At 64.3% G+C, this 115,343-nt stretch carries 99 protein-coding genes and 1 pseudogene (2 of these 100 running past the window's edge); 64 read left to right on the forward strand and 36 right to left on the reverse strand.

Features of this window, described 5'->3' with window-relative positions:
• Both pknB and LFT47_RS08050 read right to left on the reverse strand, forming a co-directional pair.
• Window positions 1–452 (reverse strand): annotated as a pseudogene (gene pknB / locus LFT47_RS08045) (Stk1 family PASTA domain-containing Ser/Thr kinase); it reaches 1,635 nt to the left of the window's first position.
• Between the two features lie 73 nt (window positions 453–525).
• The gene (locus LFT47_RS08050; RefSeq protein ID WP_236816868.1) at window positions 526–1,911 is read right to left on the reverse strand and encodes a lytic transglycosylase; all 1,386 of its coding nucleotides are present in this window, start codon (window positions 1,909–1,911) and stop codon (window positions 526–528) included.
• Between the two features lie 224 nt (window positions 1,912–2,135).
• Between LFT47_RS08050 and LFT47_RS08055 the strand changes: the two genes are divergently transcribed.
• A complete protein-coding gene (locus LFT47_RS08055) occupies window positions 2,136–2,489 on the forward strand; it encodes an Rv2175c family DNA-binding protein (RefSeq protein ID WP_236816870.1) in 354 nt (117 codons plus the stop codon).
• Between the two features lie 105 nt (window positions 2,490–2,594).
• Here the strand turns inward: LFT47_RS08055 and LFT47_RS08060 are convergent, their stop codons facing one another.
• Both LFT47_RS08060 and LFT47_RS21420 read right to left on the reverse strand, forming a co-directional pair.
• The gene (locus LFT47_RS08060; protein WP_236816872.1) at window positions 2,595–3,686 is read right to left on the reverse strand and encodes a polyprenyl synthetase family protein; all 1,092 of its coding nucleotides are present in this window, start codon (window positions 3,684–3,686) and stop codon (window positions 2,595–2,597) included.
• Window positions 3,683–3,871 (reverse strand): hypothetical protein, encoded by a 189-nt coding sequence (locus tag LFT47_RS21420; RefSeq protein ID WP_308193892.1) that lies wholly within the window; start codon window positions 3,869–3,871, stop codon window positions 3,683–3,685. Before LFT47_RS21420 ends, LFT47_RS08060 begins: the two co-directional genes overlap by 4 nt.
• 22 nt (window positions 3,872–3,893) lie before the next feature.
• Between LFT47_RS21420 and LFT47_RS21425 the strand changes: the two genes are divergently transcribed.
• The 24 genes from LFT47_RS21425 (at window position 3,894) to dnaE (ending at window position 31,317) form a co-directional block, all read left to right on the forward strand.
• Window positions 3,894–4,196, forward strand: a complete 303-nt coding sequence (locus LFT47_RS21425; protein WP_336885432.1) for a hypothetical protein — start codon at window positions 3,894–3,896, stop codon at window positions 4,194–4,196.
• A 182-nt stretch (window positions 4,197–4,378) separates the two neighbouring features.
• Window positions 4,379–5,581, forward strand: a complete 1,203-nt coding sequence (gene dinB, locus LFT47_RS08070) for a DNA polymerase IV (protein ID WP_236818477.1) — start codon at window positions 4,379–4,381, stop codon at window positions 5,579–5,581.
• Window positions 5,582–5,817: 236 nt separating this feature from the next.
• Entirely contained in the window at window positions 5,818–6,183 is a 366-nt protein-coding gene (locus tag LFT47_RS08075; protein ID WP_059389148.1) for a DUF3040 domain-containing protein, read from the forward strand.
• Between the two features lie 377 nt (window positions 6,184–6,560).
• Window positions 6,561–6,992, forward strand: a complete 432-nt coding sequence (gene mraZ / locus LFT47_RS08080; RefSeq protein WP_059389147.1) for a division/cell wall cluster transcriptional repressor MraZ — start codon at window positions 6,561–6,563, stop codon at window positions 6,990–6,992.
• Between the two features lie 179 nt (window positions 6,993–7,171).
• Window positions 7,172–8,170: a 16S rRNA (cytosine(1402)-N(4))-methyltransferase RsmH gene (gene rsmH / locus LFT47_RS08085; protein WP_236816876.1), complete on the forward strand. Its 999-nt coding sequence runs from the start codon at window positions 7,172–7,174 to the stop codon at window positions 8,168–8,170.
• The gene (locus tag LFT47_RS08090; protein ID WP_236816878.1) at window positions 8,167–8,832 is read left to right on the forward strand and encodes a hypothetical protein; all 666 of its coding nucleotides are present in this window, start codon (window positions 8,167–8,169) and stop codon (window positions 8,830–8,832) included. The genes rsmH and LFT47_RS08090 overlap by 4 nt, the downstream gene beginning before the upstream one ends.
• A 54-nt stretch (window positions 8,833–8,886) precedes the next feature.
• Window positions 8,887–10,683: a peptidoglycan D,D-transpeptidase FtsI family protein gene (locus tag LFT47_RS08095; RefSeq protein ID WP_236816880.1), complete on the forward strand. Its 1,797-nt coding sequence runs from the start codon at window positions 8,887–8,889 to the stop codon at window positions 10,681–10,683.
• A 159-nt stretch (window positions 10,684–10,842) separates the two neighbouring features.
• Entirely contained in the window at window positions 10,843–12,480 is a 1,638-nt protein-coding gene (locus LFT47_RS08100) for a UDP-N-acetylmuramoyl-L-alanyl-D-glutamate--2,6-diaminopimelate ligase (RefSeq protein ID WP_442863447.1), read from the forward strand.
• A 6-nt stretch (window positions 12,481–12,486) separates the two neighbouring features.
• On the forward strand, window positions 12,487–13,977 hold the full coding sequence (locus LFT47_RS08105; protein WP_236816882.1) for a UDP-N-acetylmuramoyl-tripeptide--D-alanyl-D-alanine ligase: 1,491 nt from the start codon (window positions 12,487–12,489) through the stop codon (window positions 13,975–13,977).
• Complete coding sequence (mraY, locus tag LFT47_RS08110) at window positions 13,974–15,083, forward strand: phospho-N-acetylmuramoyl-pentapeptide-transferase (protein ID WP_236816883.1); 1,110 nt, start codon at window positions 13,974–13,976, stop codon at window positions 15,081–15,083. Before LFT47_RS08105 ends, mraY begins: the two co-directional genes overlap by 4 nt.
• On the forward strand, window positions 15,065–16,666 hold the full coding sequence (gene murD, locus LFT47_RS08115; protein ID WP_236816885.1) for a UDP-N-acetylmuramoyl-L-alanine--D-glutamate ligase: 1,602 nt from the start codon (window positions 15,065–15,067) through the stop codon (window positions 16,664–16,666). Before mraY ends, murD begins: the two co-directional genes overlap by 19 nt.
• A gap of 2 nt (window positions 16,667–16,668) precedes the next feature.
• Entirely contained in the window at window positions 16,669–17,973 is a 1,305-nt protein-coding gene (gene ftsW, locus LFT47_RS08120) for a putative lipid II flippase FtsW (protein WP_236816887.1), read from the forward strand.
• A gap of 6 nt (window positions 17,974–17,979) precedes the next feature.
• Window positions 17,980–19,086, forward strand: a complete 1,107-nt coding sequence (gene murG / locus LFT47_RS08125) for an undecaprenyldiphospho-muramoylpentapeptide beta-N-acetylglucosaminyltransferase (protein ID WP_236816889.1) — start codon at window positions 17,980–17,982, stop codon at window positions 19,084–19,086.
• Window positions 19,083–20,456, forward strand: a complete 1,374-nt coding sequence (gene murC / locus LFT47_RS08130) for a UDP-N-acetylmuramate--L-alanine ligase (protein ID WP_236816891.1) — start codon at window positions 19,083–19,085, stop codon at window positions 20,454–20,456. The genes murG and murC overlap by 4 nt, the downstream gene beginning before the upstream one ends.
• A complete protein-coding gene (locus LFT47_RS08135; protein ID WP_236816893.1) occupies window positions 20,449–21,288 on the forward strand; it encodes a cell division protein FtsQ/DivIB in 840 nt (279 codons plus the stop codon). The genes murC and LFT47_RS08135 overlap by 8 nt, the downstream gene beginning before the upstream one ends.
• Window positions 21,289–21,503: 215 nt before the next feature.
• On the forward strand, window positions 21,504–22,733 hold the full coding sequence (gene ftsZ / locus LFT47_RS08140) for a cell division protein FtsZ (RefSeq protein ID WP_236816900.1): 1,230 nt from the start codon (window positions 21,504–21,506) through the stop codon (window positions 22,731–22,733).
• 38 nt (window positions 22,734–22,771) lie between these two features.
• On the forward strand, window positions 22,772–23,467 hold the full coding sequence (locus LFT47_RS08145; protein WP_236816902.1) for a polyphenol oxidase family protein: 696 nt from the start codon (window positions 22,772–22,774) through the stop codon (window positions 23,465–23,467).
• Window positions 23,460–24,209: a YggS family pyridoxal phosphate-dependent enzyme gene (locus LFT47_RS08150; RefSeq protein ID WP_236816903.1), complete on the forward strand. Its 750-nt coding sequence runs from the start codon at window positions 23,460–23,462 to the stop codon at window positions 24,207–24,209. The genes LFT47_RS08145 and LFT47_RS08150 overlap by 8 nt, the downstream gene beginning before the upstream one ends.
• Before the next feature lie 88 nt (window positions 24,210–24,297).
• Window positions 24,298–24,828, forward strand: coding sequence for a cell division protein SepF (locus LFT47_RS08155; protein ID WP_236816905.1), 531 nt, complete (start codon window positions 24,298–24,300; stop codon window positions 24,826–24,828).
• Between the two features lie 104 nt (window positions 24,829–24,932).
• Window positions 24,933–25,220 (forward strand): YggT family protein, encoded by a 288-nt coding sequence (locus tag LFT47_RS08160; protein ID WP_236816907.1) that lies wholly within the window; start codon window positions 24,933–24,935, stop codon window positions 25,218–25,220.
• Window positions 25,221–25,385: 165 nt separating this feature from the next.
• Window positions 25,386–26,066 (forward strand): DivIVA domain-containing protein, encoded by a 681-nt coding sequence (locus tag LFT47_RS08165; protein WP_236816909.1) that lies wholly within the window; start codon window positions 25,386–25,388, stop codon window positions 26,064–26,066.
• Between the two features lie 92 nt (window positions 26,067–26,158).
• On the forward strand, window positions 26,159–26,779 hold the full coding sequence (gene lspA, locus LFT47_RS08170; protein ID WP_236816911.1) for a signal peptidase II: 621 nt from the start codon (window positions 26,159–26,161) through the stop codon (window positions 26,777–26,779).
• Window positions 26,772–27,698 carry an RluA family pseudouridine synthase gene (locus tag LFT47_RS08175; RefSeq protein WP_236816913.1) on the forward strand — a complete coding sequence of 309 codons (927 nt, stop codon included), beginning with the start codon at window positions 26,772–26,774 and terminating at the stop codon, window positions 27,696–27,698. Before lspA ends, LFT47_RS08175 begins: the two co-directional genes overlap by 8 nt.
• Before the next feature lie 61 nt (window positions 27,699–27,759).
• Entirely contained in the window at window positions 27,760–31,317 is a 3,558-nt protein-coding gene (gene dnaE / locus LFT47_RS08180; RefSeq protein WP_236816920.1) for a DNA polymerase III subunit alpha, read from the forward strand.
• Here dnaE and LFT47_RS08185 read toward each other — a convergent pair whose 3' ends face one another.
• Window positions 31,318–31,776 (reverse strand): flavin reductase family protein, encoded by a 459-nt coding sequence (locus LFT47_RS08185; protein WP_441431183.1) that lies wholly within the window; start codon window positions 31,774–31,776, stop codon window positions 31,318–31,320.
• A 158-nt stretch (window positions 31,777–31,934) separates the two neighbouring features.
• Here LFT47_RS08185 and LFT47_RS08190 point away from each other — a divergent pair, with 158 nt between their 5' ends.
• From LFT47_RS08190 to nrdR, 3 genes are all read left to right on the forward strand, one after another.
• Complete coding sequence (locus LFT47_RS08190) at window positions 31,935–32,486, forward strand: hypothetical protein (RefSeq protein ID WP_236816924.1); 552 nt, start codon at window positions 31,935–31,937, stop codon at window positions 32,484–32,486.
• 9 nt (window positions 32,487–32,495) lie between these two features.
• On the forward strand, window positions 32,496–33,869 hold the full coding sequence (hisD, locus tag LFT47_RS08195; RefSeq protein WP_236816938.1) for a histidinol dehydrogenase: 1,374 nt from the start codon (window positions 32,496–32,498) through the stop codon (window positions 33,867–33,869).
• A 169-nt stretch (window positions 33,870–34,038) separates the two neighbouring features.
• A complete protein-coding gene (gene nrdR / locus LFT47_RS08200; protein WP_234753861.1) occupies window positions 34,039–34,551 on the forward strand; it encodes a transcriptional regulator NrdR in 513 nt (170 codons plus the stop codon).
• A gap of 50 nt (window positions 34,552–34,601) precedes the next feature.
• Here nrdR and LFT47_RS08205 read toward each other — a convergent pair whose 3' ends face one another.
• From LFT47_RS08205 to map, 3 genes are all read right to left on the reverse strand, one after another.
• Entirely contained in the window at window positions 34,602–35,360 is a 759-nt protein-coding gene (locus LFT47_RS08205; protein WP_236818481.1) for a glucose 1-dehydrogenase, read from the reverse strand.
• 16 nt (window positions 35,361–35,376) lie between these two features.
• Complete coding sequence (gene ppgK, locus LFT47_RS08210) at window positions 35,377–36,180, reverse strand: polyphosphate--glucose phosphotransferase (RefSeq protein ID WP_272909619.1); 804 nt, start codon at window positions 36,178–36,180, stop codon at window positions 35,377–35,379.
• A 72-nt stretch (window positions 36,181–36,252) separates the two neighbouring features.
• Window positions 36,253–37,131: a type I methionyl aminopeptidase gene (gene map, locus LFT47_RS08215; protein WP_236816941.1), complete on the reverse strand. Its 879-nt coding sequence runs from the start codon at window positions 37,129–37,131 to the stop codon at window positions 36,253–36,255.
• A 115-nt stretch (window positions 37,132–37,246) separates the two neighbouring features.
• On the opposite strand from map, the gene LFT47_RS08220 reads away from it, so the two are divergent.
• On the forward strand, window positions 37,247–37,411 hold the full coding sequence (locus tag LFT47_RS08220) for an SPOR domain-containing protein (protein ID WP_234753867.1): 165 nt from the start codon (window positions 37,247–37,249) through the stop codon (window positions 37,409–37,411).
• A gap of 24 nt (window positions 37,412–37,435) precedes the next feature.
• Here the strand turns inward: LFT47_RS08220 and panB are convergent, their stop codons facing one another.
• The gene (panB, locus tag LFT47_RS08225; protein WP_236816943.1) at window positions 37,436–38,347 is read right to left on the reverse strand and encodes a 3-methyl-2-oxobutanoate hydroxymethyltransferase; all 912 of its coding nucleotides are present in this window, start codon (window positions 38,345–38,347) and stop codon (window positions 37,436–37,438) included.
• 190 nt (window positions 38,348–38,537) lie between these two features.
• On the opposite strand from panB, the gene LFT47_RS08230 reads away from it, so the two are divergent.
• Genes LFT47_RS08230 through LFT47_RS08240 form a run of 3 tightly spaced genes read left to right on the forward strand, consistent with a single transcriptional unit; the run spans window position 38,538 to window position 43,471 of the window.
• Window positions 38,538–39,878: a glutamine synthetase family protein gene (locus tag LFT47_RS08230; RefSeq protein ID WP_234753871.1), complete on the forward strand. Its 1,341-nt coding sequence runs from the start codon at window positions 38,538–38,540 to the stop codon at window positions 39,876–39,878.
• A 9-nt stretch (window positions 39,879–39,887) separates the two neighbouring features.
• The gene (locus tag LFT47_RS08235; RefSeq protein WP_236816945.1) at window positions 39,888–42,899 is read left to right on the forward strand and encodes a bifunctional [glutamine synthetase] adenylyltransferase/[glutamine synthetase]-adenylyl-L-tyrosine phosphorylase; all 3,012 of its coding nucleotides are present in this window, start codon (window positions 39,888–39,890) and stop codon (window positions 42,897–42,899) included.
• Between the two features lie 50 nt (window positions 42,900–42,949).
• On the forward strand, window positions 42,950–43,471 hold the full coding sequence (locus tag LFT47_RS08240) for a GNAT family N-acetyltransferase (RefSeq protein WP_236816947.1): 522 nt from the start codon (window positions 42,950–42,952) through the stop codon (window positions 43,469–43,471).
• A gap of 7 nt (window positions 43,472–43,478) precedes the next feature.
• Here the strand turns inward: LFT47_RS08240 and LFT47_RS08245 are convergent, their stop codons facing one another.
• Entirely contained in the window at window positions 43,479–43,739 is a 261-nt protein-coding gene (locus tag LFT47_RS08245; protein ID WP_236816949.1) for a hypothetical protein, read from the reverse strand.
• A gap of 221 nt (window positions 43,740–43,960) precedes the next feature.
• On the opposite strand from LFT47_RS08245, the gene LFT47_RS08250 reads away from it, so the two are divergent.
• On the forward strand, window positions 43,961–44,125 hold the full coding sequence (locus LFT47_RS08250) for a hypothetical protein (RefSeq protein ID WP_184739034.1): 165 nt from the start codon (window positions 43,961–43,963) through the stop codon (window positions 44,123–44,125).
• A 154-nt stretch (window positions 44,126–44,279) separates the two neighbouring features.
• On the opposite strand, the gene LFT47_RS08255 is transcribed toward LFT47_RS08250, so the two are convergent.
• Window positions 44,280–44,576, reverse strand: a complete 297-nt coding sequence (locus LFT47_RS08255; protein ID WP_236816951.1) for a hypothetical protein — start codon at window positions 44,574–44,576, stop codon at window positions 44,280–44,282.
• A 186-nt stretch (window positions 44,577–44,762) separates the two neighbouring features.
• Window positions 44,763–46,187: a type I glutamate--ammonia ligase gene (glnA, locus tag LFT47_RS08260; RefSeq protein ID WP_236816953.1), complete on the reverse strand. Its 1,425-nt coding sequence runs from the start codon at window positions 46,185–46,187 to the stop codon at window positions 44,763–44,765.
• A gap of 319 nt (window positions 46,188–46,506) precedes the next feature.
• Between glnA and LFT47_RS08265 the strand changes: the two genes are divergently transcribed.
• Window positions 46,507–46,944 carry an RDD family protein gene (locus LFT47_RS08265; RefSeq protein WP_236816955.1) on the forward strand — a complete coding sequence of 146 codons (438 nt, stop codon included), beginning with the start codon at window positions 46,507–46,509 and terminating at the stop codon, window positions 46,942–46,944.
• A gap of 66 nt (window positions 46,945–47,010) precedes the next feature.
• On the opposite strand, the gene LFT47_RS08270 is transcribed toward LFT47_RS08265, so the two are convergent.
• From LFT47_RS08270 to lipB, 3 genes are all read right to left on the reverse strand, one after another.
• Window positions 47,011–47,775, reverse strand: a complete 765-nt coding sequence (locus LFT47_RS08270) for a DUF4191 domain-containing protein (protein ID WP_236816957.1) — start codon at window positions 47,773–47,775, stop codon at window positions 47,011–47,013.
• A gap of 88 nt (window positions 47,776–47,863) precedes the next feature.
• On the reverse strand, window positions 47,864–48,883 hold the full coding sequence (gene lipA, locus LFT47_RS08275; RefSeq protein ID WP_236816959.1) for a lipoyl synthase: 1,020 nt from the start codon (window positions 48,881–48,883) through the stop codon (window positions 47,864–47,866).
• Window positions 48,880–49,548 (reverse strand): lipoyl(octanoyl) transferase LipB, encoded by a 669-nt coding sequence (gene lipB, locus LFT47_RS08280; RefSeq protein ID WP_236816960.1) that lies wholly within the window; start codon window positions 49,546–49,548, stop codon window positions 48,880–48,882. The genes lipA and lipB overlap by 4 nt, the downstream gene beginning before the upstream one ends.
• A gap of 191 nt (window positions 49,549–49,739) precedes the next feature.
• Here lipB and LFT47_RS08285 point away from each other — a divergent pair, with 191 nt between their 5' ends.
• Window positions 49,740–51,314, forward strand: a complete 1,575-nt coding sequence (locus LFT47_RS08285) for a serine/threonine-protein kinase (RefSeq protein ID WP_236816962.1) — start codon at window positions 49,740–49,742, stop codon at window positions 51,312–51,314.
• 4 nt (window positions 51,315–51,318) lie between these two features.
• Here LFT47_RS08285 and LFT47_RS08290 read toward each other — a convergent pair whose 3' ends face one another.
• The gene (locus LFT47_RS08290; RefSeq protein WP_236816964.1) at window positions 51,319–52,218 is read right to left on the reverse strand and encodes a TIGR01777 family oxidoreductase; all 900 of its coding nucleotides are present in this window, start codon (window positions 52,216–52,218) and stop codon (window positions 51,319–51,321) included.
• Between the two features lie 84 nt (window positions 52,219–52,302).
• Here LFT47_RS08290 and LFT47_RS08295 point away from each other — a divergent pair, with 84 nt between their 5' ends.
• A complete protein-coding gene (locus LFT47_RS08295) occupies window positions 52,303–55,821 on the forward strand; it encodes a S41 family peptidase (protein WP_236816966.1) in 3,519 nt (1,172 codons plus the stop codon).
• An 82-nt stretch (window positions 55,822–55,903) separates the two neighbouring features.
• On the opposite strand, the gene LFT47_RS08300 is transcribed toward LFT47_RS08295, so the two are convergent.
• From LFT47_RS08300 to LFT47_RS08320, 5 genes are all read right to left on the reverse strand, one after another.
• The gene (locus tag LFT47_RS08300; protein WP_184739048.1) at window positions 55,904–56,332 is read right to left on the reverse strand and encodes an OsmC family protein; all 429 of its coding nucleotides are present in this window, start codon (window positions 56,330–56,332) and stop codon (window positions 55,904–55,906) included.
• Window positions 56,333–56,459: 127 nt separating this feature from the next.
• Entirely contained in the window at window positions 56,460–56,813 is a 354-nt protein-coding gene (locus LFT47_RS08305; protein WP_059389121.1) for a hypothetical protein, read from the reverse strand.
• Window positions 56,814–56,937: 124 nt separating this feature from the next.
• Window positions 56,938–58,683, reverse strand: a complete 1,746-nt coding sequence (gene sucB / locus LFT47_RS08310; RefSeq protein WP_236816968.1) for a 2-oxoglutarate dehydrogenase, E2 component, dihydrolipoamide succinyltransferase — start codon at window positions 58,681–58,683, stop codon at window positions 56,938–56,940.
• A 107-nt stretch (window positions 58,684–58,790) separates the two neighbouring features.
• Entirely contained in the window at window positions 58,791–60,173 is a 1,383-nt protein-coding gene (gene lpdA, locus LFT47_RS08315; protein ID WP_236816970.1) for a dihydrolipoyl dehydrogenase, read from the reverse strand.
• 235 nt (window positions 60,174–60,408) lie between these two features.
• Window positions 60,409–61,929: a leucyl aminopeptidase gene (locus LFT47_RS08320; protein ID WP_236816973.1), complete on the reverse strand. Its 1,521-nt coding sequence runs from the start codon at window positions 61,927–61,929 to the stop codon at window positions 60,409–60,411.
• Window positions 61,930–62,247: 318 nt separating this feature from the next.
• Here LFT47_RS08320 and LFT47_RS08325 point away from each other — a divergent pair, with 318 nt between their 5' ends.
• The 4 genes from LFT47_RS08325 to LFT47_RS08340 all read left to right on the forward strand — a co-directional run bounded on the left by LFT47_RS08325 (window position 62,248) and on the right by LFT47_RS08340 (window position 67,550).
• A complete protein-coding gene (locus LFT47_RS08325; RefSeq protein WP_236816974.1) occupies window positions 62,248–63,186 on the forward strand; it encodes a proteasome assembly chaperone family protein in 939 nt (312 codons plus the stop codon).
• Between the two features lie 35 nt (window positions 63,187–63,221).
• The gene (locus tag LFT47_RS08330) at window positions 63,222–64,580 is read left to right on the forward strand and encodes an MFS transporter (protein WP_236816976.1); all 1,359 of its coding nucleotides are present in this window, start codon (window positions 63,222–63,224) and stop codon (window positions 64,578–64,580) included.
• Window positions 64,581–64,682: 102 nt separating this feature from the next.
• Window positions 64,683–65,936, forward strand: a complete 1,254-nt coding sequence (locus LFT47_RS08335; RefSeq protein ID WP_236816978.1) for a DUF4192 domain-containing protein — start codon at window positions 64,683–64,685, stop codon at window positions 65,934–65,936.
• Window positions 65,937–66,254: 318 nt separating this feature from the next.
• The gene (locus LFT47_RS08340; protein WP_236816980.1) at window positions 66,255–67,550 is read left to right on the forward strand and encodes an RNA polymerase sigma factor; all 1,296 of its coding nucleotides are present in this window, start codon (window positions 66,255–66,257) and stop codon (window positions 67,548–67,550) included.
• A 94-nt stretch (window positions 67,551–67,644) separates the two neighbouring features.
• Here LFT47_RS08340 and LFT47_RS08345 read toward each other — a convergent pair whose 3' ends face one another.
• Window positions 67,645–69,057, reverse strand: a complete 1,413-nt coding sequence (locus tag LFT47_RS08345; RefSeq protein WP_236816982.1) for an aminotransferase-like domain-containing protein — start codon at window positions 69,055–69,057, stop codon at window positions 67,645–67,647.
• On the opposite strand from LFT47_RS08345, the gene LFT47_RS08350 reads away from it, so the two are divergent.
• A complete protein-coding gene (locus tag LFT47_RS08350) occupies window positions 69,056–70,015 on the forward strand; it encodes a DMT family transporter (RefSeq protein ID WP_236816984.1) in 960 nt (319 codons plus the stop codon). The two genes, LFT47_RS08345 and LFT47_RS08350, sit on opposite strands and share 2 nt — an antisense overlap.
• 47 nt (window positions 70,016–70,062) lie before the next feature.
• On the forward strand, window positions 70,063–70,689 hold the full coding sequence (locus tag LFT47_RS08355; RefSeq protein ID WP_236816986.1) for an FMN-binding negative transcriptional regulator: 627 nt from the start codon (window positions 70,063–70,065) through the stop codon (window positions 70,687–70,689).
• A gap of 102 nt (window positions 70,690–70,791) precedes the next feature.
• Here LFT47_RS08355 and LFT47_RS08360 read toward each other — a convergent pair whose 3' ends face one another.
• On the reverse strand, window positions 70,792–71,013 hold the full coding sequence (locus LFT47_RS08360; protein ID WP_059389114.1) for a DUF7455 domain-containing protein: 222 nt from the start codon (window positions 71,011–71,013) through the stop codon (window positions 70,792–70,794).
• 222 nt (window positions 71,014–71,235) lie between these two features.
• Between LFT47_RS08360 and LFT47_RS08365 the strand changes: the two genes are divergently transcribed.
• Window positions 71,236–73,344 (forward strand): DNA gyrase/topoisomerase IV subunit B, encoded by a 2,109-nt coding sequence (locus tag LFT47_RS08365; protein WP_236816988.1) that lies wholly within the window; start codon window positions 71,236–71,238, stop codon window positions 73,342–73,344.
• Window positions 73,345–73,369: 25 nt separating this feature from the next.
• Here LFT47_RS08365 and LFT47_RS08370 read toward each other — a convergent pair whose 3' ends face one another.
• Both LFT47_RS08370 and LFT47_RS08375 read right to left on the reverse strand, forming a co-directional pair.
• Window positions 73,370–74,362 carry a M56 family metallopeptidase gene (locus tag LFT47_RS08370; RefSeq protein WP_236816991.1) on the reverse strand — a complete coding sequence of 331 codons (993 nt, stop codon included), beginning with the start codon at window positions 74,360–74,362 and terminating at the stop codon, window positions 73,370–73,372.
• Between the two features lie 6 nt (window positions 74,363–74,368).
• Complete coding sequence (locus LFT47_RS08375; RefSeq protein WP_078105520.1) at window positions 74,369–74,755, reverse strand: BlaI/MecI/CopY family transcriptional regulator; 387 nt, start codon at window positions 74,753–74,755, stop codon at window positions 74,369–74,371.
• 285 nt (window positions 74,756–75,040) lie between these two features.
• Here LFT47_RS08375 and LFT47_RS08380 point away from each other — a divergent pair, with 285 nt between their 5' ends.
• From LFT47_RS08380 to cydD, 3 genes are read left to right on the forward strand one after another with little or no spacing between them, the layout of a single operon-like run.
• A complete protein-coding gene (locus LFT47_RS08380) occupies window positions 75,041–76,654 on the forward strand; it encodes a cytochrome ubiquinol oxidase subunit I (RefSeq protein ID WP_236816993.1) in 1,614 nt (537 codons plus the stop codon).
• Between the two features lie 20 nt (window positions 76,655–76,674).
• Window positions 76,675–77,772, forward strand: a complete 1,098-nt coding sequence (gene cydB / locus LFT47_RS08385) for a cytochrome d ubiquinol oxidase subunit II (protein WP_236816995.1) — start codon at window positions 76,675–76,677, stop codon at window positions 77,770–77,772.
• A 3-nt stretch (window positions 77,773–77,775) separates the two neighbouring features.
• Entirely contained in the window at window positions 77,776–81,240 is a 3,465-nt protein-coding gene (gene cydD, locus LFT47_RS08390) for a thiol reductant ABC exporter subunit CydD (RefSeq protein ID WP_236816997.1), read from the forward strand.
• A 474-nt stretch (window positions 81,241–81,714) separates the two neighbouring features.
• On the opposite strand, the gene LFT47_RS08395 is transcribed toward cydD, so the two are convergent.
• Together LFT47_RS08395 and LFT47_RS08400 are read right to left on the reverse strand one after the other, a co-directional pair.
• Window positions 81,715–82,797 (reverse strand): NAD(P)H-dependent flavin oxidoreductase, encoded by a 1,083-nt coding sequence (locus tag LFT47_RS08395; protein ID WP_236816999.1) that lies wholly within the window; start codon window positions 82,795–82,797, stop codon window positions 81,715–81,717.
• An 8-nt stretch (window positions 82,798–82,805) separates the two neighbouring features.
• Window positions 82,806–83,324 carry a DinB family protein gene (locus LFT47_RS08400; protein ID WP_236817001.1) on the reverse strand — a complete coding sequence of 173 codons (519 nt, stop codon included), beginning with the start codon at window positions 83,322–83,324 and terminating at the stop codon, window positions 82,806–82,808.
• Window positions 83,325–83,448: 124 nt separating this feature from the next.
• Between LFT47_RS08400 and LFT47_RS08405 the strand changes: the two genes are divergently transcribed.
• Window positions 83,449–83,829, forward strand: a complete 381-nt coding sequence (locus LFT47_RS08405; RefSeq protein ID WP_236818483.1) for a VOC family protein — start codon at window positions 83,449–83,451, stop codon at window positions 83,827–83,829.
• Window positions 83,830–83,846: 17 nt separating this feature from the next.
• On the opposite strand, the gene LFT47_RS08410 is transcribed toward LFT47_RS08405, so the two are convergent.
• Window positions 83,847–86,399: a DNA gyrase/topoisomerase IV subunit A gene (locus tag LFT47_RS08410; protein ID WP_236817008.1), complete on the reverse strand. Its 2,553-nt coding sequence runs from the start codon at window positions 86,397–86,399 to the stop codon at window positions 83,847–83,849.
• A 54-nt stretch (window positions 86,400–86,453) separates the two neighbouring features.
• On the opposite strand from LFT47_RS08410, the gene LFT47_RS08415 reads away from it, so the two are divergent.
• The 4 genes from LFT47_RS08415 to LFT47_RS08430 all read left to right on the forward strand — a co-directional run bounded on the left by LFT47_RS08415 (window position 86,454) and on the right by LFT47_RS08430 (window position 91,890).
• Window positions 86,454–89,156 (forward strand): bifunctional acetate--CoA ligase family protein/GNAT family N-acetyltransferase, encoded by a 2,703-nt coding sequence (locus LFT47_RS08415; RefSeq protein WP_236817015.1) that lies wholly within the window; start codon window positions 86,454–86,456, stop codon window positions 89,154–89,156.
• Window positions 89,157–89,223: 67 nt separating this feature from the next.
• On the forward strand, window positions 89,224–89,952 hold the full coding sequence (locus LFT47_RS08420) for a DUF5998 family protein (protein ID WP_236817024.1): 729 nt from the start codon (window positions 89,224–89,226) through the stop codon (window positions 89,950–89,952).
• On the forward strand, window positions 89,952–91,181 hold the full coding sequence (locus tag LFT47_RS08425) for an alkaline phosphatase family protein (RefSeq protein WP_236817026.1): 1,230 nt from the start codon (window positions 89,952–89,954) through the stop codon (window positions 91,179–91,181). Before LFT47_RS08420 ends, LFT47_RS08425 begins: the two co-directional genes overlap by 1 nt.
• Window positions 91,174–91,890, forward strand: a complete 717-nt coding sequence (locus LFT47_RS08430; RefSeq protein WP_236817028.1) for a thymidine kinase — start codon at window positions 91,174–91,176, stop codon at window positions 91,888–91,890. The genes LFT47_RS08425 and LFT47_RS08430 overlap by 8 nt, the downstream gene beginning before the upstream one ends.
• Window positions 91,891–91,913: 23 nt before the next feature.
• Here LFT47_RS08430 and sepH read toward each other — a convergent pair whose 3' ends face one another.
• Window positions 91,914–93,284 (reverse strand): septation protein SepH, encoded by a 1,371-nt coding sequence (gene sepH / locus LFT47_RS08435; protein WP_236817030.1) that lies wholly within the window; start codon window positions 93,282–93,284, stop codon window positions 91,914–91,916.
• Window positions 93,285–93,567: 283 nt separating this feature from the next.
• On the opposite strand from sepH, the gene LFT47_RS08440 reads away from it, so the two are divergent.
• Complete coding sequence (locus LFT47_RS08440) at window positions 93,568–93,867, forward strand: DUF4193 domain-containing protein (RefSeq protein ID WP_059389107.1); 300 nt, start codon at window positions 93,568–93,570, stop codon at window positions 93,865–93,867.
• Here the strand turns inward: LFT47_RS08440 and LFT47_RS08445 are convergent.
• Window positions 93,864–94,364, reverse strand: a complete 501-nt coding sequence (locus LFT47_RS08445; RefSeq protein ID WP_236817032.1) for a DUF3093 domain-containing protein — start codon at window positions 94,362–94,364, stop codon at window positions 93,864–93,866. The genes LFT47_RS08440 and LFT47_RS08445 overlap by 4 nt on opposite strands.
• A 131-nt stretch (window positions 94,365–94,495) precedes the next feature.
• Between LFT47_RS08445 and dut the strand changes: the two genes are divergently transcribed.
• From dut to LFT47_RS08465, 4 genes are all read left to right on the forward strand, one after another.
• Window positions 94,496–95,008: a dUTP diphosphatase gene (gene dut / locus LFT47_RS08450; RefSeq protein ID WP_236817034.1), complete on the forward strand. Its 513-nt coding sequence runs from the start codon at window positions 94,496–94,498 to the stop codon at window positions 95,006–95,008.
• A gap of 111 nt (window positions 95,009–95,119) precedes the next feature.
• A complete protein-coding gene (locus tag LFT47_RS08455) occupies window positions 95,120–95,869 on the forward strand; it encodes a DUF3710 domain-containing protein (RefSeq protein ID WP_236817035.1) in 750 nt (249 codons plus the stop codon).
• The gene (locus LFT47_RS08460; RefSeq protein ID WP_236817037.1) at window positions 95,862–96,215 is read left to right on the forward strand and encodes a hypothetical protein; all 354 of its coding nucleotides are present in this window, start codon (window positions 95,862–95,864) and stop codon (window positions 96,213–96,215) included. The genes LFT47_RS08455 and LFT47_RS08460 overlap by 8 nt, the downstream gene beginning before the upstream one ends.
• On the forward strand, window positions 96,212–97,000 hold the full coding sequence (locus tag LFT47_RS08465; protein WP_236817039.1) for a DUF3159 domain-containing protein: 789 nt from the start codon (window positions 96,212–96,214) through the stop codon (window positions 96,998–97,000). Before LFT47_RS08460 ends, LFT47_RS08465 begins: the two co-directional genes overlap by 4 nt.
• Here the strand turns inward: LFT47_RS08465 and LFT47_RS08470 are convergent.
• Both LFT47_RS08470 and LFT47_RS08475 read right to left on the reverse strand, forming a co-directional pair.
• The gene (locus LFT47_RS08470) at window positions 96,970–97,701 is read right to left on the reverse strand and encodes a potassium channel family protein (RefSeq protein ID WP_236817048.1); all 732 of its coding nucleotides are present in this window, start codon (window positions 97,699–97,701) and stop codon (window positions 96,970–96,972) included. The genes LFT47_RS08465 and LFT47_RS08470 overlap by 31 nt on opposite strands.
• Window positions 97,698–98,372 carry a potassium channel family protein gene (locus tag LFT47_RS08475; protein WP_236817056.1) on the reverse strand — a complete coding sequence of 225 codons (675 nt, stop codon included), beginning with the start codon at window positions 98,370–98,372 and terminating at the stop codon, window positions 97,698–97,700. Before LFT47_RS08475 ends, LFT47_RS08470 begins: the two co-directional genes overlap by 4 nt.
• 110 nt (window positions 98,373–98,482) lie before the next feature.
• Here LFT47_RS08475 and LFT47_RS08480 point away from each other — a divergent pair, with 110 nt between their 5' ends.
• The 8 genes from LFT47_RS08480 to LFT47_RS08515 all read left to right on the forward strand — a co-directional run bounded on the left by LFT47_RS08480 (window position 98,483) and on the right by LFT47_RS08515 (window position 109,953).
• Window positions 98,483–100,456 (forward strand): APC family permease, encoded by a 1,974-nt coding sequence (locus tag LFT47_RS08480; protein ID WP_236817058.1) that lies wholly within the window; start codon window positions 98,483–98,485, stop codon window positions 100,454–100,456.
• Window positions 100,456–101,853: a class I SAM-dependent RNA methyltransferase gene (locus LFT47_RS08485; RefSeq protein ID WP_236817060.1), complete on the forward strand. Its 1,398-nt coding sequence runs from the start codon at window positions 100,456–100,458 to the stop codon at window positions 101,851–101,853. The genes LFT47_RS08480 and LFT47_RS08485 overlap by 1 nt, the downstream gene beginning before the upstream one ends.
• Before the next feature lie 139 nt (window positions 101,854–101,992).
• Window positions 101,993–104,824 carry an aconitate hydratase gene (locus LFT47_RS08490; protein WP_236817062.1) on the forward strand — a complete coding sequence of 944 codons (2,832 nt, stop codon included), beginning with the start codon at window positions 101,993–101,995 and terminating at the stop codon, window positions 104,822–104,824.
• A 142-nt stretch (window positions 104,825–104,966) separates the two neighbouring features.
• Window positions 104,967–106,940, forward strand: coding sequence for a 1-deoxy-D-xylulose-5-phosphate synthase (gene dxs / locus LFT47_RS08495; protein ID WP_236817064.1), 1,974 nt, complete (start codon window positions 104,967–104,969; stop codon window positions 106,938–106,940).
• Window positions 106,941–107,034: 94 nt separating this feature from the next.
• Entirely contained in the window at window positions 107,035–107,595 is a 561-nt protein-coding gene (locus tag LFT47_RS08500) for a hypothetical protein (RefSeq protein WP_236817065.1), read from the forward strand.
• Window positions 107,596–107,624: 29 nt separating this feature from the next.
• Window positions 107,625–107,840 carry a hypothetical protein gene (locus tag LFT47_RS08505; RefSeq protein WP_028266791.1) on the forward strand — a complete coding sequence of 72 codons (216 nt, stop codon included), beginning with the start codon at window positions 107,625–107,627 and terminating at the stop codon, window positions 107,838–107,840.
• 39 nt (window positions 107,841–107,879) lie between these two features.
• Window positions 107,880–108,857 (forward strand): aldo/keto reductase, encoded by a 978-nt coding sequence (locus LFT47_RS08510; RefSeq protein ID WP_236817067.1) that lies wholly within the window; start codon window positions 107,880–107,882, stop codon window positions 108,855–108,857.
• Window positions 108,858–108,867: 10 nt separating this feature from the next.
• Entirely contained in the window at window positions 108,868–109,953 is a 1,086-nt protein-coding gene (locus LFT47_RS08515; RefSeq protein ID WP_236817070.1) for a nucleoside hydrolase, read from the forward strand.
• Here the strand turns inward: LFT47_RS08515 and LFT47_RS08520 are convergent.
• The 4 genes from LFT47_RS08520 to LFT47_RS08535 all read right to left on the reverse strand — a co-directional run.
• Window positions 109,934–112,099 carry a 3-hydroxyacyl-CoA dehydrogenase NAD-binding domain-containing protein gene (locus tag LFT47_RS08520; RefSeq protein ID WP_236817072.1) on the reverse strand — a complete coding sequence of 722 codons (2,166 nt, stop codon included), beginning with the start codon at window positions 112,097–112,099 and terminating at the stop codon, window positions 109,934–109,936. The genes LFT47_RS08515 and LFT47_RS08520 overlap by 20 nt on opposite strands.
• Entirely contained in the window at window positions 112,096–113,388 is a 1,293-nt protein-coding gene (locus tag LFT47_RS08525) for a thiolase family protein (protein WP_236817074.1), read from the reverse strand. The genes LFT47_RS08520 and LFT47_RS08525 overlap by 4 nt, the downstream gene beginning before the upstream one ends.
• A 281-nt stretch (window positions 113,389–113,669) precedes the next feature.
• On the reverse strand, window positions 113,670–115,022 hold the full coding sequence (locus tag LFT47_RS08530) for an HRDC domain-containing protein (RefSeq protein WP_236817081.1): 1,353 nt from the start codon (window positions 115,020–115,022) through the stop codon (window positions 113,670–113,672).
• A 69-nt stretch (window positions 115,023–115,091) separates the two neighbouring features.
• Window positions 115,092–115,343, reverse strand: the end of a protein-coding gene (locus tag LFT47_RS08535) for a DUF3000 domain-containing protein (protein WP_236817083.1). It continues 408 nt past the right edge of the window; 252 of the gene's 660 nt are visible here — the last part of the coding sequence; the start codon falls outside the window, past its right edge; it ends in the stop codon at window positions 115,092–115,094.

A 115,343-nucleotide genomic window follows, 5' to 3' on the forward strand; every position in this document is an offset into this window, starting at 1 on the left:
TCGGCGATGAGGACGTTTTCCGGTTTCACGTCGCGGTGGATGAGCCCTGCTGCGTGGGCGGCCGCGAGCCCTTCGATGACGGGGTCGATCAGGGCAAATGCCAGCCGGGGCGGAAGGGCTGCTTTCTCGTTGAGGACGTCGCGCAGGGTGTGGCCCTTGATGTACTCCATGACGATGTACGCAATGTGGCCGTCCTGTCCCTGGTCGAGGACACCTACGACGTGCGGGTGGGAAAGGCTCGCCGCGGCCCGGGCTTCGCGCTGCAAGCGGTCGAGGAAATTCTGGTCATTGGCCAGGTGGGGATGCAGCACTTTGAGTGCCACGTCGCGGTCGAGCCGCTCATCGGTGGCGAGATAGACGGTTGACATTCCGCCGTTCGCGAGGCGCGATCGCACCAGGTAGCGCCCGTCCACGAGGGATCCGAGGAGTTGGTCCGAAACTTGTTCCTGCACCCTACGATCCTAGTTGAGCAAAAACACGGGCCCGAATCGCCGTGCGATCCGGGCCCGTGTTCCGCGGCCTGATTTAGCTGAAGTTCTTCTTGAGGGACAGGATCGAGGCGACGTAGGCCTTGGTGTCCTCGTACATCCCGTGCTTGCTCACCGAGTACTGGCCCTGGTAGTAGCCTGCGATGGCCGTGTTCAGATCCTTGCTCGTGTTGACGAGGGCCCGGATGATGGCGACGCCGGCGGTCACGTTGTCATACGGGTCCAGGATGTTGAGCTTGCGGCCCACCAGTTGGGAAGCCCATTCTCCGGAGGAGGGAATCACCTGCATCGTGCCGATGGCGTTGGCGGGAGAGACGGCACGCTGGTTGAAGCCGGATTCCTGGTAGGCGAACGCCATGGCCAAAGACGGGTCCACCCCCATCCGACGCGCGGTATCGGCTACGATCCCCTTCATCTGGGCGGTGCTGGGTACCGGGGACGCATTGAGCAGGGCCTTGTTCGCGTTGGCTGAACTGACTACCGCCTCCGGGTAGGTGTAGCCCAGGAACGTGCTGGGAACCAGGGGGGTGCTGACTGGAGCCGGGGCCGGAGCCGAGGCTGCGGGAGCACCCGGGATGGCGAGCTTCTGCCCCGGATAAATGATGGTGCTCATCGACAGCTTGTTGGCAGAGAGCAGCGATGACAAGGACACGCCAAGGCGGGACGCAATGCCGCCCAGGGTGTCACCCGACTTGATGGTGTACGAGCCGGTGTTGGCAAGTGCCGGCGCTGCCGGGGCAGCCGGAGCGGAAGCATGGGCCAATGCCGCTGGAGCCGGGGCCGCCGGAGCTGGTGCGTTCGTTCCCGGGCCGACCTTGATCTTCTGCCCCGGGTAGATGATGGACCGGCCGTTGAGGCTGTTCCAGCTGAAGACGTCCGAGAGCGACACTCCGTGGCGGGCGGCGATGCCGCTCAGGGTATCCCCGGACACGACTGTGTAGCTGGCGGCCGACGACGACGCCGGGCTGGGTGCCGGGCTTGGCGCGGGTGCCGGGGCGCTTGGAGCAGCCGCGGAACCGGACAACTTGATCTGCTGTCCCGGGTAGATGATGGTGTTGCCCGAGAGCCCGTTGAGCTGCAGGACGGTGTTGGTGTTCAGCCCGTAGCGGGCCGCGATGCCGCTGATGGTATCGCCCCGGACGATCGTGTACGTGGCCGGAGCTGCCGGTGCCATGGGCTGCATGGCAGCCGGGATGGTCGCGGCAACCGCGGAGGCGGGAATGACGTTTGCGGACACGGCCGCGGCCTGGGCCTGCATGGCCGCGGTCAACGATGCGGGAATCTTCTGGGTTTGTACCGCTGGAAGCGCTGTTGCCGGTTGGGCGAGCGCCAATGAAGAGAGCATGACGGCGGGCAGCGCCGCTGTGGTGGCCGCAATTATGGGCATGCTCGTTGTCTTCTTGGGCGAGCGGGGCGTCGTCATGGGAGCAATCCTCATCTCAGCAGCGGACGTTGGGAATGCCGCTGTTGCCAGTGTTACTAAAGTTAGTAGTGATGCAAATGTGATCAATGTGAATCTCTCACATTTTTGGATTCCGCACAAGAAATCCCGGCGCATTCGATTCTTGGGCAATTCGGGGACGCAAATTCCGCTCGTGCCGTCCGTCCGGCTAGGCGCAAAGCGCGCGGGCGTGGCAATCTTGATCCGTGAGTAATGTAGAAAGCCTCGTTTCCGAATGGCTGCCGCTGCCCGATGTGGCAGAGCTGCTGAACGTTTCAATCACCAAGGTCCACGGTCTTCTGGATGAGCGTGCAGTGGTGGCTGTGAGAGTGGGCGAACGCAATATCCGTTCGATTCCTGCCCTCTTTATCCAGGATGGTCATGTGGTGGATAGCCTGAAGGGCACCATCGCAGTGCTTGGCGATGCCGGGTACACGGATGAGGAGCTCATCGCGTGGCTTTTCACTCCGGATGAGTCGCTGCGTGGCCGCCCTGTCGATGCGCTCCGTGAAGGGCGCAAAACTGAAATCCGACGCAGGGCCCAATCGCTTGCCTGGTAAGGGACTCCTGCCCTAAATGCAGTGGTGGCGATCAGATTGCTGGTCGCCACCACTGCATTTAAGGCAGGTATTTAGACTGCCGTTAACGTGGATTTCTCCAAGAGTTCACGCGGCCCGGCTGACGGCGGCTTCGGCCAACTGCCTGAGCGCGGTAAGCGGGAGTTCAGCCAAGGGGAGGCTTTCCAAGGCTGCGAAAGCTTCGTTGCTGAGTTCCTCGATCATCGATTCCGTGGCTTCGAGCGCACCGCAATCCACGATGATCCGCCGGATCTCGGCAACCTCGGCCTCGCCAAGGTCCTGCCGTCCGAGCATGGTATCGATGTAGCTCGAATCAGTAGCCCCGGCCTGGTTGATGGCGAAGCCCACCAGCACAGTCCGTTTGCCTTCGCGGAGGTCATCTCCTGCAGGCTTTCCTGTCGTCCCGGGGTCTCCGAACACCCCCAGGACGTCGTCGCGGAGCTGGAAAGCTTCCCCAAGGGGCAACGCGAAAGCGGAATAGCCTTGCAAGAGCTCTTCGCTGGCACCGGCCAAAGCACCACCAAGGGCCAGGGGGTGTTCCGTTGAGTACTTCGCCGATTTGAATCGGATGATGGACTGGGCGCGGCGGACGGCACCTGCGCGGTCCCGCACGGGACCCGCAACTTCCTCCAGGATGTCCAGGTATTGGCCGGCCATGACCTCGGCGCGCATCAGGTTGAAGATCCGCCGCGCAGGCGTACCTGAAGCAGCCCTGCCACCAATCTCGGTGAACGCCTCCTCGCTGAACGACAGGCAGAGGTCTCCGGTGAGGATCGCGGCCGCATGCCCGAAGCGTTCGCTGTCGAGGGCCCAGCCCTCGCCCTCATGGAGCTGGCTGAACCGCTTGTGGACGCTTGGACCGCCACGCCGGGTGTCAGAGCGGTCGATGATGTCGTCGTGAATCAGGGCTGCAGCCTGGAAGAGTTCCAAAGCGCAGCCGGCGGTAATGATGTCCGGATGCGCGGACTGACCTCCGGCACCTCGCCACCCCCAGTAGCACATCAAGGCCCGGAGCCGTTTGCCGCCTGTCACAAGGCTCGTGATTGATCCCATGAGGGGGGCGACATCAGGGGAGATGGTGGCCATGGTTTCTTGCTGCGCCCCAAGGAAACCATTGAGTTTGGCCGCGACATCGCCCACAAAACGGCTCTGTTCCGAACCCGGGCTCTCCGTAGTCACTTGATTGACCCGGCGGCCACGTTGGCACCGATAGTGAACGTGGATTTGCCTGCGGTTTCCACCACTGAGATATTCACCGTTTCATTGTCGCCACGCAGGAAATCCTTTGACTTGATACTTCCCACGGTGCTGCCGGGAACTTCCTTAAAGCCCTGCGCCGTGAGCGCGGAGGTATAAAAGGCCACTACTGCGTCCGATGGGGACGCAATGGTGCCGACCAAGGCCACCGACGCCGGGGAGGAGTTCTTGTCGAAACTGCTGGATTCCACCGCTGCCTTGGGCATCAATGGAATCAGTTGCTGCGGGAATCCCGGAACCAGGGCGCCGACCGTCGCCGAAGCTCCTGCGGCCGCCGTGGACGTGGTGGCCGGCGCCGGACTTGCCGAGGAAATGGCCGCCCCGGACGATGTTGGCGCAGCCCCTTGGGATGCCGTGCCTGCAGGGGACGACCCGCAAGCCGAGATGGTCAACGCGACCCCCGTGGCCAACAAGGCCACGCTGACGGGTTGAGGCTTTCCAAAGAGCTTCACAGGGATTTCCTCCTGGGGACGACGCCGGATGCTGCCTTCAGTTTAGGGCGCCGGATGCAGCCACCAGTAACCAGTGCCGCGGCATAGGATTTCCTTGTGAGACCACGAGCAGAGAACAACGGGCGGGGCCCCGGACAAGAATCCGCCCCGGATCCCGCTGCCCTGCGGGAACTGAGGCGCACCAGCATCCTCCACGTCGACATGGATGCCTTCTTTGTCTCGGTGGAATTGCGCACCCGGCCTGAACTCAAGGGAAAACCGGTCATTGTCGGATTCCCGGTGGATCGCTCAGTTGTACTGTCCGCCTCCTACGAAGCGCGGGCGCTGGGCGTGAAGTCTGCCATGCCCATGGCCAACGCCATGCGGATGTGCCCCAACGCTGTCATCATCGAGCCCCGCCACAGCCTCTACTACGAGGTGTCCCGGGAGTTGATGGGCATATTCGAATCGATAACGGACCTCGTGGAGCCCTTGAGTGTCGACGAGGCTTTCCTGGATGTCGGTGGCGCGATCCGGAGGCTTGGTCCGCCCCTCCAGATCGGCCATTTGATCCGGCGCCGCGTTGCGTCCGAGCTCGGAATCACTGCGTCCGTGGGAATAGCGGCCAACAAGTTCGTTGCCAAAATTGCTTCTACGCGCTGCAAACCCGACGGACTGCTGCTTATTGAGGAGGGGCAGACCGTAGCCTATCTCCACAGCCTGCCCGTGAACGCCCTGTGGGGAGTCGGGGCCAAGACCGCCGATGTCCTCGCCAGGCTGGGGATCCGTACCGTGGCTGACGTTGCGGCCACACCGCTGTCTTCCTTGAAAAGGGTCCTGGGAGCGTCGGGAGAGCACGTCCACCGATTGTCGATGGGCTTGGATCCGCGGCCGGTCACGCCGACGCGCCTCGAGAAGAGCATTGGTTCCGAGGAGACGTTCGCCGTTGACACCCCGGATGAGGCGCTACTGCACCGCGAGTTGCTAAGGCTCTCCCACCGAACCGCTTCCCGGCTGCGGACAGCCGGAATGCTTGCCCGGACCATCGCGTTGAAGCTGCGCTATGCGGATTTTTCGACAATCAGCCGCAGCAAGACAATGCATACGCCAGTGGACAGCGCACAGTTGATCTATCAGGTGGCAAGCCAGCTGCTTGCGTCCTTGGGGGAGCGGCCCATGAGCGTGCGACTTGTAGGCGTCCGGGCTGAGCAGCTCGAACCGGCGGAACACACCTCGTTGCAGTTGAGCTTCGACCGCAGGGACGACAACTGGCGGGCGGCTGAACAGGCGCTTGACCGTGTCATCGAGCGATTCGGCAGCAAGACTGTCCTTCCGGCGACGCTTCTGGAGCCGCATGCGGAGCCGGGCGGGCCGGGTTCTCCCTAAGCATCGAAGAGCCCTCGCGTGCCATCCGGCGTGTCTTTCAGAACAGCGGCCAACAAACTATCCTAGAGATACACAGATTTAGACCGTCTGGATAAATTGCCATGTTGCGTCTGTTCCGTGAGACCGTGTTCACAAGACCCGGTCTTCGGGAACCCTTTTTTGGGTTCGTCCGTTCAAAGGGAACAGAGGCAACGGCCGCGGCGTATCCAGACGCTGGCCGACTAAAGGAGGTCGCGATGCCCCTCTCGGAGCACGAACAGAAGCTCCTCGAGCAACTCGAGAAGCAACTGCATGAGGACGATCCAAAGTTTGCCAATTCAATGGGCTCTGACCCCATTCGCTCATGGTCGACCAGGCACATCGTTATTGGCGTTCTAGGCACTATCGCCGGGATTCTCTTGTTGTTGGTAGGTGTGTCCTTGCAGAACATCTTCCTTGGCGTGCTGGGCTTCATTGTGATGGGCGCCGGCGTTTACTTTGCCACCCTGAGAAGGGCAGCCGGCGGGAAGTCGAAGAGTGCCAAGCCGGGCAAGTCAAAGAACTCATTCATGAGCAACCTCGAAGAACGCTGGGACGAGCGCCGCCGCGGCGAAGAGAGCTGAACGCTCCACTAGGGGGCTTTTCCTTCACCGGGATGCCGAGTCCTCCACATTGCACCGCCAGGCTCCGGCCTGATTGCGAAAAGACCCGAATATCGGGTCTTTTCGCATTTAACGCCACGTTCGCCCCACATCGCGAGCCTGTAGGCGCGGTGGCGATGCCGCCGTCGAGCGCTTCCTGGAGCGCCGCCGCAAAGCCTCCTCCACTGGCAACCACCCCTGAGATCCACGTGTTTTCGGCCTCCCGCGTTCGAAAGTGGGGCAGAAACACGCCGGATTGCGTTGACTGTGGGGGCTTGTGGAGTAAAGTGGAGCAAGTAAGAGGGTAGTGGCGGCGTGGGGCAGGTACGGGCACCTTTACGGATGGGGGCGGTGGGCCAGTGTTTCTTGGCACGCATTCTCCTCGTCTGGACGAAAAGGGCCGGATCATCCTCCCCGCCAAGTTCCGCGAGGAACTTGCTGACGGCTTGGTGCTCACAAGGGGCCAGGAACGATGCATCTACGTCTTCAGCCAGCGGGAATTCGAACGTATTCACGAATCCATGCGGGAGGCCCCCATTTCCTCCAAGCAGTCGCGTGACTACATCCGGGTTTTCCTGTCCGGAGCCTCTGACGAGGTACCTGACAAGCAGGGGCGCGTGACGATTCCGCCGGCGCTCCGGAGCTACGCAGGTCTTGAGCGGGAATTGGCGGTCATCGGCGCCGGAACCCGTGCAGAGATCTGGGATGCCCAGGCTTGGGATGAGTACCTGGCCGAGAAGGAAGCCGCCTTCTCGGAGACCGACGACGACAACCTTCCCGGATTCATTTAGAAACCGGGACAGGAAGCAGCAATGCTTCTTGGACGGGATCTCCAGCCGCCCATCACCTTGTTTTCCTGGCTCACCTTCCCCGGAGCCAGGCGGACACTGCGATAGGCGCGGATGGGGATCCGGCTCAAGAAGCGACCCGCCCAACTGACAGACGAACGATTCAGCTCTGAGGAGGCCGCATGGAGGAGCAAGACGCGCCAAAACCAACCTCGGAGCGACATGTACCGGTCCTGAAGGACCGGTGCATCAATTTGTTGGCACCGGGTTTTGAGGCCGCCCGCAGCCGTGGCGAGACGCCCGTCGTCATCGACGCCACGTTGGGAATGGGTGGCCACTCCGAAGCGATGCTGCAGCGCTTCCCCGATCTGCACCTTGTTGGCATAGACCGGGACGAAGAGGCCCTCGCCCTCGCCGGTGAGCGCCTGCAACCTTTCGCGGCCCGCACTGACCTGGTGCATGCCGTCTATGACGAAATCGAAGATGTCCTCGTAGACCTTGGAATCCCGGAAGTGCACGGCATCCTCATGGATCTGGGTGTGTCTTCCCTCCAATTGGACGAGCGGGAGCGCGGCTTTGCCTACTCCTACGACGCGCCGCTGGATATGCGGATGGACACCAGCCGCGGCCAGACTGCCGCCGACGTCGTCAACAACTATTCCGAAGAAGACCTGGTACGGATTATCCGCAAGTGGGGCGAGGAGAAGTTCGCCGGTCGGATCGCAAACCGCATCGTCACGGCAAGGGCCGTCAAGCCTTTCGCCACCACCGGCGAGCTCGTCGAGCAGATCCGCGGCGTTGTTCCTGCGGCCGCCGCAAAGTCCGGCGGGCATCCGGCAAAGCGGACTTTCCAAGCCTTGCGGATTGAAGTCAACGAGGAACTCGACGTTCTGGAGAGAGCAGTGCCCGCGGCCCTCTCGGTCTCGGCAATGGGCGGACGGGTAGTGGTGATGTCGTATCACTCACTCGAAGACAAGATCGTGAAATCGGTCTTCCAGTCCCGGTCCAAGTCGTCGGCCCCGCTCGGCTTCCCCGTGGAGCTGGAAGAGCATAAGCCGGAATTCAAGACCCTGACCAAGGGCACGGAAGTGCCCACACCTGAAGAAATCGCCGAAAACCCGCGTGCGGCATCTGCCCGCCTGCGGGCCGTGGAACGCATCAAAGCGAGGAGAACAGCATGAGCACCGCTGCCGCGAAGATCCTGCCGACCACGGTGGGGAACACCGCGCGTGCCCTGCCCGCCCGGGGACCGGAACGCGACACGGGCCGCAAGGCGCGGACACCGCTCTCGCTCGTCCAGAGTGTTCCCGGACGACGGCGGACTCCCTTCGTCGTCTTTTGCTTCGGCGTGCTGGCGGCCGCCTTGTTGACTGTCCTGGTACTCAACATCTCCGTTTCCACGGCCCAATACGACCTTGTGAAGCTCCGGAACGACGCTGCATCCCTGAACAAGCAGAACCAGGATCTGACACAGCAGGTCCAGAACTACCAGGCTCCCCAGAATCTTGCGGCCAAGGCTGCAGAATTGGGCATGGTAGCTTCCACTGCCACGGGCCAGATCGATCTGGACAACCTGACCGTCACAGGAAAGGCCACGCCGGCAACCAAGGGACAGAATCCCGGTGCCGTCATCGCTGCTCCTGCGGTTGCAGGCCAATCCAGCGTCGCAGCTCCTGCACCCGCCAAGAACGATTCACTGGACACCCGTAAGCCCAACGGTGCAGCCGACTCCACGGCGGCCAAACCGCAGGCGCCCGCGGTTCCTGCGGCACCCAAGCCGCCGGTTGTGGATCTCCACGGTGGTTCGGTCCCCGCTCCGCAGCAGAAGGTACCCGGGCAGTAGCGTCCAGCCGACCTGATTTCAGGTGACCAGCAAGGCAAGCAGCAAGGAATCGACGTGGTGCAGAAGACCGGCAAATCGAAGAACAAGAGAACGCCGGTGGCGAAGAAGCGCCTGCGCCTCGGCCTCGGAATCATGCTGACGCTGTTGCTGGTGGTCGGGGGCAAATTGTTCCTCGTCCAGGGGCTCGACGTCGGTGGCCTGGCCGAGGCTGCCTACAACAACCGGCTGACGACCACCGTCCTGCCGGCCGAACGCGGCAAGATCATTGACGCCAACGGCACCGTGCTGGCCAGCAGCGTGATCCGTTACAACATTGTGGTGGACCAAACGGTCAACACCAACACGTCCGAGTTTTCGCGCTACAACGCCCAGACCCAAGCCATCGATAAGATCTCCAGGACCCAGGGGATAGCGGAGCTTTCCAGCGTCCTGGGGATGGACGTCAACCAGGTGACTCAGGCCGTGACCGGCGGCAAGAAATACAACATCGTGGCCAAGGAAGTGAAGCCGGACGTCGAGGACCGGATATCCCAACTCCACATCCCGGGTATCGTCTCGGAGGGCATCAGCAAGCGCGTCTATCCCAACGGCAGCGTCGCCGGTGGCATCATCGGCTTCCTCAAGGACGGCACCACGGGCCAAGCCGGCCTTGAGCAGACCCAAGACGACCTCCTCCGCGGCAAGGACGGCAAGCGCGTCTTTGAGATCGGCGCGGACGGTCTCCGTATCCCCGTGGCAACCGATCTGCTGACCCCGGCAGTCAACGGCAAAGACGTCAAGCTGACGCTGAACACGGACATCCAGTACTTTGCGCAGCAGGCCATCCAGAGCCAGGTCAACCAGCTCAATGCCGAGTGGGGATCAATCGTCGTTGAGGACATCAAGACCGGGAACCTCATTGCGATGGCGGATACGAACGCCCCGGATCCCAACGACCCGGGCAAAGTGGCGGCTGCGGACCGCGGCGTTCGGTCAGTGACAGCCGCCTATGAGCCTGGTTCGGTGGAGAAGATGATCACCGCGTCCGCTGCGATCAATGAAGGAAAGTCCAGCCCCTTGGACACCGTTACCGTTCCTCCTGCCGTGACCATCGACGGTCAGACCTTCACCGATGCCTTCCTCCACGGAACCGAACAGCGGACCCTCGCCGGTATCCTCGGCTACTCGATGAACACCGGTACCGTGATGATCGGCAGCCGGTTGAGCAAGCAACAGCGCTACGACTATCTCCAGCGCTTCGGCATCGGGGAAGCGCCGGACATTGGTCTTCCCGCCGAAGCCTCAGGAATCCTTGCCAAGCCCGATCAATGGGACGACCGGCAGCAGTACACTGTCCTGTTCGGCCAAGGCGTTTCCCAGTCCACGCTGCAGACCGTCCGGGCATACCAAAGCGTGGCCAACGACGGCGTGATGCTGCAACCCAGGTTGATCGACGGCTACGTCGGCGCCGACGGGGTCGAGGCGAAAGCACCTGCCAAGGACGCCCGGCAAGTCGTTACCAAGGACACCGCGCAGCAAGTGCGGGACATCCTGGAGAGCAACGTGACGATGGGCGAAGTGAAAGATGCCGGCATCGACGGATACCGGGTGGGCGCCAAGACGGGAACGTCCGAGGCACCCCGCGAAGACGGCCTGCCCGGCTTCGATGGCTTCACGGCTTCCATCATTGGGATGGCGCCCATGGAAAATCCACGGTTCATCGTCGAGGTTGTTGTCCAGAGGCCCAAGGGCAACATCTACGGCATCACGCAAGGACCGATTTTCCGCTCGGTGATGGGCCAGGTCCTGCGCACCTACAACGTCCCGCCGTCCACCGGCACTCCGGCGCGGTTCCCCCAATACGGCAAATAAGGACCAGGACTGCACATAGGGGCAGTACGGCAAGTAGTTCAGTTTCGCCAAGTAAGCTTGTTGGGCATCTGTCCGGCCACATTTAGATCAACCCATGCCGTTAGCGGGAGCCCAAGGGTTCCCGCGCGGCCAGTTTTACGAGTACCAACGGAGACCACCTTGTCAGAGCAGAATGATGCCGTATCGATCCCTACAGGGAACCCGCCGGCTACGGACAAACCCGGCTTCCGTCCAGCCGTCGTGGCGCCCGTTGCCCTGGAGGCCATCGCATCCTCCCTCGGAATCGCGCTGACCCCGGACTCAGCCGGTACGTCGGTCACTGGTGTGTCCCTCAACTCGCGCACCGTCGAGCCGGGTGACCTGTACTTGGCCCTTCCCGGTGCCACACGCCACGGGGCAGACTTTGTCACCCAGGCGGTGGCAGCCGGTGCTGTGGCCGTTGTGACCGATGAGGACGGCGCACGTCAACTGGCACTTGAGGACCTTGCAGTTCCGGTGCTGATCGTTGGCGATCCCCGTGCAGCCGTCGGCACCCTCGCTGCCCTCGTTTATCGAAGCCAGCCCCTCGATGGGGTTTCGCCCACGCTCTTCGGCGTAACTGGTACCAACGGCAAAACCACGACGACGTATTTCATCAACTCCTTGCTCCGTGCCCTGGGCATGAATCCGGGCCTGATCGGGACGATTGAAATTCTTGCGGGGGGCGAGGCCATCCCGAGCCTGCTGACCACGCCGGAGTCAACGGACGTCCATGCCTTGCTCGCCCTCATGCGTGAACGTGGGTTGGAGGCGGCTTCCATGGAGGTTTCTTCCCATGCTCTTTCGTTCCACAGGGTCGACTCGGTGACGTTCGACGTTGCCGGCTTCACCAATCTGACGCAGGACCACCTCGATCTCCACGGAAGCATGGACGAATACTTCCGTACCAAGGCGGAGCTGTTTACGAGAGCGCGCGCACGGCGGGCCGTAGTGACCGTGGACGATCCGTGGGGGCGCTTGCTGGCCGAAGAGGCGGGAATTCCCGTCACCACGCTGTCGGCCACCGCCGGGAGCGAAGCTGACTGGACGGTCGAGTCTTCCAAACCACGCGGACTTGGAACGGACTTCGAATTGCGCCACCGCGATGGATCGGTCCTGCGCGTCCATACAGGATTGCCGGGTGATTTCAACGTCGCCAATGCGGCCCTGGCCACCATCATGGTGCTCGACTCCGGCATCGACCGGTCGGCACTTCAGGCGGCGCTGGACAGCCACGATCCCTTCACCGTTTCGGTACCCGGCCGGATGCAGCTGATCTCGGATGCCCCGGCTTCCGTTGTCGATTTCGCACACAACCCGGACGCGCTGGCGCGGGCCCTGAAGGCCGTACGATCGCAAGCACCCGGATCCCGGGTGATCGTCGTTTTCGGCGCCACAGGACAGCGCGACCAGGGCAAGAGGCCGACCATGGGCGCCATCGCCGCCCGGCTCGCCGATGTCGTGATTGTCAGCGACGACGATCCCCATGACGAAGACGCCGCGGCGATCCGTGCGGAAGTCATCGCCGGCGCCCGGGCCGCCCGCGAGTCGGAGGACCTTGACTGCGAGATCGTGGAAGCGTACCCCCGGGACGTCGCCATCCGCCAAGCCGTGGATCTGGCCACCGAGAAGGACACCATCCTGATCGCCGGCCGAGGACACGAGGTCTGGCAGGAAGTGAAGGGCGTCAACCTTGCCCTCGACGACCGGGTGGAACTGCGGGCGGCCTTGACAGCCAGGGGATTCAAGGTTTCCACGGACGAGCGGATAGAGTCCTAGACCGAGATGATTGCACTTACTGCGGCGGAGATCGCCGATATTACCAATGGCCGATTGGCAGCGGATCCGGGCATTGTCCCGGCGTCCATCGTCACCGACTCCCGCGAGGCGGCCGCCGGATCGTTGTACGTGGCCAAACCAGGAGAGAACGCCGACGGCCACGCCTACGTGGGCGCCGCTTTCGAGCGCGGGGCTGTCCTGGCGCTGACCGAGCGCGACGTTTCCGACGACGACGGCCGGCCGTACCCCGCCGTCGTCGTCGATGACGCCGTGATCGCGATGGGTGCCCTGGCCGCAGAGTCCGTGCGCCGCATCCGCGCCGCACGTACGGCCCAAGGGGAGCCCTTCACTGTCATCGGGATCACAGGCTCGGCGGGCAAGACCACCACCAAGGACTTGCTCGCGGGCATTCTTTCCCGGGACGGCGCCACAGTGGCACCGCAGGGTTCGTACAACGGTGAAGTCGGCGTGCCGCTCACCGTGTTCGGAGCCGATGCGGGCACGCGTTACCTCGTGATCGAAATGGGCGCCACCGGTGTCGGCCACATCAAATACCTCGCCGAGATGGTCAAGCCGGACATCGGCGTCGTTCTTTGCGTCGGCACCGCCCACGCCGGAGAGTTCGGCGGGGTGGAGAACATAGCGAAGGCCAAGGGCGAACTCGTCGAGGCGCTGGGGAAGGACGGAACCGCCGTCATCAACCTCGACGACGCGCGCGTCGCGGCGATGGTCTCCCGCACCCAGGCCAAAGTGCTCGGAACCACCGCTACGGGCATTTCCGGCTCCGAGGTCGAAGCCAGGAACGCCGATATCGATGAAGACGGCCACCCGGAGTTCGAACTCATCCTTCCCGACGGCGGGGTCCCCCATCGCGTCCACAGCAAGCTCATCGGTGCGCACCACGTCACCAACCTGCTTGCCGCCGCGGCCGCCGCGTTCGCGGCGGGCCTCCCTGCAGCCGGGATCGCCGACTCGCTGAGCGAGCAGTCCCCGGCCAGCCGGTGGAGAATGGAACGCACTGAACGGGCAGACGGCGTCACCATCATCAACGACGCGTACAACGCGAATCCGGAATCCATGCGTGCAGCCTTGCGCACCCTCGCCGACCTCGGCCAGGGGCGCCGCACCTGGGCGGTGCTGGGCGCGATGTTGGAACTCGGCGAAGATTCCATTCGCGAACACACCGCAGTGGGGACGCAAGTGGTTCGCTTGAACATTTCCAGGCTCGTGGTGGTTGGCCGCGAAGCCCGGGCGCTGTACATTTCCGCGATCCAGGAAGGCTCCTGGGGCGACGAGTGCATTTTCGCCGAAACGGCCGACGAGGCCTACGAACTGCTGCAGGCCGAGCTCAAACCAGGCGACTTGGTGCTTTTCAAGTCCTCCAACGGGGTCGGCTTAAGGCATTTGGGTGATCGGATAGCATTACCTCCACAGGCCGGTACGAGTGCGAACACCGCGGCTGCAACTGCCGCCAATGAAGGGAACGAGCTGCTGTGATTGCACTGTTGATCGGCGCGGGCGTCGCCCTCCTGGTGGCTTTGGTCGGAACGCCACTCTTCATCCGGTTCCTCGTCACCAAGGGATACGGACAGTTCATCCGCGACGACGGACCCACCTCCCACCACACCAAGCGTGGTACTCCTACCATGGGCGGGACGGTCGTGGTGGCCGCCGTCCTCATCAGCTATGGGTTGACCCACCTGATCATGTGGATGATGAACCCGCGATCACCGGGCCCGTCAGCTTCGGGCTTGCTCTTGTTGTTCCTGATGGTGGGTATGGGATTCGTTGGTTTCCTCGACGATTTCATCAAGATTTCCAAGCAACGCAGCCTCGGACTCAATGCCAAGGCCAAGCTGATTCTCCAAGCATTTGTTGGCATTGTCTTCGCAGTACTCGTCCTGAACTTCCCCGACTCGCAGGGGATCACGCCGGCCTCAACCCATATTTCCCTTGTGCGGGACATTCCCTGGCTGAACCTGGCCTTCGGGGGCACCGTCCTCGGAGCCATCCTGTTTGTCATCTGGTCGAACCTGATCGTGACTGCGGCAACCAACGGCGTCAACCTGACGGACGGACTGGACGGCCTTGCCGCCGGCGCCTCCATCATGGTCTTCGGGGCGTACACACTCATGGGAATCTGGCAGAACAACCAGGCGTGCGGTTCACCCCGCGAGGCGGGCAGCGGCTGCTATTCGGTCCGCGACCCGCTCGACCTGGCGCTCCTGGCGGCCATTTGCAGTGCCGCGCTGGTGGGTTTCCTCTGGTGGAACACGTCTCCGGCGAAGATCTTCATGGGAGACACCGGGTCCCTGGCGATCGGCGGAGCGGTGGCCGGCTTTGCGATCCTCTCCCGCACCGAACTTCTCTTGGGCATCATCGGTGGGCTTTTCGTCCTCATCACGCTGTCGGTCATCATCCAGGTGGGCTACTTCAAGGTCACCAAGGGTAAGCGGGTCTTCAAAATGGCGCCCCTTCAGCATCATTTCGAACTCAAGGGCTGGGCCGAGATCACGGTGGTTGTCCGATTCTGGATTCTTTGTGGCTTGTTCGTCGCCGCAGGCCTTGGGATTTTCTATGCTGAATGGGTGGTGCTGCTGTGAGCGCAAGTCCTGAAACCAAGCCTTCTGCCAACGACCGGCTCGAGAGCCTCGTCAGTTGGGATTCCGACTGGAAGGGCCTGCGCGTCGTCGTGACGGGCATCGGCGTCTCCGGTTTCGCGGCCGCCGATACCTTGATAGAACTCGGCGCCCGTGTGGTGGTTGTTGACGCCGCCACGAGCGCCAAGGCCCTCGCCCAGGCGGACACCTTGAAGATCGTCGGCGCAGCAGACGTCCTCCTCGGCCAGGACGCCGTCAGAACGCTGCCCCGCGTGGACGGTGAAAAGCCCGACCTCGTCGTGACGTCGCCGGGCTGGCGGCCGGACCAGTCACTCCTGGCAGCTGCCAAAAGGGCCCACGTACCGGTGTGGGGCGACGTCGAGCTCGCCTGGCGGGTACGCGAACGCAAGGGCCGTAAGACCGCGGACTGGCTCACGATCACGGGGACCAACGGAAAAACCACCACGGTGGGCATGACCGAAGCCATGCTGCAGGCAGCAGGGCTCAAGGCAATCGCCGTGGGGAACGTAGGCACCCCCATCCTGGACGCACTCCGTGACCCCGTGGAGTACGACGCTTTCGCGGTTGAGCTTTCCAGCTTCCAATTGCACTGGATCGAATCGCTCTCCCCGGTGGCGAGCGTCTGCCTCAACGTCGCCGAGGACCACGTCGACTGGCACGGCTCCTACGAGTCCTACCTCGCGGACAAGGCAAAGATCTTCGAGAACACCCAGAAGGCGTGCATCTACAACGCCGAGCAGATCGAGACCGAACGCATGGTGGAAAACGCCGACGTTGTCGAGGGTTGCCGGGCGATCGGTTTCACCACCTTGACTCCGGCTGTCAGCATGCTCGGCGTGGTCGAGGGCTTGCTCGTGGACCGCGCGTTCATCGAAGAGCGCAAGAGTTCCGCAGAGGAACTCGCCTCCCTGGCGGATCTGGGCACGGCTGCGCCGCGACACATGGTTGCGAACGCGCTGGCCGCGGCTGCACTGGTGCGCGCCTACGGCGTCGAACCGGCCGCAGTGCGTGAGGGGCTCAGGAACTATCTCCCCGGGGACCACCGTATCCAGCCTGTCGCCAAGCAGAACGGCGTCCTCTGGGTCAACGACTCCAAGGCGACCAATCCGCATGCTGCGTCTGCGGCCCTGTCGGCTTTCGATCACGTCGTCTGGATCGCCGGCGGCCTGTCCAAGGGCGTCAACTACGACGACTTGGTCAAAAGCAACGCGCACAGGCTCAAGGCGGTCGTGCTGATCGGCTCCGACACCGCGGACCTGGAAGCCTCCCTCAAGCGACACGCAGCGGATGTTCCCGTAATCGGGCAGCCCAAGGGCGACACTGAAATGGTGCAGTCCGCCGATTCAGCTGGTACCGCCGCGGAACCGTCTCCGATCTTCGGCGACACCGTGATGGCCCATGCTGTCGAGTCGGCAGCAAGTATCGCCGAGCCCGGCGATACCGTGCTGATGGCCCCGGCGGCTGCCTCCATGGACCAGTTCTCTTCCTACGCTCACCGTGGCGATGCTTTCATCCGGGCAGTGCGCGAGCTTGTGGAAGGCCAGGCACAGACCACCGAGGAGTAACAATGGTCAGCACGCCCACGCGCAGCGGGCCCGGGCGGACCCGGGCCGGTAAGGCAGACCCCGCCGGACCCGCGGCAGGCGTGGCGCGGGCCTCGCTGCCGTCCCGCATCCGCTCCGGGATTTCCGGGTTTTGGTCGACTCTGGAAGGAAGCGGTAAATCGAGCGGCGGGTCAACCTACTACTTGATTCTTGGAGCTTCGCTTGCCCTGACGGCCATCGGGATCATCATGGTCCTGTCGGCGTCGAGCGTCGAAGCGATTGCGGCCGGCGAATCCCCGTACTCCATCGCCACTAAGCAGGGCATGTTCGCCGCGATCGGCATCGTTGCGATGCTGGTGCTTTCGCGGGTCAACGTCCTGTGGCTCAAGCGATTCGCATGGCCCTCGATCATTCTTGCCGGCGCCTTGCTGGTGCTGGTCCTGGTCATCGGCAAACGTGTTCTGGGCAACCAGAACTGGATCGAGATCGGCGGCTTCACCTTCCAGCCATCGGAGTACGCCAAGTTCGCGCTCGTGCTCTGGATGGCCACGGTTCTTTCCGTCAAGGCAAAGCTTCTTGACAAATGGACGCACGCGCTGATCCCGGTCGTGCCGGTCTCCGGCGCCATCGTCACCTTGATTGTCCTGGGACATGACCTCGGCACCTCGCTTGTGGTCATGCTCATCATGGCTGCGGGATTGTTTTTCGGCGGCGTCAACTTGAAGCTTTTCGCTGCGGCCGGTGGCGTTGCCGCAGCTGCTGCCCTGATCCTGGCGTTTACGAGTGGAAACCGGATGTGCCGGATCACCTCGTGGATGGGGCAGAGCTGCGCAGGGGCAAGCGACATCGGATTCCAGAGCGAACAGGGGCTCAGCGCCCTCGCTTCGGGAGGTTGGCTTGGTGTTGGACTTGGCCAGAGCCGGCAAAAATACCAGTGGATTCCCGAAGCTCACAACGACTTCATCTTCGCTGTCATCGGGGAAGAACTCGGGCTTGTGGGGACGATCGTGGTCCTGGTGCTTTTTGCCTTGCTCGCCGTGGCCATTTACCGGGTCGTCAGCCACCAGGAAGACTTGTTCGCCCGGGTGCTCGGCGGATCGATCATGGCGTGGATGCTTGGACAGGCCGCGATCAACATGGCGATGGTGGCAGGCCTGCTCCCCGTGATCGGCGTGCCGCTGCCCTTCATTTCCTATGGGGGTTCAGCGTTGGTGATGTCGCTATGCGGCGTGGGCGTAGTGTTGTCTTTGGCCCGCGCCCAAATGGCTCCCGCCAGCCGCTCCAAGCCGCGCTGGCGATTTGCGAAAACTGCACGAAAGCGTACATAGCACTCCATGAATTCCCAGCCCAAGCCCCTCTCCGTGGTCCTCGCCGGCGGAGGGACCGCCGGACACATCAGCCCCCTGCTTGCCATTGCCGATGCCATCAAGTCGCTCCGGCCCGATGCCAGGATCCTTGCCGTCGGCACACCCAACGGCATGGAAACGCGTCTCGTTCCGGCTGCCGGCTACGAGTTGGCCACCATCGACCGGGTTCCGTTTCCCCGGAAGCCTTCCGCCGACCTGCTCAAACTGCCCGGCAGGCTCGCGGCCGCTGTCAAGCAAGCCGGGCGCATTCTCGACGACGCGCAGGCGGACGTCCTCCTCGGCGTCGGCGGCTACGTCTGCACGCCCATGTATCTCGCGGCTTGGCGTCGCAGGATCCCCATCGTCATCCACGAGGCCAACACGCGTGCCGGGCTTGCCAACCGGGTAGGAGCGATGTTCACCAAACATGTGGGTGTGGCCTTCCCCGAGACCCGGTTACGGCACGCCCGCCACGTGGGGATGCCCATGCGCAAGGCCATCGCCGGTTTGGACCGGGCGGCTTGGCGCGCGGACGCCAGGCAGTCGCTCGGTCTGGACGCCGGACAGCCCGCACTTATCGTGACGGGCGGTTCCTCCGGCGCCCAGAGCATCAACCGCACCATAGCCGGAGCCGTCGCCGCTTTGTCGGAGGCCGGTATCCAGACACTGCACATCACCGGCCGCGGCAAGGCCGTGACGAACGACGACGGCGCCCCCTTGGCTGCCGACGGCTACCACCAGGTGGAATACGTGGACGGCATGGAAAACGTCTACGCGGCTGCGGACGTCCTCCTTGCCCGATCCGGCGCGGCAACCGTCAGCGAGGTGGCCGCCGTCGGGCTCCCTGCGGTCTTCGTTCCGCTGCCCATCGGAAACGGTGAGCAGGCATTGAACGCCTCCGCGCTGGTCAAAGCCGGGGCGGCGCTTTTGGTCGATGACCGGGCCCTGACCGCGGAATGGCTCAAGGCCGAGTTGATTCCTTTGCTCACGGATCAAGCCCGCCTTGAGGATATGGCCAGCAAGGCAAAGGAACTTGGCATTAGAAATGCTGATCGGCGGATGGCCGATCTCGTCTTGGAAGCGGTAACCGAATGACCCAGCCCCCCGCAGACATCGATTACCTCGGCAGGATCCATTTCATCGGCATCGGCGGCGTGGGCATGTCTGCCGTCGCGCGCATCATGGTGGCCAGGGGCGTTCCGGTGAGCGGTTCCGACGCCAAAGACCTCCCCGTCATGGACGACCTCCGGTCCGCGGGGGCCCGGATCGCAGTTGGCTACGCCGCGGAAAATCTTCGTGACGCGCAGACCGTCGTCGCGGGTTCGGCCATCAGGGCGGACAATCCGGAGCTTGAAGCGGCCCGGGCGGCCGGCCTTCCGGTGCTCCACCGCTCGGAGGCCCTCGCGGCGACCATGGGCGCAGACCGTGTGGTGACCGTGGCCGGCACGCATGGCAAGTCCACCACCACCTCAATGGTTGCCGTGTTGCTCAAGGAAGCGGGCCTTGATCCGTCCTTCGCCATCGGCGCCAACGTACCTGCCCTCGGTGTCAACGCAGCGCACGGCACCTCGGACATCTTCGTTGCCGAAGCCGATGAATCGGACGGTTCTTTCCTCAACTACCGGCCCCTCATCGCCGTCGTCACCAACGTCGAGGCCGACCACCTCGACTACTACGGCACGCCTGAGGCTGTCTACGCCTCCTTCGACAGCTTCGCGGCACTCCTGCCCGCCAACGGCGTTCTTTTCGCCTGTGCGGACGACGACGGCGCCCGGGCCCTCGCGGAACGCACCCGTGCTGCGGGCAATACCCGGGTGCTGGCCTACGGGACCGCGGAGGACGCGGATATCCGCCTGCACGATGGGGGACCCGGCGACGTCCTGGTTTCCATCGACGGGCGGGAATACCGCCTTGACCTTCAAGTGCCCGGGCGGCACAACGCGTTGAACGCGGCGGCCGCGTTCGGCGTCGCAGTCGAGCTCGGCGTGGCGCCCCAGGCTGCCGCGGCCGCCCTCGGCCATTTCACCGGAGCATCGCGGCGATTCGAGTTCAAAGGACAGGGGAGGGGCGTGCGCGTCTACGACGACTACGCCCACCACCCCACGGAAGTCCGGGCCGCCTTGTCCGCTGCCCGCTCCGTGGCAGGCGGCAACAAGGTGCACGTGCTCTTCCAGCCCCACCTGTTTTCGCGCACCCGAGAGTTTGCGGAACAGTTCGCAGAGGCGCTTGGCGAGGCGGATACGGCCCTCGTGCTGGACATCTACCCTGCCCGCGAGGATCCCATTCCAGGAGTCACGAGTACCCTGATCACGGGGCGCCTCAAGAGCGGCAGGCTCGTGGCCGGCGGACAGGAAGCGCTGGACGCGGTTCTTTCCGCGGCCGGCGAGGGTGACATCGTCCTGACCGTGGGAGCCGGCGACGTGACGGCCTACGGGCCCCGGATCGTGGAGCTGTTGGGTGGCTGACACCAGGAAGCCCACTTTCAAGCCGCAGGCGGGCACCCGGCCCGGAGTCGTCAGTGCTGAACGCAGCCTCGACGATCCCGTCGGGGGCCCTTCGGGGTCCGCCGGCGGGAAAGACAGCAATGTGCTGGCCTTTCCGGAGCCCAAGGGACGCAAGCGGCGGCGGGCCGTGATCACGGCCTTGGCCATTATTGTGGCCCTGGTCGCCGGAATAATCGTTGCGGCGATTTACTCGCCGGTGTTCGCCGTGCGCACGGTGACGGTCGACGGCACCAAGCTGCTCCAGGCGGGGAGCGTCCAGAAGGCCCTGGAACCAGTGAAGGGAAAACCCCTTCCGCAAATCAGCGACGCCGAGATTGCCGCGCTGCTCAAGCCCCTTGTCCAAGTGCGCTCCGTCAGTACCGAAGCCCGCCCGCCGTCGGAACTCTTGGTCCACGTCGTCGAACGGGTACCCGTGGCCCTGGTCAAGAGCGGCGACAACTATTCACTGGTTGACGTCGACGGCGTCCAGCTCGGATCAACCGCCGATACCGCATCGGTTGCCTTGCCCCTCATCGATGGGCAAGGAGCCAATCAGAATCTCTTCAGGGCGATCACCGCAGTTCTTGCGACCCTCCCGGCGGATGTCCTGGCGAAGATGGCCAGTGCGTCGGCCTCGTCGCCGGACGCCGTCGAGCTCAAGCTCACAGACGGCAAGATCGTTGTGTGGGGAAATGCGGACGAGAAGGAGCTGAAGGCGCGCGTCCTTCAGGCGTTGCTCAAGGCTCCCGCCAATCCAAAAGTTCCGGTGAATGTCTACGATGTCAGCGCACCGAGGCACCCGTTCACCAAATAGGCCATTTCAGGTAGTAGCCTCACTGACGCACAGGGCTATTTTTCGGACTTTCACACGACACGCGGAGGCGGTCATTGAATGTCGGATTCATAGCCCATACCGTCACTTAAGAGTTACTTGACATAACTATAACCTTCAACTAGAGGGTTAAGGTCCAAGGATTCAAGTTGGACTCGATCTGTTTCGCTATAGGACACAAGCAAGGGGCACGAAACGTGGCAGCACCGCAGAATTACTTGGCCGTCATCAAGGTCGTCGGCATCGGCGGCGGTGGCGTGAATGCAGTTAACCGAATGATCGAAGTCGGCCTTCGCGGCGTCGAGTTCATCGCCATCAACACCGATGCCCAGGCTCTCCTCATGAGCGACGCCGACGTCAAGCTTGACGTCGGACGCGAGCTCACACGCGGCCTGGGAGCCGGCGCCAACCCCGACGTCGGACGCCAGGCCGCCGAGGACCACGCCGATGAGATCGAAGAGGTTATCCGCGGAGCCGACATGGTCTTCGTCACCGCAGGCGAAGGCGGCGGCACCGGAACCGGCGGCGCCCCCGTCGTGGCCCGGATCGCACGCTCGCTCGGAGCCCTGACCATCGGTGTCGTCACGCGGCCCTTCACCTTCGAAGGCCGCCGGCGCGCCGGTTCGGCCGAGGCTGGAATCGACGCCCTGCGCGACGAAGTCGATACCCTCATCGTCATTCCCAACGACCGCCTCCTGTCCATCAGCGACCGCAACGTCTCCGTCCTGGACGCTTTCCGTTCCGCTGACCAAGTACTCCTGTCCGGTGTCCAAGGCATCACGGACCTCATCACCACCCCCGGCCTGATCAACCTCGACTTCGCCGACGTCAAGTCGGTCATGCAGGGCGCGGGCTCCGCGCTGATGGGTATCGGCTCAGCGCGCGGAGAGGACCGCGCTGTCAAGGCCGCAGAGCTCGCCATCGCTTCGCCGCTGCTCGAAGCGTCGATCGATGGCGCCCACGGCGTCCTGCTCTCCATCCAGGGCGGTTCGGACCTGGGTCTGTTCGAAATCAACGAAGCCGCAAGGCTCGTACAGGAAGTGGCCCACCCCGAAGCCAACATCATCTTCGGTGCCGTCATTGACGACGCCCTGGGTGACGAAGCGCGCGTCACGGTCATCGCCGCCGGTTTTGACGACGTCAAGGCCACATCACCGTCAATGAACCAGTCTGCTGCCCAGCAGCCCGGTCAGCACCAGGCCCCGGCGGCCCCGGACCGTCCGGCACCCTCAGCCGCACCGGCCTATTCCGCGCCGCAGCACGTTTCCGCCGGCGTCGGCGCTTCCGGCTTGAGCAACTGGGGCCAGCAGCGCCCTTCCGCGTTGCCGGCTGACTCGGGCTTCGACGTCGACCTTCCCGCCGTCGTCGAACCGGACCTTTCGGGAAGCCGCACCGACGACCTTGATGTTCCGGACTTCCTGAAGTAGCAGGTCCGTTCAAACCCACCCAGGAGAGTTAGCCAGTAGTGTTTTGGTGGCGAAAAGAAGTGCGGCCCGGAATTTCGGTTGCCTTCTCCGATGACGATGCGGGCAACCTTGCACTGCACGTGGCGGACAATCCTGACGATGTCATGGCGCGCCGGGCCCGGCTGGAAGCAGCAGCGGGGCTCGGCGAACGCCATTTCCAATACATGAACCAGGTCCACGGAAAAGCCGTCGAATTCATCTCCGTGCACGGGGCCGGACCAACGGCCGACGCCATGGTGTCGAGGGGCCAGCCTCTCGCCGTCATGGTGGCCGATTGTGTCCCCGTCGTGCTAGTGGGAGACGTGGAGGACGAATCCGATCCGGTCCTTGCCGTGGTCCACGCCGGCCGGCCCGGGGTTGCAGCGGACATCGTTTCGGCCACTGTGGTGGATATGCGAAGCCGCGGTGCGGCGACCATCAGCGCCTGGGTGGGCCCTTCCATCTGCGGTGCATGCTACGAAGTTCCCGAACAATTGCGGACGGACGTAGCGGCCGCGGTCCCGGAAACCTGGTCCACAACCTCCTGGGGTACGCCCGCACTGGATCTGCCCGCCGGTGTGCGCGCCCAGCTGGAGGCCCTCGGCGTCACGGTCGAGTACTCGGGGGAGTGCACGCTGGAGGCTGCCCGGCTTTACTCGTATAGGCGCAATCAGCAAACGGGCCGATTTGCAGGCTTGGTGTGGACGGATGAGTGAGAATTTCCCGGCGGCTGAAAGCGCCGCGGGCGATCCACGGACCGCCGAGCTGCGCGAACGGCTCGCCGCGGTCCGCCAGCGGATTTCGGCGGCAACCGCGGCAGCCGGGCGAAGCGAAGAGCCGCAACTAATAGTCGTCAGCAAGTTCCATCCGGCAGAGGACGTAGTCCGGCTGGCGGCACTTGGCGTCACCGATGTCGGCGAAAACCGCGACCAGGAAGCGGCCGCGAAGTCTGCCGGGCTTGCCGGACTCCCGGTGCGTTGGCACTTCATCGGTCAACTGCAAAGCAACAAGGCCAAATCCGTCGCGAAATATGCGTTTTCCGTACAATCGATCGACCGTCCGCAACTCGCCGAGGCCCTTGCCAAGGCTGTTGCCCGCCAGCAATCCGAGGCCGGCAGGCAGGACCTCGACTGCTACATCCAGGTCAGCCTCGAGGTCGACGGCGGCGCCCACCGCGGCGGTGCCGCTCCGTCCGAGGTCGAACGCCTCGCCGAATCCATCGCTACCTCCGACGGGCTGCGCCTGGCCGGAGTCATGGCCGTCGCGCCGCTCGGCGCGCCCCCCGAGGAAGCGTTCGAGAAACTCGCCGCCATTTCACGGGATTTGCGGAGGCTGCATCCGGACGCCGTGGCGATATCCGCAGGGATGAGCCAGGACCTCGAAGCCGCCGTCCAATTTGGTGCGACACACCTGCGAATTGGCTCGGATATTCTCGGTTCGCGTCCGCGGGTGGGGTAGCGTCAAAGTATTGGAAGCGACGGGCCGGGATTTCAGCGATGTCAAGTCATGGGCGGCCCGCCTACTGCAGACACGATAGGAGTCCAGCATGGCTGGCGCATTGCGCAAGACAATGGTTTATCTTGGGCTCGCCGATGGCGATGAACACTACGAGTCTGAGCAGCACATGCAGCATGCGGACGAGGACCGGTCTGTTGACCACAATCGTGAAGAGCGCCGCGCCCCTGCACCTGTACGTGAAGTAGTTCGTGAAGTCCCCCCTGCCGCCGAAGAGGAATACCGCGCACCCGTGACACCTATCAAGCGCGCGGCATCGAGCCGCGAAGACGCCTCCGGACTGAGGCAGATCACCACCGTCCATCCCCGTTCCTACAATGACGCCAAGATCATCGGCGAAAGTTTCCGGGACGGCATCCCCGTGATCATGAACGTCACCGACATGGGCGAGGGGGATGCCAAGCGCCTCGTCGATTTTTCCGCCGGGTTGGTCTTCGGACTCCATGGCAGCATTGAGCGCGTTACCAGCAAGGTTTTCCTGTTGTCGCCGTCGTACGTCGAAGTTCTTGGCGACGACAAGAAGGTCAGCGAAGCCCAAGCAACGTTCTTCAACCAGAGCTAGCACAGTCATCACGGGATGCCAGGCAGAGCGATCTGCCTGGCATCTGTGTTGCAATAGAGGGACTGACCGAGAAAAGTGGCGAACTAGGAGATCTGAGCTAACCCGTGGGCATAGTTTTCGGCCTTTTGTACATTGCATTGCTGCTGTTCCTGGTCACCCTCGTCATCAGGCTCGTTTTCGATCTGGTGCAGATGTTTGCGCGGCAGTGGCGGCCCCGGGGCGGAGCCCTGGTTGCCGCGCACGTGGTCTATTCCGTGACTGATCCGCCCTTGAGGCGGATCCGCCGGCTGATCCCGCCACTGCAGCTTGGTGGGGTGTCCCTTGACCTGGCATTCCTCATCGTGTTTATTGTCGTCAGCATCGCGATGGGATTCGTCTACACGCTGGCGTAGCTTTTCCGCAGGCCATTTTCCGTCAATCTGTTTCGTCGGCGGGTGGGCTGCAATCTCCCGACCCAACACGATGGTGTTGAATTGGGGGAATCAGATGATATTTAGGTACCGTAGTTTTGAACGGCCGGAAGGCCTACTGACTAACTAGACCAACGAGGTGACCAGATGGCTTTGACGCCAGAAGACGTTGTCAACAAGCGCTTTCAGCCGACCAAGTTCCGCGAAGGCTACGACCAGGACGAGGTCGACGACTTTCTCGACGAAATCGTCGTCGAGCTGAGGCGTTTGAACCAAGAGAACGACGAGCTGCGCAAGAAGCTCGGCGAAGCCGGAAACCCAGTGGCTGCAAGCGCGGCATCGGCACCCGTGGTCGAGAAGGTGCCCGCACCGGTGAAGGCCGACAAGGACGCCCATGCCAAGGCGGAAGCCGAAGCGAAGGCCGAGGCTGAGAAGAAGAAGGAGCCGGCTGTTGCCGCCGCTCCGGTTCCGGCCGCACCTTCGGCCGGCTCGCCCTCTGCCGAGTCCGCAGCGGGTCTGCTGGCCATGGCTCAGCAGATGCACGACAAGCACGTGGCCGATGGTGAGCAGCAGAAGGAAAAGATCATTGCCGAGGCGCAGATCGAAGCTTCCAGCCTCGTCAACGACGCGCAGGACAAGTCCCGCAAGATCCTCGGTGCCCTCGAGCAGCAGCGCAGCGTTCTCGAACGCAAGGTGGAGCAGCTCCGCGGCTTCGAGCGCGACTACCGCTCCCGCCTGAAGGCCTACATCGAAGGCCAGCTGCGTGACCTGGATGCCCGCGGCTCAGTTGCGGCTCCTGAGGTCGGCGAAGCCGCCGCAGAGGTCTAGCAAGTATTCTGAAAGCCGGTGGCTGGGGATTCCTCGGCCACCGGCTTTCGCCTGTTAAGGCGCAGAAGCCACGGTTACCGAATGAAAGTACTATGAGCGACGAACAAACTGACGGCACCGAGCCAACCAACAGCAGCGTGGAGCCGGTCCGCATCAAAGCCCACACGTGGCGTCCCGCACTGCTTTGGGTCTTTGCAGGCTTCGCCGTGTTCGCGTACGCCTTCGATCAACTGACCAAACTCTGGGTCACCAGCACCATGGTCGAAGGCGAGCGGATCCCCGTCCTTCCTCCTCTCCTGCACTGGTACTACATCCGAAACTCGGGCGCTGCGTTCTCCATCGGTGAAAACGTGACCTGGGTCTTCACGATCGTCATGGCGGCCGTTTCAGTGGTGATCCTTTTCCAAGTGCGTCGATTGGGGTCAGTCTGGTGGTCCCTGGCACTCGGCCTGCTGCTTGGTGGTGCGCTTGGAAACCTCACGGACCGTCTTTTCCGCGAGCCTTCCTTTGCCATGGGCCACGTCGTGGACTTCATCCAGTTGCCCAACTTCGCTATTTTCAACATCGCCGACTCCGCGGTGGTTTCCAGCGTCGTGATCATCTGCCTGCTGACTTTGCGGGGGATCGGGCTCGATGGCTCCCGCCACCACTCCGCCGGTTCGACGCCGGATAAGCCCGCCACGCCGGAGGGTGAGGACCGGGGCGATGTCTGAGCAATTCGTGGTGCCTGATGAGTTGGGCGGGGCCAGGGCCGACGCAGGCTTGGCGAAACTGATGGATATCTCCCGCTCCGCGGCCGCCTTGCTGATCGCCGAGGGCAACGTCACCATCTCGGCAAGCACGCTGGGCAAATCGGCGAAACTCATCGCCGGGTCCGTGCTGGAAGTCACCGTTCCGGAACGCCGGGATCCCTTGGAAGTCGTGGAGGAAGTCGTGGAAGGCCTGAACATCCTGTTGGACGATGACGACTTTGTCGTCATCGACAAGCCTGTTGGCGTGGCGGCGCACCCGTCCCCAGGTTGGGTCGGCCCCACCGTGGTGGGTGGCCTTGCCGGTGCGGGATACCGGATCTCAACGTCCGGTGCGCCTGAACGTGCCGGCATCGTCCATCGTCTCGACGTCGGAACTTCCGGCGTCATGGTCGTGGCCAAGAGCGAACAGGCGTACACGGTGCTCAAGCGGGCCTTCAAGGAACGCACGGTGGAGAAGGTGTACCACGCAGTGGTCCAGGGCCTGCCGGATCCACTGGAGGGCACCATAGACGCGCCCATCGGGCGCCACCCGGGGCATGATTGGCGTTTCGCGGTGATCGAGGACGGCCGTCCCTCAGTGACGCACTACGAAGTCCTCGAGGCCTATGGCAAGGCGACCCTCGTGGAAATTCACCTTGAGACAGGCAGGACACACCAGATCCGGGTTCATTTCTCGGCCCTCAGGCACCCTTGCGCTGGCGATCTGACCTATGGGGCTGACCCGCGTTTGGCTGCCAACCTGGGTCTTACCCGGCAGTGGCTGCACGCGCGGCGGCTTGGCTTCAACCACCCCCGGACCGGCGAATGGGTGGAAGTCACCAGCGAGTATCCGGCGGATCTGCGGTACGCGTTGGAGCTCCTTGAAAGCGGCAACGCGTAGGCGGATCCACGCTTCCAGCGCGCCACTCCAACTGCGCGGGCCCTGCCGGTAGACTGTCGTGGTGACTTCCAGCAATGACTCGTTCGTCCATCTGCACACCCACACCGAATACTCCATGCTGGATGGTGCGGCCCGTCTCACGGAGTTGTTCGACGAGACCGAGCGGCTGGGCATGCCTGCGCTGGCCACCACGGACCACGGATACCTGTTCGGTGCCTTCGATTTCTGGAAGAAGGCCACCGACAAAGGCATCAAGCCGATCATTGGCGTCGAAGCCTATGTCACGCCGGGCACGGCGCGCGGCGACAAAGAGCGCGTTCGCTGGGGCGACGAGAGCCAGCGCAAGGATGACGTTTCCGGTGGTGGCTCCTACACCCACATGACGTTGTTGAGCTACAACAACGCCGGCATGCGCAATCTGTTCCGGGCATCCTCGATTGCTTCGCTCGACTCGGTGTTCGGCAAATGGCCCCGCTTGGACAGGGAGTTGCTGAACACGTATTCGGAAGGCCTGATCGCCACCACCGGTTGCCCTTCCGGTGAAGTCCAGACCCGGCTCCGGCTCGGACAATATCGGGAGGCACTGGCCGCGGCTTCGGAATTCCGCGACATCTTCGGTGCGGAAAACTACTTCTGCGAGCTGATGGACCATGGCCTGGACATCGAGCGGCGGGTCACCGGCGATCTGCTGCGGTTGGCCAAGGAGCTGAAACTTCCGCTCGTGGCCACCAATGACCTCCACTACACGCATGAGCATGACGCGAAGGCCCACGAGGCCCTCCTGGCGATCCAGTCGGGCTCCACGCTGCTCGAGCCCACCTATGACAACGGCGGCTCGCGATTTGCGTTCTCCGGCAGCGGCTACTACTTGAAGTCACCGCAGGAGATGCGCGAGCTGTTCCGCGACCATCCCGAAGCCTGCGACAACACCTTGTTGATCGCAGAGCGCTGCGAAGTGTCCTTCAACACGGGCGCGAACTACATGCCGCGGTTCCCTTGTCCTCCCGGCGAGGACGAGACCTCCTGGCTCGTCAAGGAAGTAGCCACGGGGCTCGACTACCGCTACCCGAACGGCGTCCCGGACAAGGTACGGAAGCAAGCCGACTATGAGCTTGAGGTCATCACGTCCATGGGCTTCCCGGGATACTTCCTGGTGGTGGCCGACTTCATCAACTGGGCCAAGAACAACGGAATCAGGGTGGGCCCGGGCCGTGGTTCGGGTGCGGGCTCCATGGTGGCGTATGCCATGCGCATCACCGACCTCGACCCGCTGGAACACGGCCTGATCTTCGAGCGCTTCCTCAACCCGGACCGCGTGTCCATGCCCGACTTCGACGTCGACTTCGATGATCGGCGCCGTTCCGAGGTCATCGAGTACGTCACCCGGAAGTACGGCGACGAGCGCGTGGCGATGATCGTCACCTACGGCACCATCAAGACCAAGCAGGCGCTCAAGGACTCCTCCCGTGTGCTCGGCTACCCGTTCAGCATGGGTGAACAGCTCACCAAGGCGTTGCCGCCGGCCGTGATGGCCAAGGACATCCCGCTGGCGGACATCCAGAACCCCGAGGCCAAGCGCTATGGCGAGGCCGGAGACTTCCGCCAGCTCATCAGTACGGACCCGGAGGCCGCCAAAGTCTTCGAGACCGCGCTGGGCATCGAGGGGCTGAAGCGGCAGTGGGGCGTACATGCCGCGGGTGTCATCATGTCTTCGGACCCCATCATCGACGTCATTCCTGTCATGCGCCGCATCCAGGACGGCCAGGTCATCACGCAGTTCGATTACCCGACGTCCGAAGGCCTTGGCCTGATCAAGATGGACTTCCTCGGCTTGAGGAACCTGACGATCATTTCCGACGCCCTCGAAAACATCACGATGAACCGAGGCGTCGACCTCGATCTCGAGCACCTTGCGTTGGACGATCCGGCGTCGTACGAGCTGCTGGCGCGCGGCGACACTTTGGGCGTCTTCCAGCTCGACGGCGGGCCCATGCGGTCGCTGCTCAAGCTCATGAAGCCCGACAACTTCGAAGACATCTCCGCCGTGTTGGCGCTATACCGGCCAGGTCCCATGGGCGCCAACGCCCACACGGATTACGCCCTGCGTAAGAACAAGATCCAGGAAGTCATCCCGATCCACCCCGAGCTCGAGGAACCGCTCTCCGAAATCCTCGGCGGAACGTATGGCCTGATCGTGTACCAGGAGCAGGTCATGGCCGTGGCCCAGAAGCTGGCCGGATACTCACTTGGCCAAGCCGACATCCTCCGCCGCGCCATGGGCAAGAAGAAGAAATCCGAACTGGACAAGCAGTTTGCCGGTTTCTCCCAGGGCATGCAGGACAACGGCTATTCCATGGAAGCCGTCAAGACCTTGTGGGACATCCTGCTCCCGTTCTCCGACTACGCCTTCAACAAGGCGCACTCCGCCGCGTATGGGGTCATTTCCTACTGGACCGCGTACCTGAAGGCCCACTTCGCTCCCGAATACATGGCCGCCCTGCTCACCTCCGTGGGTGACGACAAGGACAAATCGGCCATCTACCTCAATGAATGCCGACGCATGGGCATTACGGTCCTGCCGCCGGACGTCAACGAGTCAAGCCTCAACTTCACCCCTGTCGGAACCGACATCCGCTTCGGAATGGGGGCTATCCGCAACGTCGGCGTCAACGTCGTGGAAGCCATGGTGGCGGCCAGGGCGAACGAGGGCGCCTACACCTCCTTCAAGGACTTCCTCATGAAGGTTCCGGCGGTGGTCTGCAACAAGCGCACCATCGAGTCCCTCATCAAGGCCGGTGCGTTCGACTCCCTCGGCCATCACCGCCGTGCGCTGGCGATGGTGCACGAAGAAGCGATCGACTCTGTCATCACCCTCAAGCGCAATGAGGCGATCGGCCAGTTCGATCTCTTCGCCGGATTCGAGGACCAGGAGCCGCAAGCCTCCCTGAGCACGGAGATCCCGGACCTGCCGGAATGGGAGAAGAAAGACAAACTCGCCTTCGAGCGTGACATGCTCGGACTCTATGTCTCGGACCACCCCCTTCAAGGGCTTGAGGGCGTGTTGAGCCAGCACGCCGAGCAGTCGATCACCTCGATCCTGGGAGAAGACGGACCGCACGACGGCGCCATCGTCACCATTGCGGGCATGATCACCTCGCTCAGCCGCAGGATTGCCAAGGCAAGCGGCAACGCCTACGCGCGGGCGGAGATCGAAGACCTGGGCGGTTCCATCGAAGTCATGTTCTTCGGCCAGGTCTACGGCCCCATCGCCTCGGTCCTCGCGGAGGACCTGATCGTGGTGGTCAAGGGCCGCCTGCAGCGGCGCGACGACGGTGCGGTCACCCTGAACTGCATGGAGCTCTCGGTTCCGGACCTGAGCGAAAGCACCAACGGTCCCCTCGTCATCACGATGCCCACTTACAAGGCAACCGAGGCCGTCGTCACTGACCTTCGTGATGTTTTGACCACCCACCGGGGAAACTCCGAGGTCAGGCTCCACTTGCAGGGTGACTCCAAGGTCGAGGTCATGGGCCTGCCCGTGCACATGCGCGTGAATCCCACTCCGTCGCTTTTCGGTGACCTCAAGGTACTTCTTGGCCCGACCTGCCTGGACAGCTAACTAGATCTCATAGTCGAGCGGAACCGGCTGGCCGTAGGAGCCGGAATGGTAAAGCAGGGGAGTGTCGTCCTCGCCGACCAGTCCGTCGACAACCTCCACCACGACGATCGCGTTGTTTTCGAAGGACAGGCGCATCTGGATCTTGCCGATCAACCAGCCGGCGACGTTCTTGAGGATGGGGACATCGAACGGGCCCGGTTCCCAGTGATCGCCCTCAAACCGTTCCTGGGTGCGGGCGAAGCGGTCTGCGAGGGCCTGGTTCTCCAGGCCGAGCATGTGCAGGCCGATATATGTCGAATTCGCCACCGCGGGCCAGGAACTGGAACTGCGGGACATGTTGAACGTGAAGCGTGGCGGCTCGGCGGACAACGAAGCCACGGACGTCGCGGTGAAGCCGAAAGGCTTGCCGTGGAGGTCGGCAGTGATGATGGCCACGCCGGCGGCATGCCGGCGGAACATTTGCTTGAATGTTGCTTCAAAAGCCGAATTGTCCGAAGCCACTTTGCCATTCTCCTGCGTGAGCTATTGGTAATAACGCTGGTGGATTCAGCGTATTCCGCTGCCCGCCGGGACGCTTGCTTGTTGAGCGTCCAGAAACGTTTGTTAATGTTTGTGTCATGACCAAGCCAACACCGAACCTTCTCGACTCCGGTTCCACGGGGGACACGGACCCGCACATGGACCCGGACACGCGAGACCGCACATGGTGGCTGTGGCTCGCAGTGCCTGCAGCCTCGGGCATCGTGCTGGGTCTCGCATGGTGGCTGCTGGCTCCGGGCGGCCTCAACGTGATCTCCGGAAATCCTGCCCTCTCCGATCCCACAGCCTCGGCCGGGCGGCTTCCGAGGGACTTGGTCCTGGCCGGGCTTCTGCTGCTTTCCGGCTGCTTCACGGCGGTCCTGCTCGATAGCAAGGTCCGGAAGCCGGGACACGGCATCCGCACGTTCCTGGCAGTCCTGGGTGGAGCGGCAGGGGCCTTGGTGGCTTGGCAGGTGGGGTTGCTGGCCGCACAGTGGTGGGGTCCCGCCGCAAACGGAAGTCAGGGCTTCACCTTGCGGGCGGCGACGGCACTCTTGCTGTGGCCGGGGGCGACGGCCCTTGTGACATTCCTCCTGACTCTTTTCAGCTTGATGGGAAAGCAGCCGGAGGCACCGCCGCTTGCCCCGTAAAATGATCTGGTGACCATTTCTCCGGAGAATCCTGCCGAAACCGCCGCCCAGTCCCTGGACTTCCGCCGCATTGACTTGCGCGGACGGTCCCTGACCTTGGCGGAACTGCGCGCCGCGGTGCCCCGGGCGAAGCATCAGACCATGGCGGACGCCGAGCAAAAAGTACTGGACATCATTGCGGCCGTCCGTTCGCGCGGCTTCGAGGCGCTTGGGGAGTTCGCGTTGGCGTTTGACGGCGTGGAACAGTCCCACCCCCGCGTGCCGGCCGCAGCCCTTGCCGAAGCCCTTGAAAACCTGGACCCGTCGGTCCGCGCGGCCCTGGAGGAATCCATCAGCCGTGTCCGGCGCTTTGCGGATGGCCAACGGCCCGCGAACGTCGATGTGGAACTGGGGGACGGCGCCGTCGTCAGCCAGAACTGGGTACCGGTGGGCCGCGTGGGGCTGTATGTTCCCGGCGGCCTGGCCGTCTACCCGTCCTCGGTGATCATGAACGTCGTTCCGGCGCTGGCTGCCGGGGTCGCATCGATCGCTTTGGCTTCCCCGCCCCAGAAGGACTTCGGAGGCTTGCCCCACCCCACCATCCTGGCCGCAGCCGCTTTGCTCGGGATCGACGAGGTCTATGCCATCGGAGGTGCCCAGGCGATTGTTTCCTTTGCCTACGGTATCCCGGGGGCCGGCGATGATCAGCCCATCGAGCCCGTGGACGTTGTGACCGGTCCCGGAAACATCTTCGTCGCCACCGCGAAGCGGCTTGTGAAAGGCGTCGTGGGGATCGACTCCGAGGCCGGCACCACCGAGATCGCCATCCTGGCTGATGCTTCCGCCCGTCCTGCGCTCGTGGCCGCGGACCTCATCAGCCAGGCCGAGCACGACCCCAAGGCGGCGTCTGTCCTGATCACCGACTCCGAGGAACTCGCCTCGGCTGTGCAGCGGGAGCTCGCGGTGCAGGCAGGAACCACGAAGCACAGCGAACGGGTCACCACGGCATTGTCGGGCCCGCAGTCAGGCGTGGTGCTGGTAGGCGATATCGAGCAGGGCATTGCGGTCTGCGATGCGTACGCGGCAGAACATTTGGAAATCATGACGGCGGACGCGGCCGCGGTGGCCGCAAGGATCCGCAACGCTGGCGCGATTTTCGTAGGGGACTACAGCCCGGTCAGCCTCGGAGACTACTGTGCGGGCTCCAACCACGTTTTGCCCACGAGCGGTACAGCAGCATTTTCTTCCGGCCTCAACGTGACAACATTCCTTCGCGCCGTCCAGGTGATCAACTACGACAAGGCTGCCTTGGAACAGGTCAGCAAACACATTGTGAGCCTCGCCGACGCCGAAGACCTTCCCGGCCACGGCGACGCCGTCAAGATTCGTTTCGCGGGGGCCTAAACCACTACATGTATGGGTCACAACCACTACATATAGTAATTACAGGCTTGTCATTAGGCCTTATGTAGCCGTAAACTGGTGCCGGAAGTCAAACTTCCGGCACCCTTTGCGTCCCCGGCCGATGCCGCCGTGAGGACAGGGGGCCGGAACCAAACAGGGGAGGCCCAGCGTGTATTGTCCGTTCTGCCGAAACCCCGACTCACGCGTCGTGGACAGTCGAATGGCCGACGACGGCTCGGCCATCCGCCGTCGGCGCCAGTGCCCCGAGTGCGGACGCCGGTTCACCACCGTGGAGACCACAAGCCTTTCCGTCATCAAACGCTCCGGCGTGGGGGAGCCCTTCAGCCGGATCAAGATCATCAACGGCGTTCGGAAGGCCTGCCAGGGGCGTCCCGTGACTGAGGACGACCTCGCGATGCTGGCCCAGGAAGTCGAGGAAAATATCCGATCTTCCGGTGCGGCTGAAATCGACGCCCACGAGGTCGGCCTGGCCATCCTGGGACCACTCCAGAAACTCGACGAAGTCGCCTACTTGCGATTTGCCAGCGTTTACCAGGCCTTCGAATCGCTTGAGGACTTCGAATCGGCCATTTCGCTGCTCCGCCACGAAGCCGAAAGCGCAGCGGCCGAGAATGCGGCGAAAATCGCCAAGGGCAAGAGCTCCGAGAAGAGCCCCATCTAGCTCCGGTGGTGGCAGCGGAGGGGAAGCCGCAGCCACCACCGGCATCACTGCTACCGTCCGCCCGAGACCGGCAACACGGCTCCGGTGATGTAGCCGGCGTCGTCGGACATCAACCACAACACGGCGGCGGCCACCTCATCGGGTTCTGCGCCCCGGCCCAAGGGGATCCCCGGGTTGAGCCGTTCCACACGGTCGGGCATCCCAGCGGCTGCGTGCAATCCCGTGTTGGTGCTTCCCGGCGCCACGCAATTCACCCGGATACCCTGTTTTGCTACTTCGGACGCGAGGCCAACCGTCAGGACGTCAACAGCGCCCTTGCTCGCAGCGTAGTGCGCCCACGTGCCGGGTGAACCCGCTTTGGTCGCGGTCGAGGAAACGTTGACAATGGAGCCGCCCGGCCCGCCGCTCTCGGTGGACAGGCGTCGAACAGCTTCCTGGCAGACGAAGACCAATCCGTTGACGTTGACGTCCATGACACGGCGGATCGTTTCGCTCGGCACATCAATGAGATTGCCGATGAGGTTGCCCGTGATGCCGGCGTTGTTGACCACGGCGGTGATCCTGCCTAAGGAGGCCGCGGCGTCGAAGAGCGCGACAACCTGCGAGGGGTCGCTGACGTCGGCCTGTACGCTACAGGCCGTTCCGCCATTGGCCCGGATTTCCGCTGCAACGTTCCGTGCGCCGTCGGAGTCTTTGGAGTAGTTGACGACGACGGCGTACCCGGCTGCCGCTGCCCTGAGGGCTATGGCGGCGCCGATGCCCCGGCTAGCGCCGGTGACAATCGCGACGTCGGGCACGCCGTCGTCCATCCGGAAGGCTGCCGTGCTACTTGGCCAGCTTGTGGTGGAGGGCGACGTCAAGCGCGGCCCCCACGATCCCGGCGTCGTTCTTCAGTTCCGCGGTGACGATGCGGGTCCGCAGATTCAGGTGGGGGAAGTATTCGTCCGAACGCTTCGAAATGCCGCCACCGATGATGAAGAGTTCCGGGGAGAACAGGAACTCGACGTGGGAGAGATAGCGCTGCAGCAGCACGCTGTACTCTTCCCAGCTCAAGCCGTCGCGTTCACGTGCCACGGCGGATGCCTTCGTTTCGGCGTCGTGGCCGTCCACTTCGAGGTGGCCGAGTTCGGCGTTGGGCACGAGGTGCCCGTTGAAGATGAAGGCTGAGCCGATGCCTGTGCCGAGCGTGATGACCAGGACCGTGCCGTCGACCCCTTCGCCCGCGCCGTAGCGGGCTTCAGCGAGTCCGGCTGCGTCGGCGTCGTTGATGACCTCGACGGGACGGTCCAATCGCTTGGTGAGCAGCGAATCGATGTCGGTGTCGAGCCAGGACTTGTCCACGTTTGCGGCCGAGCGGACCACACCGTGCTGGATGATTCCAGGGAAGGTGACTCCCACGGGCGAGCCCTTGGCCGGAGCATCCTCCCGGGCCGACAATTCTTCGACGATCTGTGCGATCACTTCGGCGACGGCTTCGGGGGTGGCGGGCTGCGGCGTGGGAATACGGAGGCGGTCCCCGAGCAGCTTGCCTTTTTTGAGATCGACGATGCCGCCCTTGATGCCGGTGCCACCGACGTCGATGCCGATCAGCGGGCCGTTCTTGTGGATCTTCTCATCCTTCTTGGTCAATGCGTTTCCGTTCATGGCAGGAGGGGTGGGCATGTCGCAGCACGAACGGCTGCAGGTGACCTTCCGGAGAGCTTAAGGAAGAGTCAGGATTTCGGCGCCGGTCTCGGTGACCAACAGGGTGTGTTCGAATTGCGCGGTCCGCCTGTGGTCGCGGGTGACTACGGTCCATTCATCGGGCCACATGTCCCACTCGATCGTTCCGAGGGTGAGCATGGGTTCAATCGTAAAGACCATGCGGGCTTCGATGACCGTGTTGTAGGCCGGCGCGGCGTCGTAGTGGGGGATGATCAGGCCCGTGTGGAATGCCTCGCCGACGCCGTGGCCGGTGAAGTCGCGGACCACGCCGTAGCCGAAGCGTTTCGCGTAGGACTGGATAGCCCGGCCGATCACGTTGATTTCGCGGCCCGGCGCTACGGCTTTGATGGCCCGGTTGAGCGACTCCCGGGTGCGTTCAACGAGAAGCCGCGACTCGTCGTCGACGTCTCCCACCAGGAACGTGTAGTTCGTGTCTCCGTGGACGCCGTTGATGTAGGCCGTGATGTCGATGTTCAGGATGTCGCCGTCTTGGACGACGGTGCTGTCCGGAATTCCATGGCAGATGACCTCGTTGAGCGAGGAGCACAGGGACTTGGGGAAGCCCCGGTAGCCAAGAGTTGACGGGTAGGCGTGGTGGTCCAGGATGAACTCGTGGCCGATCCGGTCCAACTGGTCCGTCGTGACCCCGGGCTCGATATGCTTGCCGACCTCGACGATCGCCTGGGCCGCGATTTTGCTGGCGATGCGGATCTTCTCGATGGTTTCCGCCGATTTGACCTCTGAACCGGTGAACTTCGCCGGTCCCGGCTTGCCGACGTACTCCGGGCGCGGGATGGACGCCGGTACTGGCAGCTGTGGGCTGACGGTTCCACGGGTGAGCGTGCCGATGGGTGCGGTCAGAGCGGGAGAAGGCATAGATTGATCATATAAGGGACGCACGAGACGCAAGTAACTAAGTAGCTAAATATCGGCCCGCACGCAGGGCAACCGGCCCCGCCGAGCTTACGGCGGGATTCGCAAAGGAGAAACCGTGGCGGAGTTCTGGTACAACGTTCAGACACACCAAATCGAAGAGGACGCGCTGTCTGACTGGTCCCAGTTGATCGGTCCTTACAAGACCCGCGAGGAAGCCGAGCATGCCCTCGAAAAGGTCAAGGCCCGCAACGAAGCCTGGGACAAAGACGACGAGGACTAGCGGCGACGAGGGCCGGTTCCGGTCCTAGAAGGAGTGTTCCGGGCCCGGGAACTGGCCGGACCTGACGTCGTCGGCATACGCCTTCGCTGCCTCGCTCAGGGTGGTGCGCAGATCCGCATATTGCTTGACGAACTTGGCCATCTTGCCGCCGCGCAGTCCGGCCATGTCCTGCCACACCAGGACCTGTCCCGTGGTCGCGTTGCCTGCGCCGATTCCGATAGTCGGCACGTCAATGGCTGCGTCGACGGCGGCCGCGGTTTCCGCGGGAACCATCTCCATGAGTACACAGAACGCTCCGGCATTCGCGAGGGCAACGGCGTCTTCGACGAGGCGCGCGGCGTCATCTCCCCGGCCCTGGACGCGGTAGCCGCCCAGCGAGTGTTCGCTCTGGGGCGTGAAGCCGATGTGGGCCATGACGGGAATGCCTGCCTGGACCATGGCCCGCACGGTTCCCGCATAGAACGCCCCGCCTTCGATCTTGACGGCGTGCGCCAGGCCTTCCTTGAGGAAGCGAACGCCTGTTGCCACTGCCTGCTCCGGCGACACTTCGTAGCTTCCAAAAGGAAGATCGGCCACAACCAAGGCACGCTTGGCGGATCGGGCCACTGCGCGGCACAAGGGGAGGAGTTCGTCGACGGTCACAGGGAGGCTGGTTTCGTTCCCGAAGACGTTGTTGGAGGCCGAATCGCCTATCAGCAGCACTTCTATGCCGGCCTGGTCGAAAATCTCAGCGGTGTATTGCTCGTAGGCGGTCAACATCGCAAATCGCTCACCCTTGGCCTTGGCCTGTTGCAGGTGATGGGTGCGGATCCGGGCGGCGGGCTTCGGAGTTGAAGCAACCGCTGAAGCTCCGGAACCTGCAGCGGCAGGTCCGGTTCCGTAAGGCGCAGGAATTTCGGCGGGCATGCTGGAATCGGAACTGTTGCTTGGGGCCATGAATAGAGCGTATGCGGTACCGGCCGTCCTAGCCACCGGCGCATGAGGAGCCTCACATTTGTAAACGCTGTGTTACGCGAACCGGGGGTGCAGCCAATCCGGGCCAATGCTTAGTAGAGTGAATGCTGAGTTGTCGTCGGCTTCGAACCCCGAACCCGCGGCATGGACGTTTACCCGGAAATGAGGCCCCATGGACCGCCAGCAAGAGTTCGTTCTGCGAACTATCGAAGAGCGTGATGTGCGCTTCGTACGCTTGTGGTTTACCGACGTCGTCGGTTCCCTGAAATCGGTGGCACTTGCGCCGGCAGAAGTGGAAGGTGCCTTCGAAGAAGGCCTGGGTTTCGATGGCTCGGCTATCGAAGGCCTCGCAAGGGTGTTCGAATCCGACATGCTGGCCCAGCCGGACCCCTCTACGTTCCAGATCCTTCCATGGCGTGGTGAAACCGAGCAGACCTCAAGGATGTTTTGCGACATCCTGACCCCCGACGGCGAGCCGTCGGCCGCCGACCCCCGCAACGTGCTCAAGCGCACCCTCGCCAAGGCCGCTGACATGGGTTTCACTTGCTACACGCATCCTGAAATCGAGTTCTACCTCCTCAAGTCCCAGGACCTCGACGCCAACGGCGTTCCTGTTCCCGTGGACGAGGGCGGCTATTTCGACCACGTGCCCGGCGGTGTGGCGCAGGACTTCCGTCGCACGGCCGTCACCATGCTTGAATCCGTGGGCATCTCCGTGGAGTTCAGCCACCACGAGGGCGGACCCGGCCAGAACGAGATCGATCTCCGCTACGCGGACGCCCTCCAGACGGCGGACAACATCATGACCTTCCGCACGGTCATCAAGGAAGTGGCCCTGCAGCAAGGCACCTACGCCACGTTCATGCCCAAGCCGTTCACGGACCACCCCGGTTCAGGCATGCACACGCACTTCTCGCTGTTCGAGGGTGACACCAATGCCTTCTACGAGGCCGGCGCCGAATTCCAGTTGTCCAAGACCGCGCGCCAGTTCATCGCAGGTATCCTGCACCACGCGCCGGAATTCACAGCCGTCACCAACCAGTTCGTCAATTCGTACAAGCGTCTCTGGGGCGGCGGCGAAGCGCCGAGTTACCTGAGTTGGGGCCACAACAACCGTTCCGCCTTGGTTCGTGTGCCGCTCTACAAGCCGGGCAAGGGCCAGTCCGCACGGATCGAATACCGCGGGATTGACTCCGCCACCAACCCGTACCTCGCCTACGCCGTGTTGCTGGGTGCCGGGCTCAAGGGCATCGAGGAAGGCTACGACCTTCCGGCCGCCGCGGAAGACGACGTTTGGTCGCTGACCACGGCCGAGCGCAAGGCGATGGGTCACACGCCGCTGCCGGCCAGCCTCCACGATGCCATCCGCGCCATGGAGGATTCGGAACTCGTCGCGGACATCCTCGGCGAACAGGTCTTTGACCACTTCCTGCGCAACAAGCGTGCGGAATGGCAGGACTACCGGCTCCAGGTCACTCCTTACGAGCTCAAGCGCAATCTCGGCATTCTCTAGGCTGTGAGTGTGAGCCTGGCCCGCCGGCTCATCTCGGCCGGTTTCAGCGATCTTGAAAAGGGTGAACGGTTCCTTGCCGCGCGTGAACTCGACGGCATCGACCAGGAGACGATCTTTGCCGGCCTGCACCTGAGCGCCAACCCGGACACCGCGCTCCAGTCGCTCGTCCGTTTGATTGAGAAGCATCCCTCACTCAGGCAGCTCGCGGGGGAGCACCCGGATCGCAGCGAGCCGCTTTACCGTTTGCTGGGGGCCTCCGAGGCCTTGGGAGAGTTCCTGATCAGGCATCCGGAACACCTGGACGTCTTTGATGTCCGCGTCAGCCCGGAACCCTTGTCTGCCGACCCCCGTGAGCTTCGGACGAAGCTGCTCCGCTCGGTCAAGGCGGACCCCAACTCTCCCCGGCCCGTTGCCGCGATGACGGGGGCCAGCGCCTACACCGCACTCCGGACGGCTTACCGGCGGGGGCTGACCGAACTGGCCATCAAGGACCTCTGCGCCGCGAGTCCCCAGGACTTCATGCCCGCCGTCGGCGCCGAACTGGCCGACCTCGCCGGTGCAGCGATCGAAGCAGCCCTGGCGGTTGCCAGGGCCGAAGCCGCGGCGACCTTCGATCCCGCCGATATTGCCGGCGTCGGGCTGGCCGTCATCGGCATGGGCAAATGCGGTGCCCGCGAGCTCAACTACATTTCCGACGTCGACGTCATCTACGTGATCGAGGCGCCGAACCTGGAGGACGCCAAGGCTGCAACCATCGGTACGGCCTTGGCCGCCGGGATCTCCCGTGCCATTTCGTCCACGGGATCCGAACCCGGTCTGTGGGAGGTCGACGCGAATCTGCGGCCCGAGGGGAAATCGGGTCCCCTGGTCAGGACGTTGCCGTCGCACTTGAGCTACTACGCGAAGTGGGCTGAAAGCTGGGAGTTCCAAGCGCTCCTCAAGGCCCGGACGATCGCGGGGGACAAGGATCTGGGCTCGCGTTACGAGCAGGCCGTCCAACCGCTCGTGTGGGCTTCGGCCGGCCGGGAAGGATTCGTGGAATCGGTGCAGGCGATGCGCCGCAGGGTAACGAACAACATCGCCCCGGCGGAAGAACAGCGCCAGATCAAACTCGGTCCCGGCGGCCTGCGCGATGTCGAGTTCACCGTGCAGCTCCTGCAACTCGTCCACGGAAGGTCCGATGAAACGCTCCGTTGCCGGGATACGACGTCGGCGATAGCGGCGCTGTCCGCGGGTGGCTACATCGGCCGGGTGGACGCCGCGGCCTTCGACGCCGCCTACCGCTATCTCCGGGTTCTTGAGCACCGTATCCAGTTGTTCCAGATGCGCCGTACCCACCTGATGCCTACGAGCCAGGAGTCCTTGCGTTTCCTCGCAAAGGCCGTCCTGGGGCCCTTTTCGACGGGCAGGCCGCATCCGGACGCCCTGATCGAAACCTGGCAGAAGACCAAGCGGTCCGTTCGCGAACTTCACGACCGGATCTTCTACCGGCCGCTGCTCAACACGGCCGCGAAGCTGAGCACCGAAGACGCCCGGCTCACGCCGGAAGCCGCCCAAGGCCGGCTCGCGGCACTCGGCTACCGCGACCCGCAAGGCGCCATGCGCCACATCGAGGCCCTCACGGCAGGGGTCAGCCGCCGCGCCGCCTTGCAGCGGCAACTGCTCCCCATCCTTCTCGGCTGGCTCGCGGAAGGCGTGGATCCCGACGCCGGACTGCTCGCCTTCCGCCGCGTCAGCGAAGCCCTCGGAACCACCCATTGGTATCTCGGGATGCTCCGGGACTCCCAAGCGGCGGCCGAGCGGCTTTGCCACGTGCTCTCCAATTCACGGCTGATCGCCGATCTCTTGGAGGTTTCCCCGGAATCCGTTGCGTGGCTTGGTGCCGACAAGGAACTCACGCCCCTTAGCTTCGAAGCGCAGTGGCAGGAAATCCAGTCCAAGATGTCGCGCCACGCCGATCCGGCGAACGCGATGCGGCTCATCCGGCTCATCAGGCGCCGGGAAATCCTCCGGATCGCCATCGCGGACAGTTCCGGCCTCCTGGAACAAGACGCTGTGGGCGCGGCACTGGCCGATGCCGACCGGGCAGCGGTTTTGGGCGCCTTGCACGTCGCCGAGACCACCGTGGCTTCCGAGGGCCCCCTCAAGACTCAAGTGCTGGTGGTTGCCATGGGCAGGCAAGGCGGACGAGAGATCGGCTACGGCTCTGACGCCGACGTCATGTACGTCCACCGCGCCCTTCCCGGCGTGAGTGAATCCGAAGCCCAGCAACAAGCCCTTGCCATCGTGGGGCACATTTCCACGTTGCTGACCCAACCCCTCAAACCGGCCATCCTCGCGGAGCGGGTCCTCAGCGTCGACGCCGATCTTCGCCCGGAGGGGAAGAACGGGGCCATGGTGCGTTCCCTCGAGTCATACGCGGAGTATTACCGGCGGTGGTCCCTCATCTGGGAAGCCCAGGCGCTGTTGCGGGCTCAGCCAATGGCCGGAAACGACGAATTGGCCGCGGAGTTCCTCAGGCTCATCAACCCGATCCGCTACCCGGAATCGCTGGCGGAGACAGATGTGCGTGAGATCCGACGCGTCAAGGCACGCGTCGAGTCCGAACGGCTACCGAGAAACGCCGATCCGGCCAGGCATGTGAAGCTCGGCAGGGGCGGACTCAGCGACGTCGAATGGCTTGTGCAGCTGCTCCAGCTCCAACACGCAGGGAAGCATCCGCAACTCCGGACGACTTCGACCCTGCAGGCCCTCGACGCGATTGAGTCGTTGGGCTTGATCGACAGGAGCGACATCGTGTTGCTTCGCGAAGCCTGGCGGCTCGCGAGCCGTATCCGCTCTGCGAATGTGATTTGCACCGGGCGCGCCTCCGATGTCCTCCCTGCCTCCCGCAGGGATCTTGAGGCCGTTGCCAGATGGTGCGGTTACGCTCCCGGGCAAGCCGCGGTGTTCGAGGAAGATTATCTGCGCCTGAGCCGGAGGACCCGGGCTGTGTTCGAGAAGGACTTCTACGGCCAGTGAGCTCAGCTCCAGCCGCCCCCGCGGAGGGCAGAGGCGGCTAAGCTCGAAGGATGCTCGAAACCGTGTGGCTCATTCCGCTGAAGGATCTCGACGACGATGCACGCGCCATAACGCTCGGCGACGTCGCGGCGATGGAATTGGCCGCGGGGCAGGAAGACTTCGTAGGGGATCCGTTCAAGATGATGCTCATGGGCCTCGAAGACGACAGCCGCCGGCCGTACGTGATCGAAGCGGCCGGTGCCGCCGTCGGTGTCTTCACCTTGCAGGCCGATGCCGCGACCTTGGCGGGATGGCCCGACGACGATTCCGCGTGGCTCCTGCGTGGGTTCCTGATCGACCAGCCGAGCCAGGGGAGGGGCCTGGGCTCCCTGTCGGCTGTAGCTGCGGTCCGTGAAGCGCAGAAGCTGACAGCGAGGCTGGGTGGCGGGCAGGACGGCGTCGTACTCTCGGTTAACGAACGCAATCCCGCAGCCCGGGCTGCGTACGCAAAAGCGGGTTTTCTCCAAACGGGCAGATATCTGGGTGGTTCCTCCGGTCCTCAATGGACCATGTACCGGAGGTTCGGCGGCTAGGCCATATCTAGGACTCGACGAGCGTCAGGATTGTTTCCGGGCGCACGCCGTCGTATTTCATGGCATCGGCCGCAACTTCGGACTCCATCATCCGCTGGAATGTTTCCATGTCCGGGACTTCGACGATCAGGCCGACACGGTTGGTTTTTGCCGGGTCTGCGAACGTTCGGACCGTAATACCCATGGGTCCGAAGATTTCTTCCCGTTTTGGTGAGCTCAGCCAGTGCTCAACGTCGTCGACCTCATGGAAGATCATCAAGGTTGCCATCGTATGCCTCCGCTTTCAGAAGTTGCGCCAGGAGCCGGACGGGGTGAGGACTCGCTTCCAAGCATCCTGATCACGCTGAACGTACCACGGCGTCCACTGCGGCGACAGGCTTCCGCGGATGCGGATTGGAATAATAAGCATGCTTACAGTAAGGTTGCTGAGGTTTGCACAGCGATAAAGGCAATCATCAGAATGTTTACGACTGAAACGGAAGGTACATCATGAATGTCATCCTCGGAATCGTCGCGGTCATCGCGATCGTTTTCTTTATCATTGGCGGCACGGTAAAGGCCCTGGGGTTCCTTCTCTGGATCGCCCCGATACTTATCGTCTTGGCGATTGTTGTCTTCCTCTTCAGGTTGATTAGTGGGCGCCGGCGGGTGTAGGAAAATTGGGGGTCCGGCTCCGGCGATCCGGGGCCTTACCAAAGGACGGCTGTGTCTTAGCGGACACAGCCGTCTTTTTTTGTGGGGTAATTTCATTGCGGACATTTCCGATTCGGTAAACAGAGACGGCGTTGGGCTCCGGCGCGCATCAGTGCTAAGCCAGGATGGTCGGCTCAACGTGGTGTTTTTCTTGATGTTTCTCGGTGTACGCTTCTTCTCGAAATTCGTCGTGCGGGAAGCCTCCGGGCAGCGACCCCTCGGCGAGGCCGCGGAGGACGAGGCGGCGCAGGGGTGGCTGTCCGTCTGCCGCGGGAACTGACGAACCAATCGGAGCAGGGGCAGGTATGTTGGCTGCTGCCATCCGGTCAACTCCTGATGCGCCGGCGGCCCACAACAGCATGACTGCGAGGGCCGCCATTGCGTGCACGATGGGTCTTTTCCAAAGCCTCATTTCTTAAACCTTGCCCAGCTGCGTCAAAACTGCGTCAAATTCTCCTTTGCAGAGGCTGGGAGCCTCGAACCTTCAACGGCCGGAAGCGAGTAATTGTGAGGCTGCGGTTAAAAGCGGAAGCGCCCCTCGCCCGGTGAACGGGCGGGGGGCGCTTTGCGGTCAGGGCGGTTTAGCCCTGCAATCTAGCTAGACGCCGTAGTAGAGCTCGAACTCGTACGGGTTCGGGCGCAGCGACAGCGGACGGATCTCGTTCTCGTACTTGTACTCGATCCAGGTGTCGATCAGGTCCTGGGTGAAGACGCCGCCGGCCTGCAGGAACTCGTTGTCCTCGCGCAGGGCCTCGAGGGCTTCCTCAAGGGAGCCCGGGGCCTTGGGGATGTCCTTGGCTTCCTCGGCAGGCAGTTCGTACAGGTCCTTGTCGATCGGAGCCGGGGGCTCGATGCGGTTGCGGATGCCGTCGATACCGGCCATGAGCTGGGCGGAGAACGCCAGGTACGGGTTGGAAGCGGCGTCCGGAGCGCGGAACTCGATGCGCTTGGCCTTCGGGTTGGAGCCCGTGATCGGGATGCGGATGCCGGCGGAGCGGTTGCCCTGCGAGTAGACCATGTTGACGGGAGCTTCGAAGCCCTTGACCAAGCGGCGGTACGAGTTGACCGTGGGGTTGGTGAAGGCGAGTACGGCAGAGGAGTGCTTCAGCAGGCCGCCGATGTACCAGCGCGCGGTGTCGGACAGGCCGGCGTAGCCCTTCTCGTCGTAGAACAGCGGGTCGCCGTTGCTCCACAGGGATTGGTGGCAGTGCATACCCGAGCCGTTGTCACCGAAAATCGGCTTCGGCATGAAGGTAACGGACTTGCCGTACTCCCACGCAGTGTTCTTGATGACGTACTTGAACTTCTGCAGGTCGTCGGCAGCATGCACCAGAGTGGTGAACTTGTAGTTGATCTCAGCCTGGCCGGCGGCGCCGACTTCGTGGTGCGAGCGCTCGACTTCGAGGCCTGCTTCGTCCAGGGCGAGGCACATCGCGTCGCGCAGGTCAGCCTGGTGGTCAACCGGCGATACCGGGAAGTAACCGCCCTTGAAGGGGGTCTTGTAACCGAGGTTTCCGCCTTCTTCTTCGCGGCTCGTGTTCCAAGGGGCTTCAATCGAGTCGACCTTGTAGAACGAACCCTGCGGGGAGGATTCGAACTGGACGTTGTCGAAGACGTAGAACTCAGCTTCGGGAGCAAAGAATGCCGTGTCCGCAATGCCGGTGGAGGCCAGGTAGGCTTCGGCTTTTTCGGCAACGCCGCGCGGGTCGCGGTGGTACGGGTCTCCCGTACGCGGGTTCACGATGGAGAAGTTCAGCGCGAGGGTCTTCTCGATGCGGAAGGCGTCGATGAAGGCCGTGGTGACGTCCGGGATGAGCTGCATGTCGGACTCGGCGATGCCCTGGAAACCGCGGATGGAAGATCCGTCAAAGAGCTGGCCGTTGACAAAGAAGTCAGCGTCAACGCTCTTGGCCGGCACATTGAAGTGCTGCTGGACGCCCGGAAGATCGGTGAAGCGGATATCGACGAATTTAACATCTTCGTCTTTGATGAACTTGAGGACTTCGTCCGCAGTCTTGAACATCTATGCTCCTAACGCATAACAGGTAACAGGCCCCACGGGCCGTCTGATCCAGCGCAAACCGAAAGCAGGGAAACAAAAAAGTATCCCTGATGCGGCGGCTAGCAACTTCTCCAACCATAGGGAAATGGGATTTCCCCGGAGTGTCGGTATTGTTTCGAGCAGGTTACAGAACTGCCTGCCGTGTAAACGCTACTGGTCTACTGCAGTGCCAGTCTATGTCTTACGCCTGTGTGTCTGTTTCCTTGTGAACACAACTGATCTCCCACTGGCGAAACCTCCCGCCGTCGGGCGTGCGATGGTGAAGCCGTAAGCTTGAAGTGTGGTTGATCGTAAAGATATTGGTTCATGGCTCACAGGGCCGGACACGTCCGGAATCTCCAAGTACCCGGGAGCACGGCTCGGCCTCCCCGAGTCCGGCCCCGGCTCAATGGCCCGGGCCGGCCGTCGCATCCTGGCAATCTGCATTGACTGGGTCATTGCCCTGGTGATCAGCAACTTTGCCTTCGGCGGCAACCAATGGGCGACGCTTGCTGTGTTTGCCGTGGAGCAGATCCTTCTCATCGGCACGCTGGGCTATAGCATCGGACACCGGGTTGCCGGCATCCACGTAGTACGGCTCGGGGGAGCACAGGCGGGACCCCTGGCTGCTTTGGTCAGGACGATCCTCCTGTGCCTGGTGATTCCCGCGGTTGTTTTCGATCCCGACCAGCGCGGACTCCATGACAGAGCCATGAACACAATCCTCATTCGGATGTAACTTTCTACGCAGACGAAAAAGCCGCCCGCTCCCGGAGATTCCAGGAACGGGCGGCTTTTGTGTTGGTTAGCGTCCGCGTGCGGCCTTGCGGTCAGGCCGTGCCTTATAGGGGTCGATGCCCTTGGGGATCGGCAGGCGGTTGCCCAGCGAAGAGATCCGCTTGCTGACAGCGCCGACCTCAACCTTAGTGAGCTCGTTCTTGTATTTGTTCATGGTCTTTGCGATCTGGCTGATGGGAACCTGGCCTTCGCCACGGCCGCTTTCGATCACGTGAATGGTGACGTTCGGCAGGATACGTGCGAGCTTCTTGCGCTCGGCGTCAACCAGGGGCTTGACGCGGTGCGACGGTCCTTCGCTGACCAGCACGACGCCGGGACGGCCGATGGCGCGGAAGACGGCGTCCTGGGTGCGCGGGTTGACGGCGACCGGCTGATCCTCGGTGATCCAGCCGCGGCGCAGGGTCCCCAAAGCCGCACCGGAAGCTCCGGGCTGGTTCTCAATCTGTGCGAAGGCCGCACGTTCCGCGCGGCGCGAGAGGATGAAGACGGCTGCCAGCAGGCCCAAGGGGATGCCGATGATGAGGCCTGTGACCCAGTTGTTCAGGAGGAGCCCCACGACGAGGCTGACAGCAATGACGCCAAGGAACGCCAGAAGCATGAGCCACACGACGATGGGGTCATTGCGGCGGGTCATCTTGAAGACCTCGCCGATCTGCTTCAGCTGGCTCGGCTTCTTGGCCTTGGCTTCCTTGGGCTTGCGGGAAAACAAGCCGCGTTTGGGAGCGTCGGCAGCCGATGTTGTCGAGTTGCTGGGATCAGGGGATTTCGCCATAGTGCCTTAATTCTACGTGATTTATGCCAAAGGACCGGACGCCGGATTTGTCCGGGATCCGGTCCTTTGACCGTGCTGGGCCGACGTGCTATGCGTGGTGTGCGAGGAGGGTGCGGGCTTCCTGGCGGGTGGTGCCGGAGTCCTGGATGCCTTCGGCGATGTGGGCCAGGTGGGCGGGGATTTCGCGGCCTTTCTTGCGCATCGCGGTGGCCCAGAGGCGTCCGGCGCGGTAGGAGGAGCGGACCAGGGGGCCGGACATGACGCCGAGGAAGCCGATTTCCTCGGCTTCGGTGGCGAGCTCGACGAATTCCTGGGGTTTGACCCAGCGGTCCACGGGCAGGTGCCGTTCGGAGGGGCGCAGGTACTGGGTGATGGTGATCAGGTCACAGCCGGCGGCGTGCAGGTCGGTCAGGGCTTCGGAGATCTCTTCCCGGGTTTCGCCCATGCCCAGGATCAGGTTGGATTTGGTGACCATGCCGGCGGCCCGGCCCTGGGTGATGACGTCCAGGGAGCGGTCGTAGCGGAACGCGGGGCGGATGCGCTTGAAGATCCGGGGCACGGTTTCGACGTTGTGCGCGAAGACCTCCGGGTTCGAGTCGCAGATCGCTTGGATGTGTTCGGGTTTGCCGGAGAAGTCGGGGATGAGCAGTTCGACGCCGGTGCCGGGGTTCAGTTCGTGGATCTTGCGGACGGTTTCGGCGTAGAGCCAGACGCCTTCGTCTTCGAGGTCGTCGCGGGCGACGCCGGTGACGGTGGCGTAGCGGAGCTGCATGGCTTGGACGGAGCGGGCGACCTTGGTGGGTTCGAACATGTCCACGGGGGAGGGTTTGCCGGTGTCGATCTGGCAGAAGTCGCAGCGGCGGGTGCATTCGGAGCCGCCGATCAGGAAGGTCGCTTCCTTGTCTTCCCAGCACTCGAAGATGTTCGGGCAGCCGGCTTCCTCGCAGACGGTGTGCAGGCCTTCTTTTTTCACGAGGTTCTTCAGGCCGACGAATTCCGGGCCCATCTGGACCTTGGCCTTGATCCACTCGGGCTTGCGTTCGACCGGGACGGCTTTGTTGCGCTGTTCAACGCGCAGCAGCTTACGGCCTTCAGGTGCCAGGGTCACTGGAGTGCTCCTTCGGGGCTGGATACGAGTGCTTCTTCGTGCTTGAGGAACTCTTCGATGAAGCGCTCGGCAATGTCGGCCGGGTTGATGGTCCTGCCGGTCTCAATGGACATGGTGGTGACGCTGGCGTCGGTGATGCCGCACGCGATGATCTGCGCGTAGGGAGCGAGATCGTTGCTGCAGTTGATGGCCACGCCGTGCATAGTGACGCCGTCGAGGACACGGATGCCGATTGCCGCAATCTTACGGTCCGGACCCTTCTCGTCGGCGAGGACCCAGACGCCGGCCCGGCCCTTGACCCGCGTGGCCTTGATTCCGTAGTCCTCCATGATCGCGATCATGACGGCTTCGAGGCGCTCGACGTAGTCACGGATCCCGGCTCGGTTCTTCAGCTTGAGGATGGGGTAGGCAATGAGCTGTCCCGGTCCGTGCCAGGTCAATTTTCCGCCACGGTCCACGGGAACAACCGGCGTGCCGTCAAAGGGGCGCTCGTGGTCCTCCGTGAGCTTGCCAGCCGTGTACACCGCAGCATGTTCAAGGAGCAGGACGGTGCTCGGTTTCTCGCCGGCAACAACCTTGTTGTGGAGTTCGCGCTGGATATCCCAGCCCTGCATGTAGTCAACGAAATCCGGGGCAAGACCCAGCTGTGAAAACTCAAGAGTCATGGGGACAAGCTTAGACCCCGCTGGACGCAAGCCATGATTTTGTGGCCAAGCTCTCAGTCGTACTCGTCTTGCTTGCGGGGCCGCGGACTTCTGGCCTGTGGATAACTTCTGCGGCAATCCGCGATTTCCGGTATTTGTTGAGCATGGAGACTTTTTCGCGCGGCGAGAGTGGTCGGGACCACGAGGGGGTCATGCCTTCCGAGGGAATCGAACCTTCAGAACCCTTGATCCCAGGCTTTGTTCCGGTCCGTGAGTTGGGGCGCGGCGGGAGCGCCACGGTGTGGCTCGCAACGGAGCAGCGGTCGCGGCGCAATTTCGCCGTGAAATGCCTTGGCCGCAGACCGGCGACGGTGAGTCCGGGGGAGGCCAAGTCTGCCGTGCTCCGCGAGGTGCGGCTTCTGTCCAGCCTGGACCATGAGCACCTCGTCAAGGTCCACGGCGTCGTTGAGTTGGCAGGGTCCTTCGACGGCGGCTTGGGCGTGGTCATGGACTACGCCCCCGGTGGCTCGCTTGGGCAGTTGGTGTCCAGCAGGGGACGTCTTGGCGTGGGTGAGACGGTGACTATCCTGACGCCGCTCGCACAGGTATTGGCCTTTCTGCATCGCCACGGCATGACACATTCCGATGTTTCGCCCGGGAATGTGCTCTTCACTGCCCAAGGGAAGCCGCTCCTCTCGGACATGGGCATTTCCCGCGCAGTGGGGGACGCTGCCGGGGTCCCTGAGTCCGGAACTCCCGGATTCGTGGATCCGGATCCGGTTGTCCGCGGGACCGCGGAACTCCAGCCGCAGCGCGATACCTACGCCCTCGCAGCCCTTGGCTGGTATTGCCTCACCGGTTCGGCTCCGGACACCGCGGCACGCAGGCCGCCCCTGACGTTGCTGGTGCCCGCGGTCCCCACGGCCCTGGCAGTTGCCATCGAGGCCGGGCTCCATCCCGATGGGCAACAGCGGCCCTCCGCGGCCGAATTGGGTGTCGCGGTCTACAGGAGCGCAGCGCCGGAGGCCGTGGACCTGTCCGTTTCGGTGCACGCGACGGTTGTTCCGGAACTGATGACCCGGCGTCGGGCTTTGGGTCCCCGTTCAAAGCGCGCCCGCATCGCGGCGCTTTTCAGCTTCGGCCGTCCGGGAGTGGGACGAAGACATAGGCGGGCGGTTGCGCATGTTTCCGTACGACGGCGGGTGGCGTCCATTGTGCTTGCCCTCGGGATAGTTGTGGGCGCCGGAACAATAACCACCGTGTGGTGGGCTGGAACGGCGTGGCAGGCCGAGGATCGGGGACCGGCGGCCGGAGCCTCCGCTTCGGCGCCTGAGACCGTCCTCGACGGAGTTCCCGCGGCGGCAGAGGTTCCGGCGGCGGCACGGAACATGATCCGATCACCAAACCCCGAGGAAGCGATCAGGGGACTGTCGGCGATCCGGGACACAGCGTTGAGTTCCGGCAAGTTTGCGCTCCTGGACCACGTCAATGTGCAGGGCTCGGCGGCCGCGGCCTCGGATGGAAGGCTCAGGGATGAATTGATCCGCGCCGGCCTGGTGCTCGCTGGCTTCACCACCACTCTAACCAGCGTGAGCGTGGAGGGCCCTTCCGGCCCGGACGGGGCAACGGTCGCTGTCACGGTGGAAACCTCCGCCTATGAAGAACGGGACGCCTCTGGGAAGGTAGTCGGAGCGCGTCCCCGGGGCGAACCACTGGAACTCAGGGTGGTTCTCCTGCGTGGCGAGGACGCATGGAGGATCACCGAGATCCTGGCAAAGCAGTCTTAAGCGATCATTTGCCGCCGTTTGCCACCCATCGGGCGGCGTCCGCCAGCGCGGGGTGCTGCCAGGCAAAGCCTGAGTCCATCAGCCGTGCCGGTTCCATGCGCTGGTTGGCAAGGACAAGTTCCTCTGCCAAATGGCTGCCGAGGGCAAGTCGCAGCGCGGGGGCAGGTACGCGAAGGAAAGCCGGCCGGTGCAGGGCCGCCGCCAGCTGCGCAACGATGGCGTTGACGTCGGCACTTTCCGGGGCGCACACGTTGACGGGACCTTCGAGCGGGGAGTTGAGCAGGTATTCGAAGGCTGAAACTTCATCCACGAGGGAAATCCACGGCCAATACTGCCGGCCGTTACCGAGTGGTCCGCCCACGCCCATCTTCAACAACGGAAGGAGCGGCCCCAGCGCTCCGCCATCAGGGCTGAGGACCACACCCGTACGCGGCGTCACCACCCGCACGCCGGCGGGTGCCGTGTGGGCGGCGGCCTCCCAATCGACGCACAGGGTGGCCAGCATGCCTTTGCCTGGCCCCGCGTCCTCGCGGAGCAGGCCGGCACGGGACGAGCCGTAGTAACCCGAGGCCGACTGGCTCAGGAACGTTCCGGGCGGAGTTCCCAGCCGTCCCATGGCTGCCGTGAGCGTTTTTGTTGTCCGCAAACGTGAGTCGATGATGTCCCGCACGCGTGCTTTGGTCCAGCGGCGCTCCCCGATGCCTGCCCCGGAGAGGTTGACCACGGCGTCCACACCGTCGAGTACCGCCTCATCCAATTGACCCGCGGCCGGATCCCAATATGCCTCGGCGGCTCCTGCTGGCGGACGGCGGACGAGCCGGACGACGTCGTGCCCACTGCCGAGGAGATGGGCGGAGAGCGCGGTTCCGATGAATCCTGAAGCACCCGAGATCACGATTCGCATGCCCCATCTCATCATGGCAAGCATCACTTCGGCATTACGGCAGGCCTCAAAAGGGCTCGGTTCTCCTTTGACTATGATCGAACAATGACCTCCTCCAGCTACTTCCGTTTCCCGCATTTGCACGGTGATTTGATCACTTTCGTGGCCGAAGACGACGTTTGGATTGCGCCCGTGGCCGGAGGCCGCGCGTGGCGGATCTCGGCCCAGCAGCTTCCTGCACGCAATCCGCGCTTCACCCCGGACGGAAAGCGGCTCGTCTGGACGACGATCGTCGGGACCGCTCCCGAGGTGGTGACGGCAGAGGTCGACGGCGGCGGGTACCGGCAGTTGAGCTACTTCGGCCACAGCACCACCCGCGTCAAGGGATTCACCTCCACAGGCGACATTGTGGTCACCACGGCTTTCGAACAGGCTGAGGGGCGGCACACGCATGCGTACGCCTTGCCATTCGATGGCGGCCCCGCCGTCGAGCTTCCCTTCGGCCCCGTCGAATCGGTGGCGTTCGGCCCGGAAGTGGGGGACGAGCGTCCCGTTGTCCTTGCGAGCGTGCTTTCCCGCGAGCCTGCCTGGTGGAAGAGGTACCGCGGCGGTACCGCCGGAAAACTGTGGATCGACGCCGACGGGAACGGCGAGTTCGCCCGCTTGCTTCCCGGGTTCGACGGGAACCTCGCGGACCCGCTGTGGGTAGGTGGACGGATCGCCTTCCTCTCAGACCATGAGGGGTACGGAAATCTCTATTCAGTGCAGCCGGACGGTTCGGATCTGCGCCGGCATACCGATCACGAAGACTTCTACGTCCGGCACGCCGCGAGCGACGGCAAGCGGGTCATCTTTGAATCGGCGGGTGAGTTGTGGATCCTGCCGACGCTCGATGCCGATGCCGAGGCCGCGCGGGTGGACATCTCGCTGGGCTCGGCATCCCAGTCGCGCCGCCCGTCACCCCTCAATGCCGCCGCCCACTTGGGCGACGTGTTCCCCAACGCAGCAGGTTCGGCCAGCGCGGTGGAATCCCACGGAACCATCCACTGGCTGCGCCACAAGGACGGACCGTCCCGGGTTGTCGAAGCGACCCCGGGCGTGCGCGCAAGGCTTCCCCGCCCCCTTGTTGACGGTCGTATCGCCTATGTAGCAGACCACGACGGCGTCGATTCCCTGTACATCAAGAGGATTGCCCCGCGTTTTTCGCGGCCTGCCGTCGAGGCGCCAGTCCAGGACGCTGGACCCGCGCCACGCGAAGCTGAAGAGGACGGCGCCGGACAATTGCCCCGCCCGGTCTCGGCATCGGCCATTGCGGGGCAGCCCGTGACGTCCGCGGTTCGGCTGCCGGAACCGCACGCCGAGCGCGCTACGGCGTCCGCGGACGCCGAGGCTGTCCCGGCCGACTCCGCGGGTGGCGGAGCCGAGGAGTCGCGGCTCGACTTCCTGAGGATCGACTTCCCCAAGGCAGCCCGTCCAAGCGCCCTTGAAGCCAGTCCAGATGGCCGGTGGCTTGCCGTGGGTACCGCATTCGGGGACGCCTACCTCGCCGACACTGCCAGTGGCACGTTGTCGCTGCTTGTCAGCGTAGGGGACGGCAGCATCGAAGGCCTCGCATGGTCGCCGGACTCACAATGGCTCGCTTGGTCCGAGCCTGTGACGTCCTTCGGGTCGCGGAGCAAGTTGCGCATGGTCAGCACCGCCAACCCGGAAGACATCGTGGAGGTCACCGATGGCCGCTTCTGCGACGAATCGCCGGCCTTCACTCCCGATGGCAAATTCCTGGCCTTCCTCTCGAACCGCAGCTTTGATCCGGTCTATGACGGCCATGCCTTCGACTTGTCTTTCCCCAGCCCCATCAAGCCGTACCTCGTGGCGCTGGCTGCAGCCACTCCTTCGCCCTTCGGCCCGGTGGTGGACCTGCTGGACGAGGACGAAGCGGACGCCGTACCCGAAGGGAAGAACGGCGAGAAGTTTGGTCCGGGGGATGGCGCCGGGACCCCCGTCAAGGTCCGTGTGGACCGTGAGGGGCTGCCGTTGCGCGTCATCGGCGTCCCCGTGCCGCAGGGCAACTACTCGGCCCTTTCGGCCTCCAACGGCGCACTGCTGTGGCTCGACACCCCGCTCTCAGGCGTCACGGGAGATGGCCGCGGCACGGTGCAGGACAAGGCACCCGCTCCGGCGCTGGTCCGCTACGAGCTTTCGAAGCAGAAGCAGGTCACACTCGCGTCCGCGGTTGAGCGCTACCGATTGTCCGGAGACGGCAAGAAACTGGTCTTCGTCAACGACAAGAAGGTTGTCGCCGTACCGTCCGACGCCAAGGTTGAGGAAGAATCGGGCGAGCTGGTCAAGGTTGAGCTGAACCGGATCCGGGTGGTCATGGATCCGTTGGCCGTGTGGGGACAGGCGTTCGACGAAGCGTGGCGACTGCAGCGGGACTTCTTCTGGACCGAAGACATGGCCGGCCAGGACTGGGAATCGGTACATGGACGGTACCGTCCCGTCGTCGAACGCTTGGGCTCGCACGACGACCTGGTGGACCTTCTGTGGGAACTGCACGGTGAGCTGGGCACTTCCCACGCCTACGTGCGTCCGGTGGCGGTAAGCGAACCCGGGAGCAATGGACAGGGCAGGCTCGGCGCCGACCTCAAGCTCACGGAGGCCGGTTGGGAGATCACGCGCATCCTCGCCGGAGACTCTTCGGACCCCTTGGCCAACTCTCCGCTGACGCGGCCGGGATCCGACGCGAAGGTGGGCGACGTTGTCCTGGCGATCGACGGCGTCGGGCTCTCCGCGGACCGTACTCCAGCCAAACAGCTGGTGGGCGCAGCGGGCCGGACGGTGGAACTCACGATCTTGAATGGCGGCGGGCACGGCGAGGGGGCCGGCCAGCAGCGGCGGATCGCCGTCGTTCCGGTGAAGGATGAGGAACGCTTGCGGTACCAGGAATGGGTGCACGCCAACAGGCGCACCGTGCGCGAGGCCTCGGACGGAAAGTTCGGGTACCTGCATGTCCCGGACATGATGGCCAACGGCTGGGCGCAGCTTCACCGGGACCTCGATACCGAGACCGCGCTGGACGGGTTGGTTGTCGATGTGCGGCGGAACCGTGGCGGCCACACCTCGCAGCTCGTGGCGGAACTGATCGGACGCAAGGTCACCGGCTGGAGCATGCCCCGCGGCGAAAAGCCGCGCACCTACCCGCATCACGCCCCGCGTGGCCCCGTCATCATCCTGGCCGACGAATTCGCGGGTTCCGACGGCGACATCATCACCCAGGTGTCCAAACTCCGCGGCATCGGCCCGGTCATCGGCACCCGGACCTGGGGCGGCGTCGTGGGCATCGACAACCGTTTCTCCCTGGCTGACGGCACAGGGGTGACCCAACCGCGCTATGCCACGTGGTTCTCAGGCGGCATCGGCTGGAGCGTGGAGAATTTCGGGGTTGAGCCGGACATTGAAGTGGTGTTCCCGCCCCACGCCTATGCGGCCGGCACGGATCCCCAGCTGGAGTACGGGATCGGCGCGCTCAAGGAAATGGTCCAGGAACTACCCACGGACCGGCCACCGCTGCGTGAAGGCTACCGCCAGGTGCGCCCCGCGGCCTTGCCCGCGAGGCCGCAATAGGGCTGGCTGAAGGCCGGCAAAACGAAGTCCCCGCCCTTCCGGATGGAAAGGCGGGGACTTCGCTGCTTTGGACGTGTTGCCGCTAGGAAGCGAGCGTGGCATCCAGCGTGATCGGAGTTGCCCGGAGTGCCTGGGATACCGGGCAGTTGACCTTCGCGTCCTCGGCGAGGCGCTGGAATTCTTCTTCGGAGACACCGGGGATGCGTGCGCTCACGGTCAAGTGGATGCCCGTGATGCCCTCGCCCGGCTGGAAGGTGACGTCGGCCTTGGTGTTGACCTCTTCCGGCGTGAAGCCCGCACCTGCCACGCCGTTGCTGAACGCCATCGAGAAGCATGCCGAGTGTGCTGCGGCAATCAGCTCTTCGGGGCTGGTCTTGCCCTCTGCGGACTCCGCGCGGGCCTTCCACGTGACGTTGAAGGTTCCGAGTCCGGAGCTGTCCAGCGTGGTGTTGCCGGCGCCTTCGATCAGGTTGCCGTTCCATACGGTGTGTGCGGTGCGTGTTGTAGCCATGTTCACTCCTCAGCGTCGTTGCGAATTGGCATCCGGAAACCGGATGCCGCCGGGATCAATCCTAGGGATTCGACGGCGGCGGCGCACCGCTGTCCGCTCTCAGAGGATTGTGACTGCCACGCGGGGATTACTGCCAGATCGTGGCGATGGCGATGTTGAGCAATCCCAGGCCTCCGACGCCGTGGGCCAGGCCGGTCGAGACCGGTTCGCCCTTCTTGACCTTGCGCGAGCCGATGACGGCGAGCACGGCCACTGCGAGACCGATCGCGAACTTGATGCCGAGCTTGAAGTAGTTAGGGTCGGCATTGGGCAGCATGGGCAGGATTCCCATCATCGCAATACCGGTGATCAGCTGCACGAAGGCGCCATCCCGCTGGCGCGGGTGCACAGTCGGCTGCTTCATGGTGGCGATCCAGTAGCCCACAATCATGGCTGCGCCGACGATGTGCAAGAACAGCAGGACGTTGAAGAGGATAGTCATGGCTCCAGCTTATCCAGAATCTTCTACGAGCCGTAGCAAAGCCACGGGGCAATATCCGGGCATGAAAAACGGGAAGGTCCCGGCGGTTTCCCGTCGGGACCTTCCCGTCACACTATGACTGGAATCAGAGGCCCAGGTCGGCTTCGAAGGAACCTTCCTCAAGGCGGGCCCTGAGGGTCTGCAGGAAGCGGCCAGCGTCGGCACCGTCAACCAGGCGGTGATCGTACGTGAGGGACAGGTACATCATGGAGCGGATGGCGATCGAGTCGTCACCGTTCTCGTCGGCAACGACAACCGGACGCTTGACGATCGCGCCGGTGCCCAGGATGCCCACCTGGGGCTGGTTGATGATCGGCGTGTCGAACAACGCGCCGACAGACCCGATGTTGGTGATGCTGAAGGTACCGCCGGACAGCTCGTCCGGACCGATCTTCCCCTGGCGCGTACGGCCGGCGACATCGGCGATCTTGCTGGCCAGGCCGGCAAGGTTCAAGTTGCCGGCGTCGGAAATCACCGGGACCAGCAGGCCCTTGTCGGTGTCCACCGCGATCGCGAGGTGTTCCGCGTTGTGGTACGTGATTTCCTGCTTGGCTTCGTCGTACGCAGCGTTCAGCTTGGGGTGCTGCTTCAAGGCTTCGGCCACGGCCTTGGCGATGAACGGCAGGAAGGTCAGCTTGACGCCGTTCTGGGCCTCGAAAGAGCCCTTGGCCTTGAGGCGGAGCTTGGCGATCTTGGTCATGTCGACCTCGTGCACCTGGGTGAGCTGCGTTGAGGTTTCGAGGGACTCGCGCATGCGGCGGGCGATGACCTGGCGGATGCGCGGGGCCTTCTCCACGGTCCCGCGGAGCGAAGAGGCCGCCACGGGGGCGGCAGCAGGCTTGCCGGGGGTCGTGGGAGCTGCGGACGCCGGCGCAGCGGCTGCGGCCTTCTTTGCGTCGGCCGCGGCAAGCACGTCCTGCTTCCGGATACGGCCGCCGACGCCGGTGCCCGTCACGGTGGTGATGTCGACACCGTTCTGGTTGGCCAGCTTGCGGACGAGGGGAGTGACGTAGCCGGACTCGCTCGAAGACGCTGCGGGTGCGGCAACCGGTGCCGCGGCAGCCGGTGCTGCTGCCGGTGCCGGTGCTGCCGGAGCGGGTACGGCTTCAACAACGGGTGCCGCCGCGGCGGGGGCTGCTGCTACAGGTGCCGGAGCGGCTGCGGGTGCCAGTGCGGCGGCGGGTGCCGGTGCTGCTGCGGCGGGGGCGCCGGAGCCGATGACGGCAAGAACGGAACCGACTTCAGCAGTGTCGTCTTCGTTGACGCGGATTTCGAGCAAAGTACCGGCCACGGGGGAGGGGATCTCGGTGTCGACCTTGTCGGTGGAGACCTCGAGGAGCGGTTCGTCCACCTCGACGGTGTCGCCGACGGCCTTGAGCCAGCGGGTGACGGTGCCTTCGGTGACGCTTTCACCCAAGGCGGGGAGAGTCACGTCGTGACCCGATGCCTCCCCGGATGCTGCGGCGGGGGCTGCGGATTCTTCGGCTGCGGGAGCCGGTGCCGCTTCAGGGGCAGGTGCAGCCTCAGCTGCCGGTGCGGGGGCTGCCGGTGCTTCTTCCGCAGGAGCGGCTGCGGGCGCTGCAGCGCCGTTGCTGCCGCTGCCGATCCGGACTAGGGGAGCGCCGACTTCGGCGGTCTCGTCTTCAGCTACGAGGATTTCTTCGATGATGCCGGCAATAGGGGACGGGATTTCGGTGTCTACTTTGTCGGTGGAAACTTCGAGCAGGGGCTCGTCGACTTCCACTCGGTCACCAACCTGCTTGAGCCAGCGAGTGACGGTGCCTTCGGTGACGCTTTCACCGAGGGCGGGCAAGTTAACGGATTCAGACATGTCGTCCCCGTTCTCCTTATTGATCTTTAGTGCGGATGAGTGTTGCCTGCTGGGGTCCTGCGCCCGCAGTTCGTGCGGGCGCAGGACCGGGTGTCTTGCGTAAAGACTTAGCCGTGGAGCGGCTTTCCTGCCAGCGCGAGGTGGACTTCGCCCAGGGTCTCGTTCTGCGTCGGGTGTGCGTGGATGAACTGGGCCACGTCCTCCGGGTGTGCTTCCCAGTTGACGATCAGCTGTGCTTCGCCGATCTGCTCGCCCATGCGGGAACCGATCATGTGGATACCGACAACCGGACCGTCCTTCTGGCGGACCACCTTCACGATGCCGCCGGTGCCCAGGATGGAGCTCTTGCCGTTGCCGGCCAGGTTGTATTCCTGGGTCTGGACCTGGTCCTCGCCGAACTTCTCCTTGGCGCCCTTTTCGGTGTAGCCAACGGTGGCGATTTCAGGTTCGCAGAAGGTGACCTTCGGGATGTTCACGTCTTCGACGACCACCGGATTGAGGCCGGCGATCTCTTCGGCGACGAAGATGCCCTGCTGGTACCCGCGGTGGGCCAGCTGGACGCCGGGGACGATGTCGCCGACGGCGTAGACGTTGCCGACGCCGGTGTGCAGGCGTTCGTTGGTGATGACGAAGCCGCGGTCGATGGTGACGCCGGCTTCTTCGTAACCGAGGTTGGCGGTGACGGGGCCACGGCCCACGGCAACAAGGAGGAGATCGGCTTCGAAGGTCTGGCCGTCAACCAGCGTGACCTTCACGCCGTTGTCGTCCTGCTCGACGCCCTGGAAGAAGACGCCGGTGCTGAACTTGATGCCGCGCTTCTTGAAGGCGCGCTCAAGGTTCTTCACGATGGCGGCGTCCTCGTTGGGAACGAGGGAGGGGAGGCCTTCAACGATCGTGACGTCGACGCCGAAGGACTTCCACACGGAAGCGAATTCGACGCCGATGACGCCGCCGCCGAGCACGATGACGCTCTTGGGGATGTAGTCCATGGTCAGCGCTTCATCGGAGGTGATGACCCGGCCGCCGATTTCCAGGCCGGGCAGGGAACGGGAGTAGGAACCCGTGGCCAGGACGATGTTCTTGCCCTTGTAGGCTGTGCCGTTCACGACGACGGTGTCGGTGCCCTGCAGCTTGCCTTCGCCTTCGATGACCGTGATGCCCTTGGACTTGATGAGTCCCTGCAGGCCCTTGTACTTACCGGCGACGATTCCGTCCTTGTAGGCGTTCACGGCCGTGATGTCGATGCTGTCCAGCGTGACGTTGACTCCGTACTTGGCGGAATCGCGTGCGTGGTCGGCCAGTTCCGCCGAGTGCAGCAGGGCCTTGGTGGGGATACACCCGTTGTGCAGGCAGGTGCCGCCGAGCTTTCCCTTCTCGACGAGGCCAACGGTGAAACCTAGCTGAACGGCACGCAGAGCCGTGGCGTAGCCGCCGCTGCCGCCACCGAGTACCAGGATGTCGAATTCTTGCGCAGTTGCCTGATCGGCCACTAGGACGCTCCCTCGCGTGAGCGATGACACGCGACTACGCGTCATCTGGTCTTGGAACTTGTACTGCCGCGATTATGCCAGCACCGAAGTTCTCTTGCATTTGTGACTACTTTGGTTCACCTTAGCGAACCACTTATCCATGCTCCACCCTGCCGGGGCATTTGTGGGGCGCTTGTGGCCAGACTCACGTCGGGCCGTGGGGCCGGTCATGAACCGGCCCCACTTGGGGACGCGCTTAGGCCGTGGCCAGCATGTCTTCGACGTAGGCGAGTAGCGTCCGGACAGTGCAGCCCGTGCCTTGCTTGGGCGTGTAGCCGTAGGGGCTGCCGTTGTTGAAGGACGGGCCGGCGATATCGACATGTGCCCAGGGGATCTGCTTGCCCTCGGCGTCCTTGCCGACGAACTCGCGCAGGAACACGGCCGCAGTCATCATTCCGCCGTGGCGTTCGCCGATGTTGGCGATGTCGGCCACCTGCGAATCGAGGCTGGCCCGCAGTTCTTCCGGCAGCGGCATCGGCCAGACGAGTTCGCCCGCGCGGTCCGCAGCGGACTTGAGGGCGCCTGTGACGGCGTCGGAACCCATGACACCGGCAGTGCGGTTGCCGAGGGCGATCAGCTGGGCGCCCGTCAGCGTCGCGACGTCGATGATGGCGTCCGGCTGCTCGAGGCTGGCCGCGACGATTCCGTCGGCCATGACCAGGCGTCCCTCGGCGTCGGTGTTGAGGACCTCGACCGTCTTGCCGCCGTACACCGTGAGAACGTCAGCCGGGCGCTGTGCAGCGCCGGACGGCATGTTCTCGGCGATGCAGAGCCACGCGGTCACCTTGACGGGCAACCCGAGCCCGGCGACGGCCAGGACAGTATTAAGTACGACGGCGGCGCCCGCCATGTCGCTCTTCATGTCGCCCATGCCGAGGGCAGGCTTGATGGAAATGCCGCCGGTGTCAAAGGTGATGCCCTTGCCGACGAGCGCGATCTTCTTGGTGGCCTTGGCCGGGGCGTACTCGACCTTGACGAGGCGCGGCTGGCGGGTTGAACCCTTGCCAACGCCCAGGATTCCGCCGAAACCGTCCTTTTCGAGGCGCTTTTCGTCCCACACGGTGACCTTGACGGGCAGTCCCTTGGAGAGTTCCTTGGCAGCTTCGGCAAAGGACTCTGGGTAAAGGTGGCTCGGAGGCTGGTTGACGAGGGTGCGGGTGTCGTTGACCGCGCGTCCCACGAGAAGTGCCCGATCGAGCGCGGGCTCGACGTCCTTGCCGTCAAACGCCGTGTGGATCAGGACCTTGCCGACCGGATCCTTGAGGCCGTCCTTGCTGGAGCGGTGCTCCGTATAGGAATACGAACCCAGCACGGCGCCTTCGGCGACGGCTGCGACGTCGGCGAGGGACGCCGTCGGGAGGGCCAGCGTCACGGAGGACAAACCGGCCAGTTGGCGGACGGCGGATCCTGCAGTCCGGCGCAGGGTTTCCTCGGCGAGGAGGGCGTCGCCGGCGACCTTGCCGACACCTGCCAGGACGAGGACGCCCGAACCGGTCTCCGGAAGACCAGGCAGACGGTGTACCTGATCGGGTGCTCCCGTGATGCCGAGGAGGCCGAATGAAGCGGCGAGGGTTTCCGCGGCCTTCGCCCCCAGCGGGTTCCCGAGCAGTACCGGCCCGTCTTCCCCCTGTCCAACGGCTATCACGAGTGCGTCGCTGGGCGCCTTCTTCAGGTCCTTGGCAATAGTGCCAAGGGTGATGTCTGTAGTCTTCACCACGAGGATTTGTCCTCATCTCTCTCTGCATGGCTTGGCCGGGCTGCATGTTAGGCGCCCGGCCCTGGTACCCCTCGGTTGTCCGCTTGTGACAACGTCGGTGGTTGCTTGGGTCCGCACACGGCGGCACGTCTCGATCGTAGTCTGTCTGTTGCGCGGGAAAGCAATTAAATGAGAGTTGCGGCACATTGGCCGACAGGAATGCGCGGCCCGTCCGGGGCGTTGTACCAATACATGGAGCGTGGCCGGCCGCCGAGGCGTCTGCTGCGGCGTGCAGCCGCCTGCTCCTCCAAGAATTTGAAACTGCGAAAGGAACATGCCGTGTTTGAACGGATTTCCGGCTCACTCCTTGACCCTGAGTCGCTCTATGCGAGCAACATCGAGCTCTTCCACAGCCCGGATATCAGGGGCCTGAACATGCTGATGGGCTTCACCGGATTCGCTGATGCCGGTCACGTGGTCCAGCAGATCAACCGGGAACTACTGGATACGCTCGAAGTCGAGACCGTGGCTGTGTTCGACGCCGACCAGCTCATCGACTACCGCACGCGCCGTCCCCACATCAGTTTCGTCGAAGACCATCTGGAGGACTACAAAGCCCCTCAACTGGCGCTTTACAAGCTGAATGACGGCTTGGGCGAGCCGTTCCTCCTGCTTGCCGGTTTTGAACCTGATCTCCAATGGGAGCGTTTCGCGCGCGCCGTCGTCGGGATTGTGGAAAAACTGGACGTCAACTTGGTGACCTGGATCCACTCCATTCCCATGCCTGTTCCGCACACCCGGCCGGTCGGTGTCACGGTGCACGGTAACCGCCCGGAACTCATCGAAGGCATTTCCACGTGGAAGCCGACTGTTGAGGTTCCTGCGGCCGTCGGCCACATCCTCGAGTTGCGGCTGGTTGAGGCCGGGCGGAAAGTGGCCGGGTACGTTATCCACGTCCCGCACTACCTCGCCGATGCCGAGTACCCGCCGGCAGCGGTCGCAGGACTCGAATACCTCGGTGCGGCCACGTCCCTGATGCTGCCGACGGACCGGCTTCGCGAGGCCGGCAGGGAAGTGGGCAGGCAGATCGCCGAACAAGTGGAAGCATCCGAGGACGTGCAGCAGGTGGTTTCCAAGCTGGAGTCCCGCTATGACGACAAGGCCGAGGGAACAGTCCGCCGTTCCCTGCTCGCCGACGAGAATGATGAACTGCCCAACGCCGAGGACCTGGGCGCGGCGGTTGAGGCGTATCTCGCACGTAAAGATGCGCGCCCATAAAGCAGCTTTAATGCGGCCCCGGGCATAATGGAAGGGTGAACGCACCCCGCGCCTGGCTCATTTGGACGATTGGGGTGCTTGCCTACCTTGTGGCGGTCGCCCAGCGCACATCCTTCGGCGTGTCCGGACTGGAGGCCACCGAACGGTTCCATGCCAGTGCGGCGGCCATTTCCTTCTTCACGGTGCTTCAACTGCTGGTTTACGCCGGCCTCCAGATACCGGTCGGGCTCCTCGTTGACCGCTTCGGCTCGCGCGCCATGATCGCCAGCGGTGCCGTGCTCATGGGCCTCGGCCAACTCCAGTTGGCTTATGCCGACGCTGTTCCGGCAGGCGTGCTCGGCCGGGTCCTCGTCGGCGCCGGTGACGCCATGACCTTCGTCTCCGTGATCCGCCTCGTGCCTATCTGGTTCGCCCCGGCAAGGGTTCCGCTCGTCACCCAGCTGACGGGAATGTCGGGCCAGTTGGGCCAGCTCATCAGTGTGGTGCCGTTCGCGCTGGTCCTTCATTCGGCGGGTTGGAATACGGCCTTCCTGGCGTTGAGCTCGTTGTCGGCGCTCGCCGTTGTCCTTGTTCTGGCCTTGCTCAGGGACGTTCCGCCGGGTCACCCGCCGCGGGAGAGCGCCCAAGGGCTACGCGCCACAGGCGTGACACTTGCGCGTGCCTGGAAGCAGCCCGGGACGCGCCTGGGACTCTGGTGCCACTTCACAGTCCAGTTCAGCGGCAACGTCTTCGCCATGTCCTGGGGTTACCCGTTCCTGGTATCGGCGCAGGGCCTGAACCCTGCCACCGTGTCCGCCTTGATGGGACTCTTCGTCGTCACCAGCATCCTCGTGGGGCCGTTGTTTGGAACCTTCGTGGCCAGGCACCCCATGCGGCGCTCGGCCATGGTCCTCCTGATTACGGCGGCCACCGCGCTCGCATGGGCTGCGGTGCTGCTGTTGCCGAGCAGGGCGCCCCTATGGTTGCTTGCCTTGTTGGTGGTTGCGCTGGCCATCGGCGGCCCCGGGTCCATGATCGGTTTTGATTTTGCCCGGACATTCAATCCTTCCCACAGGATCGGCACCGCCACCGGCATCGTCAATGTGGGTGGCTTCGTTGCGGCCCTCGTGACGATCTACTTGGTGGGGCTCATCCTCGACCTCCTCCACACCAGCGGTTTCTCGGGCGGGGAGCTGTACGGCCTGGCGCCCTTCCGCATCGCCTTGAGCGTGCAGTTCCTGTTCCTGCTCGTGGGTACGGTCCTGATCCTCATGACCCGCCGCAAAGTGCGCCGCCAAATGGCGGCCCAGGGCGTACACGTCCCGCCACTCCTCGTGTCGCTGGCTAACCAGCGCCGACGCCGCGTGGAATTGCGCCGCGAACGGCTAGCGAAGCAGCGGAGCTCCACGCCGTAGCCTGCTCTCACGGTGTTCCTCCACAGGCGTTGACGGTCACCTTTGTCCACATAGGGCAATTGGGGCCTGCCGTCGCCCGTCATTGATGCCGATGCTGGATTCATGACAGCAGACAACCGTGTGACCATCTCCCGGCCCGAGGACATCCTCGGCTTCATTCCCCATGCCTTGGGACTCTGGCCGAAGGAGAGCCTCGTTGCCATCACGCTGCGTGGGCAGACGCTTGGCGCCACGCTCCGCGTGGACCTTCCAGCCGAGAGGTCCGAACGCATGCTTGCCGCTTTCTCACGGAGGATCGGTGAGTATCTGGACGCGGACCATGACGCCGACGGCGTGCTTTTGGCATTCTTCAGCGACGACGGTTGGGACGATGGCGGCGTTGCCGCAGGCGAGCTGCGCCTGCTGGAGGCCCTGGAGCCCGTGCTGGCCCACCGTGGCTTGGCGCTGCGCGATGCCTGGTTCATTGGTTCCGACTACTGGCGAAGCGCATACTGCGCCGATCTTGAGTGCTGTCCCCTTCCCGGGCGACCCGTGGACCAGATCCTGGATAGCCGGCTCAATGCGGAGATGGTGTTCAGGGGGAGCAACGTCAGGGAATCGCCGCGGTTGTTGGGGCCAGGGGACGAGCCTGTCCTTGATCCGGAATTCATGCGTGCGGAAGGCGCCATGCTTGGGGAGTTGCTCCGGCGGTGGCGGAGCAGGAAGGCATTCGAAGAAATGCTGGATGCGTGGACGTGGGTCCTCGACTCCAACAGTCCGGACGAGTTCGACGGCGAGGCCGCGGCGTTCCTCCGGGCGAGCCTGAGGGTTCCTGCGTGGCGGGACGCCGTGGTGGTCCTGGCGGCTGCGGGGAAAGCGGTCGCCTGCGGCGGCGCAGAGGCCTTCGGCTTCTTTGAGCATGAGGACGATGAAGAGCCCGCCTTGGTCATTCCGTCCGGGCTCTGTTCCCTGGCGTCAGTACCGGGCACGGCGTCAGCAGCGGGCACGACGTCAGCAGCGGGCAAGCCGACTGAGTCCGCCGATGTCAGTGTCCTGCGCTACGGAGACGTGCTCCTGGGCCTATACCCGGAAAACCCCGATTGGAAGCGATTGACGCGCCTGGACCAGGTTCTGGCGACGCTCTCCCGGCTCGGTGGCGGGGAGGCGCGCGCGGCCATGCTCACGATCCGCGGATGGATTCAGTGGTGCCGGGGGAGCGGTTCGTTCGCCCACGAGCTCCTTTCACAGGCCGACGCTGAACAGCAGGGCTATCGACTCGCCGAACTACTCGCCGAGGTGGTGAGGCGAGGAACGGTCTGCGGCTGGGCCAAAAGCAAGTTGTCCGCATGGCGGAAGTTCGGTGGGGTGGTCCCATGACCCCGGGCACCGAGGTGGCTCCAAGGGGGGGGGGCGTCGTTGGGGGAATCCGTGCGGCACGTAATTGTTTGCACGGCAGCGGATATCGACCCCTGGAACTCAAAACCGTGAGACAATGGTTGCCGAGACCCGGTTGGGTCCGTGTTTCAAGTGCCGTAAACGTCCCCTGAACTCTAGGGAACATTAAGGCGCCGTCGGGAGTTTTACCTAAAGACTCTGCAGTCGGCGATGGCACTTGATGTTGATCACGGACTTGACAGGGTCATAGTGGTGTTGCCCCCATGGTGATTCCACAGACCGCCGCTAGAAAGGTTTTCTGTGACCCCGTCTTCCGCCGAGAAGGAACCCGCCGCCCTGGCCGAACTGTCCGCCGAAGAAAAGAAGGCGGCTACAGCTGCGAAGCGTGCGGCAACGCGTGCTGCCAATGCTTCGACTGCAGGTGCAGAGAAGCCGGCACCCAAGAAGCGCGGGCCCAAGCCCGGCGCCAAGGCCGCTGCCGAAGCAGCCAACAAGTCCGCCGGCACGGACGAGGACTCCGAAGAAGCCGAGGATTTTGACGCCGTCGTTCCCGACGAAGCAGAGCTCACGGAGGAAGTCGAAGAAGGCGAAGAGGGCAAGAAGCCGGCCACGACCGGTTCCGGCTTTGTCTACTCGGATGCCGACGACGACGATGCGCCTGTCCAGCAGGTCATGTCAGCCGGCGCCACGGCCGACCCCGTCAAGGACTACCTGAAGCAGATCGGCAAGGTTGCCCTGCTTAATGCGGAGCAGGAAGTCGACCTTGCGCTCCGCATCGAAGCCGGCCTGTTCGCCGAAGAGAAGATCAACGCCGACGACGGCTCCATGGACCCGAAGCTCAAGCGTGAGCTCGAGTTCATCATCCACGACGGCAAGAGGGCGAAGAACCACCTGCTCGAAGCCAACCTGCGCCTCGTGGTCTCGCTGGCCAAGCGCTACACCGGCCGCGGCATGCTGTTCCTGGACCTCATCCAGGAAGGCAACCTGGGCCTGATCCGTGCAGTGGAGAAGTTCGACTACACCAAGGGCTTCAAGTTCTCCACCTATGCCACCTGGTGGATTCGCCAGGCCATCACCCGCGCCATGGCTGACCAGGCCCGGACCATCCGCATCCCGGTGCACATGGTGGAAGTCATCAACAAGCTGGCACGTGTCCAGCGCCAGATGCTTCAGGACCTTGGACGCGAACCCACGCCTGAGGAACTGGCGCTCGAACTGGACATGACTCCGGAGAAGGTCGTTGAAGTCCAGAAGTACGGCCGCGAGCCCATCTCCCTCCACACCCCGCTTGGCGAAGACGGCGATTCCGAATTCGGCGACCTCATCGAGGACTCCGAAGCGGTTGTGCCTGCGGACGCTGTGAGCTTCACACTCCTCCAGGAGCAGTTGCACTCCGTGCTCGATACCCTGTCCGAGCGTGAAGCGGGCGTCGTCGCGATGCGTTTCGGCCTTACCGATGGCCAGCCGAAGACTTTAGACGAAATCGGCAAGGTCTATGGAGTCACCCGCGAACGCATCCGTCAGATCGAATCGAAGACGATGTCCAAGCTGCGCCACCCCTCGCGGTCGCAGGTCCTGCGCGACTACCTCGACTAAAGCAACGGACGGTCTGCCTTAACGGGCACCGCCCGTCAAGAAGTGGACCCCCGGATTTCTCCGGGGGTCCTTTTTGCGTCAAGAGGGATTTCGTCTAGGCGCTGTTCCGTTCGAGTGCCTGGCCAATGATGCGGGCACCTTCCGGGAAAGCGGAGGGGTTGGGTCCTGCGTAATTGAGCCGGATGAACGGTCCCGCCGGTTCGGCGGGGAACCATTCCGTACCGACCGCGATCATCACCCCGGCACTCTCGCAGTCCCGGGTCAGCCTTTCGAGGTCCGTCCCGTCTGGCAGGCGTGCCCAAAGGTTCAGCCCTCCCTTGGGGATGAGGCCGAGGTGGGCCCGGGGGGCGTGCTCGCGCAGGCTTGAGATAAGAAGGTCGCGGCGTGACTGGAGCTGATGGCGGAGGCTGCGCAGATGCGTCTGCCAGGCCGGCTGGGTGACGACATCGAGGGCCGCAGCCTGCAACAATCCGCTGACATACATCGACTCGGCCGCGCGGTCCGCAAGGATACGTTCGCGGGCGGGGCCGCGCGCGATGACGGCGGCAACGCGGATGGCGGGTGAAACGCTTTTCGTGAGGGAACGTAGATAGACCACGTGCCCGGAGTCGTCACGGGCGGCGAGGGGTACCGGCGTCGACGTGATGCCGAAATCGTGGGCCCAGTCGTCCTCGACGAGGAACGCGCCGTACTGCCGGACGACGTCCAGGACTTCTTCGCCCCGACGGGTGGACCATTGCGCTCCAGTGGGGTTGGCATAGTTTGGTTGCGCATAGAACAGCCGCGCGCCCGTCTCCTCGAAGGCCCTGGCCAGTTCTTCGGGATCCGGTCCATCGGCTCCGCTGGGCACCGGAACGATGCGCACTCCGGCTTGTGTCGCGGCCAGGATGGCTCCCCAATAGCTCGGAGATTCCATGAGCAGCGGCTGCCCGTGGCCCACCAATGCGGTGAAGATGGAGCTGAGGCCGCCTTGGCTTCCAGGCAGGACGATGACGTCGCTCGGTGTTGGCGGGGTGAGCCCAGCCGGCGTCGCGGAGCCGAGTTCGTGCGCGAACCAGGACTGCAACTCGGGAAGGCCGGCCGCCGGAGGCCGGGACAGAGCAGCGTCGCCGCGGGCCACGCGGGCGAGAGCGGCCCGCACAAGCCGCTCGGGCAGGAGTTCCCGGTCCGGGTATCCGGAGTGGAAGGCGATAGTGGCGTTCGAGGTGTCGCGCATCGTAGTGGAGGCTGAACGGGGAGGCGCTTGTGGTGCACGCAGTGCCGCAGTTTGCCAGCCATAATCCGAGGGGCGTGCTGTCCGGGCGGCCCGCACGAAGGTGCCGACGCCGGGCCGGCTCTCGATCAAGCCCTGCGAAGTAAGCGTCTGCAAGGCTTTCTGCACCGTCACAGGGCTGGCCTGGTATTCGGCAACCAGTGACCGGGTGGACGGAAGCCGGGATCCCGGCGCGGACCCGGCGATCCATTCCCGCAGTCGCATCGCAATCCTGGAACTGCTATCGTTGTTCATGAAAGACAATAGTAGCGCTACTACAATTATTCCCACAGTGATATCGTCCCACTCGACAACCGGTCTCTGGTGGGGCCTTCTCGGAGTAGCGGCGTTCTCGTTCACTGTTCCCTTCACGCGGGTGGCGGTGGGTGGCCTGTCGCCCCTGTTCATCGGCTCCGGCCGTGCCGTCGTCGCGGCGATACTCGCGGCGTTCGCCCTCTCGCTCACCAGGCAGCGGCTTCCTCGGGGCAGGCAATGGGCGCGCCTTGCAGTGGTAGCCGCCGGGATTGTCATCGGATTCCCCTTGCTCACTTCGTTCGCACTCACGACGGCGCCGGCCAGCCACGGTGCCGTCGTCATCGCCCTGTTGCCGGCAGCAACGGCAACCGCCGCAGTACTCCGTGGACGGGAGCATCCGCCGGTCGCCTTCTGGCTGGTGACGGCCGTGGGTGCCTTCGCGGCGATTGCTTTCGCCCTATCGCAGGCCGGTCAGCCCGCACAGTCAGGCGGGCCCGGGCAGCTGAACTGGGCGGATGTGCTGCTCCTCGGAGCTGTCGTTGCTGCGGCAATCGGCTACGCGGAAGGCGGCCTGCTCGCCCGCGAACTCGGCGCATGGCAGACCGTATCGTGGGCGCTCGTCCTGGCCTTGCCGTTGATGGCCGGCCTCTTAGCGCTCTCGATGGCCCAGCAGCCGCCGTCGGCCTCACCGGTCCAGTGGGCCGCTTTTGCATACCTGGGAGTCGTCAGCATGTTCTTCGGCTTCTTCGCCTGGTACAGGGGCCTCGCCATTGGGCCCATGGCCAAAGTCAGCCAGGTACAACTCATCCAGCCCGTACTGAGCATTTGCTGGGCAGGCCTGTTGCTGGGCGAGTCCCTGGGCTGGACCACGATTGTAGGTGGGCTGGCCGTCATCGTTTGCGCCGGCGTCGCGGTCCGGGTCCGGCTCAATCCGCAGCGCCCGGAACAGAAACGCTGAATACCAACACAACAGATCGCCCGTCCCAAGACAGGAAGAAGAGAACCATGTACATCCCAGCGCATTTCGAGGCCGGTCCCGACGTACTCCACGAGCTCCTGACACGGCCACGTGCGGCGAATCTGGTCACCATGACGTCGCAGGGCCTGCTGGCGACCTTCCTGCCGCTCATCTACGATCCTTCGATCGGCGAATACGGCGCGCTCCACGGGCACCTCGCCCGAACCAACTCCCAATGGTGTGAGCCGGCGATCGGAGAATCATTAGTGATCATCCAGGGCGCGGACGCGTACATCTCGCCCTCCTGGTACGCATCGAAAGCAGAACATGGGCGTGTCGTCCCGACCTGGAACTACTCCACCGCGCACGTTTATGGCAAGCTTTCCGTCCATGAAGATGCCGCGTGGCTCGGGAACCATGTCAGGCAGCTGACCAACCTCAACGAAGCCGAGTCCGAGCGGCCGTGGTCCGTGGACGACGCGCCGGAGCGCTACGTCTCCGGCCAGTTGCGTGCGATCGTTGGCATCGAGCTGGTCATCACCCGCATTGAGGCGAAGGCCAAACTGAGCCAGAACCGGCCCGGCAAGGACATCGACGGGGTGGTGGCCGGGCTTGATGCCCAAGGGCACCAGGAGATTGCTGCCGACGTCGCCCGGGCCAGGCAGGGAAGTTAGCCAGAAAGGGAAGTTAACGCAACGGCCCCCTCCATCCGGAGGGGGCCGTTGTCTCTGTGAAATTATGTCAGCCGGGCGGCCGCTGGGGCCGGCCATTGATGGCTAGTCGGCGAGGACGGGTTCCTTCTCCTGAAGGCGAGCGGTCTCGTCATGCCAATCCGAGGTCATCGGCCGCAGCGTGGCCTCTACTGCACGTGCGTGGTGGCCGCAGAAGAGCAGCTCACCGCCGGAGGACTCGAGTACAACGCGGACATATGCCTGGGCCCCGCAACGGTCACACCGGTCGAGTGCGTTGAGTGTGCGGTCTGCAACTGCTGTTGTCATGTTCGGCCTCCTTAGTAGTTCTGTGTATCCATATAACCAGCATTCGAAGCAAAACCATGGCAAGGATGGGTCACGTTCGCTGTCCGCGTATCACATGTGCGTAACACCGGGAAGTGGCGTCCAGCACGATTGGGAGTGGCAGCTCTCGTCCGGGCTCCGGGCCAGCTAGCCTAGGAGGAGTGTTTTTTGCCTCTGTTACACCCTCGAAGGAGCGCCCCGCCCGTGGCACCGAGTTCTGAATACAACGCCCGGCACCTTTCAGTTTTGGAAGGACTGGAGGCGGTCCGCAAACGTCCGGGCATGTACATCGGCTCCACCGACTCGCGCGGACTCATGCACTGCCTGTGGGAGATCATCGACAACTCGGTGGACGAAGCCCTGGCGGGCTTCGGGCATGACATCCAGATCATCCTGCACGCGGACAATTCGGTGGAAATCCACGACGACGGCCGCGGCATCCCGGTGGACCTGGAACCCAAGACGGGGCTCAGCGGCGTCGAGGTCGTCTTCACCAAACTGCACGCAGGCGGAAAGTTCGGTGGCGGCTCGTACACGGCGTCCGGCGGTTTGCACGGCGTTGGCGCGTCCGTAGTGAACGCGCTCTCTGCCCGCCTTGACGTGCAGGTGGACCGCGGCGGCAAGACATACCAGATGTCCTTCCGCCGGGGCGAGCCCGGCCGATTCAAGGACATCGGTTCGAAGCCCAGCCCGACGTCGGTCTTCGAACCGTTCGTCGAGAACTCGGTGCTCGACGTCGTCGGCAAGGCCAAGCGGGGTGTGACCGGTACCCGCATCCGGTACTGGGCAGACCGGCAGATCTTCACTCCGGACGCGAAGTTCTCCCTCGAGGATCTTGCGGCGCGCGCCCGCCAAACGTCCTTCCTGGTTCCCGGCCTCAAGCTCACGGTGCGCGATGAGCGACGGCTCCCCGGTACCCCCGGCGAAAACGGGCCGCACCAAGAGGTTTTCCATCACGACGGCGGCATTTCCGAATTCGTCGACTTCCTCGCCGCGGACTCGGGCGTCACTGATGTTTGGCGGCTCCATGGTGCGGGCAAGTTCAAGGAAACCGTTCCGGTTCTTGACGAAAACGGGCACAGCAAAATCGCGGAAGTGGAGCGGGACTGTGAAGTGGACATCGCGCTGCGCTGGGGAATCGGCTACGAAACCACCATGCGGAGCTTCGTCAACATCATCGCCACGCCCAAGGGCGGCACGCACCAGGCAGGCTTCGAGCAGGCGCTCCTGAAGACCTTCCGCAAGGCCGTCGAAACGAACGCGCGCAAGCTCAAAGCGGGCAACGACAAGATTGAGAAGGACGACATCCTGGCCGGCCTCACGGCAGTGCTGACGGTCCGCTTGGCAGAGCCGCAATTCGAGGGTCAGACCAAGGAAATTCTGGGCACTTCGGCCGTCAAGGCGATTGTTGCCAAGGTTGTCGAGGACGAGATCACAGCGCGCCTGAACTCGGCGAACCGCAACGACAAGGCCCAGTCCGCACTGCTGCTCGAGAAGATCGTCAGCGAAATGAAGTCCCGCATCTCGGCCCGCGTCCACAAGGAAACGCAGCGCAGGAAGAATGCGCTGGAAACGTCGTCGATGCCGACCAAGCTGGCAGATTGCCGCACGGATGACGTCGGACGTTCCGAGCTGTTCATCGTGGAAGGTGACTCCGCCCTTGGCACCGCCAAGCTGGCGCGGTCCTCGGACTTCCAAGCGCTGTTGCCGATCCGTGGCAAGATCCTCAACGTGCAGAAGGCATCGGTGGGGGACATGCTCTCCAACGCGGAGTGCGCCGCCCTCATCCAGGTAGTGGGCGCCGGTTCAGGCCGGAGCTTCGACATCGACGCCGCCCGGTACGGCAAGGTGATCCTGATGACCGACGCGGACGTCGACGGCGCGCACATCCGTACGCTGCTGCTCACGTTGTTCTTCCGGTACATGCGTCCGATGATCGACGAGGGCCGGGTATACGCGGCAGTACCGCCGCTGCACCGGGTGGAAGTCATCAACGCGGGCCAGAAGGCCAACGAGATGATCTACACCTACTCCGAGGCTGAACTGCACGTCCTGCTGGCCAGGCTCGCCAAGGAAGGCAAGCGCTACAAGGAACCGATCCAGCGCTACAAGGGCCTCGGTGAAATGGACGCCGAGCAGCTCGCCGAGACCACCATGGATCCGCGCCACCGAACCCTCCGCAAAGTGGGCATCGAGAACGCGAAGATGGCCGAAGACACGTTTGACCTGCTGATGGGATCGGACGTCGCCCCGCGCAAGGACTTCATTATCGCCGGCGCTGCGGACCTGGACCGGGAACGCATCGACGCCTGATCCAGCGGTCCCTATCCGACGAGGTTCAGCCCAGCAAACCCGGCACGATCAGCAGGCCTGTCGGCACCGCGAGCAACATGGCCGACGCCGCAAGCACCAAAGTGCGCTGGGCTGCCGGAAGCGGCGGCTGAGGTGAGAGGAGCCGGCTGACGCGCGACGCCGTCGTACGCGGTGAATCGGCGCCGCCGGTGCCGCTCAGCGAGCTGCCTTCGGGGGAAGCGTCCTGCCCGCTTGTTCCGGGAGGCGCGAATTGCTCCACGGGACCGGCGGAGCCGCTCGCCACGATCGCAATCGCCTTAATGAGCGTTCCCTTGCTCTCGGTGCGCAGGGCCACATCGTCGGCGAGCATTTCGATCAGGGAGTTGACGGCAACCTGGGCGAGCCGCGTCGTGGGGAACCAGGGCAGCGCCTGGCGCCACGCCGCGAAGGCCCACAAAAGAAGGTCGTGGCGCTGGGAGAGATGGGCATTTTCGTGGATGAGGACCGCCCTGAGCTCGGCAGGCTCCAGGGCGGCCATGAGGCCGTCGGACAGGACAGTCACTGACCTTGCGCCGCCGGGCAAGCAGTAGGCGACGGGGGAGTCGTGGTTGATGACCACGGTGCCAGGGCCGTCGTCGGACGGTGAGGCAAGGAGTGCGAGAAGTTCGCGGTGCCTGCGCCGTTGCCGTTCGATCTTGACGTAGGTGAGCAGCAGGGTGAACACGAGATGGGCGCTCAGCAGTGCCGCGGCGGACAAAGCGAACAAGTGCCAGAAGCCCAGTGCCGTGGTGGGCTCGTTGTGAAGCACCATGCCGGCCAAAGAGCGCAGACCCGCAATGAGATTGTCGCCGATGGGCTCAAGCCCGTAGACGAGCATGGCCCCGATCATGGAGAGGCCACCGGCGAGTGCGATGGCTTGCCAGAGGACCATGGCCATGAAGGGCGCGCGCGAAGGCCATTCGGCGCGCGAAAGGAGGACAGGAACCGGCCAGGCCAGCACCAAAGCAAGGACCGCCAGAAAATATGAGGTCCAGAACATGGGTGGTTAGTTTTTGCCAAGCAGCTTGCGCAGCGTGGCGGCTTCACTCTCGCTCACGGAACCGATGAACCGCGCCAGCACGGCTTCGCGGTCCGGGGCGGAACCCAGGGCCTCATGCATGAGGTCCGCCGTGTGGTCCGCCCGGCTCGAAACAGCCTGGTAGCGGTGCGGGCGGGTGCCGCGTTCGCGCTCCACGAGGCCCTTCTTCTCGAGCCTTGACAGGACCGTCAGGACCGTGGTGACTGCGAGGTCCTTGCCCTGGTGTCCTGCAATGCCATCCGTGGCTGCGGAATCCTGCGCCAGCAGATCACGAAGTTTGTTGGCTGTCGCAGCCTCCTGGCCCGCCCAAAGGAGATCCATGACCGCCCGTTCCAGTTCGCCAAGACTTGCCATCAACGCATCCCTACTTTCCGCACCTCCCTTGACCGTTTGCGTGGACCGGGGGAAGTGCGATGATCCAACATTCCACCATCAATCTACCGCTTTTCAGGCGACGATTCTACGTGAGGTAGAACATGCGGCGCGGCGTGTCCTTGCGGCACTGTGACGCCGCTGGAAGAGTGGTGAGCAGATCGCAGGGGTTTGTTCTACACTGTGTAGAAGAAGTCGGTTCTACGCAACGTAGAAAAGAGGCGCCGCAAGCGGGCGTCGGGACAATGCCGGATAAAAAGGACAGCCATGGACGCCTTGGAAATCGCACGCTGGCAATTTGGAATCACCACGGTCTACCACTTCATGATGGTGCCGCTGACCATCGGGCTGGGGCTTGTGGTGGCCGTCATCCAGACCCTCTGGTACCGCACGGGCAAAGTTGAATACCTGCGGATGACCAAGTTCTGGGGCAAGCTCTTCCTCATCAACTTCATCATGGGTGTAGCCACGGGCATCGTGCAGGAATTCCAATTCGGCATGGCCTGGAGCGAATACAGCCGATTCGTCGGCGACGTGTTCGGTGCGCCCCTGGCCCTGGAAGCGCTTCTCGCGTTCTTCGTGGAATCGACCTTCCTGGGACTCTGGATCTTCGGCTGGAAACAACTCAAGCGTGGTGTCCACCTCGCGTGCCTCTGGATCGCCGTGATCGGCTCGGTCTTCTCGGCCTACTTCATCATCGTTGCCAACTCCTGGATGCAGCACCCCGTCGGCGTCACGATGGTCAATGGGCGTCCGGTCATGACCGACGCTTGGGCGGTCTTCACCAACAACACCGCCATGGTGGCCGTACCCCACACGCTCTTCGGCGCGCTGGCCGTCGCCGGTGCATTCCTTCTGGGCATCGCCTGGTACCACCTCTGGCGCCGCCGCCACGATGGCATTGACACCATCGGAGCCGACGGCAGGGCCATCGCGGGCGAAGCCGACGTCCCCGGACGGGACAAGGCCGACTATAAGGTGTGGATCAACTCCCTGCGGATCGGCGCCGTCGTCGCCATGATCTCCTTCGCAGGCACTGCGTTCACAGGCGATTTGCAGGGCAAGCTGATGTTCGAACAACAGCCCATGAAGATGGCCGCGGCCGAGGCCGCCTGCCACGATGGCACCGGCTTCTCGGTGCTGAGCGTCGGCAACCTCGGGTCCAAGAGCTGCAACGACATCGTGGCCGTGATCGAGGTCCCCGGTATCCTCTCCTTCCTGGCCAAGGGCGATTTCACCACGGAAGTGAAGGGTGTCAACAGCCTCCTCGACGAGTACAAGGCCAAGTACGGCACCCACCTGCCGAACAATCCCCTGTACGGCGATCGGGCGGGCCAGGAAGTCCAGTACGTACCGGTCATGGAAGTCACCTACTGGGGCTTCCGCATGATGATCGGCTTCGGCGGCATCGCTGCCTTTGCTGCATTGCTGGCCTTGTGGGTCACACGCAAGGGCATGGTCCCGCAATCCCGCTGGATCATGCGCCTGGCGGTCTTCGGCATCCTCGCTCCCTTCGGCGCCAACGCCGCTGGCTGGATCTTCACCGAAATGGGCCGGCAGCCGTTCGTTGTCGCGCCCAATCCGGACGCCAGCGGCGTCGACCAAGTGTTCATGTTCACGGCCGCGGCCGTCTCACCAGGCGTCTCCGCCGCCGAACTCATCACCTCGCTCGTCGTGTTGGCATCCATCTACGCGGTCCTGCTGGTGGTCGAAGTCCGGCTTCTGGTCAAATACGCCCGGGGTGGCGTGGTGTCCGCGATGCCTGAGCTCGCCGAAGCCCGCCACGGCGAGAAGAAACAGAAGAAGGACGACGACGGCGGGACGCCGGGTGCCCCGGGCCAGCCCGGCGACAGCGACGACGTCCTGGCATTCGCCTACTAGGAAGCAGAGGAATCTTTCGAATGGAACTGTTGCCTACCGTCTGGTTCGTGGCCATCGCCGTGCTGTGGACGGGATACCTCTTCCTGGAGGGCTTCGACCTCGGTGTCGGAATGCTCATGAAGCTCTTCGCCCGGAACAACACCGACCGCCGGGTGCTGTTGAACACGATCGGTCCGGTGTGGGACGGGAACGAAGTCTGGCTGCTGACCGCGGCCGGTGCCACCTTCGCTGCCTTCCCGCTGTGGTACGCCTCGCTGTTTTCGGCGCTCTACCTGCCGCTGCTCATTGTGCTTGTGGCCCTGATCTTCCGGGCTGTGGCCTTCGAGTACCGGGGCAAAGTGGACAGCGCCCGCTGGAGGACCGTCTGGGACTGGGCCATAGCCTTGGCCTCGTTCACGGCCGCGTTCGGCATCGGCGCCGCGCTGGCGTTGACCACCACCGGGCTGCCGATTGACTCGAATGGCGACCGCCAGGGCGGGCCTTTTGCCTGGTTCAGCGGATACGCCGTGCTGGGCGGATTCGCCGTGGTCGCGTTCGCCCTCGTGCACGCCCTCGCGTTCCTGGCCCTGAAGACCGACGGCGAAGTGCGCCACCGCGCGCGCCGCTGGTTTGTGCGGCTCGCCCCGCTCGCCTTGCTGCCGCTGCTGGCATGGATGGTGGCCGTCCAGCTCCTTAGCGGCAAGCCGTTGACGTGGATCCTGGTGATCCTCGGAGTCCTCTCAGCTGCAGGGGCCTGGGTACTCGCCCGCAAGGGAGCTGAGGGCAAGGCGTTCGGAGCCCTGGGTGCGTTCCTCGTGTGCGCCACCGCTTCCATTTTCGGTGCGGCCTTCCCCGTGGTCATTCCCTCCACCTTGAACCCCGCCTTCAACCTCACCATTTCCAACGCATCATCGTCCGCTTACACCCTGGGGCTGATGAGTATCGTCGCCGCCGTCGGCTTGCCACTGGTCATCGCCTACCAGGCGTGGACCTACTGGGTGTTCCGCCGTCGCGTGAGCGCAGCACATATTCCCGCCGCACATGGTTTCCTGCCGGCCATCGCGGCAAAGGTGCTGGTCGGCCAGTCGGCGCCGGGCGGACCAGCTGCGAAACGCGCACCCCGCGACGCCGGCGAGTAGCGGATGAAGCCCCAGCTGCCCGCCGGACCGGCCACCCGATCCGCGTTGTACTTCCTTGGCCTGTTGTCCTCGCTCAAGGCTTTGTCCCTGGTTCTGATTGCACAGGCCATCGCGGGAATGTTATCGGGACTTGCGGCGGGCGGCATGGGGTGGCGCGAAGGACTCGTCTGGGGTGCCGCCGGCGCGGTCCTGCGGTCGCTGACGGTCTGGGGACAAGGAGTCGCGGCGCGCCGGGCGGCCCTTGGGGTCAAGGAAGAGCTGAGGTCCAGGCTGCTGGGGCGCGCCCTCGGCTCCGGGGCTGCGGGACGGGTCGGCGACGTGAACGACGGCGGGCTGGCCGTGCTCGCGACCCGCGGACTTGATGCGCTGGACAACTACTACACCCAGTTCCTGCCCGCCTTGGTCAATTGTGCAGCGTTGCCCCTGCTCCTCGGCGCGCGGATCCTCTTCGCGGATTGGGTCAGCGCCGTGGTTGTGGTGCTGACCTTGCCGCTGATCCCGCTGTTCATGGTGCTGATCGGCCGCCACACGGAGGACAGGGTCCACGAAGCCCAATCCACGCTGCGGAGGCTCTCGGGGCACATCCTGGAGTTGGCCAGGGGACTTCCCGTGCTGGTGGGACTGGGCCGTGCTGGCGAACAGCGCGCAGCCCTCGAGGACCTCTCCGAGGAATACCGCTCGCGCACCATGGGAACACTGCGGACTGCCTTCATGTCCGCCCTCGCCCTGGAACTGATAGCCACCCTTTCCGTCGCGGTCGTGGCCGTCTTCATCGGCGTGCGGCTCGTGGCGGGCGACATGGGCCTGGAAGCGGGCCTGCTGGCCCTCATCCTCGCCCCCGATTGCTATCTTCCCCTGCGCGAGCTGGGTATGGCCCACCACGCCAGCGACGACGGGCGCGAGGCTTTGGCCGCGGCCAACGCCGTGCTGGAGTCGCCGGCGGGCCGTCCGCTGAGCGATGTTTCCGACGTTGAAGTGCACGACGCCGAAGCTTCCGCCGACGTCGTGGTCACCGGACTGACGGTGAGGTATCCGGGGAGGGTGGTTGCCGCCGTCGGGCCCATCGACTTCAGGGCACCGGCCGGTCAGATCACGGCCCTTGATGGCCGCAGCGGTTCGGGCAAGAGCACTATCCTTGGCGTGCTCGCCGGCACGATCGGCGACGGCCCGCTGGCAACCATCGAAGGTTCCGTCAACGGACTCGACGCCGGCGCGGTGGCCTGGGTTCCGCAGCATCCCGTCATGGTCGCCGGTAGCGTGCTGGACGAGGTGGTCCTTTACCTGAACGGTGGCAAGCAGCGCCTCGCGTCGGCCGGCCCCTGGACCGCGACGGGCGCGGACGTTGCGAGGGCCATGCGTTGCCTGGAGCAGTCTGCCGCGGAGCACCTCGCGTCCAAACATCCTGCCGAGTTGAGCCCTGGAGAACTGCGGCGTGTGGCTGTGGCGCGCGGCTTGGCGCGGCTCAACGCGGGAGCCACGGTCCTGCTGCTCGACGAACCCACCGCACACCTCGACGCCGCGTCGGCGGACGCGATCCGTTCGGCCATCGCGGGGCTGCGTGGTGCGGCGACTGTCATCCTGGTGGCCCACGACGCCGCGACCCGGAAACTGGCCGACAATGTCGTGAAGGTCGACGGCGGAAAGGTCGACGGCGGTAAGGTCGACAGCGGGGAGTTCACCAGCGGAACGGATCAGGAGCAAGCCGGTCCCGTGCACCTGGAATCCGGTGCACCAGCGCCCGCTCCGGTCAAGCGTGACGTGAACCCTGGAGCCACCCCCGTGGGGGGAATTGAACCCCCCACGGCAATCTCCACGCTCAAGGCCCTCGCGCGCATCCTGGCGCCCGTCCGTTACAAGTTCGCCGGTGCCGTCCTCCTCGCGGCCCTCGCCGCCCTGTTTGCCGTGGCGTTGTCCGGGCTGTCCGGCTGGCTCATCATCCGTGCCAGCGAACAACCGCCCATCCTGTACCTGCTCGGAGCGATCGTCGGCGTCCGGTTCTTCGGCATTGGCAGAGCCGTGCTGCGGTACTCCGAACGGCTCGTTGTCCACGACACGGTCTTCGAGGCGATGACGAGGCTCCGGGGCGCGCTCTGGGCGAGCCTCAGCGCAAGGGCACTGTCCTTGCGACGGCTCCTGCAGGGCGGCAATGTCCTCGGCGCGATAGTGGACGACGTCGATACGCTGCGCGACGTGTTGCCGCGCGTCGTCCTTCCACCCCTTTCCGCCCTTGCCGTCGCAGTGTCGGCGGTAGTCGCCTCGGCGCTACTGGTTCCCGCCACTGTGCCTGCGGTTGTCGCTAGCGCCGTGGTTGGCCTTGTGCTGGCTCCTCTTCTTGCCCTGGTGGCGGACCGCAACGCGGCCCGTTCTGAACAGCAGCTGCGCTCAGTTGTGCTGCTTGATGTTGCAGCGGCCCTCGACGCCCGAGCGGAACTCAGCGCCAACGGTGTGGCCGGCACTGTTCTGTCGTCCTTGACCCGGAGGGACAACGCGGCCACCGCTGCCGCACAGCGTTCGGCGTGGGCTGACGGCATAGGCCAGGGATTGACGGTTCTTGCCTGCACCCTGGGTGCGCTGGGGGCGGGCATTCTGGCCGCCCCTTCGGTGCAGGCCGGAACTGTCGCACCGGCTGTGCTGGCCGTCGACGTCCTTGTTCAGCTGGCGCTCGCGGAACCCTATGGGGCGGTCGTGTCTGCCGTGCGGCAGGGTCCGGCCTTGGCCGCGGTGCTGCGGCGGATCGCGCAGTCAGGAGCCTTTGACGCCCCGGATGCCGACGGCGGTGTGCTCAGCTTGCCGGAGCGACCCGACGGCTCTGCAGGACTGCTGCTGGATGGACTCGAGGCGTCCTGGCCCGGCGGGGCGCCCGTGTTCAGCGGGCTCAGCGCAGAAGCTGCCCCCGCGCATTGGCTCGCGGTCACGGGACCCTCCGGTTCGGGGAAATCCACGCTGCTCTCCGTCCTGCTTGGTTTCCTGCCCGTATCATCCGGGAGGGCCTACGTCAGCGGAAATGCTGCGTGGTGTCCCCAGGAGGCCCACCTCTTCGACTCCACTATCCGTGCCAACCTGCTGCTCGCCCGCCCGGCCGGACGGAAGCCTTCCGAATCGGACATGTACCAGGCCTTGGGCGCCGTCGGGCTTTCAGGACTGGTATCCCGGGTTCCCGGGGGCCTTGACAGCCGCATAGGCCCCTCGGGTTCGTTCCTGAGCGGCGGCGAACGCCAAAGGCTCGCCATGGCCCGCACGCTCCTCACCGGCGCAGCTGTCCTCCTCCTGGACGAGCCGACGGCCCATCTCGACGCTGAGGCCGGACGCCTCATGATGGCAGAGCTGCGTGCCGGGCTGAAGGACGTCACGGTGGTCCTGGTGACGCACAATCCCGCCGACATCGCCGGGGGAGACTCCCGGTTGGATCTCGGCACCACCAAGCTCGACTCGGCGTCGGCACTCTCGGCGCTCGTGCGCGGAAACTAGTGGGAATTTTCGTTGATTCTCGTTGATTCGTCGGGGGTTTAGGGGCCAAGTCCTCTTCGCGTCGGGAGGACATGCCCGTTCCTCGTGCCCGCGACCGGACATAACGGGAATATGTCCATCCGCTGGCCCCGGCGCAGAGCATGTCCGTGAGCCCGGGCGGGCCGCCGCCTGGACCTGGTCCCTGGGGGACATGCCCGTTCTTCGCGGCCGCGACCGGACACAACCGGAATATGCTCATCCGCTAGCGCTGGCGAGGGGCATGTCCAGGAGCCCGGGCGGGCCGCCGCCTGGACCTGGTCCCTGGGGGACATGCCCGTTCTTCGCGGCCGCGACCGGACACAAACGGAATATGCTCATCCGCTAGCGCTGGCGAGGGGCATGTCCAGGAGCCCGGCCATAAGCGGCGAATCGAGTTCAAGTATGACCGCGGCTTCTCGCCGCTCGCGACGTCAACGGGAAGTTAGCAGACGGAAACTAGCCGAGGAGCCGTCCGAAGGTGGCGTCCACCGAATCGACAATGTTGTCGATGAGTCTCCGGGCGTCGTCCTCCCGGATGAGCGGGGTCGACTGACCTGCCCATAGGGACATCAGGCCCGTGATTCCCTGTGCCGCCGCGGCGGGCCGGAACTTGCCCGTCAGCCAGTTCTGGATGGGGAACGGTGCATGCGTGGCAGGATCGGCGAGCTCGGCGATGATCCGGTTGGGAATGCCGCGTGCCAAGCGGCCGCTGAGGGCGCGGGTCAGGACAGTGTGGGCGGCATCGGGTCCGCGCATCGCGGCGAGGTGCGCGGGACTGATGGCTGACTGGCGCGTTGCCAGGAAGGCAGAACCGATCTGCACCGCGTCCGCGCCAAGCGCCAAGGCGGCAGCGACCCCGCGTCCGTCCGCGATACCGCCCGCTGCGATGACCGGAACCGGGACGGCATCCACCACCTGGGGTACCAGGGCCATGGTCCCGACGAGCGAGTCCTCAGGGGCCCGCAGGAAGGAAACCCGGTGACCGCCGGCCTCCATGCCCGTGGCGACGATGGCGTCCACGCCGCCGGCAGCCAGGGCTACGGCTTCGTCAACCGTGGTTGCAGTACCCACCACCACGATGCCGTTCCGGTGGGCCTCCTCGATGACAGCCCCGGACGGAACACCGAAGACAAAGCTCAGCACGGCCGGCCGGGCGTCGATGGCCGCCTGGATCTGTTCCTGCAGATCGGGCAGGTAGGTGTCCGGTTGCGCGGGTGGTTCGACGCCCACCAGCTCGAAATACGGCCGGAGGATGTCCACGTAAGCGGCGAACTGCCGGGCGTCCGGGGTTGGCGGCTCTTCACCCTCGATGGGGAGCCACAGATTCAGTGCGAATGGCTTCCCGGTGGCCTCCCTGAGTTCGCTTGCCGTGGCCGCAATCCGTTTCCCGTCGTATCCGTAGAGGCCATACGAACCCAGCCCGCCGGCCTCGCTGACGGTGGCCGCCAGCTCCACCGATGACAGTCCACCGAACGGTCCGAGGACGATGGGTAAGTCAGTGTTGAAGAGGCGGGTTGCCCGCGTGTCTTTCCACGGCATCTCAGCGCCTAGCCGTCGACGTCGTGAAGGTGATGGACGACGTCGTGCAGGAAGTACTGGGCAAACGTCAGCACGGTGAACGTGGAGCCGTTGCTGCGGACCCCCGTGCGGGGCCACTCATCTTCGTGGACAGCGGCGAAGGAGTTGGCAATCTGGGTGCCCTCGGCGGCCAGCTGCGCAGCCACTGCAGCCGGATCCGCATTGGCATAGTCGCCGTCGATCGCGGCCTTGTCTTGGTCCCAATTGGCGAAGTGGGCATCGTCGTCCCGCAGCATCAGGTTCAGGCGCTGGTCAAAAAGGCTGAAGACATCCCGCACATGGCACGCGTACTCCAACGGCGACCACGTGTGCTCGTCAGGACGGGTGGACGCGTCTTCCCGGCGCAGAACGGCCCGCCAACGCGGCAGCATATTCAGGACTGTCCCCGGGACGGTGGACGGGGTCACCGTGGCGGCGTCGAAGCCGCACTCGGGACAGGGGGTGGACAGGACCCAGGTCCAGTCCTTGTCATCGGGAATGATCGGCATGGCAGTAGTCTAGGGCCCGGATTCCCGATCCGGTCACACTACCTGCGAGAGGCCAATCCCCGGTCTGATCGGCCCGATCAGGAGTAAGGTTATGAGCTGGGGAAGCCTGGAAAGTGAAATTGCCATGCTTAAGGATCTAAACGTCGCCGGAGTGCTCCCTGCCAGCGATATCGGCCGCGCCCGCGACTTCTACCGCGACAAGCTCGGTCTCGAACCGGACAACCCGGAGGCCACGGACAACCTGATGTACAAGTGCGCCAACGGCACCGCCTTCCTGCTCTACGAGACGCCCAACGCCGGGACCGCCAAGAACACCCAGCTGGGATTCCAGAGCACGGACCTGGACCAGGACATGGCCGACCTCAGGGCGCGCGGAGTCGTTTTCGAAGAGTACGACTTCCCGGGCCTGAAAACCGAAAACGGGGTAGCCACCTTGCCTGACGGCGAAAGGGGAGCCTGGTTCCTCGACTCGGAAGGAAACATCCTCAGTATCGCCACGATGTAGCCGAGCGCATTCGGGTTTTAGCCTTCGACAGCTGCTGCTTCGCTTCCGTTCCCTTCTTCCCACGCCATGCTCGCACCGATCGCATCCACGGGCTGGGAGAGGGGAACGCCGGAGCCGTCACGGCGGCCGTGTTCTTGTGGCAGGGCACGGGCAACGCCGGCGCCGGATGATGCCTTCGCCGGACCATGACCAGCCCAGCCGAGCAACAGGGTGTCTTCACCCTTGAGGAAACGGTGGGCCCGGACACCTCCGGTCGCCCGGCCCTTGGCCGGGTACTCCTCGAACGGGGTGATCTTCGCCGTGCCCGGAGCGGTCCCCGGCAGCGCGCCGTTGCTGCCAGCGATCGTCACGACGACGGCGGCAGGGTCGTCGGCGCGCACCGTGCCGAAGTGGATGACTTCGTCTCCGTCCCCAAGCTTGATGCCCGCCATGCCGCCCGCGGTGCGGCCCTGCGGCCGAACGGCAGAGGCGCCGAAACGCAGGAGCTGCGCAAGCCGGGTCACGAAGACGAGGTCGACGTCGTCGTCCGGGGCAGGCTCCACGCCAACCACAGTGTCCTTGTCCTTGAGGGCAATGATTTCCCAGTCCTCGCGGTTCAACGGGTAGTCGGGCAGGACGCGTTTGACCACGCCCTGGACCGTCCCGATGGCCAACACGGCATCCAGCGGCACGAACGCCACGAGCGTTTCGCCCTTGAGCAGGGTGATGAAGTCCTTTGCCGCGACGCCCCCCGCAAGATTGGGCAGGCCGGACATGGGAGGCAACGCAGGCATGTCCATGACCTGTACCCGGAGCATGCGGCCCTGCGAGGTGACCGCGCCGATTTCGCCGCGCGCGGTTGTCTTGACCACGGAGCGGTAGACATCATGCTTGCTCCGCGGGCCGGATTCGGCCAGCGGCTCCTGGTTGGATGTGCGTGCGATCTGGCCCGAGGTGCTGAGCAGTGCCCAGCAGGGATCATCGGGGATCTCAAGCGGAAGGGCTGCGGCCTTCCCCTTGCCTGCCGGGACGGCTGCTGCAAGCGCGGCGGCGACCGTGGGGGATACGGCCTCGGACTCAAGGAGAACCGTGCGTCGCGGCGTGCCGTACTTCTCGGCCACTTCGGCCAATTCCCCGGACACCAGTTCCCGCAGGAGCACGTCGGACGCAAGGATCGCTTCGAGTTCGGCGATCTCCCGGCGCAGTTCTTCCTGCTCTTTCTCGAGTTCGATGCGCGAGTACTTGGTCAGTTGGCGCAGGCGGAGTTCCAGGATGTAGTTGGCCTGGATCTCGGACAGGTCGTAGATGGACATCAGCCGTTCGCGGGCCGCCGATGCTTCGTCCGAGGAGCGGATGATCTGGATGACCTCGTCGATGTCCACGATCGCGATCAACAGGCCCTCCACCAGGTGGAGGCGGTCCTTCTTCTTTCCGAGGCGGAAGGCCGTGCGGCGGCGTACGACCGATATGCGGTGGCCGACGTAGACCTGCAGGAGTTGGAGCAAGCCCAAGGTCTGCGGCTGCCCATCCACCAGGGTCACATTGTTGATGCCGAAGGAGTCTTCCATCGGGGTGAAGCGGTAGAGCTGCTGCAGCACGGCGTTGGGGTTGAAGCCGTTCTTGATCTCGATCACAAGCCGCAGTCCGTGCTTGCGGTCAGTGAGGTCCATGACATCGCTGATGCCTGTCAGCTTTTTGGCGTTGACGGCATCCTTGATCTTCTCGATGACCTTCTCCGGACCCACCATGTAGGGGAGTTCGGTCACCACCAGGCCGGTGCGGCGCGCGGTCAGCTGCTCGATCTCCACCTTGGCGCGGGTCTTGAACGAACCACGTCCCGTGGCATAGGCATCACGGATGCCGTCCAGGCCAACGATCCTGCCGCCTGTGGGCAAGTCAGGGCCGGGCACGAAGCGCATGACGTCTTCCAGCGTGGCGTCCGGATTGGCGATGAGGTGCCGGGCGGCCGCGATGACTTCCACGAGGTTGTGGGGAGCCATGTTGGTGGCCATGCCGACTGCAATGCCCGTGGTGCCGTTGACGAGCAAATTAGGGAAGGCCGAGGGCAGGACGTCCGGCTGGGTCAGCTGGTTGTCGTAGTTGGGGACGAAGTCCACCACGTCTTCGTCGAGGTTCTCGGTCATCGTCATCGCAGCCGCGGCGAGCCGGGCTTCAGTGTAACGCGGTGCCGCCGGGCCGTCGTCGAGCGAACCGAAGTTGCCGTGCCCGTCAATGAGGGGCAAGCGCAGCGAGAAGTCCTGTGCCATGCGCACCATGGCGTCATAGATGGCGGTATCACCGTGGGGGTGCAGCTTTCCCATGACTTCGCCCACCACGCGGGCGCTCTTCACATGCCCGCGGTCCGGGCGCAGGCCCATGTCGCTCATCATGTAGAGGATGCGTCGCTGGACGGGTTTGAGGCCGTCGCGCGCATCGGGGAGCGCGCGGGAATAGATCACCGAATACGCGTACTCCAGGAAGGAGCCTTCCATCTCGGAAGTGACGTCGATATCGATGATGTTCTCGGTGAAGTCCCCGTCGACGGCGGCCGAGGCGGCGTTTGCGCGGGAGGGACTTTGGCTGCGTGCCATGGAGTCGGTGGATCCTTAAACGTGTACTGCGGAAGACTTAGCTAGGCTAAGCCTATGGTGGATCAGCCCGGCGCCGGCGTATATCCGGAATATTGGGAGGCCGATGTCGTGCTTCGCGACGGCGGAACGGCACACCTGAGACCTATCTCACCCGAAGATGCCGACGCGCTCCAGGCCTTCCACACAGCGCAGTCCGAGACGTCCATCTACATGCGGTTCTTCTCGTTCAAATCGAGGCTCTCCAGCAAAGAACTGCGCCGCTTCACCGAAGTGGACCACAAGGACCGGGTGGCGTTCGTCATCACGATCGGCGGAGCGATCGTGGGCGTCGGCCGCTACGACCGGCTCGATGACCCCACGGAGGCCGAAGTGGCCTTCAATATTTCCGATGTCCAGCAGGGCCGGGGCATCGGCTCCATCCTGCTCGAACACCTGGCTGCGGCTGCCCGGGAGAACGGCATCCGACGCTTCACGGCCGAGGTCCTGCCGGAGAACCGCAAAATGCTCCGGGTCTTCGCCGATGCCGGCTACGAGCTTGTGCGCAAATTCGACGACGGCGTCGTCAGCGTCGAATTCAACATCGACCCCACCGAGAAATCCCTCGCCGTCATGGAATCGCGGGAACACCGCGCCGAGGCCCGCAGCGTAAGGGACCTGCTGGCGCCGTCGTCGATCGCTGTGGTGGGCGCCAGCCGCCGGTGGGGGACCATAGGGCACCAGCTGCTTGAGCACATCCTGGAAGGTGGCTTCTCTGGCGCGGTCTATGCGGTCAATCCGGAGGCGTTCGAACTGGCCGGCATGAAGTCCTTCGCCCGGATCGCCGACGTCCCTGGTCCGGTGCAGCTCGCCGTTATCGCCGTGCCTTACGAAGAAGTGCCGAAAGTCGTGGACGAGTGCGGGGCGGCCGGGGTCAAAGGCCTCGTGGTCGCCACGGCCGGGTACGCGGACGACGGCGAGCGGGGGCTGCGGAGGCAGCGGGAGCTGGTTCGCCAAGCCAGGTCCTATGGGATGCGCGTGATAGGCCCCGAGTCGTTGGGGATCGTGAACACGAACCCGGACATTTCCCTCAACGCGTCGATGGCCCCGAGCCTGCCCCGGCGTGGAGGACTCGGGCTGTTTTCGCAATCCGCGGCCATCGGGGTTTCCGTCTACGCTGCGGCGAGCCGCCGGGGACTGGGCATCTCCTCGTTCCTGTCCGCCGGCAACCGCGCCGATATCTCCGGAAACGACGCCATGCAGTTCTGGGAGGACGATCCCGATACCGTCGCCGTCGGGCTCTATTTGGAGTCGATCGGCAATCCCCGCAAGTTTTCCCGCCTTGCCCGGCGCTTGTCGCGGAGCAAGCCGGTCATCGTTGCCAAATCGGATGTCACCGGGCTCCCCCTTCCGCCGGGGCATGTTGTCAGGACCACGCTGGCGCCTGTGGCGGCCCTCGACGCGATGATGCGCCAAGCCGGTGTCATCGCCGTCGAAACGATCGAACAGCTCATGGATGTCGCGCAGATCGTGTCCAGCCAACCCCTGCCCAAGGGCCCGGCGCTCGCCGTCTACAGCAATTCCGCAGCCTTCGGGAAGGTCGTCGCGGACAACGCGGCGCCCCAGGGACTCGTCGTCGACAGGATCGTCACCGACGTGGACCTGGACGCAGGGATGTCCGCATCGCGGGAAGGGCTGCGGCGCAGCCTCCGGAAAAATCTTGCGGACGATTCCGTGCATGCGGTGGTGGCGGCCATGGTGCCGTCCCGCAGCCTCACGATGGAAGCGATCGCGGGAGTGCTCGCCGAATGCGCGGCAGAGGCCGGCAAGCCCGTCGTGGCCGCTTTCACCGGGATCCTCGATACTTCCGTGCAACTGGATGGATTGCTTGCGCCAAAAGGGGAGTCCGGGGAGTCCGGATCTTCCCTTCCTTGCTACTCCAGTGCGGGCAACGCGGTGGCGGCCTTGGCGGCAGTGGTCCGTTACGCGAAGTGGCTGGACCGCGACCAAGGCATGTTCATCGAGCCTGCTGGTTGCGACCGCGAGGGTACCCGCGAACACATCGAGCGGCTCCTGGCTTCCGTGCCGGGAGAGCAATTGGTACGGCTCGACGACGGCGAAGCGGCCGCGCTGCTGTCCCGCTATGGCATCGAGGTGGTGCCGTCAGCTGTGTTCGAGAGCGACGACGAAGCGGTAGCCGCTGCCGAACGGCTCGGCTGGCCGGTGGTGCTCAAGACCACTGACCCTGCCCTCCGGCATCGCCTGGACCTGGGAGGCGTGCGGCTGGACATCGAGGACGCGGACTCGCTGCGGCGCAACATCGCGCAGATGCGTCGTGCCCTCGAGCCCTACGGTTCATCGGCCATAGAAGTGCAAGCCATGGTTTCCGTGGGGCAGGCCTGCACGTTCCGGGCCATCGAGGATCCGCTCCTGGGGCCCGTGGTCTCTTTCGGTTTGGCGGGAGACGCCGTGAACCTCCTGGACGATTGGGCGCACCGCGTGCCTCCCTTGTCCTCCACCGATCTTCACGACTTCATCAGGGCGCCCCGGGCTTCCCTGAAACTGTTTGGCTACCAAGGGCTGCCTGCGGTGGACGTGGCGGCCCTCGAAGGCCTGGGAGCACGGCTGGTCCGACTCAAGGACGAACACCCAGGGATCGCCCTGGTGGAGTTCAATCCCGTCCTGGCCGGGACCCGGGGCGTCAAAATCCTTGCCGCCGAAGTCTGGATTGGCAATGCCGCACAACGTACGGACAGTGCCCGCCGCGCGATGCTCGGCTGAGCTGGCAGTTGCCCGTCGGAGGGCCGGACGGTTATGAAGTCCCCAGCCGATCTGTGAAAATGGGGGAATGAGCTCGAAGTCCCCGACGCCTCCGTCCGGTCCGGCTACCACCGGGCACCATGCAGCACACAACCACAGCTCGCAGGGGCAGAGCCTGGACCAGGCACTTCAACGGGCTGGTTTCTATCCTGTCCTTGTTGCCGATGTTGTGGCCGACGCCTTGGACGGGCGCGACTGCCTTGCGCACCTGGTGCATTTGGAAACGCATTTCGACCGTGCCGAGGTCCGGCGGCACATCACGGTCCTGGTCCTCACCGAGGACATGCTGGTGATCACCCACGTCGACGACCAGCAGCTTGACGAAGCCGGCGAGCAGATCGTCGCCCAGATATCCACCGAGTCCGTGCCTGTGGCACAAATCCGCTCGGTGGTCCTCAGCTACATGTATGCGCAGCCGCAGAACTACACTCCAAGCGACCCTGTCAGGGAGCTGACCTTGTCCATTGCCTGGTCCGGAGGCCAGCGACTGGATGTGGGTCCCGCCAGCTGCGGCGATCCCCAGTGCGAAGCCGACCATGGTTACACGGGCACCATCTCCCAGGAGGACATCGTGCTGCGGATCAGCTCCGAGGCCGACGGCCCCAGGGCTGTGCAGGACGCGAAGGTCTTCGCCCGGGCGTTGCGGGCTGTGAACACAGGCGCTCCCGGGCCCTCGGTCCACCCTGGTACCATCTCCGCTCCGCGACTCCGCTCGGGCGTCTTCGGCAACAGGCTGAGCCGCGGGCACCAGCGCTGATGGCGACGTCGGAACCCGTCGCCCAGGAAACCGTCCGCGTTTCCAGCGCCTTCCCTGAGCTTCCCGGCGCGCCGCTGTATGGCAGCAAGTCGATCGCCGAGGTCTTCACCAGCGCCGCGGCGAGCATGGGCCTGCCCGGCTTCGAAAACAAACTGCAATTGCCTGCATCGCAACGCGTGTGCGTGGTTCTCGCTGATGGCCTGGGGCGCAATCTCCTGAAGCAGAAGGCCGCCCACACTCCGTTTCTGAGGTCAATTGCGAACTCGGGACAGGGAGCCGTCCCGGTGTGGCTTGATTCGGCTTTTCCTTCCACCACGGCATCGTCCTTGGCCAGCCTTGGAACCGGCCGCACGCCCGGTGAACACGGCATGGTGGGCTATGACGTCCTGGATCCTGACCAGGACAAGGTAGTCAACCTGCTCGGCAATTGGGACGCTGGAGTCGATCCCGTGCGCTGGCAGCCGTTCCCGACAATTTTCGAACGCGTGGCTGCTGACGCCGACGTCGTCACAGTGAGCCTGCCCCAGTTCGGCGCGTCGCCGATGACCCGCGCGGCGCTCCGGGGAAGCCGGTTCGTGGGGGGCACGTCGCTCCACGCCCGGACAGCAGCGGCGGGGGAGGAAATGGCCGCGGGAACCGCCTCGCTCATGTACTTCTACGTCAACGAGCTGGACAAAGCCGGGCACCGCTACGGCTGCGAGTCCGATCGCTGGGAGCACCAGCTCGAAGAAATCGATTCGACTGTCAAAAGGCTCTCTGCCTCACTGCCCGCGGGGACAACCATCCTGCTCACCGGCGACCATGGCATGCTCGACGTCCCCGAGTCGCAGCGCATCGACTACTCCGCCGATCCTGCCCTTGTCGCCGGGGTCCGGCACACGGCAGGGGAGCCGCGCATGGTCCACCTGTACCTGGAGCCGGACGCGGGAGAGCGTCACCGGAAAGCCCTGTTGGATGCCTGGCGCGCCCGCTTCGGCGAGCGGATCTGGGCCTTCACCCGCGAGCAGGCTCTTGACGCCGGACTCTTCGGTGCTTTCCGACCGGAGGTTTCCCCCCGGATCGGGGACGTCATGATCGCCGCCCGGGACACTTTGGCGCTCTATGACGTCCGCCGCGTCCGTCCCACTGCCTTGGAGGTAGTGGGGCAGCATGGTTCGCTGACCAAGGCCGAGCGCGAAGTTCCGCTGCTTTGTTTCCAAGCCGGAGGTCCCAAGGGACGCCGTGGCTGAGCTGATCTTCTTCTCTGGAACCATGGACTGCGGCAAGTCCACCCTTGCTTTGCAGATGGACTACAACCACCGTGCACGCGGCCGGGGCGGGGTCCGCTTCAGTTGCAACGACCGCGCCGGCGGTTCCGTTATCTCCAGCCGGCTCGGGCTCCAGACGGACGCCGTCGAAGTCGTTGACACCACCGATTTCTGGGACGAAGTTGTCCGGCGCCGGACCACGGGCCTCAAAGTGGACTACCTGATCTGTGACGAAGCCCAGTTCTACTCACCGGAGCAAGTGGAACAGCTGGCCCGCGTGGTTGATGAGATGGGCGTAGACGTGTTCGCCTTCGGAATCACGTCGGACTTCCGCACCCGGCTGTTCCCCGGATCCCAGCGTTTCGTGGAGCTCGCGGACAGGGTCCAGGTCCTGCAGGTCGAAGCGCTCTGCTGGTGCGGACGCCGGGCAACCCACAACGCGCGGACCGTGGACGGGATCATGGTGGTCGAAGGCGAGCAGGTCGTAGTGGGAGACGTTGCCAGGGAAGCCGGCCAGGCGGAGGCTCTCCCGGAACAAGTCGACGTGTCGCACCCGGTCGTCGGATACGAGACCCTATGCCGCCGGCACTACATGCGCAGGGTCACGGCCCACGGAGCCAACCTGATGGCGAGCCGGGATCAGTTGCTGCCGTTCGACGTCGACGCTTGCCTTTGGCACGGCGTCAGCTGAAGCCGCAACGAACTGAAAGCGGTCTAGTCTCCGCGCGTCCCGAAGACGATTTCATCCCAGCTGGGAATACTGGAGCGCTTGGGCCGTGACGGCTGGCGTTCGGCCGCCCCAGCGTCGGAAGCTTCCTCATCCTTCTGCCCGTCGCGGCTGGCCCTCGGCTCTTCGCGTTCCCGCCGGGGAGCCCCGCCGAGCAGTTCGTCCAAGCCCGCCCGCGGTGACGCTGCTCCGGGGGTTCGTCCCTCGTCCTGCCCGGTCTGCCCGTCGTTGTCGTTCCTGCCCCGCAACATGGTCACGGGGCGCAGTGCACCGGGGATCACCGTGATTTCACGGGTATCGGTGCTGACACCGTCGTGAAGATGGAGGGAGTCGTCTTCCTTGTCGTCATGCTTCGGGGCGAGGCTTAGCCGCGACAGCATGGATGCACGCGCGTCACGGCGGCTGGGGGCGGGTTCGGCTTCACGCTGCTCGTCCGTGTCCGGGTCGGCCGGCTCGTTGTCAGCTGTTTCGCTGTCCGCAAGTCCGTCTTCGACATCGCCTGGCCGCGGATGAGCGGCCGGGACGCCGCTGCTGAGAAGCAGCGCCAAAGCGTCGTCGCTGTCTTCGTCAAGTCCCAGCCTCTGTCCGCGACGTGAGCGCAGCATGTCAAGGAGCCCATCGGCTTCCTTGGTGGCAGCGGCTGCGGCCGCACGGGCGGCGGTCCCGGCGTCGGCCTCAAAGTCAAAAGGCCGGTCGGAGACGGCCGCGAGTCGCCGGGCCGGTACGGGTCCGTCGAGGGGTTCCAGTTCACTGAGCTGCTGGGCCCAGCGGTTGGCATTCTGGATGGATTTGCGGGCGGGATGGAAGGTCCACATGGCAGGTGGCTCTTCGCCGATGCTTTCCAGGCTGGCTGGCTTGGTTTCGAAGCGCGCGACGACGGTCCACGTGCCATCGATCCGGCGCCAGGAATCCCATTCCACCGTGGAGGAATCGATCCCGTGGGCCCTGAGCCGGTGCGCAACCATCTCGCCCAGGCTTGCGGGTTCGTCGCCGAACGCCGCGCGGTAGGTGTCCTGGCCGGGGGCCGGCGCAGCGACTTCGACTTTGCGTGCTTGCTGGGCGATATACTCCCGCTCGGCAAGTACCGGACCCTCATAACGTTGCACGTTGGCGAGCGGCAGCCCTGACAGCTCCGCCACCTCAGCGGCCGTAGCGCCGCTGCGGATGCGCGACTGAATGTCGCGCGGGGACATGGCGACGGGCGTGATGGAAGCACGTGCGGCCACCTGGGCAGGTGTCCGGCTCGCTGCAACCCGCAACGCCTCATCAATCGGAAGCTGGAACATCTCGCCGCCGGTACCGCTCAACAGGAGATGTCCGCCGTCGTCGTGGACGCCAACCAGCCGTAGATCCCGCATAAAATCCTCCACCATGGCCTATCTGACATTCGAAACTCTGCCACCCGGTACGGCCTTTTCCTACTAGGACAAAGGGCGCGCCGCGATATTCCGCGATTTCCGGCATTCCCTGCGAAGGCGATCGGAACCGGGGTATGGACATTCGAGTCTTCCGGGAGGACAATCTGCCCGGTATCGGGCACAAAAATGCGGCCCGCTGCGTTACATCCTTAGACCGGAGCAGGTTCCGGTCGACCGGACCGCAAGCCCTGCGTGACGTACAAGGGAGAACGAAGAAGGGACCATGGCAACGGACTACGATGCCCCTCGGAAGACCGAAGAAGACACCGAGGACTCGATCGAGGAACTCAAGTCGCATCGCACCGAGAAACAGTCATCATCGGCTGTTGACATCGATGAGACTGACCTCGCGGACGCCTATGAGCTCCCCGGGGCAGACTTGTCCGGCGAAGAGCTGCTGGTCCGCGTCCTGCCTCCGCAGCCGGACGAATTTACTTGCTTCAATTGTTTCCTCGTCAAACACCGCTCCCAGATTGCGCGGGAGAAGGACGGGCACCTTTACTGCAAGGAATGCGAAAGCTAGCCTCGGGAGGCATGCTTGGACAGCGCTGCCAGAAGTTCTTCGGGGCGGCGCGTGGACGTGAGCCAGTACGGGGTGCGGTCCGCCGGGTCGGTGATTTCAATGCGCACCACGGGATCTATCCAGCCGCGGAGGCAAAGGAACGCGAGTCCGTGGAGGCGGGTTCCGCGCTCCGCGGTGGCCTCGTCCTTACGGTAAGCGGTGACGGCGCCGACGAACTCGCGCTGGATGGTGGCGCGCCCCACTTGGACGGTGTCCCGGTCCACCACGATCGCGGGAGTGGACAACACCAGCATGGTGGTCATGATCGCGAAGAGGACCAGCGCGGCGATAATCCCCGCGGTGATGCTGATCGGGGCGAACATCAGGATGCCCGCGGCGGACAAGCCGACCACCACAATCCAGATCCACGGGGAGGGCCAGAGCTTTTCCGTAAACAGGACGCCCGTTCCACTCGGGGAATGGTGCGGCACGGGTACGGAAGCAGTCGATTCAGGCATGCCACCAGCTTATCGGGACTGCGACCCCGGGAATTAACGCTCGATGGCCCGGTGACTGCCCTCTGACTGCCCTGCGAGCGACGCGCGGCCGCAACCGGGGGAGCACTCCGTGGGCGATAGAATATGTGACTGTGAGCCACGAGACAGCAGTAGCCAACCCAGCAGACACCCCCGCCGAATACGGTGCGCCGACCCTTCAGGTCCAACTGAAAATGCTCGACGCCGGTTTGGAAGCACCGTCATACGCCCACCCGGGTGACGCCGGTGCTGACTTGCGGGCCCGTGTGGACGTATCGCTCGCTCCGGGGGAACGGAAGCTTGTTCCCACGGGCGTCTCGATCGCGCTGCCGAACGGCTTTGTCGCACTGATCCACCCCCGGTCAGGGCTGGCAACCAAGCATGGACTCACTGTGGTCAACGCTCCCGGGACGGTTGATGCCGGCTACCGAGGTGAAATTTCCGTGACGCTTTTGAATACCGACCAAAACCACGCAATCGAACTCAAGCGCGGCGATAGAATTGCTCAAATGGTGATCCAGCGCGTCGAGTATGCGCAGTTCGTTTCCGTGGAGGAGTTGTCCGATACGTCGCGCGGCGCCGGCGGTTTTGGATCTACCGGAGGCTTCGCGCCGGCCGTGAGCTAGCAACAACCCTCGACAATCGGCGCTGCATGGAGCTGATTGCCATGCTGCCCGCGAGTTGACGGGCAGTCTGCGGTTTACTGGGGGATAGACCACTACTAAGGAGACAACCCGATGCTTTTTGGGCGCGGAAAGAAGTCCAAGGCTGAGCAGCCGAAAGACAACGGTACTGAGCAGGCCAATGCCGCGACGACGCGGCAGGATTCCGGCCCGGTAGCCGGTGGAGCCGCCAAGGGCGACTTCCGCTTGTCCAAGGGGCCATTGGATGCCAGCGAAATTGATAGCCAGGACGGCTACGTGGATCTTGGCGCCTTGCTGATCGAGCCTTCCGAGGGCCTTCAATTGCGCCTTGAAGTAGAAGAGGCAACCCAGCGGGTAGTGGCGGTCACCATGGACCTCGACGGCTCGAGCCTCCAGCTCCAGGCGTTTGCCGCTCCACGTTCCGAAGGGCTCTGGGACGAGATCCGCGAGCAAATCGGCCAGTCCGTGTCCAGCCAAGGAGGCGAAGTGGAGGAGATCGTCGGCACCTTCGGCACCGAACTCGTCGCCAAGCTTCCTACCGAATCCGCCGACGGCGGGCGTGGCTTCCGGGCTGCCCGGTTCATGGGAGTCGACGGGCCCCGCTGGTTCCTTCGCGGCGTCATCGGGGGCAACGCGGCATTGGACAGGAAGGCGGCCGAAGGACTGGAGAACCTCTTCCGCAAGGTTGTGGTCATTCGCGGAGACAACCCCATGCCGCCCCGTGAGCTGCTTCAGCTGAAGCTGCCCAAGGACGCCGTAGCCTCCGGTCAGCACGAGGCTCCCCACGAAGCGCCGGAGCTTCAGCAACCCGAGCGCGGCCCGGAGATCACCCAGATTGGCTGACAAAGCGCCGCGTCCCGCTGCCGCCCATGGCGGCCCGGCGTCCCTGCCCCTCACTGAACTCCCCGTCCGGGGACGGGTCGACTGCACGGGATTCATCGAGTCGGTGACCTACCAGCCCGCCAACGAACAAGCACACTTCTCGGCGATCGTCGTCGACCGGATTGCGCACAGGGGTGACACAGGTCCGTTGACCCGATTGCGCGTCATCTGGCTCGGGCGCCGCAAAGTGCCGGGTATCGAACCCGGGACTGTCCTGCGGCTCGAAGGCATGGTCACGCCGCGGGACGGGATGCCCACCATGTTCAATCCGCGCTATGAAATCCTCTCCCGGCAGGAGCACCAATGACCGTCGCCAACGGATCCGGCCCCCACGAAAAACCAGCGCAGGAAAATCCGGGCCCGGAGGAGCCCTGCCAGGGCACGCAGGGGCCGAGCATTGCGGATATCGCCGCCGGGTACGCCGAAAAGGCCGGACTCCAACGCAATAGCCACGGGCACGTGGACATCCTCAAATCCGCCGGGGGTGTTCAGGGGATAGCCGAGAGCACCGTGCCCGGACTCGTCTTCCTGATCGCTTTCATGGTCACCCGTGACCTTCCGGCGTCCCTGATTGCTTCCCTCGCGGCTGCAGCCGTCTTCACCGTGGTCCGGCTGGTCCAACGGCGCCCGCTGACCCAGGCGCTTGCCGGGATCGCCGGCGTCGCGATCTCCGCTTGGCTCGCGAACACGACCGGCAAGGCCGAGGATTTCTACGTTCTGGGTTTCTACACGAATATCGCCTACATCGTGGGAATGGTGTTGTCGATCCTGCTCAAGTGGCCGATCGCCGGCCTGCTGTTCGGATTCGTCCGCAACGAGGGCTTCGAATGGCGGAAGAACCCGGAGCGCCTGCGGGCCTACGCCATCGGCACGTGGGTGGTCATTGCCGTGCTGGCACTGCGTCTTGTGGTCCAGGTTCCGCTGTATTTCATGGGCGAACCGGGACTGGCCGCGCTCGCTACCATGAGGCTGATCATGGGGGCTCCGCTATACATCCTGGGGCTCTGGATTGCATGGCTCCTGACCCGGCCGGTGCCGGGCCAGAAGCCGGACCGCGATCCTCAGCCGTCGAAACCGTCGTCGTCGGACTGATCGGAAAACTCTTCCTCGACGTCAGCTGAACCGTGGTCCGCGGCGCTCGGCGACAGCAAGGCCCTGAGGCCGTCTTCGGCCACAATCGTCGTGACGAAGAACAGTTCGTCGCCGCCGTCGATCACGTCGTCGCGGCTCGGTGTGATGGGAGCATGGTCCCGGAGGATCGCCACCAGAGTGGCGTCGTCGGGCCATTCGATTCCGCCCACGGTGCTGCCGATGATGTGCGAGTCGTGGGGAACCGTGAATTCGACCAGCGAGGACACACCCGTCTGCAAGGTCAGCAAGCGGACGAGGTCACCGATTTCCACGGCTTCCTCGACGAGCGCCGTCATGAGCTGCGGGGTATTGACTGCGACGTCGACGCCCCAGGAATCGTTGAACATCCAGTCATTCTTGGGATTGTTGACCCGTCCCACCGTGCGACCCACACCGAATTCGGTCTTGGCCAACAAGGACACCACGAGGTTGACTTTGTCGTCGCCGGTCGCGGACACGACGACGTCGGCCCCTTCCAGTTTCGCTTCCTGCAGCGTGCTCAATTCGCACGCATCGCCCACCAGCCAGCGCGCGCCCCGGAGGCCGCTGCGCCCGATGACCTCGGGCTTGAGGTCGATCAGCATGATCTCGTGTTTGTGGGCAAGCAATTCACGCGCAATGGATGAACCGACGCTGCCTGCGCCGACAATAACGACTTTCACTCAGACTCCTTGGCGGGTGCGCTGGAAAGGATGCGCGCCACCTCGGCGCTGCGGTCCAGGTTCAACATGGCGTGCACTGTGTCGCCCTCCTGGTACGCCGTTCCGGCCTGGGGCAGGACGCCTTCGCCAAAACGGGTAAGGAAGGCGACACGGATTCCGGATGCTGCTTCGATGGAGGTCAACGGGTGCCCGATCCAGCCTTGGTCAAGGTCCACTTCGGACAAAACCAGCCGGCCCGAGGGTTCACGGTAATCGCCTGCCAGGTGCTGCTCGGGCAGGATCCGGCGCAGGACCTGGTCCGCGCTCCAACGCACGGCGGCCACTGTGGGGATGCCCAGACGCTGGTAGATTTCGGCGCGGCCGGGATCGTAGATGCGGGCCACAACATGCGAAACATGGAAAGTCTCACGGGCTACCCGGGTGGCGAGGATATTCGAATTGTCACCGCTGGAGACGGCGGCGAAGGCGTATGCCTCTTCGCAACCTGCCTGCTTGAGGGTGTCCCGGTCGAAGCCGACGCCCGTGACTTTCCTGCCGGTGAATCCGCTGCGCAAGCGGCGGAAGGCACGGTCGTCCTGGTCGATGATTGCCACCGAATGGCCGGCGTCTTCCAAGGTGTGCGCCAAAGTTGCGCCAACTCGTCCGCAACCCATGATCACAAAGTGAGCCACGGTTTCTCCTTCACTCTTATGCTTGCCGCTCGGTAAGACTCTACCGGGGCAAGTCGCGGAAGCCAGTCCGCCGTCATGACATCGCGTTCGATTCAGAGTAGCTTTGCGGAGTGCTGACAATTCTCAACGCCGCGAAGCGGGTGTTGGTGGGGCGGCCGTTCCGGAACGACCGCCTGGCCCACACCCTGCTTCCCAAGCGCATTGCGCTGCCGATTTTCGCTTCGGATGCCCTGTCCTCCGTGGCGTATGCCCCTGACGAAATCCTGCTGACCCTGGCCCTCGCGGGCGTGAGCGCCGTGGCCATTTCGCCGCTCGTAGGCCTCGCGGTCATGGTGGTCTTGCTCACGGTTGTCGCCTCGTACCGGCAGAACGTCCACGCCTACCCTTCAGGCGGCGGCGATTACGAAATCGCCAACGTCAATCTGGGGAAGTTCGCGGGCCTGACGGTCGCCGCCGCTTTGTTGGTGGACTATGTACTCACCGTCGCCGTGTCGATGTCCTCCGCGGCGGCGTACCTGACTACGGCGATCCCCTCGCTGCATGGGCAGCAGGCGCTCATCGCCACAGTCGGCGTCGTCGTCCTGGCACTCGTGAACCTGCGCGGAATCAAGGAAGCGGGCAGTGTCTTCGCGGTTCCCACCTACATCTTCATGTTCTCCATCCTGGGCATGACGGCCGTCGGTATCTTCCAGGCGGCCACAGGCCAGCTCGGCCAGGCTCCTTCGGCAGCCTTCACGATCGTCCCGCAAGAGGGATTCGACCAGGGACTCGTGGGCCTGGCAGGGGCGTTCCTGCTCCTCCGGGCTTTCTCCTCCGGCGCAGCCGCCCTGACCGGTGTGGAGGCCATCAGCAACGGCGTGCCGAACTTCAAGAAGCCCAAAAGCAAGAACGCGGCCACCACGTTGATGCTGCTCGGAGTCATCGCCTCGGCCATGCTCGCCGGCATCATCTACCTTGCCAACGCCACCAAGGTCCACATCGTGTTGGATCCGGCCAAGGAATTCCTCCTGCATGGCCAACCGCTCCCGGACGACTACATCCAGAACCCCGCCATCAGCCAGATTGCACAGACGATCTTCGGCCCCGGGTCCATCCCGTTCTACGTTGTTGTCGCCGCCACCGGCGTCATCCTCGTCTTCGCCTCCAACACGGCATTCAACGGATTCCCGGTCCTGGGGTCGATCCTCGCCCAGGACGGCTACCTTCCCCGGCAGCTTCGGACCCGCGGAGACCGCCTGGCCTTCAGCAACGGCGTCCTCGCCCTTGCGGCCGGGGCCTTGGTCCTCATCATTTCCTTCAACGCCGATGTCACCAAGCTCATCCAGCTGTACATCGTCGGCGTCTTCATTTCCTTCACGATGAGCCAGCTGGGCATGGTGCGTCACTGGGGCAGGGAACTCAAACTCGCGCAGGACAAAGCCGTCCGCCGCAGGATCCTGAAGTCCCGCACCATCAACGGGCTCGGCTTCGCCATGACGGCGCTGGTGCTGACCATCGTGCTGATCACCAAGTTCGAGCAGGGCGCCTGGATCGCCCTTCTGGCGATGTTCGTCCTGTTCCTCATCATGTGGAGCATCCGCGCCCATTACGACAATGTGGCCAAGGAACTTGCCGTTGACGAGGATTCCTCCCCGCGTGCATTGCCTACCCGGGTCCACGCCGTGCTGTTGGTGTCCCACGTCCGCAAACCGGTCCTGCGCGCCCTCGCCTACGCCCGGGCATCGAGGCCGTCCCGGCTGGACGCGATCATCGTCGACATCGACCATGAGGAAACGGCGCACACTGTAGAGGCCTGGGAGAAGCTGGACATCCCGGTCCCGTTGACTGTCCTGGCGAGCCCGTACAGGGAAACCGTCACGCCCATCCTGGACTACATCAAGAACATGCGCCGCGATTCCCCGCGCGACCTGATCGTCGTCTACATCCCGGAGTACGTCGTCGGCAAGTGGTGGGAACAGCTCGTCCACAACCAGACCGCCTTGCGCATCAAGGCCCGGCTCCACTTTGAGCCCGGCGTCATGGTGGCCAGCGTTCCATGGCAACTGAAGTCCTCCGAAGAAGCAAAGGCATTGCAGGATACCTGATGACCCACCCCAGCAACACCGAATCCAGCTTGCCCACGGCCCAGGACGGAGCTGCCACGGAGCTGGTGGTGGACGTCGGCCCCATCGCCCATGGCGGCCACTTTGTCGCACGGCACGAAGGCCGGGTCATTTTTGTCCGGCACGGCATCCCGGGGGAGAAGGCCCGGGTCAGGCTGACCGACTCGGGGGAGTCTTCGCGGTTCTGGCGTGCCGACGTCGTCGACGTCCTGGAAGCATCAGACGACCGGACACGCCATTTCTGGCCGCTCGCCGACTCACTTGCCGCTTGGCGCAAGGGCGGTCCGCCCGTGGGCGGCGCCGAGCTCGGGCACGTAACACTCGAACGGCAGCGTCTTCTCAAAGCCGAAGTCCTCTCTGAGCAGCTCAAGCGGCTCGCCGGTGTCGAACTCAATGTCGAAGTGGAGCCGGCCGCCGCCGGCGATCCGCGCTCCGACAGCGTCGCAGGTTCCGACGGCGAGACAGGGCTGGGCTGGCGGACCCGTGCCAGCTTCGCCGTCACCCCCGGTGGCCGCCTGGGGATGCATGCCCACCGCTCCGACGTCGTGATTCCGGTTCACGAGATGCCGTTGGCGTTGCCCGGCATCAACGATTTACGGCTCTGGGACATCGATCTGCGGGGGATTTCGAGGGTGGAAGTGGCCGCGCCTGCCAACGGGTCGCGCCCGCTCGTCCTTCTTGCCCCCGGAGAAGGTACCGATGCCCGGCGCCTCAACCGCATCCTCGGCCAGCTCCCGCAAGAAGCCTCGGTGGCAAGCTTCGACCCCGTGGGCGGCGAAGTCCTGCAGCTGCGCGGCAGGACGTGGGTCCAGGAATCGGCTGCCGGCCACGAATACCGTGTGACGGGAGAAGGGTTCTGGCAGATCCACAAGGATGCGCCCGGAACCCTTGTGGGGGCGGTGACAGGATTCCTGCACGACGGCGGCTACCTCCTTCCGGGATCGGCCGTCGCCGATCTTTACGCGGGAGCCGGATTGTTTACGGCGCCCTTGGCGGATGCGGTGGGAATTACCGGTTCGGTGCTGTCCGTGGAAGGATCCCCCGGGACGAGCCGGGATGCCCGCAAAAACCTGCATGGAGAGACCCACGTGGAAATAGTCCAGGGCAGGGTGGAACGTGTCCTCCGGCAGCGCCCCCGGAGCTTCGACGCCTTGGTGATCGACCCGCCGCGGGCCGGCGCTGGCAAAGCCGTAGTCAGCCAGCTCATCGAGTCCGGGCCGCGGGCAATCGCCTATGTGTCGTGTGATCCGGCGTCCTTCGCGCGTGATCTGGGGTACTTCCGGAACGGCGGATGGCGCCTTGAATCCCTCCGGGCCTTCGACCTGTATCCGCACACACATCACCTTGAGACCGTTGCGTTGCTGGTGCCCGCGGCGTAGCCGCCACTACGATGGTGGAGAAGTCCTACGTCGCGCTTCACTTCTCCACCGGCCGCACGCTGCTCAGATTAGGTTTGCCTAACTAGCTAGCGGTCAACCACGCGACAAAGATGAAAGCTGTTGCGAGAGGAGTCCTGCCATGAGCACTGTGGACAGCTTCGGTTCCAAAGGCGTACTGAATGTAGCCGGCACCGATTATGAAATTTTCCGGTTGAACTCCGTTGAGGGCGCAGACCGCCTTCCGTTCAGCCTTAAGGTATTGCTTGAAAACCTCCTGCGGACGGAAGATGGCGCCAATATCACGGCCGACCACGTCCGCGCCCTGGCTGGCTGGGATCCAAATGCCCAGCCGGACACCGAGATCCAGTTCACCCCGGCCCGGGTCATCATGCAGGACTTCACCGGGGTTCCCTGCGTGGTTGACCTTGCCACCATGCGCGAAGCCATCAAGGACCTCGGCGGCGACCCCAAGCGCGTCAACCCGCTGGCTCCGGCTGAGATGGTCATCGACCACTCCGTGCAGATCGACGCCTTCGGCAACTCCGGCGCCCTTGAGCGCAACATGGAGATCGAATACCAGCGCAACGGCGAGCGTTACCAGTTCCTGCGCTGGGGCCAGACTGCTTTCGACGACTTCAAGGTTGTTCCCCCGGGAACCGGCATCGTCCACCAGGTCAACATCGAATACCTGGCACGCACCGTCATGACCCGCGAAGTTGACGGCGTCCTGCGCGCCTACCCCGACACCTGCGTCGGCACGGACTCCCACACCACCATGGTCAACGGCCTGGGCGTGCTGGGTTGGGGCGTAGGCGGCATCGAAGCCGAAGCTGCCATGCTCGGCCAGCCCGTCTCCATGCTGATCCCGCGCGTTGTCGGCTTCAAGCTCACGGGCTCCATCCCCGCCGGCGCCACCGCCACCGACGTCGTCCTGACCATCACCGAGCAGCTGCGCAACCACGGTGTGGTCGGCAAGTTCGTGGAGTTCTACGGCGAAGGCGTCGCGGCCGTGCCGCTGGCCAACCGCGCCACCATCGGCAACATGAGCCCGGAGTTCGGCTCCACGGCAGCGATGTTCCCGATCGACGACGTCACGCTCGAGTATTTGCGCCTCACCGGCCGCTCCGAGCAGAACGTCGCCCTGGTCGAGGCCTACGCGAAGGAACAGGGCCTCTGGCACGATCCCTCGCACGAGATCAAGTTCTCCGAGTACCTCGAGCTCGACCTGTCCACGGTTGTCCCCTCCATCTCGGGTCCGAAGCGCCCCCAGGACCGGATCATCCTCACGGAGTCCAAGGCCCAGTTCCGCGAGGACCTGCGCAACTACGTGAAGGAAGACCTGGCGGACGGAAGCCTCGACGAAGCTATCGACGAGAGCTTCCCGGCCTCCGATTCGCCGTCGTTCACCGCCTCCACGACGCACCTGGCCGACGTAGCGCCGCACGCACATGGCCCGAAGTCCAACGGTCGTCCGTCGAAAAAAGTGAACGTCACAACAGCTGACGGCCGCGAATTCGAACTGGACCACGGTGCCGTCTCGATCGCTTCGATCACCTCCTGCACCAACACGTCCAACCCTTCGGTGATGCTGGCTGCCGCGCTGCTCGCCCGCAACGCCGTCGACAAGGGCCTCGCCTCCAAGCCATGGGTCAAGACTTCGGTCGCTCCCGGCTCCAAGGTTGTCACCGACTACTACGAGAAGTCCGGCCTGACTCCCTACCTGGAGAAGCTCGGCTTCTACATCGTGGGCTACGGCTGCGCGACCTGCATCGGCAACTCCGGACCGCTCGACGCGGAAATCTCGGAGGCCATCCAGGCCAACGACCTTTCCGTTACGGCTGTCCTCTCCGGCAACCGCAACTTCGAAGGCCGCATCAACCCGGACGTCAAGATGAACTACCTGGCCTCGCCGCCGCTGGTCATCGCGTACGCTCTGGCCGGAACCATGGACTTCGACTTCGACGCCGATGCGCTGGGCCAGGACCAGGACGGTAACGATGTCTTCTTGAAGGACATCTGGCCGAACCCTGTCGAGGTCCAGAAGGTCATCGATTCCTCGATCGACAAGGAAATGTTCGCCCGCGGCTACGAGGGCGTCTTCGACGGCGACGACCGCTGGAAGGCACTCGAGACCCCGGCAGGCGACACCTTCGCCTGGGACGCCAAGTCCACGTACGTGCGGAAGCCCCCGTACTTCGAAGGCATGAAGGCGCAGCCGGAACCCGTAACGGACATCGCCGGCGCCCGCGTGCTGCTGAAGCTCGGCGATTCGGTCACCACCGACCACATCTCCCCGGCCGGTTCCTTCAAGTCGGACACCCCGGCAGGCCAGTACCTTCTGGCCAACGGTGTGGAGCGCAAGGACTTCAACTCCTACGGTTCACGCCGTGGCAACCACGAGGTCATGATCCGCGGAACGTTCGCGAACATCCGCATCAAGAACCAGCTGCTCGCTGACTTCAACGACGGTGCGGGCGTCGAGGGTGGCTTCACCCGCGACTTCACCCAGGCGGACGGCCCCCAGGCCTACGTCTACGACGCTGCCCAGAACTACCAGGCAGCCGGCACCCCGCTGGTGGTCCTTGCAGGCAAGGAGTACGGCTCCGGCTCGTCCCGTGACTGGGCCGCCAAGGGAACCGCGCTGCTGGGCGTGAAGGCTGTCGTCGCCGAAAGCTACGAGCGCATCCACCGCTCCAACCTCATCGGCATGGGCGTCCTCCCGCTGCAGTACCCGGCGGGCGAGTCCGCTGCGTCGCTGGGCCTTGTTGGCACGGAAACGTTCTCTGTCGAGGGCGTCACCGAGCTGAACAACGGCACGACGCCGAGGACGCTCAAGGTCACCGCAACGGCAGAGGACGGCAGCACCAAGTCCTTCGATGCCGTCCTGCGCATCGATACCCCGGGCGAAGCGGACTACTACCGCAACGGCGGCATCCTGCAGTACGTTTTGCGCCAAATCTCGGCACACTAGCGGGAACTCCGCCTGAGCCACAAGGCAACAGCTACAGCCCCGGCTGGTCATCGACCGGCCGGGGCTGTAGCCTTTCCTGCGGCTTGGTGCCGGCCAAGGCGTTAGAGTTGTATAGCACGTCAATCACCCTAAGGAGGGGCCGTTGGGACTTTTGGAGACAATCCGGAACCCGCAGGACCTGAGCAAGCTCACCAGTGAGCAGTTGGAGCAGCTTGCAGGCGAGATCAGGACTTTCCTCATCACCAACGTCGCCCAAACGGGTGGTCACCTCGGACCGAACCTTGGCGTGGTGGAACTCACCATGGCCATCCATAAAGTCTTCGATTCGCCGCGCGACAGCATCGTTTTCGACACAGGCCATCAGTCTTACGTCCACAAATTGCTGACCGGCAGGCAGGATTTCAGCACCCTCCGGCAGCAAGGGGGAATGTCCGGCTACCCCGATCGCGCAGAGTCCGAGCACGACATCGTGGAAAGCTCCCACGCGTCGTCCTCCTTGTCCTGGGCTGACGGTATCTCCCGGGCCCGCCAGTTGACCGGCGAGGGCGATCGCTGCGTTGTCGCCGTCGTCGGAGACGGTGCGCTGACGGGCGGTATGGCGTGGGAGGCGATCAACAACATCGCCGCCGACAAGCGACGCCGCGTGGTGATCGTCGTCAACGACAACGGGCGCTCCTATGCGCCCACCGTCGGCGGCGTCGCAGACTACCTCGCTTCACTGCGCCCCACGATCGATTCCCTCCGGGCGGCCCCCACCTACGAAGTGGTGTTGGACTGGTGGAAGCAGAAGCTTCAGAGCGGTGGACCGATCGGGCAGTTCACCTATAAGAGCCTGCATGCCATGAAGAAGGGCATCAAGGATTGGTGGGCTCCGCAAGGCATGTTCGAAGACCTCGGCATGAAGTACATCGGCCCTGTCGACGGCCATAACATGCGGGCCCTTGAGCACGCGCTCACTACTGCCCGCAATTACGGCGGCCCCGTGATCGTCCACGCGATGACCGAAAAGGGGCATGGTTACGCACCCGCCCTCGCCAACGAGGCGGACCAGTTCCACGCCGTCGGGATCATCGATCCCGAAACCGGCGAACCCACCGAAGCCGGTGGAGCCCGCTCCTGGACATCGGTGTTCGCAGAGGAAATCGCTGACATCGCGGATGAGCGCGACGACATCGTAGGCATCACCGGGGCCATGCTGATCCCCGTCGGATTGCACAAGTTCGCGGAAAGGCACCCGGAACGAGTGATCGACGTCGGGATCGCGGAGCAGCACGCCCTCACCTCGGCCGCCGGCATGGCCTTTGGCGGACTGCACCCCGTCGTCGCCGTTTACGCGACGTTCCTGAACCGTGCCTTCGACCAGCTCCTCATGGACGTTGCCCTGCACAAAGCCGGGGTGACGGTCGTGTTGGACCGTGCCGGCGTGACGGGCCCGGACGGAGCCAGCCACCACGGCATGTGGGACATGGCGATGGTCCAGATCGTTCCGGGGCTGCACCTCGCGGCTCCGCGGGATGCCAGCCGCCTGCGGGAAGAACTCCGCGAAGCTGTTGCCATCGCGGACGCGCCCAGCGTCGTGCGTTTCTCCAAGGGCAGCGTGGGAAGTGAGATCGAAGCGATCGAACGGCTTTCCGACGGCGTCGACGTGCTGGCGCGCCGCCCCGAAGGCTCCACCGAGAACGATGTCCTGATTGTCAGCGTCGGTGCCATGTCCGAGCTCGCCCTCGACGTCGCGTCCCGTCTCGGCTCCCAAGGCATCAGTTCCACCGTGGTGGATCCGCGGTGGGTCCTTCCCGTGCGCAAGTCCATCATTGACCTCGCCGCCCGGCACCGATTGGTGATCTGCATCGAAGACGGCGTCCGTGCGGGCGGCGTCGGCTCCCGGATCCGCCAGGAGATGCGCGCGGCAGGTGTGGACACGGCCCTTAACGAGGTGGGGCTTCCGGTCGAATTCCTCGACCATGGAACCCGGAGCCAGGTTCTTGAGCGGGTTGGGCTTACCGCCCAACAGATAACGCACGACGTCGTCGCGCAGGTCCTGGGGACAAAGGTGCCTTTCGCGCGGCCCCTGCCAGGACAAGGACATCCGACGACGGGCAGTCTCCCCAAGCTGTGAACGGCTGTTCCCAGCGGAATCAAACACACAGGCACCCTTCGACGGCACAGGTCCAGAACAGCACCTGCGCGGAGCGGTCCAGAAAAGGACAGGCATGAGCGGCATCATCCGCACCTATAAGCGCGACGAAGAAGCGGTCCTCCATTTCCGGGAGGCTTGGTATGACGAGGAATTCAAGCAGCTCGTCATCAACCGCGGGGTTGTGGGACACCAGAGCGCCACGGACGAAACCGACGTCGAGGACGAATCCGCCGTCGAAGGACTCATGACTGCCTTTGCCGCGCAATGCGAAGAAGACGGCTATGCGGAGATTCCCGAGACGGAGCAGTTTTGGGTGGTCGCGCAGATCGCGCTGAAGACGAAGGACGGGACCGACCGGGACCGCTACCTTGAACGCAAGGCCAAGGCCGCGCTGACGAGCGAACTGGCCTGGCGCGGCCTGGGTATTGTGGACCGATCCGACATCAGCGACTCGAAGCTCAACATTTTCTGCCTGTGCCCGGACGTCAACAAGGCCGTCAACGCCATCAAGGTGTGCATCCGGGGAGAAGACCTCGACTTCACCAAGCTGAGCATCGCGGCCGCACCCCATGCCGAACCCACCGCATTCAAAGTAAAGCACTCGCCGAAAACCGGTCCGGGCTTTACCCTCTAAGGACTACCTCACGCTTCGAAGGGACAAACATGGCGCCCAAGAGCAACTGGCCCGGACACACCCCGCTGCCGAAGGGCTTGTCCGCTCCGGCTCGAAGGGCACTCGCCCATGAGGGTCTGGAAACCTTGGAGCAGCTCGCCGAATTCGGGGAGGGACGCGTCGCGGCCCTGCACGGCATGGGCCCCAAGGTCATGGCCCAGTTGCACGACGCGATGGAAGAGGCCGGCATCGCGTTCGGATCCTGAGCGGCGGACTGGCCCCCGCGGGCGTTGTAGGGTGAAACCATGACTGAATATCGCCGTCTTGGAAATTCCGGATTGACCGTCTCGGTAGTCGGTTTGGGGTGCAACAATCTCGGGCGGGCCAATACGGCCACGGAATCGCAGGAGGGTACCAATGCGGTGGTGTATGCCGCCTTGGATGCCGGCGTGACCCTTTTCGATGTTGCGGACGTCTACGGCCGGGAACCGGGCCTCAGCGAGACCATGCTGGGCGTCGCCCTGAAAGGCCGCAGGGACGACGCCGTCGTGGCCACGAAATTCGGTATGGACATGCACGGCGCCAACGGCAACGATTTCGGCGCCCGGGGATCGCGACGTTACATCATCCAGGCCGCCGAGGCATCGTTGCGCCGCCTCGGCACCGACTGGATTGACTTGTACCAGTACCACACGCCGGATCCACTCACCCCGGTTGACGAGACCCTCGCCGCCCTCGATGACCTCGTGACAAGCGGCAAGGTCCGGTACCTCGGTCACTCAAACCGTGCAGGCTGGCAGATCGCCGAAGCGGAATACGTCGCCCGGATGCAGGGCGGTGCGCGGTTCATTTCGACGCAGAACCATTACAACTTGCTGGACCGACGCGCGGAACTCGAAGTGCTGCCGGCCGCGCAGGCCTTCGGGCTCGGTGTGCTGCCGTATTTCCCCTTGGCGAACGGCCTCCTGACGGGCAAGTATGCTCCGGGCAACGCCCCGGAAGGATCGCGCCTCAGCCACACGCGGACCAACATGGTGAACGACGCCGACTGGGTCCAGCTGGGCCGGTTCAGCCAATTCGCCAAAGAGCGGGACCTGAACGAATTGCAGCTGGCCTTCTCCTGGCTGGCCGCCCAGCCCGCAGTCAGCAGCGTGATTGCCGGAGCCACCCGCCCTGAACAAATCGCCGAGAACGCGAAAGCGGTGCGCTGGGTGCCCACGGCAGAAGAACGGGCCGAAATGGACGACATCTTCCCGCGCACGCCCAAGGTCGCCCTCTTCTAAGGAGCGTTCCATGAGCGGGGAGCAGGCAGCGGTTTCAGGCCAGCGCGAGCCCGTGAGCTTGCTCGTGGACTGCGACACGGGGATCGACGATGCCCTCGCCCTGGCCTACCTCTGCAGCCAGCCGCATGTGGAGCTGGTAGCCGTGAGCAGCACTCCCGGCAACGTCGCGGCGGAGCAAATGGCACGCAACAACCTGTCCCTGCTCGAGTTGTGCGGCCGCCCCGACGTGCCCGTTGCCATCGGAGCCCGGGCTCCGCTGCGGATCCCGCTGACCACGACGCCGGAAACCCACGGGCCGCAGGGCATCGGCTACGCCGAGTTGCCGGAACCGCACGGACAGGTGCACGACGCCGACGCCGTCGAGCTCTGGGTAGAAGCGGCCCGGTCACGGCCGGGGGAGCTGACCGCCCTGCTGACGGCGCCCCTCACCAACTTCGCCCTCGCCCTGCGGGCCGAGCCGCGGCTACCGGAGCTGCTGCGCGGCGTCGTGATCATGGGCGGCAGCTACTACTATCAGGGCAACACGACGCCGACTGCCGAATGGAACACCCACGTTGATCCGCACGCAGCGGCCGAGGTGTTTGCGGCCTACTCCGGACTTCCTGAGGAACGCCTGCCGGTGGTGTGCGCCCTCGAGACCACGGAACGGATCGAATTGACACCCGGACACCTGGCCGCCTTGGCCTCCGAGGCAGGCTGCACGGAGCCGGAACTTGTCCTTCCGGAACAGCCGGAAGGACGGCGCAGCACCGCTTCCAACGAACTCGTGCGGCACCTCAGCGATATGCTGCGCTTTTATTTCGAGTTCCATCGCCACTACGACCAAGGCTATGTGGCGCACATCCACGACTACTTCGCTGCGTCCGTCGCCGCCGGGACCGCCCGGTACGGCACCCGCACGGCAACAGTACACGTCGAGACCGAAGCCCCGAGGCTCATCGGAACCACCGTGGCGGACTTCCGCGCTCTATGGGGCGAGCCTCCCAACGCGCGCATCGTCTCGGAGAACCACCCAGGGGAGGCGTTTGCCGAATTGGTGCGCTCATTGGGCGGCCTTGCCCGGAGGCTGCCGGACATTACCGGACAGGAACGCTAGCCGCGTTCGGCTTCGACGCGATCCCGGGTGCCAGGAAGCGTTTGCCGTTGACACGCTCGGAGGCGCCCACCCGGTCCAAGTATGGCGTGATCCCGCCCAGGAACATCGGCCAGCCTGCGCCGAGGATGACGCAGAGGTCAATGTCTTCCGGGCCGGCCACCACGCCTTCGGACAACATGAGTCCGATTTCCTCGGCCAAGGCGTCCTGCGTGCGACGCAGGACTTCCTCGGCCGTGGACGGAGTGGTGCCGAAGGACATGAGCGCCAACGTCTCCGCCGGGATGACCGGCTTTCCCTCGGGACCAGGCGCCCAGAGTGACTTCACACCGTTATCAACCAACTTCTGCAGGTTCTGGGAGACCGCAAATCGCTCGCCGAAGGCAGCGTGCAGCGATTCCTGGACGTGCTGGGCGACCGGAAGGCCCACCATCGCGCTGAGGGTGAACGGACTCATCGGCAGGCCCATGGGCCGCAGCGCCGAGTCGGCGACTTCCGCCGGCGTCCCTTCGTCGAACGCGGCAATGACTTCGCCCATGAGCCGTAGCAGTATCCGGTTGACGACGAAAGCGGCGGCATCCTTGACGAGCACGGCTGTCTTCTTCAAGCCCTTGGCGAGCTCGAACGCGGTGGCCAGCACGGCGTCGTCGGTCTTCGGAGCACGTACGATTTCCAGGAGCGGCATGACCGCAACCGGGTTGAAGAAGTGGAAACCGACCAGGCGCTCCGGGTGCTGGAGATCTTCGGCCATTGCGGTCACGGACAGCGAGGACGTGTTGGTGGCGAGGATGCATTCGGGGGAGACGATCGCCTCCACTTCGGCGAAGACCTGCTTCTTGACATTGAGTTCTTCGAAGACTGCTTCAATGACGAAGTCGGCATCGGCGAATGAGTCCTTGGAGACGGAGCCGCTGACGAGGGCTTTCGTCCTGTTGGCGGCGTCGGAGCTGATCCGCTTCTTGCCGAGCAGTTTGTCCACCTCCGCATGGACGTAGGCGACTCCCTTGTCCACGCGCTCCTGGTCGATGTCCGTGAGGACCACGGGTACTTTGAGCTGGCGTGCGAACAGCAGGGCGAGCTGGCTCGCCATTAGGCCGGCACCGACGACGCCGATCTTCGTCACCGGACGCGCGAGCTTGCGGTCGGGCGCACCGGCAGGCCGCTTTGACCGCTTCTGCACGAGGTCCAGGAAGGCATAGACGGTGGAACGGAACTCATCCGTCTGCATCAAATCAGCGAGTGTCTCGCATTCCAGGGCCGCGGATTCCGCCTTTCCCATGGTCCGGTTGGCCTCGAGGATGTCCAGCACCTTGGCCGGAGCCGGTGATGCGTTCGAGGTCTTGGCCTCCACGAACGCCCGGCCGGCTGCCACCGCGCCGGCCCAGCGTTCTGCAACTGCCGGATCCGCCGGATCCACGGAGTTGCTCCGTTCGGGGATGACCTCGCCTGCGATCACCTTCGCAGCCCAGGCAATGGACTGCTCCACGAAATCCGCGGGTTCGAAGATGGCGTCCGCAATGCCGAGCTGGAAAGCCTGGGGGCCGGTGAGCGTGCGGTTGTTGCTCAGCGGGTTCTCGATCATGACGTTGAGGGCGTTTTCCGGGCCGATGAGTCGCGGCAGGATGTAGACGCCGCCCCAGCCGGGGACGAGCCCGATGAAGGCTTCGGGTAAGGCGAGGGCGCCGGCGCCCGTCGAGACCGTGCGGTACGTGGACTGGAGGGCGATTTCGAGCCCGCCACCGAGCGCGAGGCCATTGATGAAGGCGAAGCTCGGAACACCCATGTCCGCGAGCGTCGCGTAGACGTCGTGGCCGAGCCGGGCCATCCACAAGCCGTGTTCGCGCTCTTCGAGCCGCTTGACCGCCGAGAGGTCCGCTCCGGCCACCAGGAAGTACGGCTTGCCCGTGACGCCGACGCCGACGATCTCGCCGCGGGAAGCGCGATCCTTGAGGCCCTCGAGCACCGTCCCCAGCTCGACGAGGGTATTGGGTCCGAGGGTGGTGGGCTTGGTGTGGTCCAGGCCGTTGTCCAGGGTGATCAGGGCGAACGTTCCGGCGTTGCCGGGGAGTTCGATGTCCTGAACGTAGGAGTGAGTCACGGTCTCGTCCGGGAACAGTCCGGCCAGTTTCTGGAATTCTGCGGCGCTCATGCTGCGGCTCCCTTGCTCTCGGTGTCGGCGGAGGTCTCTGTTGCGCTGCTGTAGCTGTTGTCGCTGTTGTAATCCACGTGGTGCGGGTTCTCCCAGACTACTGTGGCACCCATTCCCAGGCCGATGCACATGGTGGTGATGCCGTACCGGACGGACGTGTCTTCGTCGAACTGGCGCGCCAATTGGTTCATGAGCCGCACGCCGGACGATGCGAGGGGATGCCCGACGGCGATTGCCCCGCCGTAGCGGTTGACGCGCGGGTCGTCGTCGGCGATTCCGAAGTGGTCCAGGAAGCTCAGGACCTGAACGGCGAAGGCCTCATTGATCTCGAAGAGGCCGATGTCCTCGATGCCGAGCCCGGCGTTCTTGAGGGCCTTCTCGGTGGCCGGGACCGGTCCGATGCCCATGACTTCGGGTTCGACGCCGGCGAAGGCGTAGGAGACGAGGCGCATCTTCACGGAGAGGCCGAGCTCCTCGGCAGCTTCGGCGGAGGCGAGGAGTGCCGCCGTCGCGCCGTCGTTCAAGCCGGCGGCGTTGCCTGCGGTGACCCGGCCGTGTGCCCTGAACGGCGTGCGTAGCTCCGCAAGGTCATCCACTGTGGTCCCGGGGCGCGGCGGCTCATCGATGGAGTTCACTGTCCAGCCTTGTCCGGGCTTCATCGTGGCGACCGGGACCAAGTCGGGCTGGATCTGGCCCTTGCCGTAGGCGGCGGCTAGCTTTGCCTGGGAGGCCGCGGCGTAGGTGTCGGTTCGCTCCTTGGTGATCGACGGGAAACGGTCGTGCAGGTTCTCGGCGGTGTTGCCCATATTCAGGGCGGCTGGATCCACGATCCGCTCGGACATGAACCTGGGGTTGGGATCCGCCCCGGCGCCCATGGGGTGGTTGCCCATGTGTTCCACGCCGCCGGCGATCACGACGTCGTACGCGCCGAAACCGATGCCGCTCGCCGTCGTCGTGACCGCAGTCATTGCTCCGGCGCACATGCGGTCGATCGCAAAGCCGGGCACGCTGCGGGGGAGGCCGGCCAGGAGGGCCGCGGTGCGGCCGATGGTCAAGCCCTGGTCGCCGGTTTGCGTCGTGGCGGCGATGGCGACTTCGTCAACGCGTTCGGCGGGCAGGCCAGGGTTGCGGCGCATCAGTTCGCGGATGCACTTGACCACGAGGTCATCGGCGCGGGTACCCGCATAGATGCCTTTTTCACCTGCTTTGCCGAACGGCGTCCGGACGCCGTCCACGAAGACGACGTCGCGGACTGTCCTCGGCTTGGCGCTGTTCCGGGTTTGGCTCATGTGTGGCTCCTCGTTGAGACATGGATTCCGGACAGCCCTCACACGGGAAGCCGGTGTCATTGACGGCCATGTTACTCGCCGGTAACTTAGCGCGCAAGGAGACGCTCGCTCACATATGACGCGTCTCCAACCGACGCTCGCTCACATATGAACGGTTCCCGGCGGATCCTCGCTCACATCACTAAAGAATGCACTTGGAGAAGGGCCTGTATGTGAGCGGGCGTTGTGCCGGAAGGGCCTGTATGTGAGCGGGCGTCACGGAGGGAGGCGGGAACCCTGGGTTAGGGGGCAGGGGTCCGTTCCTTGGACGCCGCGTTCCGGGGCTCCTTGGGCTCTTTGGGCGGCAGTGGCTGCGGATTAAGTGACGCCTCGGTGAGGATCGGCGCCGTGATGGCGATTTGCCAGTCGCGGGCGCCGAGAGCGCGCAGCTCTTCGGACACGGACTCCACAGTGATGTCCGACGGCGGCCGCCACAGCACGCGCCTCATGTAATCCGGGGTAAGCAGGTTCTCCACGGGAAGTTTGAGCCCATCGGCCGCCTCTTGGAGCCGGGGGCGGGCGGTCCCTAGGCGCGCTGCGGCTTCGGGATCGCGGTCTGTCCAGACGCGTGGAGGCGGGGGAGCGTTGGTGGGAAGATGCAGCGGTGGAAGATCTTCGGTGTTCCTCGCGCCGGCAATGCAGCGCAGCCAGCGCGGTGCTTCGCGCTGTGCGGCCCGCCCATGGAAGCCTTTGGTGGCCAGGAGCTGCGGAACGGTCGTGGGCATGGCCTTGGCAGCGGCGACCAAGGCGGAATCGGGAATGAGTCGGCTGGGAGCAACATCCCTTTTGCGCGCGAGCTGATCCCGTTCGTACCAAAGCTCGCGCACGGCAGCCAACTGACGGCGGTCACGGATCTGGTGCAGTCCGGAGGTCTTGCGCCACGGGTCCACTCGCGGGGCTGGAAGGCCCGCTCCGAGGATGCCGGCGAATTCTTGTTCGGCAAATTCCAGCTTGCCATCAGCTTCCAGGAGTTCGATGAGTTCTTCCCGCAATTCGGCGAGCACCTCGACGTCGAGGGCGGCGTACCGCAGCCAGGGTTCCGGGAGGGGACGCGTGGACCAGTCGGCGGCCGAGTGTTCCTTGGCGAGGCCGAAGCCCAGGAGCTGCTCGATGACGGCTGCCAGGCCCACGCGGGGCAGTCCGGCAAGGCGTGCGGCGAGTTCCGTGTCGAAGAGCTTGTCGGGCCACATGCCGAGCTCGGCCAGGCACGGAAGATCCTGCGTCGCGGCGTGCAGGATCCACTCGACACCGCGCAGCGCCTCGTTGATGATCTTCAGGTCATCGAAGGGTTCGGGGTCGATCAGCCATGTGCCTGCGCCGTCGCGCCTGATCTGCACCAGGAAGGCACGCTGCCCGTAGCGGAAGCCGGAGGCGCGTTCGGCGTCGACCCCGGCGGGGCCGGATCCTGCGGCGATGGCAGCGGCGCACCGTTCCAGGCCGGACAGGGAGTCGATGACAAGCGGCACGCCCTCGCGCGGGGCGTCCAGGTCGATGATCTCAGGTATCCGGCCTTCGAAGCCGTCTACCGTGATGTGTGGTGTGGGATCAGCAGCCGGACCGCCGGCTGTGGTGGGTTCCAGATTTTCAGGGGTCATGGTGCCTTCAGTTTACCGACTCTGTGCCCGGCCGGTCCGGTCGGCGGTTACAGCGGACGTTCACGGCCTTCATGTGAGCCGCCGATGAGGCAAGGGAGTGACGCCGGGTGGCAGGGGAGGTAGTCCCGCGAACGTGCAGACCATGTCGCACCATGCCTCCAGGTGGGCCTGGACATCCGAAGACGCAGGTGTCCATGAGGCACGGAGTTCGATGTCGATGGTTTCCGGCCTTTCGGCCAGGGTCCCGAAGCTCTCGGACAGGATGCGCGTGGCCGTTCCGCCCGCTGCGCGGTACTGGGCTGAATGGTTCTCAAGCGCGTC

The sequence above is a fragment of the Arthrobacter sp. FW306-2-2C-D06B genome, from assembly GCF_021789175.1.
In the GTDB taxonomy this organism is placed as follows: domain Bacteria; phylum Actinomycetota; class Actinomycetes; order Actinomycetales; family Micrococcaceae; genus Arthrobacter.

Coding starts and splice junctions, on each gene's coding strand:
- LFT47_RS08050 (WP_236816868.1), bottom strand. CDS start 1,911: ATGACGACGCCCCGCTCGCCCAAGAAGACAACGAGCATGCCCATAATT.
- LFT47_RS21425 (WP_336885432.1), top strand. CDS start 3,894: ATGGTGCCGACCAAGGCCACCGACGCCGGGGAGGAGTTCTTGTCGAAA.
- LFT47_RS08075 (WP_059389148.1), top strand. CDS start 5,818: ATGCCCCTCTCGGAGCACGAACAGAAGCTCCTCGAGCAACTCGAGAAG.
- rsmH (WP_236816876.1), top strand. CDS start 7,172: ATGGAGGAGCAAGACGCGCCAAAACCAACCTCGGAGCGACATGTACCG.
- LFT47_RS08090 (WP_236816878.1), top strand. CDS start 8,167: ATGAGCACCGCTGCCGCGAAGATCCTGCCGACCACGGTGGGGAACACC.
- LFT47_RS08105 (WP_236816882.1), top strand. CDS start 12,487: ATGATTGCACTTACTGCGGCGGAGATCGCCGATATTACCAATGGCCGA.
- murD (WP_236816885.1), top strand. CDS start 15,065: ATGGGTGGTGCTGCTGTGAGCGCAAGTCCTGAAACCAAGCCTTCTGCC.
- ftsW (WP_236816887.1), top strand. CDS start 16,669: ATGGTCAGCACGCCCACGCGCAGCGGGCCCGGGCGGACCCGGGCCGGT.
- murG (WP_236816889.1), top strand. CDS start 17,980: ATGAATTCCCAGCCCAAGCCCCTCTCCGTGGTCCTCGCCGGCGGAGGG.
- murC (WP_236816891.1), top strand. CDS start 19,083: ATGACCCAGCCCCCCGCAGACATCGATTACCTCGGCAGGATCCATTTC.
- LFT47_RS08150 (WP_236816903.1), top strand. CDS start 23,460: ATGAGTGAGAATTTCCCGGCGGCTGAAAGCGCCGCGGGCGATCCACGG.
- LFT47_RS08155 (WP_236816905.1), top strand. CDS start 24,298: ATGGCTGGCGCATTGCGCAAGACAATGGTTTATCTTGGGCTCGCCGAT.
- LFT47_RS08165 (WP_236816909.1), top strand. CDS start 25,386: ATGGCTTTGACGCCAGAAGACGTTGTCAACAAGCGCTTTCAGCCGACC.
- lspA (WP_236816911.1), top strand. CDS start 26,159: ATGAGCGACGAACAAACTGACGGCACCGAGCCAACCAACAGCAGCGTG.
- LFT47_RS08175 (WP_236816913.1), top strand. CDS start 26,772: ATGTCTGAGCAATTCGTGGTGCCTGATGAGTTGGGCGGGGCCAGGGCC.
- LFT47_RS08185 (WP_441431183.1), bottom strand. CDS start 31,776: ATGTTCCGCCGGCATGCCGCCGGCGTGGCCATCATCACTGCCGACCTC.
- LFT47_RS08190 (WP_236816924.1), top strand. CDS start 31,935: ATGACCAAGCCAACACCGAACCTTCTCGACTCCGGTTCCACGGGGGAC.
- LFT47_RS08205 (WP_236818481.1), bottom strand. CDS start 35,360: ATGGACGACGGCGTGCCCGACGTCGCGATTGTCACCGGCGCTAGCCGG.
- map (WP_236816941.1), bottom strand. CDS start 37,131: ATGCCTTCTCCCGCTCTGACCGCACCCATCGGCACGCTCACCCGTGGA.
- panB (WP_236816943.1), bottom strand. CDS start 38,347: ATGGCCCCAAGCAACAGTTCCGATTCCAGCATGCCCGCCGAAATTCCT.
- LFT47_RS08230 (WP_234753871.1), top strand. CDS start 38,538: ATGGACCGCCAGCAAGAGTTCGTTCTGCGAACTATCGAAGAGCGTGAT.
- LFT47_RS08240 (WP_236816947.1), top strand. CDS start 42,950: ATGCTCGAAACCGTGTGGCTCATTCCGCTGAAGGATCTCGACGACGAT.
- LFT47_RS08245 (WP_236816949.1), bottom strand. CDS start 43,739: ATGGCAACCTTGATGATCTTCCATGAGGTCGACGACGTTGAGCACTGG.
- LFT47_RS08250 (WP_184739034.1), top strand. CDS start 43,961: ATGAATGTCATCCTCGGAATCGTCGCGGTCATCGCGATCGTTTTCTTT.
- LFT47_RS08255 (WP_236816951.1), bottom strand. CDS start 44,576: ATGAGGCTTTGGAAAAGACCCATCGTGCACGCAATGGCGGCCCTCGCA.
- glnA (WP_236816953.1), bottom strand. CDS start 46,187: ATGTTCAAGACTGCGGACGAAGTCCTCAAGTTCATCAAAGACGAAGAT.
- LFT47_RS08270 (WP_236816957.1), bottom strand. CDS start 47,775: ATGGCGAAATCCCCTGATCCCAGCAACTCGACAACATCGGCTGCCGAC.
- lipB (WP_236816960.1), bottom strand. CDS start 49,548: ATGACTCTTGAGTTTTCACAGCTGGGTCTTGCCCCGGATTTCGTTGAC.
- LFT47_RS08285 (WP_236816962.1), top strand. CDS start 49,740: ATGCCTTCCGAGGGAATCGAACCTTCAGAACCCTTGATCCCAGGCTTT.
- LFT47_RS08290 (WP_236816964.1), bottom strand. CDS start 52,218: ATGCGAATCGTGATCTCGGGTGCTTCAGGATTCATCGGAACCGCGCTC.
- LFT47_RS08295 (WP_236816966.1), top strand. CDS start 52,303: ATGACCTCCTCCAGCTACTTCCGTTTCCCGCATTTGCACGGTGATTTG.
- LFT47_RS08300 (WP_184739048.1), bottom strand. CDS start 56,332: ATGGCTACAACACGCACCGCACACACCGTATGGAACGGCAACCTGATC.
- LFT47_RS08305 (WP_059389121.1), bottom strand. CDS start 56,813: ATGACTATCCTCTTCAACGTCCTGCTGTTCTTGCACATCGTCGGCGCA.
- sucB (WP_236816968.1), bottom strand. CDS start 58,683: ATGTCTGAATCCGTTAACTTGCCCGCCCTCGGTGAAAGCGTCACCGAA.
- LFT47_RS08335 (WP_236816978.1), top strand. CDS start 64,683: ATGACAGCAGACAACCGTGTGACCATCTCCCGGCCCGAGGACATCCTC.
- LFT47_RS08350 (WP_236816984.1), top strand. CDS start 69,056: ATGAAAGACAATAGTAGCGCTACTACAATTATTCCCACAGTGATATCG.
- LFT47_RS08345 (WP_236816982.1), bottom strand. CDS start 69,057: ATGAACAACGATAGCAGTTCCAGGATTGCGATGCGACTGCGGGAATGG.
- LFT47_RS08355 (WP_236816986.1), top strand. CDS start 70,063: ATGTACATCCCAGCGCATTTCGAGGCCGGTCCCGACGTACTCCACGAG.
- LFT47_RS08360 (WP_059389114.1), bottom strand. CDS start 71,013: ATGACAACAGCAGTTGCAGACCGCACACTCAACGCACTCGACCGGTGT.
- LFT47_RS08370 (WP_236816991.1), bottom strand. CDS start 74,362: ATGTTCTGGACCTCATATTTTCTGGCGGTCCTTGCTTTGGTGCTGGCC.
- LFT47_RS08375 (WP_078105520.1), bottom strand. CDS start 74,755: ATGGCAAGTCTTGGCGAACTGGAACGGGCGGTCATGGATCTCCTTTGG.
- LFT47_RS08380 (WP_236816993.1), top strand. CDS start 75,041: ATGGACGCCTTGGAAATCGCACGCTGGCAATTTGGAATCACCACGGTC.
- cydB (WP_236816995.1), top strand. CDS start 76,675: ATGGAACTGTTGCCTACCGTCTGGTTCGTGGCCATCGCCGTGCTGTGG.
- cydD (WP_236816997.1), top strand. CDS start 77,776: ATGAAGCCCCAGCTGCCCGCCGGACCGGCCACCCGATCCGCGTTGTAC.
- LFT47_RS08395 (WP_236816999.1), bottom strand. CDS start 82,797: ATGCCGTGGAAAGACACGCGGGCAACCCGCCTCTTCAACACTGACTTA.
- LFT47_RS08400 (WP_236817001.1), bottom strand. CDS start 83,324: ATGCCGATCATTCCCGATGACAAGGACTGGACCTGGGTCCTGTCCACC.
- LFT47_RS08405 (WP_236818483.1), top strand. CDS start 83,449: ATGCTTAAGGATCTAAACGTCGCCGGAGTGCTCCCTGCCAGCGATATC.
- LFT47_RS08410 (WP_236817008.1), bottom strand. CDS start 86,399: ATGGCACGCAGCCAAAGTCCCTCCCGCGCAAACGCCGCCTCGGCCGCC.
- LFT47_RS08415 (WP_236817015.1), top strand. CDS start 86,454: ATGGTGGATCAGCCCGGCGCCGGCGTATATCCGGAATATTGGGAGGCC.
- LFT47_RS08420 (WP_236817024.1), top strand. CDS start 89,224: ATGAGCTCGAAGTCCCCGACGCCTCCGTCCGGTCCGGCTACCACCGGG.
- LFT47_RS08425 (WP_236817026.1), top strand. CDS start 89,952: ATGGCGACGTCGGAACCCGTCGCCCAGGAAACCGTCCGCGTTTCCAGC.
- sepH (WP_236817030.1), bottom strand. CDS start 93,284: ATGCGGGATCTACGGCTGGTTGGCGTCCACGACGACGGCGGACATCTC.
- LFT47_RS08440 (WP_059389107.1), top strand. CDS start 93,568: ATGGCAACGGACTACGATGCCCCTCGGAAGACCGAAGAAGACACCGAG.
- LFT47_RS08445 (WP_236817032.1), bottom strand. CDS start 94,364: ATGCCTGAATCGACTGCTTCCGTACCCGTGCCGCACCATTCCCCGAGT.
- LFT47_RS08455 (WP_236817035.1), top strand. CDS start 95,120: ATGCTTTTTGGGCGCGGAAAGAAGTCCAAGGCTGAGCAGCCGAAAGAC.
- LFT47_RS08465 (WP_236817039.1), top strand. CDS start 96,212: ATGACCGTCGCCAACGGATCCGGCCCCCACGAAAAACCAGCGCAGGAA.
- LFT47_RS08485 (WP_236817060.1), top strand. CDS start 100,456: ATGACCCACCCCAGCAACACCGAATCCAGCTTGCCCACGGCCCAGGAC.
- LFT47_RS08490 (WP_236817062.1), top strand. CDS start 101,993: ATGAGCACTGTGGACAGCTTCGGTTCCAAAGGCGTACTGAATGTAGCC.
- LFT47_RS08500 (WP_236817065.1), top strand. CDS start 107,035: ATGAGCGGCATCATCCGCACCTATAAGCGCGACGAAGAAGCGGTCCTC.
- LFT47_RS08505 (WP_028266791.1), top strand. CDS start 107,625: ATGGCGCCCAAGAGCAACTGGCCCGGACACACCCCGCTGCCGAAGGGC.
- LFT47_RS08510 (WP_236817067.1), top strand. CDS start 107,880: ATGACTGAATATCGCCGTCTTGGAAATTCCGGATTGACCGTCTCGGTA.
- LFT47_RS08515 (WP_236817070.1), top strand. CDS start 108,868: ATGAGCGGGGAGCAGGCAGCGGTTTCAGGCCAGCGCGAGCCCGTGAGC.
- LFT47_RS08520 (WP_236817072.1), bottom strand. CDS start 112,099: ATGAGCGCCGCAGAATTCCAGAAACTGGCCGGACTGTTCCCGGACGAG.
- LFT47_RS08525 (WP_236817074.1), bottom strand. CDS start 113,388: ATGAGCCAAACCCGGAACAGCGCCAAGCCGAGGACAGTCCGCGACGTC.
- LFT47_RS08530 (WP_236817081.1), bottom strand. CDS start 115,022: ATGACCCCTGAAAATCTGGAACCCACCACAGCCGGCGGTCCGGCTGCT.